Annotated in this window: 101 protein-coding genes and 6 tRNA genes (2 of these 107 only partly in view); 69 read left to right on the top strand and 38 right to left on the bottom strand. The window is 39.0% G+C overall.

The window, feature by feature from the left end:
* The 9 genes from K345_RS0110000 to K345_RS0109960 form a co-directional block, all read right to left on the bottom strand.
* Window positions 1–2,660: the 5' portion of an ankyrin repeat domain-containing protein gene (locus tag K345_RS0110000; protein ID WP_028974035.1), read on the bottom strand. Its footprint begins 565 nt before the window's first position; 2,660 of the gene's 3,225 nt are visible here — the first part of the coding sequence; the start codon lies at window positions 2,658–2,660; the stop codon falls past the left edge of the window.
* Window position 2,661: 1 nt separating this feature from the next.
* A complete protein-coding gene (locus K345_RS0109995; RefSeq protein WP_028974034.1) occupies window positions 2,662–6,003 on the bottom strand; it encodes an ankyrin repeat domain-containing protein in 3,342 nt (1,113 codons plus the stop codon).
* Window positions 6,004–6,252: 249 nt separating this feature from the next.
* A tRNA-Asn gene (locus K345_RS0109990) sits at window positions 6,253–6,325 on the bottom strand.
* A gap of 47 nt (window positions 6,326–6,372) precedes the next feature.
* Window positions 6,373–6,445, bottom strand: a tRNA-Asn gene (locus tag K345_RS0109985).
* A 56-nt stretch (window positions 6,446–6,501) separates the two neighbouring features.
* On the bottom strand, window positions 6,502–8,262 hold the full coding sequence (locus K345_RS20585) for a LysM peptidoglycan-binding domain-containing protein (protein WP_037571725.1): 1,761 nt from the start codon (window positions 8,260–8,262) through the stop codon (window positions 6,502–6,504).
* Window positions 8,263–8,384: 122 nt separating this feature from the next.
* Complete coding sequence (gene metK, locus K345_RS0109975) at window positions 8,385–9,563, bottom strand: methionine adenosyltransferase (RefSeq protein ID WP_028974033.1); 1,179 nt, start codon at window positions 9,561–9,563, stop codon at window positions 8,385–8,387.
* 64 nt (window positions 9,564–9,627) lie between these two features.
* On the bottom strand, window positions 9,628–9,939 hold the full coding sequence (locus tag K345_RS0109970; protein WP_028974032.1) for a hypothetical protein: 312 nt from the start codon (window positions 9,937–9,939) through the stop codon (window positions 9,628–9,630).
* Window positions 9,940–9,982: 43 nt separating this feature from the next.
* On the bottom strand, window positions 9,983–10,684 hold the full coding sequence (locus K345_RS0109965; protein WP_028974031.1) for an ANTAR domain-containing protein: 702 nt from the start codon (window positions 10,682–10,684) through the stop codon (window positions 9,983–9,985).
* Window positions 10,685–11,611 (bottom strand): hypothetical protein, encoded by a 927-nt coding sequence (locus K345_RS0109960; RefSeq protein ID WP_028974030.1) that lies wholly within the window; start codon window positions 11,609–11,611, stop codon window positions 10,685–10,687. It lies immediately after the preceding gene.
* 42 nt (window positions 11,612–11,653) lie between these two features.
* Between K345_RS0109960 and mfd the strand changes: the two genes are divergently transcribed.
* The 6 genes from mfd to K345_RS0109930 all read left to right on the top strand — a co-directional run bounded on the left by mfd (window position 11,654) and on the right by K345_RS0109930 (window position 22,457).
* A complete protein-coding gene (gene mfd, locus K345_RS0109955) occupies window positions 11,654–15,046 on the top strand; it encodes a transcription-repair coupling factor (RefSeq protein WP_028974029.1) in 3,393 nt (1,130 codons plus the stop codon).
* 57 nt (window positions 15,047–15,103) lie between these two features.
* Entirely contained in the window at window positions 15,104–17,359 is a 2,256-nt protein-coding gene (ptsP, locus tag K345_RS0109950) for a phosphoenolpyruvate--protein phosphotransferase (RefSeq protein WP_028974028.1), read from the top strand.
* Window positions 17,359–18,168: a DNA/RNA non-specific endonuclease gene (locus K345_RS0109945; RefSeq protein WP_028974027.1), complete on the top strand. Its 810-nt coding sequence runs from the start codon at window positions 17,359–17,361 to the stop codon at window positions 18,166–18,168. The genes ptsP and K345_RS0109945 overlap by 1 nt, the downstream gene beginning before the upstream one ends.
* An 87-nt stretch (window positions 18,169–18,255) precedes the next feature.
* Window positions 18,256–18,927: a tRNA (guanosine(46)-N7)-methyltransferase TrmB gene (gene trmB / locus K345_RS0109940; RefSeq protein WP_037571974.1), complete on the top strand. Its 672-nt coding sequence runs from the start codon at window positions 18,256–18,258 to the stop codon at window positions 18,925–18,927.
* A 9-nt stretch (window positions 18,928–18,936) separates the two neighbouring features.
* Window positions 18,937–21,075 carry a cation:proton antiporter domain-containing protein gene (locus K345_RS0109935; protein WP_245584615.1) on the top strand — a complete coding sequence of 713 codons (2,139 nt, stop codon included), beginning with the start codon at window positions 18,937–18,939 and terminating at the stop codon, window positions 21,073–21,075.
* Between the two features lie 11 nt (window positions 21,076–21,086).
* Window positions 21,087–22,457 carry a citrate/2-methylcitrate synthase gene (locus K345_RS0109930; RefSeq protein ID WP_028974024.1) on the top strand — a complete coding sequence of 457 codons (1,371 nt, stop codon included), beginning with the start codon at window positions 21,087–21,089 and terminating at the stop codon, window positions 22,455–22,457.
* 49 nt (window positions 22,458–22,506) lie between these two features.
* Here the strand turns inward: K345_RS0109930 and fusA are convergent, their stop codons facing one another.
* On the bottom strand, window positions 22,507–24,525 hold the full coding sequence (gene fusA, locus K345_RS0109925) for an elongation factor G (RefSeq protein ID WP_028974023.1): 2,019 nt from the start codon (window positions 24,523–24,525) through the stop codon (window positions 22,507–22,509).
* 69 nt (window positions 24,526–24,594) lie between these two features.
* On the opposite strand from fusA, the gene K345_RS0109920 reads away from it, so the two are divergent.
* From K345_RS0109920 to K345_RS0109895, 6 genes are all read left to right on the top strand, one after another.
* A complete protein-coding gene (locus K345_RS0109920; RefSeq protein ID WP_028974022.1) occupies window positions 24,595–25,014 on the top strand; it encodes a CAP domain-containing protein in 420 nt (139 codons plus the stop codon).
* Between the two features lie 48 nt (window positions 25,015–25,062).
* A tRNA-Val gene (locus K345_RS0109915) sits at window positions 25,063–25,135 on the top strand.
* Between the two features lie 9 nt (window positions 25,136–25,144).
* Window positions 25,145–25,217: transfer RNA gene (locus tag K345_RS0109910), tRNA-Val, on the top strand.
* A 304-nt stretch (window positions 25,218–25,521) separates the two neighbouring features.
* On the top strand, window positions 25,522–25,710 hold the full coding sequence (locus K345_RS0109905; RefSeq protein WP_028974021.1) for a hypothetical protein: 189 nt from the start codon (window positions 25,522–25,524) through the stop codon (window positions 25,708–25,710).
* Entirely contained in the window at window positions 25,710–26,555 is an 846-nt protein-coding gene (locus K345_RS0109900; RefSeq protein WP_028974020.1) for an SPFH domain-containing protein, read from the top strand. The genes K345_RS0109905 and K345_RS0109900 overlap by 1 nt, the downstream gene beginning before the upstream one ends.
* Before the next feature lie 285 nt (window positions 26,556–26,840).
* Window positions 26,841–27,557, top strand: coding sequence for a DNA-binding domain-containing protein (locus K345_RS0109895; protein ID WP_028974019.1), 717 nt, complete (start codon window positions 26,841–26,843; stop codon window positions 27,555–27,557).
* Window positions 27,558–27,784: 227 nt separating this feature from the next.
* Here the strand turns inward: K345_RS0109895 and K345_RS20580 are convergent, their stop codons facing one another.
* The 4 genes from K345_RS20580 to K345_RS0109875 all read right to left on the bottom strand — a co-directional run bounded on the left by K345_RS20580 (window position 27,785) and on the right by K345_RS0109875 (window position 31,730).
* On the bottom strand, window positions 27,785–29,551 hold the full coding sequence (locus K345_RS20580) for a sensor histidine kinase (RefSeq protein WP_053228198.1): 1,767 nt from the start codon (window positions 29,549–29,551) through the stop codon (window positions 27,785–27,787).
* Window positions 29,551–30,240, bottom strand: coding sequence for a response regulator (locus K345_RS0109885; protein WP_028974018.1), 690 nt, complete (start codon window positions 30,238–30,240; stop codon window positions 29,551–29,553). Before K345_RS0109885 ends, K345_RS20580 begins: the two co-directional genes overlap by 1 nt.
* Before the next feature lie 19 nt (window positions 30,241–30,259).
* Window positions 30,260–30,886: a phosphate signaling complex PhoU family protein gene (locus K345_RS0109880; protein WP_028974017.1), complete on the bottom strand. Its 627-nt coding sequence runs from the start codon at window positions 30,884–30,886 to the stop codon at window positions 30,260–30,262.
* Between the two features lie 82 nt (window positions 30,887–30,968).
* Entirely contained in the window at window positions 30,969–31,730 is a 762-nt protein-coding gene (locus tag K345_RS0109875; RefSeq protein ID WP_028974016.1) for a DUF6675 family protein, read from the bottom strand.
* Between the two features lie 47 nt (window positions 31,731–31,777).
* Here K345_RS0109875 and murG point away from each other — a divergent pair, with 47 nt between their 5' ends.
* Genes murG through K345_RS0109850 form a run of 5 tightly spaced genes read left to right on the top strand, consistent with a single transcriptional unit; the run spans window position 31,778 to window position 37,064 of the window.
* Window positions 31,778–32,869, top strand: a complete 1,092-nt coding sequence (murG, locus tag K345_RS0109870) for an undecaprenyldiphospho-muramoylpentapeptide beta-N-acetylglucosaminyltransferase (RefSeq protein WP_028974015.1) — start codon at window positions 31,778–31,780, stop codon at window positions 32,867–32,869.
* On the top strand, window positions 32,866–33,360 hold the full coding sequence (locus tag K345_RS0109865; protein WP_028974014.1) for a CvpA family protein: 495 nt from the start codon (window positions 32,866–32,868) through the stop codon (window positions 33,358–33,360). The genes murG and K345_RS0109865 overlap by 4 nt, the downstream gene beginning before the upstream one ends.
* On the top strand, window positions 33,353–34,513 hold the full coding sequence (locus K345_RS0109860; RefSeq protein ID WP_028974013.1) for a DNA polymerase III subunit delta': 1,161 nt from the start codon (window positions 33,353–33,355) through the stop codon (window positions 34,511–34,513). The genes K345_RS0109865 and K345_RS0109860 overlap by 8 nt, the downstream gene beginning before the upstream one ends.
* Window positions 34,514–34,521: 8 nt before the next feature.
* A complete protein-coding gene (locus tag K345_RS0109855) occupies window positions 34,522–35,691 on the top strand; it encodes a two-component system sensor histidine kinase NtrB (RefSeq protein ID WP_028974012.1) in 1,170 nt (389 codons plus the stop codon).
* Window positions 35,688–37,064: a sigma-54-dependent transcriptional regulator gene (locus K345_RS0109850; RefSeq protein WP_028974011.1), complete on the top strand. Its 1,377-nt coding sequence runs from the start codon at window positions 35,688–35,690 to the stop codon at window positions 37,062–37,064. Before K345_RS0109855 ends, K345_RS0109850 begins: the two co-directional genes overlap by 4 nt.
* Here the strand turns inward: K345_RS0109850 and K345_RS0109845 are convergent.
* The 4 genes from K345_RS0109845 to lysC are packed head-to-tail and all read right to left on the bottom strand — an operon-like array spanning window position 37,061 to window position 40,745.
* Window positions 37,061–38,128, bottom strand: coding sequence for an MraY family glycosyltransferase (locus K345_RS0109845; protein WP_028974010.1), 1,068 nt, complete (start codon window positions 38,126–38,128; stop codon window positions 37,061–37,063). The two genes, K345_RS0109850 and K345_RS0109845, sit on opposite strands and share 4 nt — an antisense overlap.
* A gap of 10 nt (window positions 38,129–38,138) precedes the next feature.
* A complete protein-coding gene (locus tag K345_RS0109840; RefSeq protein WP_028974009.1) occupies window positions 38,139–38,558 on the bottom strand; it encodes a J domain-containing protein in 420 nt (139 codons plus the stop codon).
* Window positions 38,558–39,412, bottom strand: a complete 855-nt coding sequence (locus K345_RS0109835) for a diaminopimelate epimerase (RefSeq protein WP_028974008.1) — start codon at window positions 39,410–39,412, stop codon at window positions 38,558–38,560. Before K345_RS0109835 ends, K345_RS0109840 begins: the two co-directional genes overlap by 1 nt.
* On the bottom strand, window positions 39,402–40,745 hold the full coding sequence (gene lysC, locus K345_RS0109830; RefSeq protein ID WP_028974007.1) for a lysine-sensitive aspartokinase 3: 1,344 nt from the start codon (window positions 40,743–40,745) through the stop codon (window positions 39,402–39,404). Before lysC ends, K345_RS0109835 begins: the two co-directional genes overlap by 11 nt.
* Window positions 40,746–40,860: 115 nt before the next feature.
* Here lysC and K345_RS0109825 point away from each other — a divergent pair, with 115 nt between their 5' ends.
* Entirely contained in the window at window positions 40,861–41,679 is an 819-nt protein-coding gene (locus K345_RS0109825) for a purine-nucleoside phosphorylase (protein WP_028974006.1), read from the top strand.
* 7 nt (window positions 41,680–41,686) lie between these two features.
* Window positions 41,687–44,119, top strand: coding sequence for a helicase C-terminal domain-containing protein (locus tag K345_RS0109820; protein ID WP_028974005.1), 2,433 nt, complete (start codon window positions 41,687–41,689; stop codon window positions 44,117–44,119).
* Window positions 44,120–44,173: 54 nt separating this feature from the next.
* On the opposite strand, the gene K345_RS0109815 is transcribed toward K345_RS0109820, so the two are convergent.
* A complete protein-coding gene (locus K345_RS0109815; protein WP_028974004.1) occupies window positions 44,174–44,440 on the bottom strand; it encodes a co-chaperone GroES in 267 nt (88 codons plus the stop codon).
* Between the two features lie 149 nt (window positions 44,441–44,589).
* On the opposite strand from K345_RS0109815, the gene K345_RS22350 reads away from it, so the two are divergent.
* The 4 genes from K345_RS22350 (at window position 44,590) to K345_RS0109795 (ending at window position 48,681) form a co-directional block, all read left to right on the top strand.
* Window positions 44,590–45,255 carry a hypothetical protein gene (locus K345_RS22350; protein ID WP_053228197.1) on the top strand — a complete coding sequence of 222 codons (666 nt, stop codon included), beginning with the start codon at window positions 44,590–44,592 and terminating at the stop codon, window positions 45,253–45,255.
* A gap of 193 nt (window positions 45,256–45,448) precedes the next feature.
* Complete coding sequence (locus K345_RS0109805; protein WP_028974003.1) at window positions 45,449–46,309, top strand: sigma-70 family RNA polymerase sigma factor; 861 nt, start codon at window positions 45,449–45,451, stop codon at window positions 46,307–46,309.
* Between the two features lie 83 nt (window positions 46,310–46,392).
* Window positions 46,393–47,193: an HD domain-containing protein gene (locus K345_RS0109800; protein WP_028974002.1), complete on the top strand. Its 801-nt coding sequence runs from the start codon at window positions 46,393–46,395 to the stop codon at window positions 47,191–47,193.
* Between the two features lie 48 nt (window positions 47,194–47,241).
* Window positions 47,242–48,681, top strand: coding sequence for a hybrid sensor histidine kinase/response regulator (locus tag K345_RS0109795; protein WP_028974001.1), 1,440 nt, complete (start codon window positions 47,242–47,244; stop codon window positions 48,679–48,681).
* On the opposite strand, the gene K345_RS0109790 is transcribed toward K345_RS0109795, so the two are convergent.
* From K345_RS0109790 to K345_RS0109750, 9 genes are all read right to left on the bottom strand, one after another.
* Entirely contained in the window at window positions 48,644–49,333 is a 690-nt protein-coding gene (locus tag K345_RS0109790; protein WP_028974000.1) for a cyclic nucleotide-binding domain-containing protein, read from the bottom strand. The genes K345_RS0109795 and K345_RS0109790 overlap by 38 nt on opposite strands.
* A 29-nt stretch (window positions 49,334–49,362) precedes the next feature.
* Entirely contained in the window at window positions 49,363–49,848 is a 486-nt protein-coding gene (locus tag K345_RS0109785; protein ID WP_028973999.1) for a YchJ family protein, read from the bottom strand.
* Between the two features lie 11 nt (window positions 49,849–49,859).
* Entirely contained in the window at window positions 49,860–50,309 is a 450-nt protein-coding gene (locus K345_RS0109780; protein ID WP_037571719.1) for a hypothetical protein, read from the bottom strand.
* Window positions 50,299–50,790 carry a chemotaxis protein CheW gene (locus K345_RS0109775; RefSeq protein ID WP_028973997.1) on the bottom strand — a complete coding sequence of 164 codons (492 nt, stop codon included), beginning with the start codon at window positions 50,788–50,790 and terminating at the stop codon, window positions 50,299–50,301. Before K345_RS0109775 ends, K345_RS0109780 begins: the two co-directional genes overlap by 11 nt.
* 39 nt (window positions 50,791–50,829) lie before the next feature.
* Window positions 50,830–52,182: a patatin-like phospholipase family protein gene (locus K345_RS0109770; protein WP_028973996.1), complete on the bottom strand. Its 1,353-nt coding sequence runs from the start codon at window positions 52,180–52,182 to the stop codon at window positions 50,830–50,832.
* Window positions 52,182–53,978 (bottom strand): NAD(+) synthase, encoded by a 1,797-nt coding sequence (gene nadE, locus K345_RS0109765; protein WP_028973995.1) that lies wholly within the window; start codon window positions 53,976–53,978, stop codon window positions 52,182–52,184. Before nadE ends, K345_RS0109770 begins: the two co-directional genes overlap by 1 nt.
* A 56-nt stretch (window positions 53,979–54,034) precedes the next feature.
* On the bottom strand, window positions 54,035–56,080 hold the full coding sequence (locus K345_RS0109760; protein ID WP_028973994.1) for a hypothetical protein: 2,046 nt from the start codon (window positions 56,078–56,080) through the stop codon (window positions 54,035–54,037).
* Window positions 56,081–56,255: 175 nt separating this feature from the next.
* The gene (locus tag K345_RS0109755; protein WP_425423288.1) at window positions 56,256–57,617 is read right to left on the bottom strand and encodes a PFL family protein; all 1,362 of its coding nucleotides are present in this window, start codon (window positions 57,615–57,617) and stop codon (window positions 56,256–56,258) included.
* An 18-nt stretch (window positions 57,618–57,635) separates the two neighbouring features.
* Window positions 57,636–57,905, bottom strand: coding sequence for an ACT domain-containing protein (locus K345_RS0109750; RefSeq protein WP_028973992.1), 270 nt, complete (start codon window positions 57,903–57,905; stop codon window positions 57,636–57,638).
* Between the two features lie 96 nt (window positions 57,906–58,001).
* Here K345_RS0109750 and folP point away from each other — a divergent pair, with 96 nt between their 5' ends.
* From folP to K345_RS0109685, 13 genes are all read left to right on the top strand, one after another.
* Window positions 58,002–58,844, top strand: coding sequence for a dihydropteroate synthase (gene folP / locus K345_RS0109745; protein WP_028973991.1), 843 nt, complete (start codon window positions 58,002–58,004; stop codon window positions 58,842–58,844).
* Window positions 58,844–59,632, top strand: coding sequence for a diadenylate cyclase CdaA (cdaA, locus tag K345_RS0109740; RefSeq protein ID WP_037571967.1), 789 nt, complete (start codon window positions 58,844–58,846; stop codon window positions 59,630–59,632). The genes folP and cdaA overlap by 1 nt, the downstream gene beginning before the upstream one ends.
* The gene (locus K345_RS0109735; protein ID WP_053228196.1) at window positions 59,622–60,557 is read left to right on the top strand and encodes a CdaR family protein; all 936 of its coding nucleotides are present in this window, start codon (window positions 59,622–59,624) and stop codon (window positions 60,555–60,557) included. Before cdaA ends, K345_RS0109735 begins: the two co-directional genes overlap by 11 nt.
* Entirely contained in the window at window positions 60,554–60,925 is a 372-nt protein-coding gene (locus K345_RS0109730) for a holo-ACP synthase (protein WP_028973988.1), read from the top strand. Before K345_RS0109735 ends, K345_RS0109730 begins: the two co-directional genes overlap by 4 nt.
* Before the next feature lies 1 nt (window position 60,926).
* On the top strand, window positions 60,927–61,784 hold the full coding sequence (locus K345_RS0109725; protein WP_028973987.1) for a DUF2225 domain-containing protein: 858 nt from the start codon (window positions 60,927–60,929) through the stop codon (window positions 61,782–61,784).
* Entirely contained in the window at window positions 61,774–62,538 is a 765-nt protein-coding gene (gene truA / locus K345_RS0109720) for a tRNA pseudouridine(38-40) synthase TruA (protein ID WP_028973986.1), read from the top strand. Before K345_RS0109725 ends, truA begins: the two co-directional genes overlap by 11 nt.
* Entirely contained in the window at window positions 62,519–63,136 is a 618-nt protein-coding gene (locus K345_RS0109715; protein ID WP_028973985.1) for a uracil-DNA glycosylase family protein, read from the top strand. The genes truA and K345_RS0109715 overlap by 20 nt, the downstream gene beginning before the upstream one ends.
* Window positions 63,129–65,081, top strand: coding sequence for a replication restart helicase PriA (gene priA / locus K345_RS0109710; protein ID WP_028973984.1), 1,953 nt, complete (start codon window positions 63,129–63,131; stop codon window positions 65,079–65,081). The genes K345_RS0109715 and priA overlap by 8 nt, the downstream gene beginning before the upstream one ends.
* Before the next feature lie 174 nt (window positions 65,082–65,255).
* Window positions 65,256–65,381, top strand: a complete 126-nt coding sequence (locus K345_RS23660) for a hypothetical protein (protein ID WP_281169314.1) — start codon at window positions 65,256–65,258, stop codon at window positions 65,379–65,381.
* Between the two features lie 98 nt (window positions 65,382–65,479).
* Complete coding sequence (locus K345_RS0109700) at window positions 65,480–65,866, top strand: hypothetical protein (protein WP_028973983.1); 387 nt, start codon at window positions 65,480–65,482, stop codon at window positions 65,864–65,866.
* Window positions 65,867–66,129: 263 nt separating this feature from the next.
* Window positions 66,130–66,450 (top strand): hypothetical protein, encoded by a 321-nt coding sequence (locus K345_RS0109695; RefSeq protein ID WP_028973982.1) that lies wholly within the window; start codon window positions 66,130–66,132, stop codon window positions 66,448–66,450.
* Window positions 66,451–67,290: 840 nt separating this feature from the next.
* A complete protein-coding gene (locus tag K345_RS20570; protein ID WP_037571716.1) occupies window positions 67,291–67,662 on the top strand; it encodes a hypothetical protein in 372 nt (123 codons plus the stop codon).
* Window positions 67,663–67,832: 170 nt separating this feature from the next.
* On the top strand, window positions 67,833–68,078 hold the full coding sequence (locus K345_RS0109685; RefSeq protein WP_156888364.1) for a hypothetical protein: 246 nt from the start codon (window positions 67,833–67,835) through the stop codon (window positions 68,076–68,078).
* A 405-nt stretch (window positions 68,079–68,483) separates the two neighbouring features.
* Here K345_RS0109685 and K345_RS20565 read toward each other — a convergent pair whose 3' ends face one another.
* Both K345_RS20565 and K345_RS0109675 read right to left on the bottom strand, forming a co-directional pair.
* Complete coding sequence (locus K345_RS20565; protein ID WP_211227874.1) at window positions 68,484–69,908, bottom strand: pectinesterase family protein; 1,425 nt, start codon at window positions 69,906–69,908, stop codon at window positions 68,484–68,486.
* An 11-nt stretch (window positions 69,909–69,919) separates the two neighbouring features.
* Window positions 69,920–70,534 carry an SET domain-containing protein-lysine N-methyltransferase gene (locus K345_RS0109675; RefSeq protein WP_028973979.1) on the bottom strand — a complete coding sequence of 205 codons (615 nt, stop codon included), beginning with the start codon at window positions 70,532–70,534 and terminating at the stop codon, window positions 69,920–69,922.
* A gap of 78 nt (window positions 70,535–70,612) precedes the next feature.
* Between K345_RS0109675 and flgF the strand changes: the two genes are divergently transcribed.
* From flgF to tsaD, 6 genes are all read left to right on the top strand, one after another.
* Window positions 70,613–71,461 (top strand): flagellar basal-body rod protein FlgF, encoded by an 849-nt coding sequence (gene flgF / locus K345_RS0109670; protein ID WP_028973978.1) that lies wholly within the window; start codon window positions 70,613–70,615, stop codon window positions 71,459–71,461.
* A 12-nt stretch (window positions 71,462–71,473) separates the two neighbouring features.
* On the top strand, window positions 71,474–72,268 hold the full coding sequence (gene flgG / locus K345_RS0109665; RefSeq protein ID WP_028973977.1) for a flagellar basal-body rod protein FlgG: 795 nt from the start codon (window positions 71,474–71,476) through the stop codon (window positions 72,266–72,268).
* A 4-nt stretch (window positions 72,269–72,272) separates the two neighbouring features.
* Window positions 72,273–72,593: a rod-binding protein gene (locus K345_RS20560; protein WP_053228194.1), complete on the top strand. Its 321-nt coding sequence runs from the start codon at window positions 72,273–72,275 to the stop codon at window positions 72,591–72,593.
* A gap of 175 nt (window positions 72,594–72,768) precedes the next feature.
* On the top strand, window positions 72,769–73,611 hold the full coding sequence (locus K345_RS0109655; protein WP_028973976.1) for a sigma-70 family RNA polymerase sigma factor: 843 nt from the start codon (window positions 72,769–72,771) through the stop codon (window positions 73,609–73,611).
* Window positions 73,612–73,652: 41 nt separating this feature from the next.
* Window positions 73,653–74,516 carry a divergent polysaccharide deacetylase family protein gene (locus K345_RS20555; protein WP_211227873.1) on the top strand — a complete coding sequence of 288 codons (864 nt, stop codon included), beginning with the start codon at window positions 73,653–73,655 and terminating at the stop codon, window positions 74,514–74,516.
* A complete protein-coding gene (gene tsaD / locus K345_RS0109645) occupies window positions 74,516–75,529 on the top strand; it encodes a tRNA (adenosine(37)-N6)-threonylcarbamoyltransferase complex transferase subunit TsaD (RefSeq protein ID WP_028973975.1) in 1,014 nt (337 codons plus the stop codon). The genes K345_RS20555 and tsaD overlap by 1 nt, the downstream gene beginning before the upstream one ends.
* Here the strand turns inward: tsaD and K345_RS0109640 are convergent.
* Window positions 75,526–76,509 carry a nucleotide-binding protein gene (locus K345_RS0109640; protein WP_028973974.1) on the bottom strand — a complete coding sequence of 328 codons (984 nt, stop codon included), beginning with the start codon at window positions 76,507–76,509 and terminating at the stop codon, window positions 75,526–75,528. The genes tsaD and K345_RS0109640 overlap by 4 nt on opposite strands.
* A gap of 117 nt (window positions 76,510–76,626) precedes the next feature.
* On the opposite strand from K345_RS0109640, the gene K345_RS0109635 reads away from it, so the two are divergent.
* The 5 genes from K345_RS0109635 (at window position 76,627) to K345_RS0109615 (ending at window position 82,369) form a co-directional block, all read left to right on the top strand.
* On the top strand, window positions 76,627–77,157 hold the full coding sequence (locus K345_RS0109635) for an adenine phosphoribosyltransferase (RefSeq protein WP_028973973.1): 531 nt from the start codon (window positions 76,627–76,629) through the stop codon (window positions 77,155–77,157).
* Window positions 77,158–77,213: 56 nt separating this feature from the next.
* Window positions 77,214–77,285: transfer RNA gene (locus K345_RS0109630), tRNA-Gln, on the top strand.
* Between the two features lie 119 nt (window positions 77,286–77,404).
* Window positions 77,405–78,565 (top strand): glutamine-hydrolyzing carbamoyl-phosphate synthase small subunit, encoded by a 1,161-nt coding sequence (gene carA / locus K345_RS0109625; protein WP_028973972.1) that lies wholly within the window; start codon window positions 77,405–77,407, stop codon window positions 78,563–78,565.
* A 9-nt stretch (window positions 78,566–78,574) separates the two neighbouring features.
* Entirely contained in the window at window positions 78,575–81,802 is a 3,228-nt protein-coding gene (gene carB / locus K345_RS0109620) for a carbamoyl-phosphate synthase large subunit (RefSeq protein WP_028973971.1), read from the top strand.
* Window positions 81,803–81,856: 54 nt separating this feature from the next.
* Entirely contained in the window at window positions 81,857–82,369 is a 513-nt protein-coding gene (locus K345_RS0109615) for a YkgJ family cysteine cluster protein (protein ID WP_037571711.1), read from the top strand.
* On the opposite strand, the gene cimA is transcribed toward K345_RS0109615, so the two are convergent.
* The 3 genes from cimA to ilvB are packed head-to-tail and all read right to left on the bottom strand — an operon-like array spanning window position 82,359 to window position 86,161.
* Complete coding sequence (cimA, locus tag K345_RS0109610; RefSeq protein WP_028973969.1) at window positions 82,359–83,930, bottom strand: citramalate synthase; 1,572 nt, start codon at window positions 83,928–83,930, stop codon at window positions 82,359–82,361. The genes K345_RS0109615 and cimA overlap by 11 nt on opposite strands.
* Window positions 83,927–84,427, bottom strand: a complete 501-nt coding sequence (gene ilvN / locus K345_RS0109605; protein WP_028973968.1) for an acetolactate synthase small subunit — start codon at window positions 84,425–84,427, stop codon at window positions 83,927–83,929. The genes cimA and ilvN overlap by 4 nt, the downstream gene beginning before the upstream one ends.
* On the bottom strand, window positions 84,428–86,161 hold the full coding sequence (gene ilvB / locus K345_RS0109600; protein WP_211227872.1) for a biosynthetic-type acetolactate synthase large subunit: 1,734 nt from the start codon (window positions 86,159–86,161) through the stop codon (window positions 84,428–84,430).
* Window positions 86,162–86,414: 253 nt separating this feature from the next.
* Between ilvB and K345_RS0109590 the strand changes: the two genes are divergently transcribed.
* The 11 genes from K345_RS0109590 to rsfS all read left to right on the top strand — a co-directional run bounded on the left by K345_RS0109590 (window position 86,415) and on the right by rsfS (window position 99,089).
* Window positions 86,415–88,121: a DUF5312 family protein gene (locus tag K345_RS0109590; RefSeq protein WP_028973965.1), complete on the top strand. Its 1,707-nt coding sequence runs from the start codon at window positions 86,415–86,417 to the stop codon at window positions 88,119–88,121.
* 344 nt (window positions 88,122–88,465) lie between these two features.
* Entirely contained in the window at window positions 88,466–93,004 is a 4,539-nt protein-coding gene (gene gltB, locus K345_RS0109585) for a glutamate synthase large subunit (protein WP_028973964.1), read from the top strand.
* Window positions 92,997–94,460: a glutamate synthase subunit beta gene (locus tag K345_RS0109580; RefSeq protein ID WP_028973963.1), complete on the top strand. Its 1,464-nt coding sequence runs from the start codon at window positions 92,997–92,999 to the stop codon at window positions 94,458–94,460. Before gltB ends, K345_RS0109580 begins: the two co-directional genes overlap by 8 nt.
* Window positions 94,461–94,542: 82 nt before the next feature.
* Window positions 94,543–94,854, top strand: a complete 312-nt coding sequence (gene rplU, locus K345_RS0109575) for a 50S ribosomal protein L21 (RefSeq protein ID WP_028973962.1) — start codon at window positions 94,543–94,545, stop codon at window positions 94,852–94,854.
* Between the two features lie 19 nt (window positions 94,855–94,873).
* A complete protein-coding gene (locus K345_RS0109570; RefSeq protein WP_028973961.1) occupies window positions 94,874–95,185 on the top strand; it encodes a ribosomal-processing cysteine protease Prp in 312 nt (103 codons plus the stop codon).
* 14 nt (window positions 95,186–95,199) lie between these two features.
* A complete protein-coding gene (gene rpmA / locus K345_RS0109565; RefSeq protein ID WP_028973960.1) occupies window positions 95,200–95,457 on the top strand; it encodes a 50S ribosomal protein L27 in 258 nt (85 codons plus the stop codon).
* A gap of 9 nt (window positions 95,458–95,466) precedes the next feature.
* Window positions 95,467–96,450 (top strand): GTPase ObgE, encoded by a 984-nt coding sequence (gene obgE / locus K345_RS0109560; RefSeq protein ID WP_028973959.1) that lies wholly within the window; start codon window positions 95,467–95,469, stop codon window positions 96,448–96,450.
* A complete protein-coding gene (nadD, locus tag K345_RS0109555) occupies window positions 96,450–97,043 on the top strand; it encodes a nicotinate (nicotinamide) nucleotide adenylyltransferase (protein WP_028973958.1) in 594 nt (197 codons plus the stop codon). The genes obgE and nadD overlap by 1 nt, the downstream gene beginning before the upstream one ends.
* Window positions 97,021–97,590 (top strand): bis(5'-nucleosyl)-tetraphosphatase (symmetrical) YqeK, encoded by a 570-nt coding sequence (gene yqeK, locus K345_RS20550; RefSeq protein ID WP_053228191.1) that lies wholly within the window; start codon window positions 97,021–97,023, stop codon window positions 97,588–97,590. Before nadD ends, yqeK begins: the two co-directional genes overlap by 23 nt.
* On the top strand, window positions 97,583–98,752 hold the full coding sequence (locus tag K345_RS0109545) for an LCP family protein (RefSeq protein WP_028973957.1): 1,170 nt from the start codon (window positions 97,583–97,585) through the stop codon (window positions 98,750–98,752). The genes yqeK and K345_RS0109545 overlap by 8 nt, the downstream gene beginning before the upstream one ends.
* Window positions 98,733–99,089 (top strand): ribosome silencing factor, encoded by a 357-nt coding sequence (gene rsfS, locus K345_RS0109540; RefSeq protein WP_028973956.1) that lies wholly within the window; start codon window positions 98,733–98,735, stop codon window positions 99,087–99,089. The genes K345_RS0109545 and rsfS overlap by 20 nt, the downstream gene beginning before the upstream one ends.
* A gap of 34 nt (window positions 99,090–99,123) precedes the next feature.
* Here rsfS and K345_RS20545 read toward each other — a convergent pair whose 3' ends face one another.
* Together K345_RS20545 and K345_RS22925 are read right to left on the bottom strand one after the other, a co-directional pair.
* Window positions 99,124–99,339 carry a hypothetical protein gene (locus tag K345_RS20545; protein WP_053228190.1) on the bottom strand — a complete coding sequence of 72 codons (216 nt, stop codon included), beginning with the start codon at window positions 99,337–99,339 and terminating at the stop codon, window positions 99,124–99,126.
* Between the two features lie 77 nt (window positions 99,340–99,416).
* The gene (locus K345_RS22925; RefSeq protein WP_169714795.1) at window positions 99,417–99,887 is read right to left on the bottom strand and encodes a chemotaxis protein CheX; all 471 of its coding nucleotides are present in this window, start codon (window positions 99,885–99,887) and stop codon (window positions 99,417–99,419) included.
* Between the two features lie 219 nt (window positions 99,888–100,106).
* On the opposite strand from K345_RS22925, the gene spoVG reads away from it, so the two are divergent.
* The 10 genes from spoVG (at window position 100,107) to lepA (ending at window position 111,838) form a co-directional block, all read left to right on the top strand.
* Window positions 100,107–100,388 carry a septation regulator SpoVG gene (spoVG, locus tag K345_RS0109520; protein WP_028973955.1) on the top strand — a complete coding sequence of 94 codons (282 nt, stop codon included), beginning with the start codon at window positions 100,107–100,109 and terminating at the stop codon, window positions 100,386–100,388.
* 29 nt (window positions 100,389–100,417) lie between these two features.
* Window positions 100,418–100,489, top strand: a tRNA-Gln gene (locus K345_RS0109515).
* Between the two features lie 39 nt (window positions 100,490–100,528).
* A complete protein-coding gene (locus K345_RS0109510) occupies window positions 100,529–101,125 on the top strand; it encodes a 50S ribosomal protein L25 (RefSeq protein ID WP_028973954.1) in 597 nt (198 codons plus the stop codon).
* A complete protein-coding gene (gene pth, locus K345_RS0109505; RefSeq protein WP_037571705.1) occupies window positions 101,118–101,702 on the top strand; it encodes an aminoacyl-tRNA hydrolase in 585 nt (194 codons plus the stop codon). The genes K345_RS0109510 and pth overlap by 8 nt, the downstream gene beginning before the upstream one ends.
* Entirely contained in the window at window positions 101,692–102,999 is a 1,308-nt protein-coding gene (gene tilS, locus K345_RS22345) for a tRNA lysidine(34) synthetase TilS (RefSeq protein WP_028973952.1), read from the top strand. Before pth ends, tilS begins: the two co-directional genes overlap by 11 nt.
* Window positions 103,000–103,001: 2 nt before the next feature.
* Complete coding sequence (ftsH, locus tag K345_RS20530; RefSeq protein ID WP_053228188.1) at window positions 103,002–104,912, top strand: ATP-dependent zinc metalloprotease FtsH; 1,911 nt, start codon at window positions 103,002–103,004, stop codon at window positions 104,910–104,912.
* Window positions 104,875–106,422 (top strand): tetratricopeptide repeat protein, encoded by a 1,548-nt coding sequence (locus K345_RS0109490; RefSeq protein ID WP_028973951.1) that lies wholly within the window; start codon window positions 104,875–104,877, stop codon window positions 106,420–106,422. The genes ftsH and K345_RS0109490 overlap by 38 nt, the downstream gene beginning before the upstream one ends.
* Entirely contained in the window at window positions 106,415–108,106 is a 1,692-nt protein-coding gene (locus tag K345_RS20525) for a S1C family serine protease (RefSeq protein ID WP_053228187.1), read from the top strand. Before K345_RS0109490 ends, K345_RS20525 begins: the two co-directional genes overlap by 8 nt.
* A 52-nt stretch (window positions 108,107–108,158) precedes the next feature.
* The gene (locus K345_RS20520; protein ID WP_083963706.1) at window positions 108,159–109,985 is read left to right on the top strand and encodes a response regulator; all 1,827 of its coding nucleotides are present in this window, start codon (window positions 108,159–108,161) and stop codon (window positions 109,983–109,985) included.
* Window positions 109,986–110,029: 44 nt separating this feature from the next.
* Complete coding sequence (gene lepA, locus K345_RS0109475) at window positions 110,030–111,838, top strand: translation elongation factor 4 (protein WP_028973950.1); 1,809 nt, start codon at window positions 110,030–110,032, stop codon at window positions 111,836–111,838.
* Here lepA and K345_RS0109470 read toward each other — a convergent pair.
* Entirely contained in the window at window positions 111,835–113,403 is a 1,569-nt protein-coding gene (locus tag K345_RS0109470; protein WP_211227871.1) for a motility associated factor glycosyltransferase family protein, read from the bottom strand. The genes lepA and K345_RS0109470 overlap by 4 nt on opposite strands.
* The gene (locus tag K345_RS0109465; protein ID WP_028973948.1) at window positions 113,403–114,947 is read right to left on the bottom strand and encodes a peptidylprolyl isomerase; all 1,545 of its coding nucleotides are present in this window, start codon (window positions 114,945–114,947) and stop codon (window positions 113,403–113,405) included. Before K345_RS0109465 ends, K345_RS0109470 begins: the two co-directional genes overlap by 1 nt.
* A gap of 113 nt (window positions 114,948–115,060) precedes the next feature.
* Between K345_RS0109465 and K345_RS0109460 the strand changes: the two genes are divergently transcribed.
* Window positions 115,061–115,343: the 5' portion of a WD40 repeat domain-containing protein gene (locus tag K345_RS0109460; protein WP_028973947.1), read on the top strand. The gene runs 2,723 nt beyond the window's last position; the window shows 283 of its 3,006 coding nt (coding positions 1–283); it begins with the start codon at window positions 115,061–115,063; its stop codon lies off the right edge, out of view.

Below are 115,343 nucleotides of genomic sequence, written 5' to 3'. Positions count from 1 at the left end.
TCAACTCCTAGGTCAATGAGAGTGCTAGTCAGGAGTTGATAATGTCGATTAACGGCTAAGTGAATAGCAGGTAATCGTTCCCTAGGGATTACATTCATATCAGCGCCAGCTTTAACAAGAACTTCAATAATTTGACTATTAATGTACTCATTCATCTCACCATTTTTATAGTATTGATAATCATCACGACATTCGACAGCATGATTTATTGCATTTCTTCCGTTACCGTCAAGTATGTTTACATCAGCTCCTCTTTCTATTAGCAATTGTACGACACCCAAAGCTCCTCTATAACAGGCGTTCATAAGAGGGGTTTCCTTGTCTTTATCTACCTGATTGATATCTGCTCCTCTATTTAGAAGCAGTTCAACAGCTTTTATTCTACGGTTAATCGGTATGGTTCCCCAGTTTACGATAGCTGCGATAAGAGGAGTTGTTCCATTAAAACCTCCTATTGTATGAATTTCTGCTCCTTTTTGAATAAGCCAGTCTATGGTAGGTTCATTACATATTTGAGCAGCCGCAATAAGAGGCGTTTTTCCAATCGTATTAGCATAAGTTACTATGGTAGGATCTTTTTGAGTGAGAAGCTCAAAGTAAGGCAGTAAATCCAGTTCCTCATTATTACGTAAAGCGACGCATAAGCGGATAATGAGATTATCTTTGTTTTGGTCTAATTTTACTGATACATCGGCTCCTTTATTTAGTGCCCAATGAAATAATTCAAACCAGTCGACTATAGCCGCCTCTACTAGTAGGTTGCTTTCCTGGAGCCAAGATGAGTCTACTTCTTTTCTAGGAACCTTTCTGGCTATCTGATTGATATCACAACCTTTGTTGTATAGGTACTCGGCTATTTCCATGAGAAGAGAATTATCTCTCGTGACCTTAGGATCATAGGCAAAAGCCAATGAGTGTAAATAGTTATATCTTAACTCTTTATAAGATTCCCATTTAACAGGAATCCTATCAAGTAATGTTAAGTCTTCTGTGTGATCTATTATAGAAAAAAGATTCTTTCTATTAAGTTTTTTCCAAAGAGCTTGAAAAAAGATTCCATATAACATAGGAATCTTGTAATCAGGTTTGATCTCAAAGAAAGCTTCTACGACTTGGTCGTTGCCCCTATTGATTAGGTGATATAGTAAAGGAGTTTCTTCTGCATCATCAGAAGTGAATAAAGCATCGACATCATAACTATAGGGTGGATCAAGCAAAGTTTTTAGAAAAGTAATTCGATCAATTGTTTTATTAATATTCAAGGCAAATTGAATAAGAGTATTTTCTTTAGAATCTTTATGGGGTTGAAACTTTGTGTAAAGGAGCTTTGTTAAATCTTCTTGACCTAATACCTTTGGAAGATAGCTTAAAACTTCCACACAATTATTAATCATCTGGTTTAAAAATATTTTACTATCCTTATCTGTAAGTTCATAAAGGAAGGAGTTTCCTGACTCATCGATATAAAAAGGATCTGCTCCTTTTCGGAGTAAAAGTTTGATAAGATTAATGGAATGTGTTCTAGTAGCGAGAAGAAGGGCACTCTGTTTACTTGTCTCTATGGAAATTCCAAGTTCTAGTAGTAATTGAAGGTGCTCTTCTATATCCGGATGTTGAAATTGTTCTTTTACTAAATATTGGAGGGCATTGTAGTATGTAGCATATTCTTCACGGTGGTAATTGATATCACCTCCCTGTTGTATAAACTCCTCAAGAGTTTGTTTCTTAACATTAAGTTCTGTGTCCATGTCTATGGCAATTTTAAAAGCCTTGGGTCCATTTAATGTACTTGGTATGGCTTGTCGTCCAAATGCCTTTAATATATCCAAATGGATAGGTAATTGTGGGTAGTGAGAATCTAGTAGCTTTATGAGGTTTTTCTGATCGCTAGGTGTGAAGTAGGATGCCGTCAAGAAATCTAATAGGTCATCATTGAGTTCAATTTCAATATCATTATACGTGTTGAGGATATGGAGGAATAGTTTTGCTTTTTTATTTGTGACAATGTACTGAATAAGGTCTTTGTAATTCTCTTGGCTCAATGGTCCAATGTAGGGTTTTAGTAAAGAAAATAATTGTATTTTTTCATTATCTGCCTTATGTCCTGCATGGAACAATGTGTAAAGAGGGCTTTTTTGTTTTGACCCGCCTCTATTCGCATCAGCTCCTTGTTCTAACAACAACTTTACTAATCCCTGATCACTGTGTTTTTGGTTAAGAAGCTCTGTTAATGCTGTGATTCCATAGCTATTTAATTCATCTATATCACAGCCTTGGTCTAAGAGTAGTTGATAGAAAGAATAATTCCTGCATCCATGATTTATACAATAATGAAGTAATGGTTGAGAGTCTATTGACGTAGGTAAAATTACTCCCTTTTCCAGGAAAGCACCTAACAATAAGGGATTGAACTTGAGAATTACCATTATAATAGTATTTGTATTATCAAGGTCTTTCTCTTCCCAATACAATTGGGCACCCCATTCTAGAAATAGGGCGCTTAACTCAGCATTATTAGTTGCTATTGCATAATATAAGGGAGGGCGATTGTCTTCATCCAACATATTGATATTGGATGGATTCAGTCTTTTCCTGATCTTATTGATATCATTAAGACTGATTAGTTCTTTTATTGTTTTCTTTCTGAATAAACCTATCATATTAAAATCCTATTTTTCCTCTTTCTTCTGCACCTGCGTTTATTAGGATATCTATGATGTCTGTTTTCTCCCTCTCTTTTGCTATCTGTAATGCTGTTTGATTCTTTTCATTAGCGGTATTAACATCAATCCCTTCTTCAATGAGGAATTTAATACATGAGACTACATTCGCTTCTTCTACAAGCTCTTCATCATAATTAACAGCATACATGAGTGCTGTATTATTGTAGTTGTCTACTTCATTAATGTTAATTCCTCTTTGGAGTAATTCCTTTACTGGAGGTGTCATAGCTCTTTGTACTAGATAATGAAGAGGGGTTTGGCCATAGTTGTTTTTCGAGTAGGGTACATTGTATTCATCCATATATTTCTTTATAAAGGAAATAATAGTTTTATTAAGAGGTGGTACCATTAGTCCTGTTTCTTGATAGACTCTATTCACTAAATAATGAAGAATATTATCTCCTCTTTGATCAACGTTGAGAAGAGATTCTTGGATGTTTTCATGAGATAACAAATCTTTGATTAAATGTAATGCCCCCCACTTTGAAGCAATCATCAATGGTGTTCTATTGCTTCCGTCAGTGGCATGTATGCTTGCTCCCAGTTTTAACAAACCATGATATAGGTAACGATAGTCATACCCTATAGTATCTATAAGAGGTGTTCCCATCGAATAGCTGTTGTTTAAGTCTGCCCCATTAGCATGCAAGGCTTCAATAATATGTAATTTGAATTCTTCCTTCATTGTATGTGTATCGTCATTAGATTTTTCGTCATAACAATAAGGATCGGTAATGGCAAAGTTAAGGGCTGATTTCCCTTCACTGTTACATAGATTAGGATTGGCTCCTCTTTTTAGTATTTCTTGAACAACTTCGAGGCATCCGAAACCAGCTGCGGCCATAAGTGGTGAGTATCCATCATTATCAATGGCTTCTAAATCAGCCCCTCCATCCAACAGAGCTTTTACTGTCTCTAATCTGTCCTTTTTGGATACCCAATCCCAATTGGTTATGGCTCGATGAATAGGATAGGATTGGTCAAATCCCCCAATGGCGTTAGGATTTGCCCCTTTACTAATGAGGTAGTTTATGAGTTCTGTTTGGCATTTACTTGCTGCATATACAAGAGGTGTTGCCCCATTATTGGTCTTTGTTTCAATATCGAATAAGTGGCGTCTATCTAGTTCTTCTAGTATATCAATGACTTCTGATTGAGTCCTCTGGGATCTTTGAGTTATAAAGTGAATAAAGTTTTCTTCAAATCTGTCTAGTTTTAGATAAGGATCAGCTCCTTTATCCAACAATAGGTTAAAGACTTTTTTATAGTCAGTTTCTTTGAAATTATGACATTGTTCCAACAAAGAAAGTAACGTTCTATAGGTTTTACCTTGCATAGACTCATTTAGTGTAAGTCTTGTTACATGATTTACATCATGCCCTGCTTCAATCAAATCCGAACATATTTGGTAAGCCCATTCTTCAGACTCTTCAATACTTGTATCCTTGTTAATAGCAATGTCCAAAACCAATTCTATATAAGACCCATTTGATTGAACAATTTCATCTGATGAATCAAAATAACGGACAATCTCTTTGTTTATATCAGGAGCCTTATCTATAAAGCGTTTTATGGTTTCAGGTGAGTAGTGTTTCTTTAAAGCGTAGAAGAGAGGATCTCCAGATCCAGGATTAGCTATGTCAATATCAGGGTAATTATCTAGTAGATAAGTGACAATATATTCATCAACGTCAGAACACAATAATTGTAAAATTAAGCTCCCTTCTGGTCTGTAGGCTTCAAACTTTTTGTTAATGTTCCAACCACAAGCTAATAATTCTTTGACAAGGTTAAATCTTGTTGTTTTCTTAAAGAGAACAATTTCTTTACCTAAAGTGCTACTCCCATTCAGAATACCAGGTTCTGTACCGCTTTTAAATTCTTCTTCGAGAGGAAAAGGAAGTTGTCTCTCATCAAATATTTCTTTTATGAGGTGCAGCATATTTGAATGATCGTCAGATGTTCTGTACTGATTATGGGAGGGGCTGTAGGAGAACAAACGACTAAAAATGGTGGCTCCATCAACATCTGTATAACAAATATCAGCGTTTCTATCCCCATAGAAACGAACCAAATCTCTCTTATTATACCATATGGCCCAGAGATAAGCAGAATGCCCTTCATTTTCGATTAAGGCTCCATGATCTAATAGCCATTGTAATAAGTCCGTTAGATCATAAATATCCTCATTCCAACAGGTCAAGGCAGTTAATACATTCAATTCAAAGCCTGCATAAGATTTAAGATGATTAATATTGGCTCCTTTTTCCAGAAGTTGTTCCAATATGGGAATCTTACGAGTAAGAGGCATTTTAGTAGTCCTTGCTATATCAATAAATATATCACTGGGATCACGATTGTCTTTCAGATTCTCTTCTAAAACTTCCTCTGCCTTGTTGCCATAAAACTGACTGCTTAAAGGAAGATTAAGTTCTTTAGCTCTATTAACATTCACCATTCGTTTACGCTGATCCATGGAGAACTTATTCACATCAAGGTAATTCTCCAAAGAAGGAAAAACCTTTGTATCAACCCATAATCCGTATTCTAACAGAAGAAGAAATTCTTCAATTTTACCACTCTGTAGAGTCTTTTGGGCTAGTGTCGTTTGAGAACCTGTAAAAGTTCTGATGGTGTAATTCATTTCCAGATTGTAACGACTTAATTCTTGTAGAAGGTAGGAGAAGCTAAATTTCCCCAGTTTGGAGGTTGCTGGTATCTCCCTATTGTCAACTAGTATAGTTAATGGTCTATTCACTTCAGAAGTAGCATAGTTAACATCTGCCCCCTCTTCCAGTAAAGCGTTAAAAGCTCTTAAGGAAAAATCAGGTAGGCTTAATAAATAGGCTAGGGCTGTTTTTTCCGTATTGACCGTATCTATTTGATTAATATCAATGTCATGAGCTAAAAGTATAGGCAAAAGTTCGGGATAGAAGTATTTATGACTAACTACATAATGGAGTAGGGGGAGCTTATTGATTGTCTCAGGGAGACTAAGCTCATGTTCTAAAAAGATATTAAGAAGATTCTGATTAAAGGTCTTTATCACATCCACCATAACAGATTCTTCTGGTGATGAACTTCCCATTTCAGGAATACTCCCTAGTTCTAATAAAAGTTTGGCTATTTGAGACTTTTCATATTTAATAGCGTAGTAGAGGGGGGGCTTCCCCTGGTCATCAAGGTTATTACAATTATCCGAGTTTAGTAATTTGTTGAGTTTGTTGATCTTCCCTGATTTTATCAGGTTTTCGATTGTGTCTTTTTTTATTAATCCCATGGGTAATCCTTTTTATCTTTTGCAGCCTGGTGATGAAACTTAGGCTTTCAGAATTATTTATCTTCTAGTTCTAGCAAGCATCGTTATCGGGCACAGTATGTGAGACATCCTAAATAACTTTTAATACTGTAACACTAATACTAAGGATCATCATGATGAGGCAAGGTATTTTGGAACATTTATTCGGTTTTTTTAATGAATAGGTAAATAAAAAACTGGTTCTAACATGTAATTAGAACCAGTTTTAAGCTCCCCCGAACGGACTCGAACCGCTGACCTAGTGATTAACAGTCACCCGCTCTACCAACTGAGCTACAGGGGAATGTGTTTCCATATATTTTGATTGGGCAGAAACAACCCAACTTTAAGCTCCCCCGAACGGACTCGAACCGCTGACCTAGTGATTAACAGTCACCCGCTCTACCAACTGAGCTACAGGGGAATGCGAAATGCTTCGTCAATATAGCTAATCTTAGTTTGTCTGTCAACTCCCTTTAATCAACTTTTTGGAAGCAGATTCACTAAGGCTTTTGATATCTTATCTACATCACTTTGTCTTAGTTCTGAGAAGCGAATTGCCCAAGAATGATCCTTGTAATAAATGTTGCGAAGTTCAATTAATAAAGCAATATCTGCGGGATTATTACGTAGAACCGCCAAGTCGCGTCCAGTACTATAAGCTCCATAACCTAAGTAGGGGATAAGCTTTTCTGCAAAATCCGCAGAATTTTTATCAAATTGATTCTCGTTATCTAGATAGAGGATTCCTGTACCCTTAGGGGACTCAGGCGCATTGTCCGCATGAAGACTAATAAAAACCCTCTTGCCAGCCTCTACATTATCAAAGGTCTGTTCCGCAATCAAGACGCGTTTTTCCAGTCCTGCATGTCCTCCTCTAGGCCAGTCAAGAGGTCGATCGGCCACATTCAATGACGCTAGGTTATAGACCTCATTTGTCTGATGAACAAGGGTATATCCTGCTGGGTCAGTATTTCTAATAGTATGGTTTGGACTTAATATAGTTAAGGTAACATCTGCTCCATTGCGAACAAGGGATTCTGTTAGTCTTAAAGCGATATCATAGACATATTCATCTTCAACCACATAAAGGGTATCACCTCGGCCATCTATGCTTTCTACAATGGCTCCTGGATCCAATCCTCCATGACCTGGATCAATTACAAAGTGGTATCCTGCTAGCGCATTACCAAGGGATGGTTTCTTTTTCACATCCTTAATCCAATGACTATACAGGTCTACTGCTTTTTGAAAAGTTAACCAAGGACCTTCTTCAGGGGCTTCTCTGTATTCTTTGTCAGGTTGTGACAGGGCTGTTGGAATGTAGTTATAGTAGGAATCTCCATTATAGATGATTTCATTATCCGCTGTTGGTTCCTCTTTGGGGAGTGCCTGTGTTCCTTCAAAGGTTACTGTGGTTTCTGGAGCAATAACTTTAGTAGGCGCCTGTGTTCCTTCTAATTTAAGGATCTGATTTGGCTGAATAAGGTCATTCTCCAGGGTATTCAACAATCGTAGTTCTCCGACGCTTACTCCAGTATTTCTGGAGATACTATACAGAGTATCTCCCTTTTGAACCACATAGGTATTCACTTCTAAGGTTGTAGAAGCTTCTGTCTGCTTTTCTTCCTCTTTTGCTTTTATGATAGGGTGAGCTTGTCTGGTTAATCTAGGTTTTGTATTAATAGAAGCAATGGCTATCGGAGTTAGGTATAGACGATCACCAGGGAATATCCTTGAATCAGGTAACTGATTATAAGTCATGATGTCATTAGGATTTAAGCCGTTGTTGTAAGCTATATCTTCTAGAGTTTCCCCTTTTTTTACGATATGAACATTGGCTGCTTTCGATTCTGGTAGGGCTACTTTTATTTCCTGTCCTTTCTTAAGACGTGAGAGCCGGCCTCCATTAAGTTCACGTAACTCTGACACAGACATATCATATTTACGGGCTATTCCCCATAGGGTGTCTCCCGTTTTGACAGTATAAGTGTCATAACCGGTCACAGGAACTGGTTGTTTTATTAAGGAAGTCTCTTGTTTTCCCACTATAACCCTTTGTCCTGTGTATATCGTGTTATTCTCCAGTTTGTTCCATGTTCTTATCTGATCAACAGTGATATTGTATTCTCTGGCTAAGGAATAGAGCGTGTCTCCTCCAGTGACCTCGTGAATCATATCTTGTCCATATATCAGTAAACTTACAGTACCTAATAAAAGTAAAGTGATTAGTCTTTTCATTAATAAACCCTTCCCAGTAACATCTTTGTTATAATTTTCGGATTTTATTAGCCAAGGTTTAGGGAATAGGTATAAAAAAAGAGCAGGAATCCCTGCTCTTCGCTTTTGTAAGTTTCCTCAATCTATAAAAGAACCTTCTGTAGTTCTGATACTTTATCTGTTGCTTCCCAACTGAATATATCTCTACCAAAATGCCCGTAAGACGCTGTTGGCAGATAAATGGGTTTTAATAGATCGAGAGTCGTAATGATTCCTCTAGGGGTCAGGTCAAATACTTTTCTAATTCCTTCTTCTATCTTATCTTCGGCGATATCTGAAGTTCCATAGGTGTTAACATAAACACTAACAGGTTCTGCCACACCAATAGCATAGGCCAGTTCCACTTCACATTGATCTGCAATACCTGCGGCAACAATATTCTTTGCCACATAACGGGCCATATAAGCGGCAGATCTATCCACTTTAGAAGGGTCTTTACCACTGAAAGCTCCCCCACCATGAGCCGCTTTACCACCATAGGTATCAACAATTATCTTACGGCCTGTTAAACCAGCATCTCCCTGGGGCCCTCCAATAACGAATCGTCCTGTTGGATTAATGTGAAAGATAGTTTTATCTGAAAAGAGTTCTGAAGGAAGAACATCTTTGATTACTTTTTCTATCAGATCCTTCCTTAGTAATTCTAAAGTTATTTTATCTCCACCCATAACATCATGATGCTGATGAGATAAGACCACTGTATCAATGTGATTAGGAACACCATTCTTATACTCGACAGTCACTTGACATTTTCCATCAGGTCTAAGGTAGGGGATGGTTCCGTTTTTTCTTACCTCAGCGGCTTTCTGCATAATACGATGGCTGAATTGAACAGGAGCTGGCATAAGTTCAGGAGTGTCCTTACAGGCATAGCCAAACATCATTCCCTGATCTCCGGCTCCCATTTCTTTATGTAGTCCTACACCTTCTGTGACACCTTGACTGATATCTGGTGATTGTTCGTTAATACTACTAATGATGGCACAGGAATTGTAATCAAGGCCATAATCTGATTTGTTATAACCAATATCTGAAAGTACCTTCTTGGTAACTTCCCTAATATCTATATATCCTTTTGTCGTGATCTCACCTCCGACCAGAACCATACCTGTGGTTGTAAAACATTCACAGGCCACTCTGGAATGGGGATCTTGTCGCAGCGCTTCATCCAGAATGGCATCAGATATTTGGTCACAAACTTTGTCGGGATGACCTTCTCCCACGCTTTCCGAGGTGAACTTATAGTCTTGTCGTCCTTTCAAGGGGATCTCCTTTTTATTTATCTATGGTTAATGTAAAACTTCTCTATAGTACGGTCAAGAAGGCTTACTTTATTACAAAGGCTTCACTTTTTAAGGCGTAACTTCCTCTCTTGACCCATATTTTCATCATTTTATACCCCCTTCCATCCTTATCAACAGGACTGGGAAGATCTTCTGCATGAAGAACATTGGATAACCTAAATTCATAAAACTGGGTAATGCTATCTAAGGGATCAGGGATAAAGATTACTTTATCCTTGTCATAAGGATGTTTTCTCGGAGAACCTTTATATATGACTCCTTCTTGAAGATAGCTTTTTGAATCATCATAGATAGATATTTCTGATATGGGAGCTGACTCTAAATACTTAAGCACACTATCCTCCTTACTCTATATTCTAAAACCTTAATTTTTCTTGTCAAGCTGATCTGTTATTCATTTTTATTAGACTCTCTTTCACTTCTGAAGGAAGATTGCGGAAGGCAAGGCGTAACTGTCTGTTGTTTTCTAATATATCAACATTGATATTATATATATGACCTTCGAGGCTTAGAGAGCCTTCGGTTAAGGATGTCCCTTTCTCCAGATCTGAAGTGCTTGGAATATCATCAGGTAAAAAGGTAAAGCCCTCTTGATTCATGTCTGTGACAATTCCTGTTATCAACTGAATACTTTTAGGATGGGTGAAGATGTATTCCATACTCTCTTCTTCTGTGACATTTGTCTTGTTTTGACTATCATTTTTATAAGCTTTATAGCGTTTGAGTATCTTTTCCAGTTGGCTATAATCCAGTTCTGTTTCCAATTTATTAGGGAGCAGGGCGTTCGCTTCAAGATGAAGAGCTTTACTGGCTTCTTCCCAGGGATAGTTTTCTTCTGTCAGAAGAATGCAAATGGATTGTTCTTTATCGTATAACTGTCTGAGTAGATAAAGGACGACTTTCCAATGTCTGGGGAAATGATATGCTGATATAAGAACGAGATCAGGCTCTATCTCCCATAGATTATCCATAGCTTTTAAAGGACTTAAATAGTGAATGATGTCAAAGCCCTTTGATTTTAGTCGTAACCTAAGGGTCTCTTTGAAGCTGGTTTCAGCATGTATAAGGAGAACCTTCATTTATTCTGTTCCAAGATTAATAACTTTGTAATCATAGATCTGCCAATAACCACCTGTATAACGCAGATAGTAGGTGAAACGTTTTATCTCAGTGAAATCTGGATTACGGAATTTTTGAATCGTATCAACTGTCCCTTCTGTTGGTGTATAGGATGTTTTTTGTATGGTATAAGACCAGGGAATGGTACTAATATCATAACTGATCTTGTCTTCACTTAAAGCCATTTTAAAGTCTCGCAGGGCAGACATCCTTTCTTCTTCGGTCATGCGGTAGTACTGTTCTTTTCTCATGTCATCTCTTAAGTACAAACTTTCAACGTCCAGGTATAAGAAAAACTTCTCCCAAGAAGAGCTTTGTCTGGCTTTTATGGTATAGGCCACCACCTTATCAGGGGATAAATCAGCTTTCTGTAATATTTGTTCTTTGGCTACTTCTATGATCTGTTCTGTTGGTTTTTCTGCAGTCCCCGGGCGAACATCCAAGTTTAGCCAAGGGCTTTCCAAGTTTTGTCCTCCTTCCAGGGTAGGAGTAAAAATAGCCTTAATACGGTACATCCCAGGTTCCGCTATATTGATAAAATCATTCAGCTGGACATCAAAGGAATAAATTTCTCCTGAACCTAACTGTACTTGTCTATAGAAGACTGCTTGATTTGTCGTCTTTCGTATGGTAAATTCCTGCGAATGGGGAAGTTCTCTGTTTGTTAGGGTCCTTACTGTAAAGTCCAGGTTATAAGCTCTATAATTAGCTAGCTCCAGGGATTGGAGTTCGGATGTGTCATTAACGACATCCACTTTAATGCGAATCTGACTATCTGGAAAATATACTTGCTTATCCATAAAACGGATATCAAGACCTAGCTCACCCGCATAAACAGAAAGTGATATAAGCATAAGTATTAGTCCCAGGCTGATTCTTTTGTACATTATCTTCTCCAACATTACTTTTTAATAGATCGGAAGAACCTGATGTCAACATTATTAGAAAATACACTGAATGATAAAATAAAGACTTCTCCTGCATGGAAGAGTTTAACCAATGCTGTCGCTCATAGAAAGTTCCCCATCTATATAAGTGGGGCTCAAGGGCCGTTTTTAGGTTACCTTAGCAATAAACTGACAGAGTATGTCAAGGGTAGTTGTTTATTAGTGACCTCAACAGAGAAGGAAGCTCAAGTCCTCAAGCAGGATTTAGAGGCCTTTTATGATGAGGTTCTTGATTTTCCCTGGTGGGGGACCATGGCTTATAAAGGAATAAGTCCCCAGTCTTCCATCTTTGGGGAACGATCCCAGGTTCTCTCTTACCTTCTCCTCAATAAAGGTAAGAAGTTAATCGTCACATCCTTAAGAGCCTTTTTATCTCCTTTACCTGATACAGAATACTTTAGAGACAGAATGACTGTATTAAAAAAAGGGGATCTCTTTGATCCTATGGAGCTAGAGATTCAGTTAGCATCCTGGGGATACTCACGAGTTCCTCGGGTAAGTGTGGCTGGTGAGTTTGCTTTACGTGGAGAAGTACTGGATATTGCCCTACCGGGAGCAGAAGAGGGACTACGTATTGTCTTTAACTTTGATCAAATTGAAGAAATAAAAACCTTTGATATAGGAATCCAAAGTTCTACAGGGGCTTTAGAAGAAGTTCTCATTTATCCGGCTAAGGAAATGGTCTGGGATGATGAACGTTTAGATGTCCTTTCCTCCCATCTTGATCAAATCCAATCTAAGGATACGCTTTGGTTTGATGAACTAAAAGCAACGAGAGAAATGCGGGGAGAAGAACTTCTCTATCCTCTCGCTTTCAATACCACCACTTCCTTATTGGATTATCTCAATGAAGAAGATACGGTCTTTTTTGTAGAATATGAAAGAATTCAGTCCGCTTGCGAGCCCATACTAAAGGAATATAAAGAACTTTATCGAAAAGCTCTTGTTGATGATGTTATTGCCCCTTCACCAGAAGTCTTACTATTAGATTTAGAAAAAATAAGTGCCAATTTCCAAAGGAAAATATTCTGTATTCATCTTCATCGTGAAGATGGACCGGATACATTCAAGTTTAATTACGAAGGGGGGCGTAGTTTCTTCGGGAATCTTAATTTTCTAAAGGAAGAGATTGCTAACCTGCTTGATCAAAAGTACACCATCTATGTTGTATCCGAAAGCGCCTCTCAAAAACAGCGTATCGAATACATGTTTAAAGATATGAATGTTGAAGTCTTTCAAGCTGATATCAGTTCCGGATTTCAATTGCCTGAACAAAAGCTGGTAGTAATACAGGAAAATGAAATCTTTGGTCGCAAGAAGAGAGTGGCTGCCTCTTTTAAGAAAGCGAAATCTCAGGCAATAGATAGTTTTGTAGAACTCAATCCTGGGGATTATGTCGTACATGTAAACCACGGTATTGGTATTTTCAAAGGAATAGAACGGATAAAAGCCGCTGGGAATGAACGGGACTATATCTGCGTTGAGTATGCCGATGAGGAGAGGATTTTCATTCCTATCGAACAGGTAAACCTTGTTCAGCGTTTTATCGGTAAGGATGGTCAAACCCCTCGAATCGATAAGATTGGAGGAAAATCCTGGGAAACCAAGAAAGGTAAAGTCAAAAAGCACGTTGAGGATCTGGCTGATCGTCTCATCAAATTGTATGCCCGAAGAAAAGAAACCCAGGGGTATGCCTTCCCTCCGGATAACGATTGGCAGGTCTCTTTTGAAGCCTCTTTCCCCTATCAAGAGACAGAAGATCAGTTAGCCGCCATTGAAGATATAAAGACTGATATGGAATCTTCTCGTCCTATGGACAGACTTCTTTGTGGTGATGTTGGCTATGGTAAAACAGAAGTGGCCATGCGAGCGGCTTTTAAAGGTTGTATAGGGGGGCGGCAAGTTGCTTTCCTTGCGCCTACGACTATTTTGGCAGAGCAGCATTATGATAACTTTACAGAAAGATTCAAACGTTTTCCCATCCGTATTGGAATGCTAAGTCGTTTTGTTAACAAGAAAGAACAGAAGCTAACCCTGGAGAAGCTTGAAAAGGGAGAGATAGATCTTCTGATTGGAACCCATAGGATTCTAAGTAAGGATGTTAAGTTCAAAAACCTTGGGTTAATGGTTATTGATGAGGAACAGCGCTTTGGCGTTAAGGATAAGGAAAAGCTAAAGGAGATGAGAAGCTCTATTGATAGTTTGTCCCTGTCGGCTACACCCATTCCCCGAACCCTTCATATGTCTTTATTGAAGATCAGGGATATGTCCGTATTAAAAACGGCTCCCCGTAATAGGCAACCTATCGAAACCTTTGTTCAGGAGTTTAATGAAGAAGTCATCGCCAAAGCCATTCGACGGGAAGTAGAACGGGGTGGACAGGTGTTTTTCCTGCATAATAGGGTAGAAACATTAGAAAACATTCAGATATTCTTACAAAATCTTGTGCCTGAGGTTATGGTAGATGTAGCCCATGGTAAAATGAGCCCCCATGAACTGGAAGACATTATGCATAGGTTCATTAATGGCGGTTTTCAGGTTCTTGTCTCTACGACCATCATTGAAAATGGTATAGATATTCCCAATGTAAACACCATTATCATTGATAGAGCTGATATGTATGGTATAAGTCAGTTGTATCAATTACGTGGTCGTGTCGGACGGTCAGGTAAATTAGCCTATGCCTATCTGCTGTATCCAGATGGACAGGCTCTAAGTGAGATAGCCATGAAACGTCTTCAGGTTATTAGTGACTTTACCGAGTTAGGATCTGGTTTCAAAGTAGCTATGAAGGACTTAGAAGTTCGTGGTGCTGGTAATTTGTTGGGAAGGGAACAATCGGGTGATATATTAAGTGTTGGATTTGATATGTACATCCGTCTTGTTGAGGAAGCTATTAATGCTAGAAGTGAAGATCGTAAGGAAGAAGCTCAAGAAGTTCTTCTTGAATTAGAATATACTGGTTTTATACCTGATTCTTATATAACTGAAGCTACAGAGAAGATGGAAATCTACAAAAAGATTGCCGCTGTTACTTCCGAAGAAGATTCGGAACGTTTATTTGCTGAGATCTATGATAGATTTGGACCTGTTCCGGATGAAGTTCAAAGTTTGTTTGCCCTATCGGAAATCCGCATTCTGGCCAAATCCCTGTTTATCCTGTCATTGAAGGAACGGAGAGGGCTGTGTCAGATTGAATTTGGTAAAGTGAGTCTTATTAATGTTAATAAGGTATTGCGACTTATCAAAGAAAGCGGAGGAACGGTCAAACTTGATCCGACCAGACCTCAAATCCTTATTATGGAAACAGGTAGCATAGGTTTAAAAGAAAAATCAGAGTTTATCAAAGATCGGCTTTCTAAGCTCACTGACTAAGCATTTTGTTGACTTAACACCCGTTAATGGACTTAAATAGTATTAAGGTGAGGCCTAATGAAAAAATATAGCGTAGAGATGATCTGCGATATTGGTGAGCTGGCAGGTTTGTTCGCTGACCGATCCAATCTTAAGGGTTTTCTCTTCAGGGTTGTCAAGATCATTGCTAACCATATGAAGGCAGATGTCTGCTCGATTTATCTCTGGGATGAAAACAAAGGAATGCTGACTCTTGAGGCCACCATAGGTCTCAATCCCGCTATGGTTGGTCAGATCCATTTTGCTCTTGGAGAAGGTATTACAGGGCTAGCCTTAAAAGAGTTACGGACCATCAGGGAGGATAAAGGGCATTTAAACCCCAACTTTATCCCTGTTGCCGGTGCGGGAGAAGAAAACTATGAGGCCTTCCTCGCTGTCCCTATATTGAGAGGTCATGAACGGATTGGGGTCTTGGTTGTTCAACACCAAAGTCCGGGCTTCTTTGATGATCAGGATAGCCGGGCTCTGAAAGCCATCGCTACCCAGCTGGCCACAAGTTTGGAAAATGCCAAGCTCCTAATGGCCTTAAATCGTACTGATTCTGAATCGGGAGATAAAAAAGGACCTCCTGGTCCCATTAAAGATATATATAAGGGAAAAGCTACTGTTCCCGGCTTTGCCTTTGGTACGGCCTATGTATTGGATAAGATGGGTCTTGAAGAAATACATGATCCTGAGGTCTTTCTTGATACCATTGAAGGTTTTGACCAGGCTGTTAATGATACAGAGAAGCAGTTAGAAGACCTACAGCAGTTCATGGAAGAACAGTATTCTGATGTAGCTTCTCTCATCTTCAGTGCCCATATATTAATGTTAAGGGATTCCGGTTTTTCCGGCACTATGTGTCAAAAGATCAGTGAAGGGGTTCCTCCTTATAGAGCTGTTATCGATGTGGTTCAAAGTTATGTTGAGATATTCTCTGCCAGCCAGAACCAAAGGCTTCAGGAAAAGGTTCAGGACGTTATGGATTTGGGCCATAGAATACTCCAGAATCTTCTCAAGTCTCATGATGGAAGAGGGGATTATCAAGGCTTAATCGTTATAGCCCGTGAATTATTTCCTTCCGAATTGATTAAAATGTCGGCTCAGAATGTTGAGGGACTCATACTATTAGGAACAGGGGCCAGTGCCCATGTGTCCATTCTGGCAAAAAGTATGGAAATCCCTGTTATCTTTGTAGAAGATGAAAGCATCTTTAATCTTAGTGAACATGACCAGATCATTTTAGACGGGCATCAGAGCACCATCCTTATTAATCCAGATGATACGGTTAAAGCCGAATACTCTGATGTGTCCATGAGTTCTATTGATTTACAAGCTGTCAGTAAGGATATGGCCGAACATACCCATACCTCCGACGGTGCTCCTATTAAATTAATGTCCAACATTAACTTATTGAGTGAGCTCCCCCTGGCCATAACCTTAAAAGCGGAAGGTATAGGCCTTTATAGAAGTGAATTTCCTTTTATCGTCCGTAATGATTTCCCTTCTGAAGAGGAACAGCACCGGGTCTATAAAAAGATCTTGGATTCTATGCCTGATAAGGAAATCATCTTAAGAACCTTAGATATTGGTGGAGATAAGGTATTAAGCTATCTCCCTTCCAATAGTGAAAGTAATCCCTTTCTGGGATTACGTGCTTTGCGCTTTTCTTTACGTAACAAAGATATCTTTATTGATCAACTTAGAGCCATGCTTCGGGCTGGTGCGGATAGGGATCTAAGAATCATGTTTCCCCTGGTATCCTCTCTGGATGACTTTCTTGAAGCTAAGGATATAGTTCATATGGCCATTGAAACTCTGGCTCTTGAACATTTCCCCTTCAATGAAGAACCTAAAATCGGAGCCATGATTGAACTACCCAGTGCTGTGGAAGTGGTAGACGAATTAGCACAGGAAGCGGATTTTCTCTGTATAGGAAGCAATGATCTGGTTCAGTATTTACTGGGAGTTGATAGGACCAACGAAGATGTTTCCAGCTTATATATCAGCCATCATCCTGCTGTCTTCAGAACCTTAAAAAGAATATCCGATGCCTCCCTTAAATATAACTGTCCGCTATCTATCTGTGGGGAGATCGCTGCCGATCCTTATATCATTCCTTTCCTATTGGGGATAGGAATAAGTAAAATCTCTGTTAATCCCAAACAGTTACCTGCTGTACAGAAGATCATTATGACCTCTTCCTTGACTAATTGCAGAGCTGAAGCAGACAAGTTGTTATCTATGGGAACGCTGAAGGAAGTCAATCGTTATCTGGGGTTAACCGTATAATGCACAAGTTGTCATTCATAGGACTTGTAGTGGGTATGCTCTGTTTAGGCTCCGCTTTATTCGGTCAAGAGTCTGAGCATATCTATCAAGGTTTGCCTTCTTCTCAAACAGATCTCATTTATTATCGGAAAGCCTATGTCATCGAATGGGATCCTGTTCACAAAGTACCTCGCTGGGTCGCTTATCATGTGACCCCTGATTATATTATGACTCCCTCCCGTAAAGGTCATTTTGCTCAGTTCCGGGGGGATCCTGATATTGATAACGAAGCCTCCGAGAAGGATTATGAGGGACAATTTCAAACCTGGCGTAATTATGCCAAAGGCCATCTGGCACCTTATTATATTGCTGGTGGAGATCGAGATCATGATGGCCTAACAGCCGCTGATGGAGATGAGGATGAATACCAAACCATCTATGAGATCAATTACATGAGCAATATAGCGCCCCAGGATCAATATGATTTTAATGGAGCCGGGGGATTATGGTATCAATTGGAAACCTATGTCAGAGAAGATTTGATACGAACTAAGGGATATGAAGTTTGGGTGTATGCAGGAACCATCTTTGGACCATCGTCTTATGATGAGTACAAGGGCATTAGTGTTCCCCCTTTATTCTATAAGATTATTTTGTATAAAAATGAAGAGGGGATTCATATAGAGCCCTATCTTCTACCTCATCAACGGGACAGTCGAGGAGAATTATCCGATTATCTCGTTAATGTGGATATGATCGAGGCCTTGACTGGTTTGGATTTTTATCCTGAATGGGATAAGGAAGAACAGGAAAGGTTTGTAGAAGAGTAATAATGAAGTAATTGTTTGAATAGAAAGGGATTAGCATCCTTAAATATCTTCTTGTACAATGTAGGCAAATTATTTAAACTAGCCATCATGACAACAGAAAGAAGAATCAAGAGCTTTGTCAAAAGAGCCAGTCGAATGACTCCCTTACAAGAGAAAGCTTTACAGGAATATAAACACATGATCCTTCCCTATACAGAAGGGAAGTCTTTTAAGATGGAAGATATTCTTCCGAGCAAAGACAAATACGTCCTTGAGATAGGATTTGGAATGGGGGATGCCACCTGGCAGATTGCCCAGAACAACCCAGATAAAGCATACTTAGGAGTAGAGGTTCACACTCCCGGTGTGGGCAAGCTTCTCTATGAATTAGGCTCTAGAAATCTAGATAATATGCGGGTAATCTCCCATGATGTGGTCCCGGTTCTCAAGGATATGGAAGCTGAACAATTAGATGGTGTTCATATCTTTTTTCCAGACCCCTGGCCTAAAAAAAGGCATAATAAGAGACGTTTAATACAAAGTGATTTTCTAAAACTCCTGAGTAGCAGAGTCAAAACAGGGGGCTATATATACTTCGTAACAGATTGGGAAGATTACGCTCACTGGGCTTTATCTTATTTTGAAGCAGAACCTTCACTGCATAATAAGTATTCAGGATTTGCGGACCCGCAAGAGTGGCGTCCTGAAACAAAGTTTGAGAATAAAGGATTACAAAAGCAACATCATATATTTGAATTATACTTTATTAAAAATGAATAGGAGTCCCAAATGAAAAGATTACTGGTTTTACTCATTGTATTACTAATTCCGTCAAGTGTTTTCGCAGAAGGTCAAGGGGTAACCCAATTAATGACAGAATTGGTTGTACAGTTGGGTATTATTCTCTTCGCAGCCAGATTAGGCGGACGTTTTTTTAAGAAAATTGGTTTGCCTGGTGTGTTAGGGGAGATGATAGCTGGTATTCTCATTGGGCCCTTCCTTCTAGGGAGTATTCCTATTCCTGGCTTTCCCCACGGGATCTTTGCTCTTCATCAGGGGGATATCCCTGTAACAGTCGAATTATACGGTTTTTCAACAATAGCTAGTGTCATTCTGCTCTTCCTGGCAGGTCTGGAAACGGACATAAATATGTTCCTAAGATATAGTTTAAAAGGAAGTTTGATCGGTATAGGCGGTTTGACCATTCCTTTTATCTTAGGGGATCTTACTGCTGTTTGGTTGATGAACGTAGACTTTATGGATCCTCCTGCTCTTTTTCTTGGTGTCATCAGTATGGCCACTTCCGTTGGTATTAGTGCCAGAATCCTGTCTGAAAAAAAGAAAATGGATAGTCCCGAAGGGGTTACTATATTAGCTGCTGCTGTAATAGATGATGTGTTAGGTATTATTTTTCTGGCCATCGTCGTTGGAATAGCTGAAAGTATTACAAAAGGGCATGGTGGTTTAAGCTGGAGTCATATTGGTATCATTACAGCAAAAGCCTTTGGTGTGTGGCTTGGTTTTAGTGCACTTGGTCTCCTTTTTAGTAAACGAATCAGTAAGTTCCTTAAATCCTTTAATAGCATCCCGGCCTTCTCCGTCCTTTCTTTAGGTATGGCCTTGGTCTTGGCAGGGGTCTTCGAACATGCGGGATTAGCCATGATTATCGGGGCTTATGTTATGGGATTAAGCTTATCCAAGACAGATATTAGTTATGTCATACAGGAGAACCTCTTTGGCCTTCATGAGTTTTTTGTGCCTATTTTCTTTACGGTTATGGGAATGCTCGTTAATGTTAAGAGTTTGATGGCACCTCAAGTGCTCATTGTAGGTCTCGTGTATTCGGCAGGATCTGTGCTTGGTAAGGTCATTGGATGCGGTCTGCCTTCCCTAGGGTTAGGTTTTAATAAAAAGGGAGCCCTGAGGATTGGGTTTGGGATGATACCACGTGGGGAAGTTTCCCTGATCATTGCCGGTATTGGTTTGTCATCAGGTTATCTGAGTCCTGATCTCTTTGGTATTGCTGTTATTATGACCTTAATATCCGTATTGGTTGCTCCTTCTCTCTTCGAAAAAGCTCTGGCCATTCCTGGTATAGGTACCCATAAGGAAGCAAAAGGTACAGATACTGTTATAACGGAATACGATTTACCATCCCCGGAAGTGGGCGAGTTCCTTGTTACTAAACTAATCAGTTCTCTGGAACACGAAGGCTTTTTTATCCATATGATGGAATTAGGTACCAGGGTGTATCAACTACGGAAAGACGACATCTTCTGTACTCTGGAAGTAGATAAGAACCAATTAAGGTTTATCACAGCCCGTGAGGATCTGGCTTTTATAAAAACCCTCATCTACGAATCCTTAATTGATATGAACAATATAATGAAAGAGGTGAAGAATCTGGCTAAACCTGATGAAATGCGCAAAGAATTAGCAACAGAAGCTCATAATAGAGGAGATTTCCATATCCATGACTATCTTGATCAAGAAGATGTCGAATTGGATTTGAAATCAAATACAAAAGATGATATAATAGGCGAACTCGTCAATATATTATACAACTCAGGCAAAATTCCCGAATCTGAAGAGGCTATTGCAGCTGTGTTTGAGAGGGAAGCTTCTATGAGTACAGGTATGCAGAACGGTGTAGCCATTCCTCATGGCCGTAGTTCCGGCATCGACACAGTTAAGGTAGCTATAGGCGTTAAGAAAGGGGGGATTCCCTTTGATAGTATCGATGGTAAACCCAGCAATATATTTTTACTGTTGATATCACCAAAAGATGCTCCAGGACCCCATCTTAAGGTTCTCTCTTCTATCAGTGCAGCGCTAAATAAGGAGGAGGTCCGTCAAGGCATACTAACGGCTCAATCAAGAAGCGATCTGTTGTCAATTATTGACCAGGGCATAAAAGATAAAAAATAAGGAGGAGAAATTTGGATAAAACATCAAAATTGAACTCTTTCCTCGAAAGGTACACCAATGTAGCTCAGGCGCAGAACAAGATTGATCCTAGAGTTTATGAGAAGTGGAATGTCAAAAGAGGATTAAGAAATTCAGATGGCACAGGTGTTGTGGTTGGATTAACCGAAGTAGGTGAAGTACACGGTTATATCATGGATGAAGGGGACAAAGTTCCTGCACCCGGGCGTCTGCTTTATCGGGGCTATGATGTTAAAGATCTTGTAACAGGTTTCCAGAAGGATAAACGATACGGTTTTGAAGAAGCCACTTATCTGTTATTGTTCGGTTCCCTGCCTACATCATCTGAATTAGCTGAATTTACTGGACTCCTTAGTGACTTGCGTGAATTGCCTAATGGTTTAATTGAAGACTCTATTCTTAAGTTCCCCAGTCGGAACATTATGAATAAGCTGGCACGTACTGTACTGGTTTATTATTCCTATGATGAAGATCCTGAGAACTTAAGCATAAGTAATATACTAAGGCAGAGTGTAGAACTCATTGCCCGATTCCCTGTGTTAACAGCTTATAGTTATCAAGCTATGAGATACAATTATTATAATGATAGTTTGTTCCTGCATCCCCCTCAGCCAGAGCTATCAACGGCTGAGAACTTCCTTTACATGGTAAGACAGGATTCCCAATTTACCCCTCTGGAAGCAGAGCTTCTTGATTTGGCTTTGGTTCTTCATGCAGAACACGGGGGAGGGAATAACTCTACTTTTAGTATACACCTTGTCTCTTCAGCAGAAACAGATACCTATTCTTCTATTGGTGCGGCTATCGGTTCCCTAAAAGGGCGCAAACACGGGGGCGCCAATATTAAGGTCTGGGAGATGTTCCAGGAGATCAAACTTAATGTTCAAAACTGGGAAGATGACCTAGAAGTCTCAGAATACCTGGCCAAGCTCCTGAAAGGGGAAGCCTTTGATCATTCCGGTCTTATTTATGGTATGGGACACGCTGTCTATACTTTATCAGATCCTAGAGCAGAACTGATAAAGGAAAAAGCGAGAGAATTAGCCAAGGAGAAGGGGCGTGAAGAGGAATTCGAATTATATAATTCTATCGAAAGACTCACTCCTGAAGTCTTTGCAGACGTTAAAGGATATCGTAAGGAAATATGTGCCAATGTGGACTTCTACACAGGTTTTGTCTATGACATGTTAAATATTCCCCCTGAGTTATATACGCCTATCTTTGCGATAGCCCGTATCGCCGGTTGGTGTGCCCACCGGGTAGAGGAACTTGTCTCTGGAGGTAAGATCATCCGACCTGCCTACAAAGCCGTTCATAACAGACGGGATTATCTTGATATGGAATCCCGTATCAGTGAAGAATAACAAAAAAAGGTTGTGCTTCCTTTGGGAAGATCACAACCTTTTTTATTAATTATTGTTTAGGGGCGAAGTGATCAAACTCCATAGCAAAGGTTCCCCTTCCTTGGGTCTGACTTCTTAAAACAGTGGAATAACCAAACATCTTAACCAAAGGAGCCATGGCTTTAACATGTTCAACAGCAGTTTTACTTTCCATGCTGTTCACAATACCTCCCCGGCTGGTTAAATTCCCAATAACATCACCCACATATTCAGCAGGTGTGAAAATATCCACTTGCATTACCGGTTCTAGTTGAACGGGTGTAGCGGATCTAAAGGCATTATCGAAACCAAGAGAAGCTGCTGCTTCATAGGCAAACTCTGTAGCCCCTTCTTCTGTATAGTCAATCTCTTCTACAGTAACCTTCGTGTCAATAACGGGATAACCAAGTAATGTCCCAGAACCAAAGGAGGACTCAAGACCTCTTTTAATCGCCTCAATGAATTGCTTGGGTATATCCTTGGTAGAAGCTTTCACTTCAACGATATTTCCTTCGTTCTTCGTAGGCTCCAGGGTTAACTTGAGCTTGGCATAATTAGACTTGCCACCAATGGTTTTATCGAACTCTTCAACGAGGGTTGTCTTCTGGGTAACTGTCTCACGATAGGATACCTGAGGATTACCGACCTTGGCGGCCACCTTGTAATCATCCAGGATTCGAGTCACAAGAACATCCAGATGAAGTTCCCCCATTCCGGAGATGACTAATTGTCCTGTGTCTTCATTTTCCTTGTAAACAAAAGTAGGATCTTCTTTACTCAAAAGTTCCAGGATATTACGAAGTTTATCCTGATCAGAGATAGACTTAGGCTCAATCGCAACAGAGATAACAGGCTCGGGAAAATCCATCAATTCCAGATAGGGTGACTTAGCATCAACTCCGATGGTATCTCCTGTCTGGGCAAACTTGAATCCTATAACTGCGGCAATATCTCCTGCTTCAATAGCATCTACCTGTTCTGGCCTATTGGAGTGCATTCTTAAGAGACGGTTAACCCGTTCTTTTTTTTCTTTATTAACATTATAAACAGCCGTTCCGCTTTTTAGGACACCAGAATAGACCCGGACAAAACACATTGGACCTGCTTGAGGATCATTCTGAATTTTAAAAACCAAGGCAGATAAAGGCCCCTTAGGATCTCTGGGAATCTCAAGTTGGTCACCTGTCTTGAAGTGATGTCCGAGAACAGGGGGTAATTCCTCAATTGAGGGTAAGTAGTCAATGACGGCATCCAATACAGGCTGTACACCAATGTTTCTCAAGCTGGCACCTGTTAAAACAGGGACCAAGGTTTGTGCAAGAGTTTGCTCTCTGAGCACCTTATGGATTAACTCGGGGGCAATGTCTTCCCCTTCCAGATATAAGTCTGTCAGTTCTTCTGAGTAAGCAGATACACTATCAAGGAGTTTATCTCTCCATTCATCCGCCTGGGACTGTAAATCCGGTCTAATATCTTTTTCAATAATACTCTGACCTTGATCTCCCTCCCAGTGGAGTTCTTTCATTTTTATCAGATCTATGACAGCTTCAAAATCACTTTCTGCGCCAATAGGGATTTGGATGGCTACAGGGTTTGCCTTAAGCTTAGCCCGCATATCTTCTAAGACAGCCGCAAAATCAGCTCCGATCCGGTCCATCTTGTTCACAAAAGCAATACGAGGAACTTTATATCTGTCAGCTTGGTGCCATACTGTCTCTGATTGTGGTTCTACTCCACCTACAGCACAAAAAATAGCGACCGCACCATCTAATACTCTAAGTGATCGTTCTACTTCGGCAGTAAAATCAACATGTCCGGGAGTATCGATGATGTTAATCTTTACATCATTCCATTCACAGGACGTGGCAGCACTGGTAATGGTGATACCTCTATTTTGTTCCTGTTCCATCCAGTCCATGGTAGCATTACCTGTATCTACTTCACCAATACGATGGCTTTTCCCTGTATAGAACAAGATTCGTTCTGTTGTTGTTGTTTTACCGGCATCAATATGGGCCATGATACCAATATTTCTTGTCGTTTTCGGCATATTTTCTCCCGCTGTGTATACTAACATAATGGTAATGGGTTGTGAAGCTCTGTCCGAAGAGGGAAATGTATGTGGTTTATTGTAATGTTATTTTTTAGTGCTTTAAATAGTTATGCTGATTCTCAGGATGCCCCTATCATCGATCAGATCATCAATATTCGACTGGAGAATCAGCTATCAGAACTAAGGGAAGATCCTATTCTCACACAGACAGCCCGTAAATATGCTTTAACCTTGGTTACAGAAGGTTCCCTCCGTCATAGAGATGATTCCGGCCATGGAGCCGCTTACCGGGTTCAGCAGGAAGGGGGGGATTACTGGACCGTAGGGGAGATTCTTGGTGCCGGTCCTACAGTAGATCAGATTCTCCATGGCTGGATGAAAAGTGCCAGTCATAGAAAGGTTATTTTGACATCCAAATGGACACGAATAGGATGGGGGATAGCCCCTTACGAACAGGGCTATGTGATGGTAATTCTTTTTGCATAAAAATGGGTTGACCCTTTTATGGGGTTCTGCTATATTTGCCGACATCAAGGGCGATTAGCTCAGTTGGGAGAGCGCCTGCCTTACAAGCAGGATGTCGGGGGTTCAAGTCCCTCATCGCCCATGACCTTGAGGGCGAATAGCTCAGTTGGGAGAGCGCCTGCCTTACAAGCAGGATGTCGGGGGTTCAAGTCCCTCTTCGCCCATTAAGAGACCGATCGATAAGATCGGTCTTTTTTTATGTCCTAAATCTTAAAGAAGGTTGTTCTAACACTTATTGGATAGTGTCTGATTCTTATCTACAAGTTTTCATTGCCATACTGGTCGCGGGAACAAGAGCGTCTTCATTCTCCTTTATAAGGTCTTCTCATAAATTTTCAAATAAGTTATTCTCTTGCCTGTGAGACACGGTCTCTGAATATAGTTAAGGAATAATAAAATAGACCAAGATATCAACTTATTTGTATTAAAATTGAACATCTTTTATTGGGTTTAAAAGGAGTGTAAAAAATGATCTCTATTATTATAGATCTTATAAAAATAGTAGCAATAATTATTCTAGGTGTAATTATTATTGGTGGTTGGCTGTTAGATTCTGGAAACGATATATTGTATATTGTTGGTATTTTCTTTGATCTATTATTAATTATTCCTATAGCGATATTAATCAAATCTATAAAACAAAAATTGGAGAACTAATGAGAAAAACTATTTTATTTTTACTTATTGCCATTTTATTCGCTAGCTGTACAGATGTTAACCCTGGCTATGTAGATGTAAGAGTCCACAAAAGAGGTAGTCGTGCTGGTGAAATCGAAGTTTTAACGACCGGTAGGTATGGAATAAAATTGAGTGCAGATGACTTTATTTTCCCAACTTTTAAACAAAATTATGTATGGACAGCTAGTAGAACGGAAGGATCAAAAAATGATGAATCCTTCACTTTCCCTGTCGAAGGTCTTAATGTTGGTGTTGATATTGGCGTTGAGTTTGCTGTAAATCCTGAAAAGGTGGAGACTATTTTTAGCGAATACCGAAAAGATTTAGCAGGTATCACTTCTGGCCCCATGAGAAACTATATAAGAGATGCTGTGTTAAGAAACGCTAAAAAATATACAAATGCAGAAAACTTTGTATCAACGAATGGAGCTGTTGATCTTATCGAAGATGTGGAAAAGGATACAATGGAATATTTTAAACCAAAAGGAATAGATGTTTCTAAGGTTTATATTGTTGGTGCTCCTCGCTATCCCTCTGATATTGTCCAAGCCATTAAAAATAAAATAAATGCCAATTTACAAGCAATACAAAGAGAAAATGAATTAAGAGAGTCAGAAGCAGAAGCAAAAAAAGCCATCGCTAAAGCCCAAGGTGTAGCTGATGCTAAATTAATAGAAGCGAGAGCCGAAGCTGAAGCTAATAGACTTAAACAAACATCTTATAATGATGCGATCCTAAAAGCCATGTGGATTGATAAATGGGATGGCAAACTACCCACGTATCAAGCTGGCAGTGACGGTAGTGTCATGTTTAGTTTTCAATAACAATAGTAAGTGTGATTGTGTGACTGTTCTATTTTACATAGTGTAGATTCCTATACAGTAAAGCCTTCTTTGTGAAGGCTTTTTTTATGCCCTAAACACTAAAGGATAACTAAGGTGATTAAAAAAAGCTTGATCTCTCAACTCTCCTTAATAGGCTATCCTTTTCTTTTCAGTACCCACTACAATCTCGAAAGGCCCTTTCGAGATTTTTTAAAGGCCCAGTAAAAAGTTTTGAAAAGCCCTTTCGAGATGTTATATTAGTAAGTAAAAAGTGAGGATCCCAAAATGAATGAACAAATTATCTATTATGAAACACAGAAAAATCATGTAAATGAAGAGGCTGGCTACCATGGAAAGATCCAATATATAGATCATCTAGATCCTAACGATATTATTGATAGTATGGTGGCCAAGAACACGACCATCACCAGACAGGACGCCCTGGCCGTTATTAGCCTCTATGAAGAGGTCATTATTGAGCATTTACAAAAAGGATATTCCCTCGCTACAGGCTTGTTTCAGGCTCGCTTATTTATGAAAGGCCGCTTTCAAAAGGAAGGTGATCTCTTTGATAAGGATAAACATACTACTCATGTCGTCTTTCGTCCTGCTATCGGTCTTAATGACAAGATCAGTTCCCATATCAGCTTTCATAAAAGACAAGAGGGAATAACAAAACAGTATTTGAAGGGAATCCATGATTTTGCTAGTGATTCGAATATCCCTAATGAAGAGGGGTACTACAAAATCACTAGAGGAAATGCTTTTGCTCTCACAGGCAGTAACTTGAAGATTTATCATTATGAGGGGCGTTACAAACTCAACTTAAAGGACTCTTCTGGAAAGATTTATGATCTAAAGCCGGCCAATATTACCCCTTCAAAGTTAACATCCTCCCTTGCCAGAGACCTTCCTGAAGGCTTGTATACTTTGTCCTATCAGGTCGAGTATGGTCAGATTATTAGAGACTACGGTAACCTCAAAGTTCAGATTGGCGACTAGGCGCAGGAATAATCTTTGACAAGTGGTGTTTAAATGTTAAACATGGAGGCTTCATAGAATCAGAAGACTTCTTGACCGTTCTACATACACTTGTACTCAAATTGGATCGTATTGCCTTAGGATTGTTAAAAGATACATTCAACATCATCACTTCTGAGAGGCTCTTAGACGAAGTTCCTCTCTTAGTCCTCAAGCTTATTGTAGATATTGAGAGACGTAAAAGTAAATTAACGGGGAATGGTGAGGGTAAAAGTACTTCCAGAACCTTCATCACTCTCCACTTCTACAGTGCCCCCGTGTACCATGGCAATATGTTTGACGATGGCAAGGCCGAGACCGGTTCCTCCCACTTCGCGACTACGGGCTTTATCTACCCTAAAGAAGCGTTCAAAAATTCTTTCCAGATATTGTTCTGGTATGCCAGGACCATTATCAATGACCCTGATGATGGTTGATGTCTTATTCTGTTCTGCCTGTATCTGGATGAGGCTTTTTTCTGGACTGTACTTTACTGCATTAGATACCAGGTTCTGAATAGCCTGTTCAATGAGTAGACTATTGGCATTGATAATGAGGCGATCAGAACAATCAATCTTTATTCCAATATTTTTCTTCTCACAGATCTGTTGTTGTGTCTGAACGCAAGACTGGAGTGTTGTGGTTAGATTAAAATTGTGTCTTTCAATTTCTCCTCCCTCTACTTGTTCGATCCCACTTAGGCTAAGAAGATCATCAATGATGGAGGCTAGACGATGACTTTGTTTGTCTATAATACTAAGGAAGTGTTCTGCGTGTTGAGGTTGGGAGAGGGCCCCGTTACGGAGTGTCTCTACAAAACCCATTATGCTTGTGATAGGAGTACGCAACTCATGGCTAACATTAGCTACGAAATCCTGGCGCATCCTTTCCAGTCGTTTCATTCTGGTAATGTTGTTCATCACCATGAGAATGCCTACTTTTTGATTATTCTCCCCTGTGAGCAAGGTAGAGTGAACTCTAAAATACTGCTCCGGAGGTCCTGTTAGGGTTATATCCTTTTCCTGAAAGCTTGTGTGGTCAGTGGTCATGGCTAATTTATGGAGTTCTGTAGAATGGAATACTTCTAAAAGGCTTAACCCCTTTACTTTGGTCTCCTCTATTCTAAAGATCTGTGACGCCGCGGGATTGACTGATTTGATTCTCAATTGATTATCAATGACGATAACCGCTTCTACCATGCTGGAGAGCATGGCTTCTAATTCTTTCTTTTGTCTTTCTGTGGTGATGATGCCTTCGTTAAGGTCGGTAGCCATTTTTACGATGGTATTACTTAACTGGGCTATTTCTGTGGTCTTTTTATCCGGTAGGGGATGGGTAAAGTCCCTTTTTGAGAAAGCCTCTGCTGCTTTTGTTAAGAGGGATAATTGTTTGGTTATCCTGTTGGCTGTAAACCAGGTGATGATGGCTGTTATGATCAGGATGAAGATACTGAAGAGGCCCACCCTTTCTAAGGTGTTCCCCATTTCCTCCTTAATGGAGGTAATCGCTTTGGCGGTTCGTACCACTCCTATGATATCCCCGCCATCATTATAATAGGGGATAGCTACGTATAGCATATCCTGATTGAGTGTCCGGGAGTAGCGGGTGGCCACACCAATTTTTCCCAACATAGCCTCTTGAACTTCGGGACGTTTGTTATGGTTCTCCATGATAGTGACATCATAATCCGAGTCTGCTACAACGTTTCCTTGTTTATTCACTACTGTAACTCTGGTTTTAGAACTGCTAGTGATCTCTTTCAGGTTTTTATCTAACGCTGTTAAGGAACTGGCTAAAGCAGAATTGGAAGATATGCTCCTCCATATAACGGCTTGATCTGTCAATTCACTGGTTATGTTTTGAATTGATTGTGAGCGTATGGAGGTGATGCTGATAATGGTTAGTATCAGAAAAGAGATGAATATGGTTAAAATATATACTGAGTAAAGTTGGGCTAATAAGGTTTTAGGCCGCACTAACGAGCTCCTTGCAACCTGTAACCTATACCTCTGACCGTTTCAATACAAGAACCTTGTGTTCCTAATTTCTTTCGAAGTCCCAGGATCTGCACGTCTACAGAACGTTCGGTTACAGGATAGTTCCCACCTCTGACTGCATCTATGATTTGATTGCGTGAGAATACCCAACCGGGATTTTCTGCTAAAAACTTAAGTATAGCGAATTCGGTAGCAGACAAATTAATAGGTTCGTCATCGATAAAGACTTCGTGTCGGGACACATCTATTTTTATGCTTTGTACTCGAATTACGGTTTCTTTTGTGTTCTTTTCTGTTTTTCTTCTTAATACGGCTCTGATCCTGGCTATGAGAATATTAGGGCTAAAAGGTTTGGCAATATAGTCATCGGCTCCTAATTCCAGGCCGGTGATGATATCAGAATCCTCGCTTTTGGCTGTTAACATTATGATAGGTATGTTCCCTGTCTCAGGGGTCGATTTAATTGTTCTACACACATCCAGTCCATCAATACCGGGTAACATGATATCCAATATGACTAGATCCGGTTCTTTTTCCTTGGCCTGCCTTAGTCCATTTTCCCCATTACCTGCCCGAAGAACCTTATATCCTTGAGCTTCCAGGTTGTAAGCAATTAGTTCTAAAATATCTGCGTCATCTTCAACAATCAATATTGTCTCGTGAGCCATTTCTGTCCTCCCTCGTTGATTATCTCATTATATGAATTTCTGAGGCGATATTCACGGTTCTATTTCCAAAACCTTCTAAACTAGAAATCATGGAATATACTGTCAGACATTGATCCACATACTGGGGATCCTCTTTCATCTTTTGTTTTAATTTATACCGTAATGCCCCAATTAGGTCTTTTATTTTTTGTGATTCCCTTAGGGCCTCTTGTTGATTTCTATCTGTTTTATGTAAAAAATCACTTAAGACTTGTCTTAACAGGAGAATACAGGATTCGGAGATCTTCCTGACAGAACCGGAAGGATAGCGTCTTTGTTCTGTTCCGAGCTCTATAACAGCTGTGGCCATGTGGCCGCAATAATCGGCCATTCTCTCCAGTTCAAAGATAACCCGTATCCCTGACATGAGATTTTGTAAGTCTGTTGCTATGGGATGTTCTGTGGCAATGGATGTTAGAACTTTTGTGATTAGGTCACTCTTGAAGCTTGCCATCTCTTCTTTATTATCCAGAACAGATTGGGCTTTTCTCATGTCCGAATCGATTAGAGCCTGGGTGGCCGTCCAAAGGCTCTCTTCTATCATGGTTCCCAGACGTAATATGTTCTGATTAATGCTATCTATTTGATGTTTTAATTGTTGTCGCAAAAAAACTTCCCCCCGTTGTAGACAATACATAATCTTCATAGGGGGTGAGTCTGTTGTTAGAAAGTTGTTAGAATTTGGTTAGCTATTTAAGGATTGTGTTCATATATTCTCTTTCAAACCAATCGTTAATGGCTATTAGACGATAGTAAAAGGAATCTTCCTTGCTTTTGGCTAATCCGAATAATTTAACAGTATCTGCGGACATGACTCCATAAAGGAGCACATGATCTTCTTCCACTGATACTTGTAGACGGATAATAAAATTATCGGGCTTTAATAAGGTGATAAAGGCCACTTTCATAGGGGTTTTATTCTTGATTTCCATAATAATGGAATTGTTTTCTACAGTATAAATTATCTGAGATCTATGCTTTCCAAACGTTTTATCTTCCTGAGCTACATATAAGCTTTGATGGTCAGGGAGGGTATCAAATTGTAAATCCTTTAAGGTCTCTTTTGCATTGAGATTTTCAATACGGGCGGATTCTACGAAAAGGGTTCGCATATGTCCTCGGGATGCAGAATAATATTCGATTCCTTTGAGTGTGCTTACCTTGTTTAAGACATTATATATCTTCAACAATACTTCTTTGTCTGTTAGGCCTGTTGGTTTGTCTAAACGATAGAGTCCTTCAATTGTGAGGCTGGGGTCAAAATCAGAGGGAAAAGTGATGGCTTTCTGACTTGAAGGCTGCAAGCGAAGGTTGTCTAGGCTTGAGGCAAAGGCAATGACTTTGTTTTCCTTTGCGTAGGTCTCTTCTTCCTCTGCTGTTAAGTTCTGACCGTAGAGGTTGAAGCTTGTAATAAGTAAACTGATTAAGATTGAAATTCCTGTTATTCTCATGATAGGATTACAATAATTTATTCTCTTCACCAATTCAAGGGGTTACCATGAACAACAGAGTTTTCTTTACTGGTGGTGGTACCGGAGGTCACGTATATCCAGCTTTAGCTGTCATCGACAAGCTTAATAAATCAAAAGATTGGGATATTCGCTGGTTAGGTTCCTCTAAAGGTATGGAAAGGGACATCATTAAGCAAACCCGTATTCCTTATATAGGTATGCCTTCGGGAAAGTTACGAAGGTATTTTTCTATACAGAACTTTTTAGATTTGTTTCGCATCACTGCAGGAGTCATTAAGGCTTTCTTTTATTTGATGTTCCATCGTCCTCGATTGCTTTTCAGCAAGGGGGGATTTGTATCGGTTCCTCCTGTGTTAGCTGCATGGTTGTTAAGGATCCCTGTGTATAGCCATGAATCAGATCTTGATCCCGGCTTGGCAACTAAAATCAATAGTCGATTTTCCAAGAAGATTTTCCTACCTTATGAGGAATCTCTCTCTTATTTTTCTAGCAAACTAAGATCAAAATTAGTTGTGTCCGGTAATCCTTTAAGGGAAGCTCTCTTCCAAGGGGATAAGACGAAGCTTCAGACAAAGTGGTCCATCCCAGCTGATAAGAAAGTTCTTCTGGTATTAGGCGGCTCTTCAGGGGCCAAACAGATCAATGATATCATTGATGAAATCAAGGCTCAGCTGTTGGATCTTGGTCTCTATATCATTCACCAAAGAGGGAAAGGCCATCTTGTAGCAGAAGCAAATCCAAATCCTCATTATAAGGCTGTTGAATATTTTCATGATGATATGGCTGATGTTTATGATATAGCTGACATTGTGGTTTCCCGGGCAGGAGCTAACTCTTTATGGGAATTGTGTAGCTTGGGGAAGGCGACTATCTTGATTCCTCTCGATTCAGGATCCCGTGGGGATCAGGTGCGTAATGCGGAATTGTTTGAGAATAAGGGCGCCCTTTGGGTATTAGAAAGCAAAACCGCTTCGGGGGATAAATTATTACCCAAAGTCAAAGAACTAACCGAAGATGATAATAAGCGCCTGTCCTTGGGCCAAAGAGCTAGTGAGGTCTTTTCCGGTGGGGCTTCCCAATTGTTAGCAGACGAAATTATAAAGGAGCTACAGTCATGAATCTTGTCCTTATGGACATCATTTTTTTGATGATACTAGGTGGTTTTGTATTTTTTGGATTGTTTCGTGGTTTTGTTACTGAGATTATTAATTTTATGACCCTTGTCGGGGGGGTAATCCTTGCTGTTGCCTTGGGTCCCTTAGCTTCTGAATATATAAAGGGTTACCTCGATTGGGGAGATAACACAATATACCTGGCTTACTTTGGTATCTTTATAGGTTTTGCGATTATTCTAAGACTTGCTCAAAATATGATACTTAATATGGTGGAGAACCTTAATCTGGAAGGCCTGGACCGGATTCTGGGCATTCTTATAGGTGCTTTGGAAGGTCTTATTGTTATCTTTCTGGTGATTATGGTTATTGAGATTCAACCCCTTTTTGATCCTCAAAAGCTTTTGGGGGAATCTGTTTTTTATGAGAGGATTTCTCCCTATCTCCCCCAGGGGCAATCCTTGTTTGAAGAGGGAGTAAAGAAACTCAATGTTTGATAACATTCTCTATCAGCCTACTCTGGTTAATATTTTAACTCGTGAGATATCTAATAAACTCCTGCCTCAAAGCATGTTATTTGTCGGGACTCCTTTTTCTGGAAAAATGACATCAGCCATAGAAGTGGGTCGGGCTTTAATGTGCACCGAATCAGCAGATTGGGGATGCCAATGCCGTAATTGTCAGTTACATAGGCAATTAGAGCATACCTCTATGCTGATATTAGGACAGGGTGACTTTTTACCTGAGATACAGTCTGCTCTGGATGTCTATAGTCGTTTTGACAAGGTCTTTTCAAAGTTTGTGGTTCGAAGGGCTATTCGTAAATTAACTATAAGATTTCATCCTCTTCTTTGGGAAGGGGAGGAAGCGAAGATGAAAAAGTTTCGAAATCTGTTGAGTTCTGTTGAAGACTATCTGGATCAATTTGCCCTGGAAGCGCCTCGACTGAATGATAAGGATTTGGAAAAAACAAAGAAAGGCTTACTTGAGGATTGTCAAAAGCTTTCTGGTTTTGTTCCTAAATCCATTCCTGTTGATCAAATCAGACGCATAGCGGCCTGGAGTCATCAATCCAGTAACAATCCTAAGGTCGTGATCATTGATAAAGCTGAACAGATGCAGGATAGCGCCCGTAATGCCCTCTTAAAGATTCTTGAAGAACCGCCCCATAATGTCTTCTTTCTCTTGATTACCAATCAGAGAGGTTCCATTCTTCCTACATTATTATCTCGATTAAGGATCTATAACTTTCCTGAGAGAACTATAGAACAACAGAAAGATATTCTTATGAGAATCTTCCGTGAGGATTCTGGGGAGTATGAAAGTATTAAGGAATACTTTTATGCCTGGAAGGGTTTAGCTCCCGGTACTATGAAAGCCTATGCTCTTGAGTTTCGTGATGCGATTAAGAATGATATTGTCGATTATCAGCTACCAGATTTGGCGGGACGTGATTATTTTCGTATATTCTTAGAAGAGTTGGTGAAAACCTTTCGACAGGATCTACATAACACGGCAGATGTTGATTTTCTGGGTTTTGAACGAACTCTTAATATTGTAAAGGATAGTCTTTTTAGTGTAGAGACACTGAACCAGAATCCATCCTTGGCTTTAGAGCGCTTATTCTTTAATTTAAAAGAAGGAAAATAGGCAAATCTGTGAGTAAATTCGTAAAGAAAGCATTAGATAAGTTACCTAAACTAGAACCTAATCAGATTAAGAATCTTTTAGGTGAGGTGGTTAAGGAAAACGAATTATTTGAGATGGTTTTAGGCTCCATGACCCATGGTGTTGTGGTGACCGATGAATCCCATCGTATTTTGTTCTGCAATCGTCCCAGTCATGTTATTATGAACAAACGTCCCCATGAAGGTACATTGTTGTGGGAAGCTGTTAGTGATTCTGATATATCCCAATTACTCCGGGAAAGCCTGGAAAAACAGCTTAATTTTGAAGATCACGAGATGAGTCTTGATTTTCGAGGTTCTTTCCGTATCTATTCTATGGCCCTTCTTCCTTTAGTTCAAAAGGGCAAGATCAGGGGGAGTTTATTTCAGATCGAGGACATCACCGATAAAAAGAACAGGGAAGCTCGATTTAGACGAGCTGAAAACCTTGCTTCTCTGACGACTCTCGCTGCTGGTGTGGCCCATGAAATCAAAAATCCTCTCGGTAGTATTGGTATTCATTTACAATTGATACAAAAATCCTTTAAGAATCAGAACTGCGGGGATTTTGATTATCCCCGGATAGAGAAATTCTTGGATGTTATTGCAGAAGAGGTGGAAAGGCTCAATGGTATTGTTGTTGATTTTCTTTTCGCTGTTCGACCAATGGATACTAGTATGCTTAAAGGGGACTTGAATAAGGTGGTTGTGGATCTGTTGGACTTCCTCCATTTTGAAATGGATCAGTCAGATGTTCAGATGGTCACGAATCTTGATGAAAAGCTTCCCCAGATTGACATGGATGAACGTTTTATTAAACAAGCCATTTTAAACATTGTAAAAAATGCTATTCATGCCATGGAAGGGGGGGGAACTTTGAAGGTTCGCACCTATTCCAAGGAGAATGAAGTTCATTTAGAGATACAGGATACAGGAATTGGTATTCCGAAAGACATAAGGGATAAGATCTTTGAACCCTATTTTACAACAAAAGATTCTGGAAGTGGATTGGGATTAACCTTGGTCTACAAGATCATCAAGGAACATGGTGGCGAGATTCAAGTAGACTCGGATGAAGGGGTAGGGACTAAATTTTGTTTCACCTTTCCTATTCCTCAGAAAGAAAAGCACCTGATTATGTGGGAGGGAGTAGAACCATGACCTTTACTATTATGGTAGTGGATGATGAAAAGAATATTCGACAAGGGTTGGGTAGCGCCCTTGAAATGGATGGATATAATATTGTTCTGGCTGAAAATGGACAAGATGCTCAGGAAAAACTCAAACATGAGCTCATCGATTTGATTATCACCGATTTGAAGATGCCCAAGTTGTCAGGGGAAGAATTATTAAAGTATATCAGTTCCTCCTTTCCTACTATCCCTGTTATTGTTCTTACAGGACATGGTACTGTGGAGAACGCCGTTAATGCCATGCGAGATGGTGCTTATGACTTTTTAACCAAACCGGTGAACCTTGACCATTTGGGTCTATTAGTGAAACGTGCTTTATCTAACAGAGAGCTTATCCGCCAGCACGAGATGCTGAAGGAAGAAGTTGAAAAGATTGAAAAACGTAGACAGTTTAACAAGATGATTGGGAAGTCCTCCCAAATGCAGGCTATTTTTGAATTGATAAACCAGGTGGCCCCTACAAAAGCATCTGTACTTATCACTGGAGAGAGTGGTGTTGGTAAAGAGCTTGTTGCTGAAGCTATCCATAGACAATCTAACCGCACTGAGGGTTCTCTTATAAAAACCCATTGTGCGGCCCTAAGTGAAAGCCTTTTGGAGTCAGAACTATTTGGACATGAGAAGGGCGCTTTCACCGGGGCTGTCGGTCGTAAGAAGGGACGGTTCGAGTTAGCTCATAAGGGGACCATATTCCTTGATGAAATCGGGGAAATCAACCAGAGCGTTCAAATAAAGTTATTGAGAGTTCTTCAGGAGAAGCAATTTGAACGAGTCGGTGGAGAAGATACTTTAGACGTTGATGTTCGCATTGTAGCGGCCACTAATAGAGATTTGATAAAAGAAGTAGAGAAGGGGAATTTCCGGGAAGATTTGTATTACCGTCTTAATATTGTTAACATTCATATTCCCCCATTAAGAGAAAGAAAAGAAGATATTCCTTTATTGTATTCGACTTTCCTTGTTGAAATGGCAGAGGAGAATGGAAAAGTTATACATGGTTTGGATGTCAAAGCCAGAATGGCCCTCAATAATTATTCCTGGCCAGGTAACATTAGAGAATTGCGTAATTGTATTGAAAGTGCGGTTGTTATGTCCAAAGGTCCTGTCATTACTGTTGATGATCTACCTCCCCATATAAGAAATAATGAGGAAGGGCAAATGATCAAACTGACGATTGGTAGTACTATGGCTGAGGCGGAAAAGGAAGTGATTAGAAACACTCTCATCCACTATAAAGGGAATAAAAGCAAAACTGCTGAAATCCTTGGTATTGGTCGAAAAACTCTTCATCGCAAATTACATGAATATAATCTGGAAGAAGAGTTTTCCAAGCATGCTTAGTTAGGGCTTTCTTTTTGAAGTCTTTTATTGGCAAAGTGAATTATAGTAAAAAAGAGAATTCCCACTATCCAAAATCCAAATATTAATAGTATACCGACGTAATGACCAAATTTAGACCAGGAGAGGGTCATTAGTATTCCAACAAAGCTAAATAAGTAAACTATTAATAGGATTTGTTTATTATTAAATCCTAAATCCAGCAACTTGTGGTGCAAGTGAGCTCTATCTGGTTGGTGGATAGGTTGTTTATTTCTTAATCTTCTTATAATAGCAGCAAATGTGTCTAATATGGGGAGAATAAGTAGCGAGCTTGGTACAAACAAGTTTAAAGTCGTGGTTCTTCCCGGTGTGAATAGCAATGGCAGAGTAGCAATTATAAATCCAATGGTTAGAGCCCCAGAGTCTCCCATAAAGATTTTAGCTTTAGGAAAAGGAAGATTAAAAACAAGGAAGGCCAATAAAGAACCTACTAGAGGAAAAGACAATAACTGTACAGATTCTGAATTTGTCATAATGCCTAATAAACCCATTCCCAAAGCTGCCCATAAAGATATTCCTCCTGCCAAACCATCTAATCCATCCATTAAATTAATAGCATTAGAAAGTGCTACTAACCAAAATAATGTTAATATTGGCCCAATGTAACCGAGATTAATAGAAAGTGAGGAAAAGGGAAATTCAATTGTTTGGATACTAAACCCGCCGGAAATAATGAGTATTCCCGCTAGAATCTGTCCTCCCAGTTTATATACGGCTCTTATGGTATGAAAATCATCAATGGTTCCTACAATATTCATTGTTGTTAATCCTGCTATTAGTAATATATAGCTAAGAATATTATTCTTTACCTCTGGGAAGTATAAGATGACTCCAACAACCATAACTAGAAAGAAAGAAACATATATTCCTATTCCCCCTAATCGGGAAATTTGTCCGTCATGAATCTTTCTCTGATCTATATGATCAAACCAGGAATTACGATGAGATAATTTTATTATTACAGGTGTAAATATGAGGTTAAGCAAAAAAGATAACCCTATTAATAAAATAACTTTTAATATCACTCTATAGTCCTTATCTGTATTTCTTCTTCTTTTTAATCAGCTGAAAAGCTTCGTTTATAGCTTGTGTTTTCTCTGTAGCTGTTTTTTGTGAAAAATCACTATCTGTATGTTTATCAGGATGGTTTTTTAATAAAAGCTCCTTATGACGCTGTTTTATTTCTTCAAAAGTTGCCTCAGATTTTAAACCTAATACCATGTATGCTTTTTGTAACAGTATTTCTTCCTGGCTCATGTTTTGGTCTTGTTTTTGTCGATGATCTTGATAATGAGTTGAACTTTTTGTCTGACCTGTTTTTAAGAACTCTTCAAGTTCCTCCCAGGCCTCTTGTTCTTCGTTGTCAAAATAAGATTGAGAATAGTTTGTGTTATCTGATTCATTCTGTAAATAGCTTTTAAATAAAGTACTTAATCGTCTAAATATCGGATCCATTAATAAAGATCTCCTGCATTTTTATCACTGTTTTCAAAATCAAAAGTGAATCTTCCACTTAAGATGTATTCAGGTTTTGAGGCTACACCAACAGTATAGGCCCAATTGATATAAAATTCAGTAGTATTGATGTTTGTAATCATTTGATCCTGACCGAACCCATTTAAGGTTAGAGCAATGGCCCCTTTTGCTACTGACTCAATTAGACTTCCCTTTCTATCTTCCATGGATAGTAAAAACTCATCATTACTCTGTGGGTAAACTCTTAGGAGTTCTACATTAGCAGGAATAAATCCTCTATAGGTAGTGTAAAAGTTTGCTTCCTCTTTCTTTTTTCGAGTTGTTGTTGCAATATGTACATAGCTTTGTTTGTTGTTTAGAGTTAAGTCGGACATATATTGGGTCTCATGTTTATTCTTAACTTTGATATTTGCCAGATCGCTTTGTATAGGTTTATTCAGCTCCTGTTTTTGAGCTGATACCCTCCCTAAATCAAGCAGGTAAGTACCTAATTCTATGTGTGTTATGTCGAGTTTGTTCTTTGGTGTCTGTAAATGAAAAGACTCCTCTCCATAGGATCCCTTTTCGAAAAGATATCTTGCTGCACAAAGATAGGCATCTACATCATTACTGGGATTACCTTTCTTATCAATAAGTGTAACGAAAGGAGTGTGATCCTTATACTCTATCAAAAGTATTCCAAGCGCTCCCATTCCTTTTTTTCTATGACATATGAGTTGGGCTTTTTGAAAGATAATGTTCCTGTCCAGGTTATTTTTCTTTTGATCAATGAGGATATAATCTTTGTGGCTTAAGCGCATTTTGATTATATCTATATTATAGTTAGTTTCCATGGAATAACTCATTATGAAGGACTTTTATGGTGGTCTCCCTATGCTGTTCTGATACGACTAAACTCAAGTTTATATCACTTGATCCTAAAGATACCATGCGTATGGGGGTTTCTGAAAGTAAAGAGAATACCTTAGAAATAAAATTGGAATCCATCCATAATTTTTTGCCCACCAGACAGATTATAGCCTGATCGTTCTCATAGACAGCATTGGCAAATACATTTATCTCATCAATGATTTCATGAAGATGGGTTTTATCTTCAATGGTCATGGACACTGATACTTCACTGGTTGCAATTAAATCAACAGAAGTGGAGTATTTTTCAAATATCTGGAAAATTTTCGCTAGAAAGCCATAGGCATTTAACATTCTGGTAGAGGATATATTAATTAAGGTTATGTTCTTCTTTCCTGTAATTGCCCGTATTCCCTCACCCTGGGCTTGAAAGGAAATCTTTGTTCCCGGAGCTGATGGTTCCCTCGTGTTTTTCACCCATACAGGTATTCGTTTATCTACTGCTGGCTGGATTGTTGAGGGATGAACTACCTTCGCACCAAAATAGGCCATTTCTGCTGCTTCTTCATAGGAAATGGAATCTATGGTCATGGCATTGGGTACTAAGCGGGGATCTGTTGTCATAATACCAGTAACATCAGTCCAGATTTGGACTTCCTCTACATTCAATAAGCTTCCAAATATTGTAGCAGAATAATCAGATCCCCCACGTCCAAGAACAGTAGTGACCCCTTTAGTGGTGGCCCCTATAAAGCCCTGGGTAACATAAATGTGATTAGGATTAGGTCTTATGTTATTTATGACTTTTTGTCCTGTTAAGTTAAAATCAGGTACTGCTGAGTCATATTCTTCATTGGTGACAATAACCTGTCTGGCGTCTATCCATGTATTGGGTATTCCTTTTTCAGTAAGTCTTCCTGATAAAAGCTTTGTCGACAACAGTTCCCCATAGGATAATAATGCCGCATTAGAAGTGGGGCTACATTCCTGTAACAAACATAATCCCTTAATTAATGAAGATAAGGATATAAATAGGGTGTTAAGTTCATCAATAGTATTCTCAAGGTTGGTACTTGTTAAAAAAGCGTTTGCAGTTGTAAAGTGAAGTTCTTTTATTCTATCTAACTCACTCATTGCTTCAGAATATTGACCTTTGCCAGTTAATTCTGATATGGAAACTAAACCATTAGTTACTGTTGCCATGGCTGATGATACAATTAATGGACTTCGATGAAGCTGATCAATGGCGATTTGTAGGGATTTATCCATCCAATCACTGCTTTGTACACTTGTACCGCCAAATTTGAGTACGATCATATTATGAATGAGCTCCTTATAGTCTGTAGAATAGTAGTGATTTTTAATGACGTTAATATTAGGATAAAATATAAATTAGCACAAGATTAAGCTTAACCAATATAGGAGGAATATAGTGGAAGCAGGATTTAAAGTTCGGATAGACAAAGCGGTAGCTTCAATTAGAGCCAAATCGAAGAGTACACCTAAACTGGGAGTTATTCTTGGTAGTGGATTATCTGGCATTGTGGATTCCATAGAAGGAACAGAGATATCATATAAAGATATTGAAGGTTTTCCCGTTAGTACCGTACACGGTCACAAGGGCAGTCTCAAAATTGCTGATAACATTATTGTTTTTGCTGGCCGTTTTCATTTCTATGAGGGGTATAAAATGGATGATGTGGTTATGCCTATTACATTGATGAAAGAACTAGGGGTTGAAAAGGTCTTATTAACCAATGCAGCTGGTGGGGTAAATTATACATTTGAACCTGGTGATTTAGCTTTTATTATCGACCAGGTCAACCTACAAGGGACGAATCCATTGATTGGACCTAACAACGATAGTATGGGGCCTCGATTCCCTGACATGTCTGAACCTTATAACAAAGAAATGCTTGATGAAGCTAGTAGGATAGCTAGAAAAGTGCTTCCCCATAGGACTATGAAATATGGAGTATATGCCGGTTTTACAGGCCCTTCTTATGAAACTCCTGCAGAAATTCGAATGGTCAGAGCTTTTGGGGGAGATCTAGTAGGTATGTCTACTGTTCCTGAATGTATTGTTGCCAACTATCTAGGTATGAAAGTCTGTGGTATTAGTTGTGTAACAAATCTGGCTGCTGGATTGGGACATGCAAAACTAGATCACAAGGAAGTTATCGAAACCAGTAAACTTGTTGAAAAAGATATGATAGGATTAGTTAGCGGTTTAATTGAATATTGGAGCTGATCACTGAATGAGAATAACAAAAAGGATTCGATTGGAAGTACTTGAAAGAATGTCTCTGGACCTTGTCGAATCCAGTGGCCAGGAAGTTCTATGGATAGGTCATATGGATAAAACACAAATGATTGATTCCATCAATGCTGTGGCTATGGGAAATGAGAGTGCTGTGCCAGCACTCTTTCCCTATATGGAGAAGGGGGATTTGATCATTCACAATCATCCTTCAGGTATTCTTCGTCCTTCAGAGGCAGACATTAATGTGGCCTCAAAATTAGGGAATCAGGGCATAGGTTTTGCCATTGTTGATAATGATTTATCTCAAATCTATATTGTAGCTGAACCATTGGCTCAAGAAGAAATATTGCCTATAGATAGGGAGGATATTGAAGCCTTTTTTACAATAGGAGGAGCTTTATCCAAACAAGTAAGTCAATATGAGCCAAGAGAAAGTCAAATAGAATTATCTAAAAGGATAACAGATACTTTTAATAACGATGGTATTTTTGCAGGGGAAGCAGGTACAGGTGTTGGAAAATCCTTTGCTTATTTACTACCCGCTGTGTTATGGGCTCAGAAAAATAAACAACGAATCGTTATTTCTACAGGGACGATCAATTTACAACAACAGTTACTAGATAAAGACATACCTATTCTTCAAAAAATACTGGGGGATATTAAAGTTGTCCTAGTGAAAGGGCGGCGGAATTATTTATGTCCCTATCGATTACAGGAATATTCACAAGAATTAAAAGAAGAATTATTCCAGGAAGAAGATGACACCATAGAATATTTAAAAGAATGGGCCAAGACTACAAAAACAGGCACTATCTCAGACCTTTCTTTTTTGCCTAGTGATGACATCTGGAGTCGTATTAATTCTGACCCTGATACCTGTATCGGGATGAAATGTTCCCAAAGGGAAGGATGTTTTGTCGCGAGAGCAAAGAAAGAAGCCGCCAGTGCACAGATTCTGATTGTGAATCATCATCTTCTTTTTTCTGATCTTTCCTTGAGGGTCAGTGGGGCTGGTTTTGAAAACACTGCTGTCTTACCTCCTTTTGAGAGGATTATTATAGATGAAGCTCATAATATAGAGGGGGCGGCCACAAGTTATTTTTCGGAAAGTTTTACAAGATATACTATTCAGAAGCATATCAATAGAATCTATAGGTTAAAAAGAAATAAATCTTTTGGCCTCCTCATTGACTTACAAAAGAAGAATGCTGATCCAGAGATAGCTAAGCTGATTCTTGATGATAGAATAGGTATTGATGAGATCCTTAATGATTTGGATACTAATTTAGGTAATAATCTTAAGGAGAACCAATTATACTTATCTCCACAAGTGGAAAGGCATGAGCTATTGGGGTTTCTTAACGATCTGAGTGAGTTGAGAAGCCGTATTATGTCGTTTGTTAATCATGGATTACAATTCTTTGAATCCCTGCCTGAGGAAGGACAGGAAGATGCCAAAGCACAAGAGTTTAGGAATCTTTTAAGGCGCCTTGAGTCCGTAGCCTCTCTAGCCGGTCAATTTGGTGAATATCAGGAAAAGCAACAATCTGTGTTCTGGATGGAAAGGAAAATGAATTCCAAATCTGAACCCTTTTACCGTTTTGTCAAAAGCCCTTTAGAGGTCGGATATCTAATGAAAGAAGCTTTGCTAGAACCATTTGATTCTGTTGTTTTTACCTCTGCCACTCTGTCCATTCGTAATAGCTTTACCTATTGGCAATCACGGATAGGTTTACTGGGTTTGCCAGACTCTGCTGTGTGTGAACAATATCCAAGTCCCTTCGATTATAAGAACCGTGTTTTATTAGGCATTCCCACAGATTCTCCTGGACCAGATCAAGAAGAATTTGAATTATATGTATCCCGTTTCTGCCTGAAGAGTTTGCGTATCTCAGAAGGTAGTGGTCTCATCTTATTTACTAGTTATCGTTTACTGATTCAAGTATATGATAGGCTACGTCCCTATTTGGAAGACGAAGGGATTCCCGTTTATCGCCAGGGGGAAGATGATCGAAGCCGTTTGCTTGAGAATTTTAAACGTGAAACTAAAAGTGTACTATTTGCAACTGATTCTTTTTGGGAAGGTGTTGATGTTCCCGGTGAATCATTGAAATTAGTCATTATTACTAAACTTCCCTTTAGAGTTCCTTCTGAGCCCATAACAAAGGCTAGAATCCAGGCCATAGAAGCTAGAGGGGGGAATGCTTTTATGGAACTAAGTTTACCAGAAGCTGTTATGAAGTTTAAACAAGGCTTTGGTCGCCTGATGAGGCAGACAAGTGATTTTGGTTCTGTAATGATCCTGGATAATAGAATTATAACCAAAAAATATGGTCCTCTGTTTTTAGGATCCCTTCCTGAAACTCAACAGCAAATAATCCCTACTAAGCTTTTGATGGATAAGCTTGAAGATTTTCTGTATTCATAAAAAAAGGTTACCCAGTCGGGTAACCTAAATCTTGATCATAACAAAAGGATATTCTTATTCTACAACGGCAATAATATCCTGCATTCTAATTACAAGATACTCATCATTTTCTATTTTAAGGTTTGTGCCGGCATATTTGTCATACATGACTTTTTGTCCAACACTAACTGTGATGAGATCTTTGTCATCACCTACAGCCTCTACGACACCAGTCTGTGTTTTTTCTTGTGCGGTTTGTGGAATATACAAACCTGACGCTGTCTTGGTTTCTGCTTCCTCGATTTTAATTAGAACTCGGTCGCCTAAAGGTTTAACCTTCATTGGATCCTCCATGAGCTTTCGTTGATTTTCAAAAAATCTGTAAGTAATATAAGCAAGATATGATTATTTGGTCAAGGAAAAATGATTCCTTGTCTTGAAGAATGACCTTTAGTAAATTAGTAACATGAAAAGGATAGGATGGTTGTTATATGGACTATAAGCATTATTATAAAGAGGGCAAACGCTCACTCAAAAGTCATAGTCCCAAAGATGCTATAAGAAGTTTTACAAAAGCCATTCATGTTTGTCCCGTGGCTCATAAACAAGAACTATCAAAAATACTTTATTATCTTGGCTTTGCCTTGCAAAAACTAAATCTGTCCGGTTCTGCATTAAAGACCTGGAGAGCTGGCCAGAAGCTAAGGGTTTGTAGATCTTTTGATATTGTTTTAAAAAGATATTTGAACTCATATGGTATGATAAAACAACCCTCTAGTTTGTTAGACGATTGGAAAGCCTTTTTTTCTATACAGTTGGAAAAATACTTGAATACCAAATCTTCCCGTCGTATTGGAACCTTAGCCGAGGGGGATATGATTCAGCAGTTGTTATGGGAACATTTTATGAGCATCCATGATGAAGGATCCCTAATAGGGAAACCTGCTTGTGAGAAGAAAAGAATTTTTATGAATACGAGAATAATCTTTCCGTATATAAACGTTCCTGATGGTGAAAAAGCCAATACTATAAGACATTCTTTTGTTGAAACTAAGAAAAGTAAAGAAATCGTCTGTGATTGTGGGGCTGAATTATCTAGTTCTCTGTGTTGTCGGATCACTCCTGGAGATGATGAGTTGCAATCTGGGGTATATTGACCCTATATTAATAGTAATAATTATCAATGTGTAATAATGATACATTTATACAACAAAATAGTAATTCTGAGTCATTATGTCGAATATGTTTTAAATTATTACACTGTAAGTAAATACAAATTATTTTTATAAAAATTGTAACATTGGCCCCTTTTTTGCATATTACTAGTGTAGTCACAAAGGGAGGACCAACATGACAAGAACAAAGAAATACAATCAAGATGATGAAAACATCCTTTCTGTTTATTTAAAAGAAATAAATAAGATTCCTCTCCTATCACGTGAGGAGGAAGATACTATTGCTAGAGCCGCTGCAGCGGGAGATGAATTGTCAAAAGAAAAGCTAGTAAACGCTAACTTACGATTCGTTGTTAATGTAGCAAAAAAATATCAGAACCAGGGATTACCACTTAGTGATTTAATAAGTGAAGGAAATATAGGCTTAATGAACGCTATTGAAAGATTTGATGTTGATAAGGGATATCACTTCATTTCCTATGCCGTATGGTGGATCAGACAAGCTATTCTGAAAGCAATATGTGAAAAATCACGTGCTATACGTTTACCACTCAACAGAGCAAACGAGTTAGTACAAATTGAAAAGACTAGAAAAGAATTAACAGCTTACAAAGGTGAAGATCCTGAAGTCGCTGAGATAGCCGATTCCTTAGGTATGGATCAAAGTCATGTGAATGATCTTATTAATATATCAAGAGATTTAGTATCCTTGGAAACTCCTGTATATAAGGAAAAAGATTCTTCCAGCCTGGGAGAGTTTATTGAAGATAAGGGCTATCAAGCTCCAGATGAAGTGGTGATGGAGAAATCTCTAAAAGATGATATTAACCAATTATTGACAACCTTGACAGACAAAGAAGCAGAGATCATTGAATACAGATTTGGTCTTAACAATAAAAGACCTATGTCGTTGAAGGAAATAGGTGATCGCTTTAACCTGACCAAGGAAAGAATTAGACAAATTGAAAAGAAGGCCATTACTAGATTGCAACATCCTAGCAGAAGTCAGCATTTAGAGTCCTATATGGTCGGCTAAATTTTACATATAAATAAAAACACTATATGTTTTAACAGCTCTCCATGAGAGCTGTTTTTTTATAAAATAAAGGAGAAGAAATTATGTCATCCATTAAAGAAATAAAACTAAATGAAGAGATACAGATCTTGTTGTCAGGTAAAGCCTTAGAAGCGTATAACTACCTAGTGCAGGATGAAGAAATACAACATCTTCAAAATTATGCTAATACCGTATCCATCGTGAGATTAAAGTATAATGATCATGGTCCTGTTCATATGCGTAAAGTAGCTTTAAATGCCCTCAAAATCATGGATATTTTAAATGAAAAAGGGATAGCCCTTAATCTAGAACAGGAAATGATAGGGACCTTTGAAGATAGTCAAACAGCTGTATTGATTGCTGCTTTTCTTCATGATATAGGGATGTCTATCGGGCGAGCTGGGCATGAACATACGGGAGCCCTATTAGCAATTAATATCATTGATAGGGTATTGTTAGCTACTTATCAGGAAGATTTGGAAAAGAGAGTGATTCTCCGATCCCTCATCATGGAATGTATTATAGGTCATATGGGAACCCATCCCATTCATAGTCTGGAAGCAGGGATAATCCTCATCGCTGATGGTTGTGATATGGAAAAAGGGCGATCACGTATACCTTTAATGATTAATCATGACTCAAGAGTGGGAGACATCCATAAATATTCCGCCTCTGTCATCGATCTTTTAACCATCACTGATGGACTTGATAAACCCATTAAGATCTATGTTCATATGCTAGAGTCTGTGGGTATCTTTCAAGTTGAAGAAGTATTGTTTCCCAAACTTCAAAGCAGTCCCATCAAAAGTATGATTGAAGTCTGGGTTCAAATTCGGGAAGAAGAACCAAAACGTTATCTATAATTTGATTTTTAACTATTCATATCCTAAACTTCTCCTAGAGGATGTGAAATGGTTGAGGGAAAAGTTCTAATCATTGAAGACTCACGATCGATTGCCGGTCTGTTAGAAGAAAAAATGGAGAAAGTTGGTTTGAATACTCATTTCGCCCATGACCATAAGGGGGCCTATGAGTATTTAATGGCTTATCAGTATACCGCTTTTGTTACCAACATGAATTGGCCAGATAAGTATTGGGATTCCTGTCTCGATATGGCTGAAGAACAGAATATTCCTGTTTTGGTTTTTAGCTCTACTTTCACAGAAGATATACATAATAAAATAAGCCAGATGAAAATATATGACCATATTGTCAAACGCACTCCCCAGTCCCTGGACAAACTAGTCGAATCAATTATTACCCTTCATGAGAATAAAGAAATAGGTGTCATCGTCGTAGATGACTCTGTTAGTATCAGAGAGTACACAATAGATCTCTTTAAACGAGCTAACTTTATTCCCTTTTCTGCTAAGGATGGTTTTGAAGGTCTTAAGATATTAAAAGAAAACAAGAATATTAAATTGATCATTGTTGATTATGAAATGCCCGGTATGAACGGTTTTGAGTTCACAGAGAAAGTTCGGGAAAACTTTACAAGGAATGAAATTGCCATCATTGGCTTTACCAGATCCACTACAGAAATAACTACTGCCGGATTCTTAAAACATGGAGCTAATGACTTCCTCTACAAACCATTTAGCCCTGATGAATTTTTTGCAAGAGTCAAAACCAATCTTGAAATGATAAAGGCGTATGGTCAATTACAACATATTAGTAAGTTTAAGGATAAGATCCTTGGTATTGTGGCTCATGATCTTAGAAATCCTATTGCCAGTATATCTGGCTGTATGGAAATAATAAAAATGGACACGAGCATAGACGCTACCAATAAAGAATTAATAGGGTATATTGATCAAGCCTGTCAAAGTATGACGACCTTAGTTAATGATCTTCTTGATGTGTCTATGATTGAATCTGGTCAATTGGATATTAAGATATCTGAGTTTAATTTATATGAGCTACTAGAAGAACGTGTTAGTTTCTTTAATATGAAGGCAAAAAAGAAGGAAATTCTTCTTAAGCTTGTAGGTGTCGATATTGTTGTAAAGTTAGACAGGCAACGAATAGTTCAAGTAATAGATAATCTTCTCAGTAATGCCCTTAAGTATACAACCAGGGGAGGAGAGGTTACTGTTAGTTTAGAGCGATCTGAATCTATCAAAGTATCTATTAGTGATAGTGGTCCGGGACTATCTGATGAGGACATGAAAAAACTTTTCGGGGAATTCCAAAGATTATCAGCAAAACCTACAGGGGGAGAAAGTTCTTTTGGATTAGGACTTGCCATTGTTAAAAAGATAGTTTCAGCACATGATGGCAGGATAGGGGCGTATAACAATGATGACAAAGGGGCTACGTTTTATGTTGAGTTTCCTGAGCCCCTTCTGTAATTAAGGCCATATTCTGGTTTGTTTTCCTGAGTTTATTAACGACATCCAAGCTTAAAGTATTATTTATTTTATTATAAAGAGATGGATTTAATTGCTTAAGGGCGTTAATGTTATTCTGATCCCAATAGACATACCTTAATTCAGTCTTAGCAATAACATCAGCAGAAGCAGGATTCCCTGATAGAAAACTCATCTCGGCGACAAAATTACCACGTCCGAGTTTGGCCACTATACGGTGGTTATTCTTAACAGAAGCTTCCCCCTCAATAACCAGAAGAAGCTTTTGCTGATGATCCCCCTGTTTGATGAGTTGAGTATTTTTCTTTTCTATCTCCAGACTTCCCATTTGCCAAAAATACAGAAATTCTCTCTTGTTAAGAGAATCAAATACTGATTCATAGATATCCTGCACATCTTCAGGGATAGAAACAGGTTTGTTTTGTATGATTATAATGATGATTTGTACACTATTGATGATAATAAAAATGGAGTTCCAGAATAGTAGAATCATATTATCTGTCATGAGGGCAACGATTATAAAAATGCTCTGAGCTGTCACCAAGATAACACGAAGTGTAAATATGGTTCTTATGGTCAGAGCTACCAACATAAGTATATAGGCAATGTTAATAATATACTCTGGCCTAAACAATCTACTGTATTCCTTATCTGCTTATATAATTACATTCCACAACATTTTTTGTATTTCTTTCCACTACCACAGGGACAGGGATCATTTCTTCCTACCTTTACTCCTGTTCTTATTACAGTTGTAGGCTTTACTTCCCCTTCTTTAAAGTACCATTTTCCTTCTTTCTTAATAAAACGGCTTGTCTCATGGTGGTCATGTTTGATTCCTTGCTGTTCATAGGAAGCGATGAACTCAACAACCCCTTCTTTATCATTAATAGAACCTTTTTGAACATTGACAATTTGCAAACCCAGCCAGGTAGATTCTTCAGCCCACTTTCGCGTTTCTTCTACACTCAGTTGATCCCGTTCATCTAAACCATGGGTATCTTCAATAAAGTCAATATTGTGTTTGACATAAGCTGTATAGCGAGCACGCATTAATGTCTCTGCCGTAGGAGGTAACATCTCACCAGTTAAATAGGGTGAACAGCATTTACTATAGTCTTTACCACTTCCACAGGGGCATTTGTCCATTAAAAATCTCCTTAGCTATCATATATTCGGTCTGGTGATATTTCTTTGACAAACACATTAGGGTATCTACCTGAAGCTTCTTCTCCCTCCCAATCGGGAAATCTGATTTCAAGATAGACACTGAGTGTGTCTTTCATATCGTCAAGATAATCACATAAGGAGAAGCGAAAGTAAAGAGGGTAGTCACTAAGAATTTTACGACGTTCAATATCTACGATCTCTAATTCAGGATCGATGATCTCCCGTATTCGATTTCTTAATCCCCCATAATAAGCCATATCCACATCTAAGAGTTGAAGTTTTCCTTCGTCATCTTTGTAGTAAAGTTCATAGATCCCTGACATAGCAGGAACTTGGGCATTAATCTTGTATTTATCAGCTTCCTCAAGTGCAGTCCAATGTAGTTCATAGTAGGCATCCGACTTCTGGATAAACTTACTAATGATGTATTTATTGTTCATTATTACTGGTTATTTCCTGTACTATTGACACTTCTGAATGAAAAGATTTGATCAGATCTATTATAATAATGACTTTATCATCCAATCTGCCAATACCTTTTATAAAAGTATCACTCATTCTAAATCCGAAGTTTTTTGATCCTTCTATATTACTAGGTAATATTTCGATAACTTCATTTACACTATCTACCAATATACCCAGTACAGTATAGGCATCATTCATATAAAGTTCTACCACAATAATACTAGTATCCAAAGTTGTCTCATGAGGAGGGAATCCAAAGTGGATTCGAAAATCTACAACAGGAACTACAGAGTCTCTTACATTAATTATACCTGTGAGGAAGTCTGGCATACGGGGTATTTTACGAATTGCTTGATGGCCTAGTACTTCACGTACCTGGCTTACAGGAAAGGCATACACTTCTTCATCTAAATGAAAGGTTAAATACTGATTAATGGCTGTTTCTATTTCACTCATACTATTTATCTTTATTTATGACTGCTATTAAATCAAGATTCATTTCTGTAAAAAAGTATTGGAATACTCTAAAAAGAAGTGAGCTGCCTCCATCTCCGGAGCAAGTTTTATGATACCCTGTCTGACAAAAGAGGGAATATCACCTTTGAATAACTTCTCCACAAGAAGGTAGTAAAAGTAATTAGGTTCTTTGAATTCCATAGATGTAAAAGTCTTAATAGTCTTCTTTGTGTATTTGGTAGTGAGTTTTTTCAACTCTTTAGGATCTAATCCTTTAAGCCAGCTATCAACAGAGTCATTAAGTTTTTTACGCTCGTTTATTAAGGCTTCTTCGAGATCAGCATAGGAATATAAATGAACTCTCTCTAAACCAAAAGCATTGGCACATTGGTCAAGAATAAGATAATAGAACTGCTTGGTTCGATTTAAAGTCGATGGCAATAGGCGTCTAAGACCATCCAGAGATGGTGTTCCTTCTTTATTTCCATATAATTTTAGATGATTAGCCACTAAATCCTGTCCGGAAGGAGTTCTTATATTTTTAATAAATTCCTTTTCTGCATCCTTATTGGGGCTAATGAAATAGTTATGACCCTGAATTTTGTTGAATGCCTTAAGAGTATCTAAATAACCTAACTCTCCAAAGCGCTTCATACTATCCTTATTGAAGTCAAAAGTCCCCTGGAAGTTCATACTGTTCTTAATATAAACGGTCTGAGAGCCTTGTATATTAGGACGTCTATTGACACCAATACCTGATATATCAAGGATAATAATCTTCTTATATCCTCTTTTCCTTGCTAGGGCATAGGGAATATTATCGAATATACCACCATCAATAAAACTCTTGCCCTGTATTTGAGGTCTATCAAAACCAGGGAAGGCAGAACTAGCCAAAATGTAGTCAATAAGTGTTCCCTTTTCCATTTCATCAAGGAAAATCTCTTGAGGTTTTAACTCTGATATGTTGACTGTTACTACACCAAAATCATGACCAATCTTACGGACCTTTTCCTCATCTATGTATTTTGTAAGGAGCTCACGCAAAGGGCTTGTGTCTACCCCTTTGCGTTTCATGATGTGTTGTGTGAAGTTATGAAAGGATTCTAATTTATGGGAGTCAATCTTTAGGTTCCCGTTCACTACAAGATCACTAGGGATTTGCATGATATTCTCTATCGTTAAGGTTCGGCCCACTAAGTCGATTTCATCATGTAGGTCCTGAGCTAAAAAAGCGGCTACAATAGCCCCAATAGAGTTCCCAATAAAAGCATGACAGGGAATCTTTAATTCCCGAAGAGCTTTCCAGGCGCCGACATGATAAATTCCTTTAGCCCCCCCTCCTGAGAGGACAAGGCAGTAAGGTTCTTCTTTGTGGCCAAATAATTCCATCAGATTTCTCCTATGATCAGATTTTTAAGGGATCTAAACTCCTGTGTTTCCTTCCAAGGAAATTGACTTTCTCTTAAATCATAACCGAAAGCTGTTTTAGATAATAGAATAATCGGAGGAGCCTGTATTCTTTTGAATATACTGGTTCTCATAGTTCGCACAAACCAGGTTAGGTCGTTTACAAATATATTTGGATTGCCCAATTTATACATTTCATAAAATTTCGGATTCATCTGAAGATGTTTACAAAAACTGTCTTTCCCCTCTTGATACCAGGTCATAATCAATTCTGGCGAGGCTTTTTTATAGTCCATTAATTTTTCAATCAACAAATCATGATAGCCAAACTTGATGGGATCTCTCTGATCCTCTTTAAGTTCCGCAGAAGGGGGAATGACAAAATCATAGTTATCATCAGGAAGTAGGGACGTCGGAATAATGATGCCATCTCTATTGATGTAATGGCACATCTCAAAAACCTCTTCTTTCGTTAAGTCCCCAATAGGAGCTATTGCTCCATTTACATCTCCATACAAGGTGGCATAACCTAGGGCCATTTCCAGTTTATTCCCATTGTTGGTCATCAGTCCATTATGAATGGCTGCCAAATTTGAGAGCAGGGAGGTTCCCCTGATTTTTGCTTGTATGTTTTCCTCTACTAGTGGTGTTAATTCTGTGGTATTTGTTAAAAGCAACTGGCGATTGACTTCCACCATAGCTTCAATGGGAATGGTATCACAACTGATTCCCAAATGACTGGCTAGTTCTGCTGCGGCTGACTTTGTCTTATTTGAATTGTAGCGACTTGGTAAATTATAACCTTTGATACGTTCAGAGCCTAAAGCATGTACCATCAGAGCAGCCACTAAGGAACTATCAGCACCACCGGATAAACCAATAACAAAATTGGGATTCCATGTCCCTAGTAATTCATCTAATCCCTGGATTCCTCTGATAATTGCTTTGTACTTTTGTTCAATCTTAGTAGGAGTTGGACTCTGTTTATATTCAAGAGGGGCTTCACTATCTATATAAATGATTCCCTCTTGGTATGCTTCCAATAAATATTGATCTTGTTTCTTTCCATTCAGATAAAAAGAAGAGTCTCCATCAAAGGTAATAATGTTCTTACCATTGTTCTGTACGCCCACATTGTTCACGTAGAAGAAGGGGGCTAATTTACCTACTTTCTTTTCAAGGATTTGTATTTGTTTATCTCGAGAACTGTTTTTTCCATAAGTCCAGGGGCTAGCACTAATATTTACAATAAAGTCAGCCCCTGCTTCTAACAGTTCGATAACAGGATCGGTGTCATAATCATTTGACCACATGTCTTCACATATGACAACTCCCCCTTTCTGACCTTTTATATCAAATAGAGTTCGCTCACCTTCAGGGCGGGGAGTAAAGTATCTTTTATCATCAAAAATTCGGTAATTTGGTAATAAGGTTTTAGCTTCCCATTGTCTATGACCGTTGTGTACAATATGGGCCGCATTGTATTTGACCGGTCTACCATCAAAACCTCTCTTATTCCAATCTACTGCAATATTTCCATAGATAATGGTGATATTAGAAGAAGCTTTTTCCATGATCTCATTAGCTTTTTCCAGTTTCAGTAACCAGCGATCTTCTAGCCAGCTATCTCCCACAAAGTAGCCACCAATACACATTTCAGGAAAAGCAATGATGTCTGCATTGTTTTCTTTGGCTTCTTCGATCATATTAAGCATATTTTGAATATTGAGCTCTGGGTCTCCGGCCTTTACATCCAGCTGAGCTAAAGCGACTTTCATAAAACCCTCCCTATAATGGGGAGGGTATCATGGGTATTGAGTAATAACAAGACAGACTAAATGCCTTCTTTTTTGATAAGAGCATACTTAACAAGGGAATAAACGATGCCTACAAGCATTAGTAGATACAATGACATTCTGACCATTGAATCATTTATATTGTCATAATTCCTTATGGGATCGACCTTGATCCATTGGATAGGATCATTTTCTTTATCTATGGATACAACCATAGTAGAATCAAGATTATCTAAGGAAGGGTAGGTTTTCAACTTTTCTACAAAATTATTGACCTTATTGATTCCAGGAAGGGTATCGTATTTTTGAATTGTATCAGAAGAATCAAAGGAATAAGAGGACTTATAAAACAAAGATAAATCACTTGAATCCAGATTAAATCTTAAGGGTGTTTGAGTTGTGTTACGAATGAAGAAAATCTGATTATCCTCTAAATATTGATTATAGATAGCGTTCACTTCTTTGTCTATTAAGTCGCTTTGCTCTTCGAGAAAGTCCCTGCGTAGATAAGTTATTTCATCAACCATATCTCCCACTGTTGTTTGAACATCTGAGTAACTATGGTGTTCAAAGTATTTCTTAAGATAACCGGTTTCAGGAAACACTAATATATCATCGGCTGTAGCATCATCATCCAAAGTATTTAATACTTGTACAACATCTCTAATGATCTGGAATTTCTCACTAGTCTCATAGTAAGGAAGATAGTCCTCTATACTGTTCTCAGTATTTTCTTTGTAATGGGTAAGAAGAAAAGAATAATAATCACTTGCATCAGTTATGGTTAACAAATAAAGATTTAAGAAGTCAGATGTTTCTTGAAGTTCTTCTATTCTTCTTAATTCCTCTTTAATCACATTGAAATCAGGATAGGTTCTTACTTTATTTTCATCCATAACAGGATACCCATAATTGAAATTGACAAGTGTAGCTACATTAGGAAGTGTTTTCAAAGAAGAGATTTCAATCATTTGTCCCTTTTGAATATCATAGTTTTGCAACTCTTCTACGGTTTCAAACTTGCTTTGTAGTGATCTCGTTCTTTGGTAATTGTTAATTTGTTCTACTTGAAAGGGGACATTGGTAAAGGGAATACTCAATAATAACATAACAGTTGCTAATATTGAAAACAGTAGATACTTATTTTTGTCATTACTTTTGAGAAGTTTTTCATTTCTTGTGATTCGTTGGATTTGATCTATAGTCACTACTTTTAGTTGTTCCTTAGACACATCCATTGGAAAGCCTTCTACTTCGATGATTTGATCTTTTTGAAGATGTTCTTTCCAGGGCTTGGGCAGTTCGAGTAAGAATCGATTGATACTATAAGAGTTGTCTTGAATATTAAGAGGTCCTCGTACTCTGATTAATTTCTGGGAGTATTTCTTATGATTGAATAATTTATAGGCCGCAGGAATTATGAGAAGGGCAAATAAAATTAATCCTATTGCAAAAAGACCCATAGCCATCTGAATGTTTGGAACTAGAAGAGAAGCAAATAGAAAAGCAATGCTTAACATATTACCTAATACCCGATAATCTGAGTTAAGCCATTTGATTTCTTCCTCTGAAGGTTCCCGAGTCTGACCAACTTCAATATCTGATGCTGTTGATTGCTCACGATAGGTGGAGTCTGTAGAATTGAGTGCCTGTTGAAGTAACTCTTCTTTTACAACATTAAAGGATTCATTTAAGGAAATGATAAGGGCTCCCTTTTTATTACCTAATTCGATAATTTCTGCATGATTATCTATTCCTACCATTTTCTCTATGTTCTTCAATTTTTGAACATGAACACCACCAATAGTGTGTATTTCATCAGATTTTTGGTGATTAACACTTAAACTGGTAGAATAGTATTCCCCCTGAATAGCATAGACTGGTACACCAGCTTGTATGCTTACCTGATATATTTTATTTACAGCCTCCGCTTCTTCCTGGGATAGGCTTCTAAGAGGTTGAATATTTTTAATAACTTCCTTTGAGACTTTCTTACTTTTACTTTTTGCACTATAGAAAGAAATCATACTAATCAATGATACAACAAGCACTATGATGTACAGAATTAGTTGAATTGCTGCCACTTTTATTCTCCTTATTTATATTAGTGCTGACAATATAGCACCAAATAGACTTGTGAACTGTACTAAAATTATTTTATCCTTCCACCCTCTTTAATGAGCAAAACAATATTCTTAAGAGCAAAAAAAAGAGCTGTTACAAATTAGAATTGTAACAGCCTTGTTTGTGAGGTTAACTTTAGTTCTTAAAAGAATGGACCGGTGCGGGGATTCTTCCCCCTCGTTTAATAAAGTCATGACAGCTAAAACGATTCACATCCATAACAGGTGCACCACCTAATAATCCGCCATATTCGGCCCAATCTCCCGGTTTAGCTCCCGGTACGGGAAGAAGACGTACTGCTGTGGTCTTGTTATTGATCACACCTATGGCTGCTTCATCAGCAATAATCCCGGATAAGGTTTCTGCTGTGACATCACCTGGAATGGCAATCATATCCAAGCCAACAGAACAGACACAGGTCATAGCTTCCAACTTTTCAAGGGTAAGTGCCCCTTTTTGAACGGCTTGTACCATTCCTTCGTCTTCTGTGACAGGAATGAAGGCTCCTGATAAGCCGCCCACTTGACTGGAAGCCATTAGACCTCCTTTTTTGACAGCATCATTAAGCATGGCCAAAGCCGCTGTTGTTCCCGGTGCTCCCGTATGCTCTAATCCCATTTCTTCTAAAATACGAGCTACAGAATCTCCTACCGCTGGAGTAGGAGCCAGACTTAAATCCAAAATCCCCGGACTAACTTGTAATTTTCGTGCTGCTTCATTAGCTACCAATTGTCCTAATCTGGTGATTTTGAAGGCTATCTTTTTAATTTCCTCTGCCAGGTCCTGTAAGGGAGCTCCTTTCATTTTTTCAATGGCATTTTTGACAACACCAGGTCCAGATACTCCAACATGAATAACCGTGTCGGGTTCGCCCACTCCATGGAAGGCACCCGCCATAAAAGGATTGTCTTCCACTGCGTTGGCAAATACCACAAGTTTGGCACAGCCTAAGGCCTGAGTATCTGCTGTTCTAGCCGCTAATTCCTTTATGATTCGTCCCATAGTGGCAACACCATCCATATTGATACCTGCTTTGGAAGAACCAATATTAACAGAGCCGCATAATTTGTCCGTTGAACCAAGGGCTTCAGGAATACTGTTAAGAAAGATAGTCTCCCCTGGGGTTTGTCCCTTGGGAATGAGGGCTGAATAACCTCCCAGAAAATCTACGCCCACTTCTTTGGCTGCTCTATCGAGAGCATGGGCGACTTCTATACGTTCACTTAAACTAAAGGGTTCAGTTATAAGACTGATAGGAGTTACTGATATACGCTTATTAATGATGGGAATACCCAACTCTCTTTCAATCTCTCTTCCAGTAGACAATAGGCGTTTTGCCCGGCCTACAATCTTTTCATAGACCTTTTCAGCTGTTGATGCTCCTGTTTGCCCTACACAATCAATCAGACTAATACCCATGGTAATGGTTCTGATATCAAGCTTATCAACGGTGAACATGTTAAGTGTTTCTTGTATTTCAAAGGGTGTATACATCAAAAATTCCTTATAATTCTTTTAGATACGGTGCATCGCTTTTAGCACTTCTTCTGACATAATTGTGATCTTGACTTGAAGCTCTTCTTCAAGCTTTGTCAGTGCTTCATCCAGTACATCCCTAGTGATGGACATAGTGTCTAAGTCTACATTCATCATCATAGTAAAAAAACCATCAAGAATGGTTTGATTGATATTAAGGATGTTGATGCTATTTTCGGATAAGAAAGTACTCACCCCTGCAATAATACCAACTCTATCCATGCCAACAACGGCAATCATTGCTCTCATCTTCAGCTACCTCCTAGCTTCATCTTAGTTAAACACAAGAAAGGTATTGTGAAAAGGCCGATTTTCCCATTAGAATGAAGGAAAAGGAGCTACATTTTGCACTTACCCCGGGGAAGGACTCTCCCTATTCACGATAAAACAATTATCATGGGAATCATTAACTGTACGCCTGATTCTTTTTTTAGTGGAAGTAGACAGGTGACTATTGAAGCAGCCCTTGGTACGGCAATGGAGATGATTGCTGATGGGGCTGATGTATTGGACCTTGGAGGGGAATCTTCCCGTCCCGGTGCTGAGTATGTAGAGGCTCAGGAAGAGATGGACCGCCTTGTCCCTGTGATTGAAGAGATTCGTAAACACACGGATATTCCCCTATCTGTTGATACACGTAAAGCTAGTGTTGCGGAAGCCTGTTTTGAAGCTGGTGCTGATATTCTTAATGACATTAGTGCTCTGGAAGATGACGAAGCCTTGATTCCTTTATTAAACAAAGGGGATTGGCCTGTCATTCTTATGCATAAAAGGGGTGTTCCCAAGGATATGCAAAAGGCTCCCACTTATGTTGATCCTGTTGGGGATATTATCATATACCTACAAAGTAGAGTGGAATATGCAATCAGCCATAATATTACCAAAGATAGAATTATTCTGGATCCGGGAATCGGGTTTGGCAAAAGATTACAGGATAACCTCAGTATATTGAAATCCATTAATAGATTCCATGAACTAGGATTGCCTTTACTGATAGGAGCCTCCCGTAAGTCCTTTATTGGTACAATATTGGAAAACGAACCGGAGGATCGTCTGTATGGTTCTCTAGGGGCTCATGCCTGGTCCGTAGCCCAAGGAGCACAAATTGTTCGTGTTCATGATGTGAAAGCTACTTCGGAAATGATAAGGATTATTGATGAAATAAAAGGAGTGGAAACTCCTAAGTGATAGATCTACTGAATACCTTCCTGTTTAGAGAGATTATTCGGCCTATTCTTGATATTGCTCTCTTAAGCTTTTTGTTGTACCGCGGTTATCGGCTATTAGTACAAACGAGAGCTATTCAGCTTATTAAAGGCTTGGTCCTCGTTCTTCTACTCTATGGTTTTGCTAATGTCTTTAAATTGGAAACTGTAAGCTGGTTACTGGAGATTATCGCACCGGGTGTGGTCATTGCCGCAGCTATTGTTTTCCAACCGGAACTGAGGAAAATCTTTACTCAGTTGGGACAGGGAGATTGGTTTAAGTTTCAGAACAGACCTAAACAATCCCAGTTAGAATCCATCTTGACTGCTGCAGAAATGTTATCAGGTGTCCGTAGGGGAGCTTTGATTACTTTTGTCCGGAAGGTGGGTCTTAAAAACATCATCGACAGGGGGACTCCCTTAAATGCGGATATAACTTCCAGTTTACTTATGACTATCTTCCAGTTTGATACAGCCCTTCACGACGGAGCTGTTATCATTCAAGGCAAGAAGATTCTCTCCGGGGGGTGCTTTTTCCCTTTGAGTGAGCAATCAGATGTTCGTAAAAGTTTTGGAACCAGACATAGGGCGGCTCTGGGCTTAGCTGAAGAATCTGATGCTGTTATTTTGGTCGTGTCTGAAGAATCTGGTGCTATTTCCTTAGCTTATGATTCGAATCTATACTATGATTTATCTATTGATGAAATCCGAACCCGGCTCAAGGAATTGTTAAACTTCCGTTTGACGGCTGAGGAGGCGGATGTTGAATAAACTTCTTAACAATTGGCCTGCCAAAGTACTATGCTTTGTTGGTGCGGTAGTCTTATTTTTCTTTCATAAGATAGATAACCTGGAAGAGACATACTTTAGTGTTCCTTTGGAAGTAATATTACCAGAAGGTTTTATTCCCGCTTCTGAGTATTCCCATCGTGTGAAAATAAACCTCAAAGGACAGGGGGATACGGTCTATTCTATCCTGGAAGAAGATATTAGAGCTTATGTAGATCTATCCAATCGGACTCAAGACGGTCGTTATAAAGCATCCGTTGAGATAGAGAAAAAGGGTACTGCTTTAGGAGTGGATCCGTTAGAGGTACGAGTGGAACCCTCTCAGATCACATTAAAATTAGAAAAAGAGTATAGGAAAAGTATAGAAGTTTTTCCTTCTATCAGTGGCTATCCTGCTCAGGGTTTTAAGCTGGATCATTATTATATGTCCCCTTCCTCTGTTGATGTAGTAGGGCCTATGAGTATGGTTAATTCTCTCAGAGCCATCACAACGGAAGAAGTTGATATCTCAGGTCGGGAGGAGGACTTCACCCAACGTGTCCGTTTGGTCAAAGATAATGACTTCCTGGAATATCCTGGAGGAAATGTTGTAGAGTTTCAGGGAATCATTAAACAAGCAAGTATCCTTAAAACTGTAGATAATCTGCAAATAGGGCTGAACGACTTAGCTGCTGATCTGCAAGTGGTAGGTTCCTTACCTGAGGGAAGAGTTCAGGTTAAAGGTTTGCAACGTGAGCTAGAATCTTATAAAAGCTATGAGTATGGACTGACTATTGATTGTTCAGATATAACAGAACCGGGAACTTATACGAAAAAGATTGAAACTTATATTCCAGAAGGACTCCTTCTGTTAGAGTATTCCCCTAAGGTAATGACACTCGAAATAAAATCCAAGGAGACACCATGATATTAGGAGTGGGCATTGATGTTGTTCATATTAGCCGTTTGACGAGATGGCGGAATACCAAAGGTTTGATGGAACGCTTTTTCCATGAAGAAGAGCTGGAGGCTGCCATTAAAAGAGGGTCTGGTATGGAAACCTCCCTGGCTGCCCGTTTTGCGGCTAAAGAAGCCTTTGGTAAAGCTCTAGGTACAGGTTTAAATGGTATTACCTTAAAAGATATAAAAGTTAAGAATAACCATAATGGAAAACCGGAAATTCACTTATATGGTACAGCCCTGCGGGCCTATGAGAAGACAGGAGGCAATGCTCTTCATTTAAGTCTGACACATGAAAAGGATAACGCTGTAGCCATTGTCATTATAGAGGAATAATTTGGCTGGAAAAAACAAACTAACCTTTTTAGGTAAGAATAAAATAAAGTGTCCTGTGTGTTTGGAACACTTTCAAAAGGAAGAGCTTTTGACTGGGGGAGGGCGTATGATTGCCGGCCCTTTAACAGATGAGCTTCGTAGAGAATATGAGCCAAGTAAAAAGTATGGAGAGGTCTTTCCTCTCGTTTATTCTGTAATGGTTTGTCCACATTGTTTCTATGCTGCCTATCCTCAGGACTTTCCTAACGTCCCTGAAAGTAGTTTGGATAATATAAAGAATGATCATATTTTACGGGCCAATACGATGAAGAAATTGATCCCTGACTTGAACTTTGAAAACAATCGACGTTTGCAAGAAGGGGTCGCCAGTTATCATTTGGCTTCCATGTGCTATGAGTTACTCCCGAAAGATTTTAGTCCTACCTTTAAAATGGCCATGTCTGTTTTGAGAGCTGCCTGGTTAAGCACGAATCTTCATAAAAAATATCCAGGAGAAAACTGGGATTATATGAGAGAGATTTACTATCATAAAGCTAACTTCCTTTATTCCCTGGTATTAGAGAAAGAGGTCTCAGGAGCAGAATCTTTAGGTGGGGTAACTAATTTTGGTCCCTGTTCAGATAAGAATTTTGGTTATGATGGGGTTCTTTACTTATCTGGGCTACTGGAATACAAGTTTGGTGGACAAGGGGATAGGCAGAGACGTTTGGCCAGTCTTCAATCTGCCAGACAATCTATTAGTCGGATTGTCGGTTTAGGTAAGTCCAGTAAGTCAAAGCCTTCGGATATTCTGGAAATGGCCAGGGATCTTCACAAGTCCATTGGTAGTCTTCTTAAGGAATTAGAAGATGGCGAATAATATTCGCCTGGATATTGCCTACGACGGGACAGATTATCAAGGTTGGCAAGTTCAAGCAAAAGGCGGCAGAACTGTACAGGGGGAGCTTGAAAAGGCTCTTGAAAAGATTCATAAGCATCCCATTAAGTTGATTGGCTCCGGTCGAACAGATTCGGGAGTTCATGCTTCTCATCAGGTTGCCAATTTTCAGACAGACCTTGTAAACATGGAGCCATCACGATTCATGTTAGCTCTAAACTCCCTGCTTCCCAGAGATATTCGCATTAAATCATCCTCATTGACTCATCCAGATTTCCATAGTCGGTACGATGCTGTGAAAAGGATCTATTACTATTATATAAAAAGCTCCTGGTCCTCAAGTCCCTTTGATGATCGTTATTGTTATACCGTAAGGGATGAATTGGATATCCATCTTCTAAATAAGATGTGTCGTCATTTAGTGGGATTTCATGATTATACAACCTTTACAAACCCAAAGGATATGAGTAAAACAAGAACACGCCACATCTATTCTGCTGTGTTTTTTCCTGAAGGATCGTATACAGTTTTCAAAATAGCAGGGAATGCCTTCTTGTGGCGAATGGTCAGAAGTATTGTAGGAACTCTATTGGAATGTTATCGTCAGGGGGGTGAACAAAGCTTTGTTGATAGATTCCATGCGAAGGATAGATCCGCTACAGGAGTGACCGCTCCCGCAAGAGGATTGTTTTTACATAAGGTGTATTACAAGGAGGATGAGTATTTCCCACTCTGAAGAAATCTGGAACAATATTAATCTACTCGAGGATTTGCTATATAATGGCGGTTTTAAAAGAAACCATGGTGAATTTATTCCCGATAATGAAATTTATGTTCCTGCTGTACAAGAAGAATATAAAGAAGAGATCTCTAGTGAAGCCAATGTTGAACTTAATATACCTTCCTATGGAGTGACTCAACCTACTGTTCTCATCACTGTAGACTCAGGTTTGAATACAGATGGGTTGTATGAGGGGGATATACGTTCCTTTATGGGTAAATGGTTTGATGGAATACAATTAGACTGGCAGGCTGTTTGCTCTTATATTCAGATACCTGTTAATTATCCCACAGATCCAGAATCTCGAAAAGTTGTTATTACAGAGATAAAGAAGTACAATCCTAAAGCTATATTGTGTTTTGGACAGAATCCAGCTTCCTACTTATTAGGGACAAAGGTGTCTCTTGAAGTGTTACGTGGGCAAGTGTATCGAGTCGAGAATTATCCTCTCCTTCCTACCTATGCGCCTCCTCTAGTCTATAAGGATCCCCAATTAAAGCGACCTGTATGGGAAGATCTAAAAAGATTAAGAGGACTCATTGATTATGCCTAATTACATTAGGGTCATTTTTAATACTCCCTTACATAATGAGTTTACCTATCTTCCTCCTGATAAGGATGAAGGTATCACTGTCGGAATGAGGATTGAAGCTCCCTTTGGTAAGCTAAAAAAGATTGGCATTATCATTGGTGTTGATCAGGAATTCCACGGGGAGTATGAATTAAAGCAAATTATTAGACTCATTGATAAGCAACCCTTATTAACGGAAGATCTTATTAGTTTGGGTCAATGGGTATCCTCTTTTTATTATTGTTCCCTGGGAGAAGCCTTATTTATGATGCTTCCTTCGGGTAAAAGAGAAAAAAGTCTACCTGCTTTGTTTGAGGAAGAAATCGCTCCTCCCAAAGTCATCCACTTAAGTGAGGAACAGCAACAAGCTTTGGATGCCATCATTACTGGTGATAAGGACTGGCTTTACCTCTATGGTATCACTGGTTCCGGGAAGACAGAGGTCTTTCTCAGGGCGGCAGAGTACATGATCGGACATGATAAAGGCGTTATTTATCTTGTTCCTGAAATAGCCCTGTCACAACAGTTATCTGAACACCTAAGACAGCGCTTTAAGGGGCAATTAGCTATCCTTCATAGTCGTCTTACACCCAGTCAGAAGCTAACCGAATGGAATCGTATCCTCAGTGGGGAAGCTAAGATTGTTGTAGGGGCACGGTCTGCTATCTTTGCTCCCATGCCTCAATTGGGATTGATCATCATTGATGAAGAACACGAAGGTTCTTATAAAGCGGGTTCAACGCCCAGGTATCATGCAAGGCAAGTCGCTTTTTTACGTTCCAAGAATCATAATGCTAAGCTTGTTATGGGCTCGGCAACCCCCTCTGTAGAAGCGTATAAATTGATGCAGGATAAGAGGATAGAGCGACTTAATTTAACAAAACGTTTGGCTGGCGGTCATATGCCTGAGCTGAATGTGGTAGATCTTCGATTGTCTAAAGACCTTATCACAAAGGATTTATATTCTGCTATCGATAATGCCCTGAAGGAAGGGCGTCAGGCTTTGCTATTCTTGAATCGCCGTGGTTTTACCTATACCTTTCATTGTAATAGTTGTGGTGAGGAAATCACTTGCAAGCATTGCTCTGTTCCTTTAACTTATCACAAAAGTAAAAAGGCCTTAGTCTGCCATTACTGTGGTTATCAGGAGCCCATTAGAAATGTCTGTCCCTCCTGTGGAAGCCTGGATATAGGCTATCATGGTTTTGGAACGGAGCATGTGGAGGAAGAAGTACAAAAACTATTCCCCAATCATATCGTTGAACGTTTAGATACAGATTCGGTTCAAAAGAAGGGTGTTCTTGAGAAGGCCATCAAAGATTTTCAGGAAGGCCGGATACATATTCTCATTGGAACACAGATGGTGGCCAAAGGTTTAAACTTTCCCGGAGTACAGGTGGTGGGAATCCTCATGGCTGATTCGGGATTGGGATTACCGGATTTTCGTGCTAGTGAGAGAACCTTTAGCCTTTTAACACAAGTTGCCGGCCGGGCAGGGCGCTTCACTCCAGATGGCAAAGTATATATCCAGACCTTACGTCCTGATGCGCCTTCTATACGGTTATCTTCCAAGATGAAAATCACGCAATTCTACAATGATGAATTGAATATGAGGAAGATTTTGGATTTTCCTCCTTATACAAGATTAATAAAACTAACTTTTCGTTCTAAAAATAAGAATAAAGCTGGGGAGGATGCCAAAGCCTGTCTGCAGGATTTGATGTTTCTTGAGTCTGATAAAACAGAGATTCTTGGTCCTGCTGAAGCTCCTTTATTTCAGATTGCTCAGAACTATCGTTATCAATTGCTCATCAAAACTAAGGATTTTAATCAAGTCCACCATCAATTAGCCCTTTATGTCAAAGAGGTGAATCCTTCCAGCAGTGTGTATCGGGAGATCGATATTGATCCTATACAGATGATGTAGAATACATATTAATGATTAAGCAGGAAAACATAATGTTTTAGAATTACATATGAATTTATAAATCAACTTACTGCTACGATAACGTACAATCAAGTCCGCAATTTAAATGATTGAAAGAAGCCATCGAATTCTCCAATATGGTAATGCACTACTAAAACCAAAGGAGAAAATACGATGGCCAAGAGTAATAATAATGAGAGCTTGGAAAAAATGTTACTACAGTTTATTGGAGAACCAGACCTCAATCAAAGTTTATCGAAGTATTTATTTGGGATAGGCATGTTATATCTATCAGAATAGATATAACATGAAAATTTACAAAATAAGACTTAACATTGGGTAGGTTAGTGTTGAGCTTACTAAGCTATATTAGTTAATAACAAAGGAGAACCTTAGTAATGAAAAGAAGTTTGTCTCAAGAGAATAATAAATTAAGACCAATTAGCTTGCTAAAAAGAGGGTTTTTCGTTTTACTTCTTCCAATGTTTTTAATAGGTAGTTTGTTTACACTGTTTTTTCCAACATTTCATGATATACCAGAAGACCTCCCTCAAATTAAGACTGAAACAGTTCGTATTTTAAATGATGTTGGTTTTAATATAACGACAGATTTGAAATTGAAGAGTCACAGCAAGGATATGTTTACGAAAAATCCAGAAGGGGAAACAAAGTTTCTTTCTGATGGCACTAAAATAGCAGTTAAATGGAAATTAAATGACTCTAAGATAGTTGTAACTGAGATCAAAAATGTCTCTCAAAAAGAGATATTATATACAACACAATAGGTTAAACAATGAATGAAAGAAATTGACTTAGAGTTGAAAAATATAAGAGGAGGCCGGAAATCCCTAGCGCACGATAATAAGCGTAATAGGAGTATTTATGAGCTATCGAAAAATGACATTTGACAATCAGAAGAACCTAAAGCAGGTTTTGGTTTTAAAGTAGAGTTTGTACCCGGTGTTGGCGGTAAAATTGATATTGGTTATGATGGGAAAGATACAAAACAAGTTGAAGGTCCAAAAGAATAATAAGGAGGAGAATAGTAATGAACTTCATTTTATTACTTATATTTTTAGTTAGTTTCATTATTGCGATTATTATTAGTAAAATTCTTAATCGAATAAAGGATAAAGTTGGTACAAATATCAAATATCATTCAAATCAAAATGGTAAATATGAGTTTGTATTAGAGAATAACGAGCGAATTGAAGTATCAAGACGATTAGGGAAATTATATAATACGTTATTCATTTCCGTATTCGTATTTTTTTTTATCGCAATGTTAGCTATGGTGGCTTTATTTATATCAGGTTTAGTAATACCTAGCATAAAGAATATTATATCTAGCGTACTATCAATGTTGTAATAAGAAGTGTTACTGTTAAATGTTTAAAAAGATGTGTTTCAGAAAATATAAAAAAGATTATAAGTAAGTTCCAGTAGGCGTTTGGTTTGTTAATAACTGGGACTAAAATTAGACTTTGCAAGTACGAACTAAGACTGTAATGTTTCCCTGCTTTTTGGACCATTATGCTACTAATTTTTTCCGATATACCATGATAACGTACAATCAAGTTCGCAATTTAAATAATTGAAAGAAGCCATCGATTTCTCCACTATGGTAATACACAACTAAAACCAAAGGGGAATTTCGATGGCCAAGATTAATATTAATGAGAGCTTAAAAAAAAACTACTAAAGTTTAGTGGAGGACCAGACCCCATTCAAAGTTTATCGAAGTTATTATTGGGAAAGTGTCCTGAAGCTCTGGCCTGGCTAAAATCAGGAATAGAAGATTCTCGACAATTTTATGAACTCTCAGGAATAGATAGGTAGAAAGATAAGACCTAGAACACGTGTTGTTAGTATATTTCCTAGCACAGAATCCTATATTCGATTAGCAAACTATTATTTTATTGAATGCACTGAAGACTAGGCTACAGGGAAAAGATACATAAGTGACAAAGCCCTAATTGAGTAGAAATTAAAATTACGAGAGGCTGTCTGATAGAATGATTCTATGGTTTGAACAATAGAAATTGAGAACACGTCTGTACACTATCAAAAACAATATTGCTTCTATGATTGGCTAAAGTTGAATCCCTTCAAATCTATCTATCATGCCCAAGAACTTGCAATAAGATGGATGTGGATATACAATAATGTAATACTTCATAAGTCATTGGGGTCATTACGAGAGGTTCGAGTGAGCTGGATTAATGTAGTAACAGAAAGGCATAAAATAAAAAACGACGTTGATCACTTTATTTCAAATTTGAGCACGTACAAAAATGCCTCTCGTGATGAGATACTTAATATCGACTATACATTGTTAGTCTCTGCTGTCATTGCATATGGAGAAAATATACCAGCACAATTACTTAATTTTTTTACCGATACTTACAAAAGAGCTCTGTTATCAAACTATAAACTTGTTTTTGGAAATCCGGTCTTTCTTCAGTCTATTCTACCGATAACTATTCTTGAAACTGTTTCAGGCAATGACCAGAATATCTTATGGAAAGATATTTTAAACTATAAACCTGATTCTGAAGTTGTGATCCAGACTATGATATAATTCAATTTGACACAGAAAATCCGGAAACATGGCCTGATATTGATGCCATTGAAATGCATAATGATGAGTTAATTATATATCATTGGTGCACCTTCAAACACAACTGGCCGACTATTTCTTTATATAGCAATCTTTACACACCAGACCCTCAGAAACAAGATCCTTATTTTTTGAAGGTAACACATAATGCATTTGCTTCATGGGAGTATAAAGAGAATTCACTCCAGCTTGTTAAATCCCATGTGTCTGTAAAGACATGGGATTTGATAAATGACTTATTAGAAAAGGAGAGATGCAGACATGTTGCCGTATATGCGAAAGGATTTAATATTATTAATCTCCTTGAAGAGGAGCTTGAAGAAATACGCTCCTATTATAACATAAAAATGACTGCACAGGAGATGATAAAGATATAACGATAATTTCCTAAGGGGCAACTGTCTAAATCCCTCAACCCCAATTGACAGTGACAGAATTCCAGCCTGTCACCCGGATAATTTTAGCCTGTCACCCGGACAATTTTAGCCTGTCACCCGGACAATTTTAGCCTGTCACCCGGACAATTTTAGCCTGTCACCCGGACAATTTTAGCCTGTCACCTGGCCCCATCCTCAATTGACAATGACAGAATTCTTCAACTGTCAAATTCCTCCACTGTCAATTGACAAATTCTTATGGGCACAACTGTGAGTGCTTAAAACAAACTCTTACTCACCAAATATCTTCCCTTATTATTAGGAAGCAACAAGAACTGGATTCTGAACAAAATATAAGTGGTCAATGTTTTATTGTTGCATTGGGAATCTTGATAATGATAAATTCTATTCCCAACCCAACACAAATTCAGGATTGCTATACTTCTCAATAAGCTCCTTATCCTTCCCTTCATCCAGTTGACGGGAGTAGTGCATACGTTCACTTGTATCTATTAGATTTCCCTGTGGATCTTTGCTCTTGTATTCCCAAAGATGGACATGGGAGGTTTCTCCATCGAAAATCCCCCAACCCTTGGGATCAATTTGATCCAGGGTACAATTCAGGAGGACAACTTCTGCATAGGGATAGGAGACAGGCTTTTTATTATAAGGAGCTCTGGCTATAACCGCATATTCTTTTCGTCTCGCCGTGAAACGGCAATTCACAAAGACATTCCCATGATTATCCTTGGGATTACGGGGCCAGATAAAAGGACCTGTTGATATGATGTGGCTATCTTTTATAAAAGTCGCCCCTCTGGTAAGGATGGTATCCCCATCTCCTTCCAGGTGAATATTTTCCATATAGACACTACCATTAGCCTGTAAGGCGTCACCTGAACCAATGATGGTACAGTTCTTGACTGTGATATGTTCTCCATTAAGAAGGAGGGCTTCTGCCTGTCCTTTAAGTAGAGTTTGTATGGTCAGATTTTCTATGTGGATGTGATGACAATGATCTACACTAAAGGTTGCTCTACGGGAGGGAAAGGTACCTTTCTTTTCATTGGTCTTAACCATCCAGGGATGGGGGTTGAAGACTTCGTTATTAGCGTATTGGATGATGGTCTTCTCCCTCTCTTCTCCCTTGATGTTAATATTTGCTTTATTACGGAAGTAGACGATCTCATCATACTCAGCTTTTTTTATTTCGATATTAACTTCTTGAGGGTGTTCATCAGGGATGAAGTCCAGGGCTCCCTGGAGGGTGTCAAAGTCACCTTGACCTGATCCATCTACGATTAACCGACCCTTAGTCAAATCAGGGAAATCTTTTTTGGTAGTAAAGGTCCAGCTGATATCTCCTTCCTCTTCAAAGCCAAGAATAGAGGCTTCTATAGATACTTCATAGGTTTTGTTATATTCGAGTAGATTATGATGAAGAGTGATAATGGCTGTTTTACCCTTAATGATCACGGGATGGAAATGGAAGCCATCTGTAAAACCACCTATAATGGACAGCTGGTATTCCTTATCCCCTCCGGCATTTTTGGCAGAGGAAGTCCCAGGTTCTGTGTCTTTATTAGAAGCCTGGTGCTTCCGCCGATAATCATAGGATGTTTTCAGGTAATCAGCTTCAGGATTATTACGTCCAACCTTGGGACCGGGAGGTAGGGATATATCAAGACGATCTATTATGGTGTTCGTCTCTGTATCCTTTATAATAATGTGTCCTCTCTGGCCTAAAACCAATTCCCTATCCGATTCTACCTTAAGATGGGCATCGGGATTAACATTATTTGATTGAGGCTCTGGGTATAAATTCAGCACGTACATTCCTCCTAGATGATGAGTGTTCGATATTTACTAGACCAATAATCATCTCCATAATCCACAAAGAACTCCTGTCCTTTAGGAATATCCTGATTGGCTAGAAAGAGTAGCTGCCACACTCCCTTATAGAGAGTATGTTCCACATCGCAGTTGGGGGTAAAGCTATGATTCACAAAGCGCAGTTCATTTCCTTTATGGAGGGCGTTGATTTCCATTTCAGGATAGCCCTCCAGTTGGTCCGGGTAATCCCAGGCGTAATCTGTGGTGAACTTGCTTTTCTCTTTATTGAGAGCCACCTCTGCTAAAGCTTCTTGAACCACCCCTGTGTAAACTCCCAAAAGATCCCCATTTCTCATGTCTTTTTCACAGAACAGACCATACCCCATTCCATCAGGATTGGCCTGAATACTGCAAGGAGCCACATAGCCTTCGTCTATAAGATCTCCATAACGAAGGACAGCGTCCTGAAAATCCTCTTTATACTTTTGGTAATAAGGACTCTCTTCCCAGGGCATCAAATGATAATCGGGATAATTAATAATAACTTCATTGATATAATCTAAACCTAGATTGTAGAAAAAACTTATTTTTTCCTCCAGGCTTTGATACTTCTTATGTTTCATCCCCCGAGTATAATTCTTTGTTCCTTTTTCGTTAAGGTTTTTTTTGAAGAGACGATAATCAGTTATAAGGGAGGACTTATGGTTCGAGGTATATACACAGGAGCTAGCGGAATGGTAGCTCAAATGCACCGGATGGATACAATATCAAACAACCTGGCTAACGTAGATACTACAGGGTACAAAATGGATGAATCTGTGCACAAAGCTTTTCCCCAGATGTTGATGCGACGTGTCAATGATAATGGGCTTTACAAATTCCCTTTAGGAAGCTTTGATACGGCCCCTGTTGTAGGTATGCTAGGAACTGGTGTCGAACAGAATGAGTCCTATACTATCTTTTCCCAGGGGTCCCTTAAACAAACGGAGAATCCCTTCGATCTGTCCCTAGAGGACAAGGGTTTTTTCTCCATACAAACCCCAAGAGGGGAGCGATATACCCGTAATGGTTCTTTTGTTTTAGGTAAAGAAGGATTATTACTAACCAAGGAAGGTTATCCTGTTCTTGGTGAAAATGGTCCTATCAGTATTAAAGCCAATAACTTCGTCGTTGATAAGAAGGGTAGGATTTGGGAAAACAAAACCTATGCGGATAATGCCAATAGACTTGTCTCTATGGAAGAAAATGACTGGGATGATACAGGATTGGTGGACACACTCAAGATTGTAGACTTTGCCCAGACCCGTTACCTGCGTAAACAAGGAAGTTCCCTTTGGGCAGAGTCGGAAAACTCCGGGGAACCGGAAACTTTTTCCTTTCAGGATAGACCTGGTGTTCAACAGGGTTTTATTGAAGCGGCTAATGTGAACCCCGTGACGGAAATGGTTCAGATGATTGAAGTTAACCGGGCGTATGAAGCTAACCAAAAGGTAATCCAATCGGAAGATTCCATGACAAACAAACTGATTAACGAAGCCGTTAGGTTATAGGAGCGATAGATTATGATGAGATCCCTATGGACTGCAGCCAGTGGCATGACAGGCCAACAGTTCAATATAGATACAATCAGTAACAACTTGTCCAATGTAAACACGACAGGATTTAAGCAATCCCGAGCTGAGTTTGAAGATCTGATCTATCAAACTTCCCGTATAGCAGGAACCCCTGCCACAGAACTAACTGTCGTTCCCACGGGGATTCAGGTAGGGCATGGGGTTAAAGTAGGTGCTTCTCAGAAGATGTTCAACCAGGGTTCCCTGCAACAAACAGGTAATATATCCGATTTGGCTGTACAGGGAGAGGGGTTCTTTAGAGTGGGATTGATGGATGGGTCCTATGCCTATACCAGGGATGGGTCTTTTAAGATTGATTCTAATGGCCAAATGGTAACCTCCAATGGATATCGCCTCCTCCCGGAAGTCGTTCTACCGGAAGGTTTTGAAAGGGATTCTCTGTCCATTAGTCAGGATGGGCGTATCACTGTTAGGGTCGCCGGTAATGATGATCCCCTTCTTGTGGGACAGTTACAGCTAAACCGATTTGTCAATCCATCAGGATTATCATCGATTGGGGAAAACCTGTATAAGGTAACCAATGCTTCTGGTGATGCTATCACTGGTCGACCTGGATTTGATGGTATGGGTAAAACTATGCACAAGTTCCTGGAAATGTCTAACGTTAGTGTTGTAAAAGAAATGGTTAACATGATTGTTGCCCAGAGAGCTTATGAAATCAACTCAAAGGCCATTCAGACATCTGATTCTATGCTGGGAATCGCCAATAACTTAAAGAGGTAATTAAATGAGCTTAATCACTGATATGGGACAATTCCAATATTCTCAAATTCAAACATCCAAGATTAATTCTCATGCCCTCAAAGGGGATAATAAAAAATTATATGAGACTTCTAAAGAGTTTGAGGCTATATTTATAAAGCAGATGCTTAATTCCATGAAAAAGACGGTTAATAAGTCAGGATTGATGGAAGGAGGGATGGCAGAGGATATATTTGAAGACATGCTCTATGATAAGTATGCTCAGAAGATGGCTGATACAGCTGACTTCGGTGTAGCTGATACTTTGTATAATCAACTAAGTTATATTCAGAATCTGTCTAAATGATAATAGTATTCATAGTGTTACCTGTATAGAAAAGTATACAGGCCTATGGTTTTTAAGAAATGGTGTAAATGATAGTAGAGAGTTAAATGCTTGTATGTTAAGTGTTTAACTTTTTTTTGTGCCTATTGTGTTTTCTGGCACGCCATTTGCATTAGTATTCGTATTGGAGGCCAATATGAAGACGACCAATCAAACAGAACACTCGGAAGATGCATTAAAGAGTTATTTTGAACAAATCGCAAAGACTCCTTTATTAACATACGACGATGAGCAAGAATTATCTAAAAAAATCCAGGCCGGTGATGAATTGGCCAAGCATAAGCTTATCGAAGCGAATTTAAGATTAGTAGTTAAAATAGCGAAAGCCTTTATAGGTCCGGATATGAGTTTTCTCGATTTAGTCCAGGAAGGCAATTTAGGTTTAATTAAAGCAGCTGAAAAGTTTGATTTTAGAAAAGAAGTAAGATTTTCCACTTATGCATCATGGTGGATAAAACAAGCCATAGTGAGAGCTATATCAAATAAGCGACGAGCTATTCGGCTCCCTCATCGTAAGGAAGAAGCCATTAGGCGGATTCAGAGGGTGACTAATGAATTATCACAGGAATTAATGCGTGAACCAACATTAAAGGAGTTAGCAGATTACACAGATATGAGTGAAGATCAAGTATCTGCGATGTTGGATCTGGCTGGCAATATAATATCTCTGGATGTGGCCATTAATGAGAAGAACGGAACCCTTATGGACGTCTTTGAAGATGACACCTATTCTCCAGAAGAAGAGCTCTTTCATAAGAGCCTTCAAGAACGGACCCAGGCTGTTTTGAATAAGCTTAGGACCAGGGAGAAGGAAATCCTCATGTACCGCTTTAGTTTTTATGGCGGGGAAAAGTTTACTCTCAAATGTATAGGGGAGAAAATGGGGATTAGTCCTGAGACCGTCCGTCAGATTGAAATCCGGGCTCTTAAAAAATTAAAAGTTCAAGCCGAAGATTTACGTGAATATATGATACATTAGTATTGACCAACCCTAGGGGCTGCCATTACCTTGAAGGTGTAGTGGCAGCTAAGGGTAAATTAACTTTAAAGAAACGAAAGAAAAGAGCTTATCTGATCCTAATAAGTCAATTGTTCTTTTTTATTATACTATTATCATTACTTCCTAATGGACGAAACAAGGTAACATCTGAAATACCTGATCCTGCGGTTATTGATGAACCTGTTCCTCCAAGGACCATTCCTGATAACAAACCGAAGATAGCCTTTGTGATTGACGATGTGGGTAATAACATATGGCAGTTGAAGCCATTTTTAGAGGTACCCGGGCCAATTGCTTTAGCTATTCTTCCTGGAGTGACCCATAGTAAGGATTCCTACGAAGCTATAGTGGCGGCTGGTAAGACAGCCATGCTTCATCAGCCTATGGAAGCTCTAGGTGGAAATGACCTTGGACCCGGTGGCATTCATGTTGCTGACTCTGAGGAGACGATCCGTCAAACGTTAATAGATAATTTACTGCCCTATCCTATGATTGTCGGTATAAACAATCATATGGGATCCAAAGCAAGTGCCGATCCTCGTACAATGAGGATAGTAGCCCAGGTATTAAAAGAAAAAGGGTTATTCTTTGTTGATTCTCGTACTAATAGTCAATCGGTTATTGGTCAGATAGCACAAGAGTATAATATACCCTATGCGGAGCGAGCAGTGTTTTTAGATAATGAACAGAATCGGGATTATATTCTGGAGGCTCTTGAAGATGCCCGTACAGAAGCGAAGAAAACCGGTCATGCTGTCGTCATTGGTCATGTATGGACTCAGGAATTGGCAGATATACTAATGGATGTCTATCCACAGCTCATAGAAGAAGGGTATTCCCTTGTGGAAATACAGGAAATTCTTCTGGGACGGAGTGTATATTAATGCTGGTTCTTGGTATTGAAACATCCTGTGATGAATGCTCAGTTGCCGTTGTTGAAAATGGACGAAAAATATTAAGTAATGTTATTGCGACTCAAATAGAAACTCACAAACCCTATTCAGGAGTGGTTCCTGAGATTGCCAGCCGTTTACATACGGAATGGATAGTAGGTGTATATAAACAGGCATTAGTGGATGCCGGTATCGATCAAAGCCAGTTAGACGCCGTTGCTGTTACAAACAGACCTGGTTTGGTTGGTTCTTTGCTGGTAGGCGTGGGGTTTGCTAAATCATTAGCCGCCACCCTGGGAATCCCTGTCATTGGGATTGATCATATCAGAGCCCATCTCTACGCTCCTCAATTGGAATCGGAGATAGCGTATCCCTATCTGGGCTTACTGGTTTCCGGTGGCCATACTATGATAGCCAAAGTGACCAGTTTTGATGATTTCCAGGTTCTGGGAACGACTATTGATGACGCCTGTGGAGAAGCCTTTGATAAGGTGGCAAAATTCTACGGCCTTGGATATCCTGGGGGCGTGATTATAGATAAGCTTAGTAAGGAAGGAGATCCTAAAGCCTTTAACTTTCCTAAGCCCTCCCTGCATAAAGGGAATAATCGCTATAATGTGAGTTATTCTGGGTTGAAGAATGCTGTGACCAATCAAATTGATCAATTCTGGAATCGGGAATATGAAAAGACTCCTGCCAATATTGCGGCCTCCTTCCAAAGAACTGCTGTCGATATTCTCCTGGGACGTCTCAAAAAGGCAATCCAGGATACAGGATTATCTACTGTCGTCGCTGGAGGAGGTGTTGCTGCCAATTCTTATTTGAGACAGCGATTAGAAAGCTGGCCTCAGGTAGAAGCTTATTATCCTTCTTTGACTCTGTGTACTGATAATGGAGCTATGGTTGGAGGGATTGCTTACCATTACCTGGAACGGGGCGATAGGGATGGGGCTAATTTGTCCGCTTATAGCCGTGTTAAAGCCTTCCGTCATACTTATCCCTAGAGGGACTGACCTAATAAACTCTGGATTTGCTGTAATTCCTGTATATCCTCATCTTCATAGTATCTTTGTAATGGTTCCTTAGGCATTTTGATGATCTTTTGGGCCATTTGCATCAGGACTTCCACAAAGGGAGCCTGCGGGACTGATAAACTCAGGGGGTTTCTTTTTAATATGGACAATCGGATCCGGTCATCATAGGGAAGATAGGCAAAATATTCCATATCGATTTGTAGATTACGTGTCACTATTTCCCGTAGCTTCATTCCCAGTTTGAGGTCATAATCGGTTCGTCCCTGATTGAGGATCACCCTGGGGTAAAAACGGCTCATAATGTGATGTAATTTCAAAGCAGAAGCAGGATTGATTCCTTCCATATCTTTTACAATAGATTTGAGGTTTGTTCCTGATCCTTCCAGTTTATGACTGAAAAAGTCTTTCAGAACCTGTCTTTCCTGGCTTTTACCGGGAAAACTAAGATATAGCTGTCGAAAGAGGGCCCCTTTGATTAGACTGTACGCATTAAGAATGCTAGTCGTCTCGGGAGCAATCACCACTAATCCCGTTTGTGAGGCCAGGAAAAAATCCAATACATTAAAGCTTGTCCCAGATCCCAGGTCGAGTATCACATAGTCTGCTACTAATTGGCTTAGGTCATTAAGTATCTTCTTTTTTATATAGAAGGGGAGGTTCGCCGTTCCCGGTATCAGACTGTCTCCCGGTATGAGGAATAAACGGGGAACCCTGGTTTCTCTTATTAGATTCTCCAGGCTTCTATTATTATCCCACTGGGCGATAAAACTCCCCAGACCCCTTTCAGGATTACGTTCTCCTAAGAAGGTGTGTAAATTACTGCCTCCTAGATCTAAATCCACTAAAACAGTCGTTTTACCTAATTTGGATAAACATATACCCAGATTGGAACTTATGGAGGATTTACCCACTCCTCCTTTACCGCTGGCCACAGGAATAATTTTTATCATTAATTATAAGGATAGAAGGACAGCTTTAAAGAATGCAAGGAAAAACTTTACCCCTTGTCCTAATAAGAGTTCCTCTTTAAAATGGAAAAGTTGTTATAATTAACTGTTGGAGATAGTATGCAAGAATACGATTTGGATGGGGCTATACGTAAAGTTCCTGATTTTCCCAAAAAGGGAGTACTCTTTTATGATATAAGCGGAATCCTTCAAACACCGGAAGCTTACAACTACGTTATTGATAAGATGGTCGACCTCTATAAGGATAAGAATTTAAGTGCCGTAGCGGCTATAGAATCCAGAGGTTTTCTTTTTGCTAGTCCTTTTGCCGTAAAGATGGGCCTTCCTTTAGTATTGATTAGAAAGAAAGGTAAATTACCGGGAAAGGTGATCTCAAGATCCTTCGCCCTTGAGTATGGGGAAGACACTATTGAAGTACATCCTGATGATGTTCCTACAGGAGGAAAAGTCCTTGTAATCGATGATTTGATTGCTACGGGAGGTACTTTGAGAGCGGCTTGTGAGCTTATTGAAGACGCTGAAGGTGTGGTGGAAAATATCTTTGCTCCTGTGGGATTACCCTTTCTTAATTACGACAAAGTGATAGGCCATTATCCTGTTACAACCTTAATAGACTACCACTCAGAATAGTGTTGACAAAAGAATAGCTTTTCGGTATTTTTGTTCAAGCTTCGATAAGAAAGCATTTCCTGGTGGTGTAATTGGCAACACAACAGATTCTGGTTCTGTCTTTGGGGGTTCGAGTCCTCCCCGGGAAGTAGATCTTTTTAAGAGAAAACTGGCTATTGGCCGGTTTTTTTTTAACCAGAACCTGGATCAAGTGTATTTTTATGCATCTTATTTTCAAGTTCATGCAATTTAAGAGAAGAAGGTGGCCATGCAGACAAACTTTTTAGTTTTAAAAGATGGAACGGTCTTTAGGGGAGAAGCCTTTGGTTATCCTGCACCTAAAGCTAAGGAATTATCCTTTACTTCCATCGTTCAAAGAGGTACCGGTGAAGTTGTATTTAATACAGGTATGACCGGTTATCATGAGATTCTGACAGACCCCTCCTATTCAGGACAAATGGTTCTAATGACCTATCCTCATATAGGAAACTACGGTTGTCTTAACGACTGGTCCGAGACTGGTCCCGAAGAGATTGACCGGCGTCCCCGGGTGAAGCCTGGTGGTTTTATTGTACGAAGCTTGTACAGAGGACCTATTCCTTCTGGACGTATCACATTAGATGAGTTTCTGAAACAGTCTCAAACCCCTGGTATTAGTGGAATTGATACAAGGTCATTGACTCTTAAATTAAGAGATCAAGGGAACCAGAATGGTGTTATTGTGGCACCTGTAGATCCTTCTGCCACTGAACTTACTTCTGATGAATTAACCCTGATAATGAAGCATTTTGATGAGTTCCCCCAAATGGAGGGGCTCAATATGATAGAAGAAGTAGGATCTCAGGATGTATCAGTAGAAAATCCTGGGGGAACTCACCATGTGGCCCTCGTCGATTGTGGACTTAAAGCCAATATTGTTAGAGAGTTTGTAAAGCGCGATTGTAAGGTAACCATCATCCCTCATCAATTAGGGGCCAAAGCCGTTCTTGATGCCAAGCCTGATGGGGTTATCTTTTCTAATGGTCCTGGAGACCCGGCAGTACTAACAGATACCATCAAGATGATAAAGGACCTTATTGGCAAGATGCCTGTCTGGGGGATATGCCTTGGGCATCAAATGATCGCAGAAGCTTTAGGGGCTACAACCTTCAAAATGAAGTTTGGCCACCATGGGACGAACCAGCCTGTAAGAGATGAACGAACAGGGAAGGTTTTTGTTACTTCTCAAAACCACGGTTTTGCTGTCAAAGAGGATACGATCCCTGATAATGTAGCCGTATGGTTCCGTAATGCCAATGATAAAACAGTAGAAGGTTTATACCATAAGGATTTACCTGTTTTATCAGCTCAGTTCCATCCAGAATCCGCACCGGGTCCACATGATTCCACGTGGATTTTTCAAGCTTTCTTAGACACAATCAAGGGGTAGAAATAGGAAATGCCAGCAAGAAAAGATATAAATAAGATATTAATCATCGGTTCAGGACCGATTGTTATAGGCCAGGCTTGTGAGTTTGATTATTCAGGATCTCAAGCGGTAAAAGCCTTGAAGGAAGAGGGCTACGAAGTTGTCCTGGTTAACCCTAATCCGGCTACCATGATGACAACACCCGGTATAGCCCATACCATTTATACAGAACCATTAACCGTTCAGCATGTGACGGAGATCATAAAAAAAGAACGGCCTGATGCCGTTCTTTCTACAATGGGGGGGCAGACAGCTCTTAACCTGACTCTGGACTTGGCCAAAGCCGGTGTCTTAGAGGAATATAATGTAGAAGTTATTGGGGCCAATATTGAATCCATCAGAGTTGCTGAAGACCGGGGGGAATTCAAGAAGATCGCCGAATCTATCGGCCTTGAGTCCCCTAAGTCGGTCTTAACCAAGGATTGGGCCGGAGCAGAAGAACTCATGAAGGAAGTTGGCCTTCCCTTAGTTATACGACCTTCCTTTACCCTTGGTGGTATGGGGGGGGCTATCGCGTATACAGAAGAAGAGCTTCGGGATATTGTTGAACGTGCCTTAGCTGAATCTCCTGTTCATGAAGCTTTAGTAGAAGAGTCTCTCATTGGTTGGAAAGAGTTTGAAATGGAAGTAATGCGGGATAAAGCAGATAACGCCATTATAGTTTGTTCCATCGAAAACATAGACCCTATGGGTGTCCATACCGGTGACAGTATCACTATCGCTCCTATTCAAACCTTGAGTGATAGGGAATACCAGAAGATGCGAACAGCCAGTATTGATGTACTAAGAGCTGTTGGTGTTGATTGTGGTGGGTCCAATGTACAGTTCGCTGTAAAACCTGGCACAGATAGAATGGTCGTTATTGAAATGAATCCCCGCGTCTCCCGTTCTTCGGCTTTAGCCTCAAAAGCGACGGGATTTCCCATTGCTAAAGCCAGCGCCCGTTTAGCTGTTGGTTATACTCTGGATGAGGTCATTAATGAGATCACTGGCAAGACTGTCAGTTGTTTTGAACCGGCACTAGACTATTGTGCCGTTAAGGTTCCTCGATTCGAAATGGAAAAATTCCCAATGGGGTATTCAAAGCTTGGAACACAGATGAAATCTGTAGGTGAGTCTTTAGCTCTGGGGCGAACTGCCATCGAAGCTCTAAACAAAGCCATCCGTGCTGCTGAGTTTGGATATGAAGGTTTAGAGCCTATCAAAAAGAAAACTCCTGAAGAGATTCCAGCCATTCTTGAAATGGCTCATCCTTTAAGGATCTTTGCTCTCTATGCCACCTTGGAAAAAGAAGGTGTTGATACCATTCCTCAATTGTCACAGATATCAGGTTATGATCCCTGGTTCCTTTATATAATGTCTGAACAGATCGAATTTGAGAAAATATTACGAGCTGGGAAAAAGGATAAAGATACCATTCTGAAAGCTAAGACTATGGGGCTTAGTGATAAGCGGATAGCTGATTTATTGAAGCTTACTCCTGAGGAGGTCAGTGATCTTCGTGATAAATTAGATATACACTCGGTCTTTCACTTTGTTGATACCTGTGCTGGAGAGTTTGAAGCGGAAACCCCCTTCTTTTACTCCACCTATGGTGAAGTTGATGAGGGAGGCTCTTCTGAGGAAAAGACAATCATTATTCTGGCCTCTGGTCCCAATAGGATCGGTCAAGGTTTGGAATTTGATACCTGTTGTACCTTAAGTTCTCTGGCTTATAGAAAAATGGGTTACAAAACCATCATTATCAATTCAAATCCTGAAACAGTATCTACGGACTTTAACGTATCAGATAGATTGTATATTGAACCACTCACTCCGGAGCATGTTAAAGAGATCATGCGTAAAGAAAAAGTCAAAAAGGTTCTCGTACAGTTAGGCGGACAAACTCCGTTAAATATGGCTGAGGATCTGGAAGCCTGGGGTGCTGATATTATTGGTACACCGGTAAGCGCCATTAATGATGCAGAAGACAGAGGACTATTTTCTGATCTTCTTAAGAAGCTCGATCTTAGACAACCTGAGAATCGTATGGCCGCTTCTCCCGAAGAAGTGGTTAAATATTCAAAGGAAATCGGTTTTCCTGTTCTCTTACGACCTAGCTTTGTCTTAGGTGGTAAGAGCATGTTCATAGCTTTTAACGAAGAGGAGCTGGAAGTCTTTCTTTCTAAGGGCATTGAAATGTCTGTTAAACGACCGGTATTGGTAGATCAATTCCTGGAAGATGCTTTTGAATATGATCTGGACGCCCTTTCTGACGGAACCAATGTCTATATTGGTGGAATCATGCAGCACATTGAAGCCGCAGGTGTTCACTCTGGAGATTCTGCCTGTGTCTTCCCTCCCTATAAATCAAAACCTGAAGTCTTAGAGGAAATGCGTCAGGCTACTGCCAAAATTGCTCGTGAGATCGGTGTTAAAGGTTTTCTTAATATCCAGTTCGCTGTTAAGGATGATGTTCTTTATATTCTGGAAGTTAATCCGAGAGCTTCTCGGACCGTCCCTTTCTTATCTAAAGCTTCGGGAGTTAATCTTATTGAAGTAGCTGTTAGGTTGTGGCTTGGTGAAGACCTTAGGGCACAAGGTTTAGTTAAGGATAACCAGATCGGAGAAGGGCACTGCTTAACAGGTTGGGCTGTCAAAGAAGCGGTCTTTAGTTTTGACCGTTTTAGTGGTGTCGATCCTCTCTTAGGACCTGAAATGAAGTCCACCGGTGAAGTTATCGGTACAGGGGATACTTTTGGTGAAGCTTTCGCCAAGGCTCAAGCCGCAGCAGGAACTATATTACCTACTGAAGGGCGTGTCTTTGTCTCAGTTCATCCCTCTGATAGAGCCACCATTCTTCCTTTTGTAAAAGACCTGGTCGATTTAGGATTTAAGATTAGAGCTACAAGAGGAACGGCTCAGTACTTATTTGAACAGGGGATTTTCACAGAAGTCGTTTTAAAGAATTATGAGGGCCATCCTAATGTTGTGGATCATTTGAAAACCGGCCGTATTGATTTAGTGATAAATACCCCTATGGGTCGCTTTAGTCAGCAGGATGATGGCTACTTAAGAATTGAAACCGTTAGACGTAAAGTCCCTTATACAACAACAACCTCTGCGGCAAAAGCAGCGGTAGAAGGAATTAAATACCTGAAAAAGAAGGAAACCATCGTTAGACCCTTACCTGCTAAGTACGGAGAGATTGATTTCTAGACTATACTAGGTTAGTATACAAGACCTCCTTCTAAGTAGGGAGGTCTTTTTTTTATGAGGATAAATACTATGATAGATGAATATAGACGATTGCTTCGCCTGGCAGAACGGGATAAGAAGATGATCAAAGATAAGCTCACTAAATTGGATAGACGCCGAACTATGACTTTACAAAAGAGGATTCATGAATTTCATGATGAAGTCTTTGCAGAGGTCGATTGTCTTAAATGCGGTAATTGCTGCCGAGAAGTAGGACCGAGGATTATTGAACCTGATATTGTTCGAATCGCCAAAGATCAAAATATGAAGAAGAATACCTATATTGCTCATACCATGGTAAGTGATGAAGACGGGGATTGGGTCTTTAAAGATTGTCCTCCTTGTCCTTATCTAGGTGAGAACAACTTCTGTCATATATATGATGTAAGACCTAGAGCCTGTAAGGATTATCCTCATACCAAGGATAGGGATATCCATAAACGTTTAAAGAGGTTGGCCATTGATACGCAATATTGTCCAGCTGCTTACTTAATTGTGAACAAGATTATTGAGGAATTTAAACCTTAGCCCTCTTGTTGTAGTAGTACTCAAAACTATCAACGAGGGCTTCCCAACTGGCTTCAACGATGTTTTGATGTACTCCTACTGTGTCCCAACTGGAATGTTTATCACTGGACGTTACAAAGACCCGTACCTTGCCCTGGGCTGCATCTTTTTCCGGATTTAAAACTCTTACCTTATAATCAATAAGGGAGATGTCCTTTATGAAAGGATAGAACTCCCCAAGGGCATCCCTCAAACATTTATCCAATGTTCCAACAGGTCCTATACCTGTGGCAGCACCCATGTGTTGTTTTCCGTGGGAGTGAAGAAATATTCTCCCCACTGTCTTGGAACTTCCTTCACCGGTTTTAAAGCTTTCCAAATGATAGTTATTGAGATCAAAGAGGGAGTTGTATTGGCCTAGAGTCTTGAGAATGAGCATTTCAAAGCTTGCTTCTGCTGCTTCATACTCATAGCCTTCTTTTTCTTTCTTTTTGAGAAGGGAGATGAGTTTGTTGACTTCAGGACTGTCTTTCGTATAGTCACCATAATGACTGAGCTTATCCACAATGGTGGATTTACCTGCCAATTCACTAAGTAATATTTTTCTTTCATTTCCCACTTTAGAACTATCAATGTGTTCCATGAGTCGAGCTGCTTTGTTGATAACGTCCACGTGTTGGCCGGCTTTGTGACTAAAGGCGGCTACTCCCACATAGGGTTGTCTTTTATCAGGGAATATATTGGCCTTTTCCGAAACAAAACGGCTCAGATTCGTTAATTGGCTTAACTTCTGATCCATAGACGTGTAGTATTCAGGGAGCTTTAACGTAATATTAGGAATGATAGAACACAGATTGGCATTTCCGCAACGTTCCCCCCATCCATTGATAGTTCCCTGAAGTTGAACCGCTCCTTTACGAATAGCGGATAAACTATTGGCAACAGCACATCCTGTATCATTATGAAAATGCCCTCCCAGAGGGGCTAGTTCATAAGTAGATAGTTCCTCCATAATGGATTCTACTTGAAAGGGTAACGTCCCGCCGTTAGTATCACATAGCACTAAGTTAGCGGCACCAGCTTGGGTGGCTGTCTGGAGGACCTTAAGTGCATATTCTTTGTTATCCATATATCCATCAAAGAAATGTTCCAAATCTAAAAAGACTTCCCGTCCCTCTTTTTGGAGAGTGTTGATCGAATCAAAGACCATTTCGAGGTTTTCTTCCGGACTTGTTTGAATGACCTTATCAACATGGGCCAGCCAAGTTTTGCCGACCACGATGACTGTGGGTGTTTCTGCTTCCAAAAGGGCTTTTATGTGAATGTCTTCTGATGCTTTCTGACCTGGTCTTCTCGTTGATCCGAAGGCTACCATTTTGGCATTACGAAGATTTTGTTTCTTCATAGCATCGAAGAAGGCTTGTTCCTTTTCGTTAGCTAAAGGAAAACCTCCTTCTATATAATCAATTCCTATATTATCTAACTGGAGGGCGATTTCTATCTTGTCTTTGAGTGTATAGGATATTCCTGTCCCCTGCATTCCATCACGGAGGGTTGTGTCGTAAAGGTCAATTTGGGTCATGATTTTTTTCCTTTTGTTGTTTTACTGCCTTTTTCAAGGGCTACTAATCCACTTCGGGCAATGTCCAGAATGGTATATTCAGACATAACTTCAATAAAATCTTCAATCTTTCTGGTTGAACCTGTGATTTCCATAACAAAGGAATCAGTAGACACATCAAGCACTGTTGCCTTATAGGTTTCAGCCATCTTTATAATCTCTGCTCTGTATCCTTTATCTGCCCGCACCTTTACAATAGCTAATTCTCTGGTAATCGCTTTATGGTCTGTCAGATTCTGTACTTTTATCGTATCTATTAATCTGTGAAGCTGCTTGAGGATCTGCTCTATGGCTGTCTCATCCCCTGTGCTTGTCAAAGTCACTCGGCAGAGGGAAGGATCCATGGTCTCTCCGTAAGTGATGCTTTCCAGGGAATAACCTCTTCCTGAAAACAGTCCTGATACTCTGGATACAACACCCGGTTTATTTTCTACCAATAGGCTGATAATGTGACGCATTTAGGCCTCCTGTCCTGTAATGTATTGGTCTAGACCGGCTCCAGGAGGTACCATGGGCCAGACATTTGCTTCTTTATCAATCAAGAAGTCGATAACAATAGGTCGATCTGTAATGGATTTGGCCTTTTCCAAGGCGGGGATTATCTCTTCTTCCTTTGTTACCCGTATTCCCTCTGCCCCATAGGCTTTGGCTAACATAACAAAGTCAGGATGATAAGGGGGCGGTGTTTGAGCATCTGTATTCCATGGGCCATTATCTTGTCCCGCCGCTGTTAAACAGGTATGTGAATACCTTTTTTTATGAAATAATTCTTGCCATTGTCTAACCATACCAAGATAGCCATTATTCAGGATAGCAATAATAACGGGTAGTTTTTGATCGACACAGGTTGCTAACTCTTGGATGTTCATCTGGATCGAACCGTCTCCTGCAATATCAATAACCCTTTTATCGGGTAAACCGGCTTGAGCTCCTAAGGCCGCAGGAAAGCCATATCCCATAGTGCCAAGGCCTCCAGAAGTTAGCCAGGATCTCGTTCTGTTAAAAGGATAGAAGAGGGCTGTCCACATTTGATTCTGTCCTACTTCTGTACAGATGATCCCTTGAGGGAATACGTGACCAATCTGACGTATAATATGGCCAGGTGATAAACCGGGACCGGGAACGGATTCATCAAGAGGGTTAAGCTTTTTCCTTGTTTTGATTTCATCAATCCAGTCATGAGCCTTAGATTCTTCCAGAAGGGGGGCTACCTCTTCCAGTACAGTTCTTGCATCTCCCACGATAGGAATTTTTACAGCTACATTCCTGCTAATGGTTGTGGGATCAATGTCTATATGAATAATATCAGCATGTGTAGCAAAACGGTTAAGATCCCCTGTCGCTCTATCATCGAAGCGTACTCCTATACTAAAGAGTAGGTCACAATCGGTTATGGCTTGATTAGCTGCCACTGTTCCATGCATACCGATCATTCCCAAAAAGTTAGGATCCTCTTGTTCCAGGATGCCTAATCCCATAAGGGAACTGGTAACAGGAATACCAGTTTTGTCAACGATTTGTCGGAATATATCCTGTGCACCTGATAAGTGCATGCCTCCTCCAATGTAGAAGAGGGGTTTTTGGGCATTATTCAATGCCTCTGCTGCTTTATGTATCTGCCGGGAATGTCCTTTGTAAACAGGATTATAACCTCTGAGGCTAACTTCCTCAGGATATTCATCATCTAGAATGGTGTTTAGGACGTCTTTGGGAATATCTACAATGACAGGACCAGGACGTCCTGTCTGGGCAATGTAAAAGGCCTCTTTTAATACTCTTCCAAGGTCGGCACGGCGGGTAACAAGATAATTATGTTTGGATACAGGCCTTGTTAAGCCTTGAGTGTCCGCTTCCTGAAAGGCATCATTTCCTATCATATTACGGGGAACTTGCCCTGTTATGCAGACAATGGGAATGGAGTCAAAATTAGCTGTTGCCAAACCTGTAATGGTATTTGTTGCTCCCGGACCAGAGGTGGCAAGACAAACTCCAACCTTGCCGGTTGCTCTGGCATAACCATCGGCAGCATGAACAGATCCCTGTTCATGCCGATTTAAAACCAACTCGACTTCAGGATGATCATAGAGGACATCAAAGATGGGAATCACCGCACCTCCGGGATATCCAAATATGAGATCGACCCCTTCCTTTTTAAGGGCCTCAACAATTAGTTGACTTCCGGTTCTCTCCATGATCTACTCCTTATGTATATTGGTAAAAAAAAAGCCGTCTTCCTTGTAGGAAGAACGGCTGATTTTATGGTAATCGATGCTTCCTACTTTCTGAACCCCTGTTCTATAATAATGACAGAAATGAGGATATTCAGAATAATAATAGGAAGAACGTTAAGTTTTGCTTTAGTCATTACAGTTTATTTAAACGAATATACTGAATTTGTCAACTCTTCTTGACGATATGATGAATGAGTTCCTAGAATGAGGGTTAATGGATAATACAATCTTTGAAGAATTAGTACAGACTATCACTCCTGAAGAACGACAGAATCTTCTTGATGCTTTATCAACCGAAGTAGATTTAAGTGACGAACCTTTGTCTCTGGATACGGATGGTTTCACTGCCGTTGATTTAGAAAAGAGCTTTCAGAGCTTGAATGTAATACATAGGTTTTTTTTGTTTATTAAATCTTTGTTCACTGGCAAAGCCATTGTTGATTTGATGGAGGATCATCTTGTAGCAAAACAAATTGATAAGATCACCAAAGTCAATTCTTCATTAATAGATTTCAGAACAAATCAATTTGATACCCCAATGTTTACACAGATCACTCAACTCGAGGAGAGTTTAGGGGTCTTTAAAGATCCACTTAGATATGCTTTTGAGGTTAATAAAGGCGAGTTTTATGCCTTCCTTGGGAATCATTTTATTCCGGATATTTCTGTCAAGCTCTTAAATGATACCAACCCTTGGACGGTTCGGAAAAACCACCCTGATAAAGATTCAAGGGATATAAAGGCCCTTTGTGAGAATGCACTGGAATCAGCTATGATGAGTATTACCAATAACCAAAAGACGGACCTATATGTTCATGCCCGTGTACTATACCTATTACATAAACTCAGCTCTTTTAATTGGAAGCTTTTGACAGCTCCCTTTTTACTGGGGCATCCTGATTATGTTAGTCCCTGTCCGGTGAGTGAATTAAGAGAGGGGCTGGAGCAAATAGCTGATATTATACAGAGCTTGACTATACCTCCGACGCTAGAGCTTTTGGAGGTATTATTCTTATTCAATAGTCGTGAGAATCTACAAGCGGATGATTCCAAAATAGGGGAATATCTAAAGCTAAAGATCAATTACGCAGAAAAGGCTTTAGGTGTCTTGCGAACTTTTAATAAACAAGTCCCTCTAAGAGATATAATACAGTTCCTCTCAAATAATGTTAATTATAATCCTGAAGAGGTGTCTGGAGGAGAAGATTGGTTTCAGACTTATCGTAAGTTCTGGGAATCAAGGAGCCGTCTTCAGATCCAGGCCTTTATCAAAGCAGAGAATCGTCAAAAAATCATAAAAGAAGCTGCTAATTTTTTGGGCAAGGACAAGATCTCCGTTCTGGAAAATTATAACAAAGATTTTGCTAATCAGGGGATAAGCGGTCGTTACTGTATGACCATGGCCTATCTTAAGGAGTGGTACAGTACTATCATGGTGGAAGAGCTCAATCCCTTATTGAAGAAGATATTAGTCGATGGTGATTTCTATAAAAAAGATAATAGGGCCGAGTTTACAGATAGTTATAATAATCTTTTGCTATTAGGAAGCCTTATTACTGATTTTTCCACATCCCTTGAGCCAGAATATCCCTTTCATCAGCAGTTAATGGGTTTAGTTAACCAAAACTTGAAAGCAGAGGATATGAAAAAAGAGGTTAGTTCTCTTGTTATGGAGGTTGATCTTCAGGCAGAAAATATCATCAAAAAAGCTCTGGATGCTCAAAATGTGATGGTTAAAGTCCTCAAAGGCATTGTCTATGGTGAGCTTGGTGGGAAGTATGACACCTTATCCAATATTAGTCATATCAATTTTGGTGGTAAAGGGAATTTTCGTCAGGTGATTGATGGTTATTTGCGTAAGCTTGAAGTGGGCTTGAAGCATTTAGCCGCACTATATGATACAGAATCGGCGCAATCCTAAAAATAAATACGCATTTTTATACATAATACGAATGAAAATACATCATATTGGATCTGTGTGCATTAATATGCTATTATTCTAACACTCTACTGGCATTTGGCATAAATGTTTTTGATTAAGAGTATTTATATATACTTAACATCCTACAATTATGTGTTGATAATTAATAATGTAGGAACATTTATGTTGTAATTTGAATCGAGTTTTCTTTTATGAATATTCTATAACTTATTATCATATAGATTGTTAGGTGAATATGATGATAATTGGTACGAAAATTGCATTAAAGTAAGCCCTGTCTAATGGTTGGTGGGGATGTATGTATATTTATTTGGGGGTGTGTTATGGCGTTAAAGAGACGTCCTGAGCAACAGGGACTATATCTACCTGAGTTTGAAAAGGATAGTTGTGGTGTTGGGTTTGTTGCTCATATTAAGGGACAGAGAAGTCATCAAATTGTTGCAGATGCCAACACTATTGCTATTAATATGACTCATAGAGGAGCTGTTGGTAGTGAGAAAAACACAGGAGATGGAGCTGGTATTTTAACAGCTTTACCATACGATTTTTTGGAGGCGAAAGCCAAAGCTGATATTGATGTTACTCTCCCTGAAAGGGGGGCTTATGCCGCTGGTATTGTCTTTTTGCCTACCGAAAAGGACAATTTAGAGAAAGTAAAATCAAAATTTGAAGAGATAGCTAAAAAATATGATTTGGACGTATTAGGATGGCGTTTAGTTCCTACAGACAATAGTATGATCGGTCCTAGTGCTTTAGAGTCTGAACCTGCTATTTATCAAGTCTTTGTCAGTTCAAAAGACGGTTTGAAAGAGGATGCTCTTGAGAGACAGTTATTCGTCTTACGAAAAGTAGCCGCCAGGTCTATTAGGGGATTAGAAAATGATCCTCATCATTTCTTTTATATCTGTTCTCTGTCTACAAAAGTTTTAGTTTATAAAGGGATGTTTACTCCTGAGCAGGTTTTTTCCTATTATCCCGATCTGGAAGATCCTTTATTCACTTCTCATTTGGCCCTTGTTCATTCTCGCTTCAGTACAAATACCTTCCCTAGCTGGGATCGGGCTCAGCCTCTACGTTACATGGCCCATAATGGTGAAATCAATACTCTTAAGGGTAATGCCAATAAAATGAAGTCCCGTGAGGGGATGTTAGCTTCTGATTTACTGGGATCGTATATAGAAGATATCAAACCGGTTCATGAACCTGATTTGTCTGACTCTGGATATTTTGACAATGTACTTGAGCTGTTATTGCTATCTGGTCGAACCCTTCCTGAAGCCGTCATGATGATGATTCCTGAAGCATGGCAGAATCACCAGGAAATGAGTGAGGAGAAAAAGGCTTTTTATCAGTATCATTCGGCTTTGATGGAACCTTGGGATGGTCCCGCTTCTATAGCCTTTACGGACGGACATTTTATAGGAGCAACTTTAGATCGGAATGGTTTAAGACCAAGCCGCTTCTATATTACCCATGATGACATTGTTATTATGGCTTCTGAAGTGGGGGTTTTAGATGTAGCACCAGACAGGGTGAAACAGAAAGGACGCTTACAGCCCGGGCGAATGTTCTTAGTTGACTTTGAAGAAGGGCGTATTATCGCAGACGAAGAAATCAAAGATAAGGTGTCTAAAGCAAGACCTTATCAGGCCTGGTTAGATGCACAAAAAATCGAATTAAGTGATTTACCTTGTGATAAAACGGCTATTCCAGAGTTCGAGAATTCCAATTTGAAAGCTCAGCTGAAAACCTTTGGTTACACGACAGAAACTATTAAAACCATACTGCACCCCACCATTGTTAATAACAAAGAACCTCTTGGGTCCATGGGTAACGATGCTCCCTTGGCTGTCTTATCAGATAAGCCAAGAATGCTGTATGATTATTTTAAACAGCTTTTTGCCCAAGTAACCAATCCACCTATTGATTCCATTCGTGAAGAAATTATTATGAGTTTAGAGTGTTTCATTGGTCCTGAACTTAATTTACTAGAATCAACAGAAGCTCATGCTCATCGTCTAAGAATTCCTCATCCTTTATTAACTAATCAACAATTAGCTTCCCTTAAGCAAATGGATTACAGAGGATGGAAGACGAAAATAGTTGATATTACTTATTCAGCCCAAAGTGGTGAGAAGGGACTTTTAGAAGCTTTAGATCGGATTTGTAAAGAATCGGATGCCGCCATTGGGGATGGGTACAGTCTTGTTATACTATCGGATCGCAATTCTGGCAAAGATAGTATTCCCCTTAGTTCTTTGTTGGCTGTGGGTACAGTGCACCATTATTTGGTTAAAAAGTCTAATAGAAATCAGATCGGCTTGGTTATTGAAAGTGGAGAAGCGAGAGAAGTGCATCACTTTTGTATGTTATCCGGCTATGGTGCTGATGCTGTTAATCCTTATCTGGCCTATGAAGCTATGTTTCAGATGAATAGAGATCATCTCTTTGATGAGACCTTAACAGAAGAGGATCTTGTCTATCGCTATAGCAAAGCTATCGCTAAGGGTATGCGTAAAGTCTTTGGTAAAATGGGGATTAGCACTCTCGATTCTTATAAAGGTGCCCAGATTTTTGAAGCTGTGGGCCTTAATTCTGATGTTATAGCACGTTCTTTTGTCGGAACGCCCAGCCGTATCAAAGGAGCTGGATTTGATATCATTGCCCAGGAAGCAGAACGGCGTCATGCTCTAGCTTATCCTGATCGAAATCCTGTTATTGGTTATGAAGATTTGAATCCTGGTGACTTTCAATGGCGCCATGATGAAGAAAAACATATGTGGGATGCTGAATCCATTGCCAGCTTACAACAGGCTGTCAGACAGAATGATAGTAAAGCTTGGGAGCGTTTTAGGGATCGTCAGAATCAAAGATCTCATCAGCAGGCCACTTTAAGAGGATTGTTGAAATTCAAAAAGGATCCTTCTCAATCTATTCCTCTCGATGAGGTGGAACCTGCTACTGAAATAGTAAAACGTTTTGCTACAGGAGCTATGAGTTTTGGCTCTATTAGTAAAGAAGCTCATGAGGCTTTGGCTGTCGCTATGAATCGTTTAGGGGGAAAATCCAACACAGGAGAGGGGGGAGAAGATCCTAAGCGCTTCAAACCACTGGATAATGGTGATTCAAAACGATCCGCTATAAAACAAGTCGCCTCTGGACGATTTGGAGTAACGATTGAGTATCTTAATAATGCTGACGAAATTCAAATTAAGATGGCCCAAGGGGCTAAGCCCGGTGAGGGAGGAGAGCTTCCCGGTCATAAGGTAAATGATGTTATTGCTCAGACTCGTCATTCCACTCCCGGTGTGGGCTTGATCTCTCCTCCACCGCACCATGATATTTATTCTATCGAAGATTTGGCTCAATTAATATTTGACCTAAAGAATGCGAATCCAAAGGCTAGAATCTCTGTTAAGCTCGTTTCTGAAGTAGGTGTTGGTACCATTGCTGCCGGGGTAGCTAAGGGTCATGCAGATCATATTCTGGTATCTGGTCATGATGGAGGTACAGGCGCTGCTGCATTAACCGGTATAAAGAATGCTGGATTACCATGGGAGTTAGGAATAGCCGAGACTCATCAAACCTTAGTTATGAATGACTTAAGAAGTCGTGTCGTGTTACAAACTGATGGACAATGTAAAACCGGAAGGGATGTCGTTATTGCTTCCATTCTGGGAGCGGAAGAGGTTGGTTTTGCTACAATAGCTTTAATATCTCTTGGTTGTATTATGATGAGAAAGTGTCAGCTTAATACTTGTCCTGTTGGAGTAGCTACACAAAATAAGGATCTAAGAGCTCTCTTTAAGGGAAAGCCTGAACATGTTACCAATTTGTTTACTTTTATAGCAGAAGATGTACGTTCCCTCATGGCTGAGCTTGGTGTTAAATCTATGCGTGAGCTTATTGGGAGAGTTGATTTGTTAGAGGCCGATGAGGCTGTAAGAAATTGGAAGTCAGGTGGGGTTGATTTATCGCCTTTACTGTCAGAACCTATTAAAAACGCTCCAAATGTTGGTCATTTTTGCTGTATTAGTCAGGATCATGGCCTTGAAGATGTTCTGGATAGAACACTCATTAAAAAGAGCCAAAAAGCCATTGATCAAGGTGAGTCTGTAGAGTGGGAAGAGCAAATTGTTAATATTAACCGTTCTGTTGGTACGATGCTATCATCCGTAATTGCTCAAAAATACGGTATGTCTGGTTTGAAGGATAGTACCATAAAAGGGAACTTTAACGGATCAGCTGGTCAATCCTTTGGAGCTTGGTTGTCTCATGGGGTTACATTCAGATTGGAAGGTGATGCTAATGACTATGTGGGTAAAGGTTTATCCGGCGGTCGTTTAGCTATTTATCCTCCAAAAGAATCAACTTTCGCTGCCGAGGATAATGTCATTATTGGAAATGTTGCTTTTTATGGTGCCGTTGAAGGTGAGGCTTTTATTAGAGGGCAAGCTGCAGAACGTTTCTGTGTAAGGAATTCTGGTGCCAAGGTTGTCGTTGAAGGTGTTGGCGATCATGGTTGTGAGTATATGACCGGAGGGGTCGCTGTTATCCTTGGTAAGACAGGAAGGAATTTTGGTGCTGGTATGTCTGGTGGTGTTGCTTTTGTCCTGGATACGGATAATCAGTTAGATCACCATTGCAATAAAGAAATGATCGGTCTTGAAGAACCTGATTCTGAAGATTTTATTTTATTAAAACAATTGATTAGTGATCATTTCAAATATACGAATTCTTCTCTGGCTGATGATATTTTGGCTAACTGGGAATTTAGAAAAAAGGATTTTGTTAAGGTTATGCCAATGGAATACAAGAAGGTCTTGATGGCCTCTAGACAAAAGGAGGTTGTTAATGGGTAAGCCAACTGGTTTCTTAGAGTTTGAAAGACAGGGGGTTATTGATCGTAATCCTGTTGAAAGAATTAAAGATTTTAAAGAATTTCATTTGTCCTTGTCTGAAGCCGAACGGCAGAAGCAGGGGGCCAGATGTATGGACTGTGGAGTTCCTTTTTGTCATTCTTCCTATGGTTGTCCCGTTCATAATTTAATTCCTGAATGGAACGACATGATCTTTAAAGGCCAATGGAAGGAAGCGTATATACGGTTAAAAAAGACGAATAACTTTCCTGAGTTTACAGGCCGTGTGTGTCCAGCTCCTTGTGAAAGTGCCTGCGTATTAGGTATCAATAAACCTGCTGTAACTATAAAAGATAATGAAGTAACCATTATAGATCACGCTTGGAGGGAAGGCTGGGTTAGTCCTCGCTTACCTCAAGTAAGAACAGGTAAGAAAGTGGCTGTTGTAGGATCTGGTCCTTCTGGTTTGGCAGCAGCTGATCAGTTAAACCAAGCCGGTCATGAAGTTACCGTATATGAACGTTCTGATAGGATTGGTGGACTTCTCATGTACGGAATTCCTAATATGAAGCTGGACAAGGATGTGGTACAGCGACGTATAGATGTGATGGCTCAGGAAGGTGTTGTTTTCCAGACTAATGTATGTGTCGGTAAAGATAAGGATGCTAATGAATTAGCTAAGGAAAATGATGCTGTACTATTAGCTTGTGGTGCCACAAAGCCAAGAGATCTAGCTGTTCCGGGAAGAGATTTTAGTGGTGTTCATTATGCAATGGATTTTCTGTCTGGTGTCACAAAGAGTTTGTTAGACTCAAAACTTACAGATAATCAATGTATTAATGTAAAAGGGAAGAAGGTTATCGTTATTGGTGGTGGTGATACAGGAAATGACTGTATCGGAACCTCTGTAAGACAAGGGGCGGAACAGGTCATTAACTTTGAATTGATGCCTAAACCTGCTAATGAACGAACAGAGGAGTTTCCCTGGCCCACATATCCCCGTCTATTTAAAGTCGATTATGGTCATGCAGAATCAACAGAGGCCTATGGAAGGGATCCTAGAGAGTATTGTATTCTGACTAAAGAATTTGTTGGGAATGACAAAGGGGAATTAGTCGGATTGAAGACTGTCCGTGTCGCCTGGGAAAAGGCTTCTGATGGTCGTTGGAATATGACAGAAGTAGAAAATTCTGAAGAGTATTGGGAAGCGGATTACGTTTTTCTTGCTCTCGGTTTTGTCGGCCCTGAGGAAAGCATTGTTAAAGATTTGGGTATTGACCAAGATCAGAGAAGCAATGTTAAGGCAGAATATGGTGATTTTCATACTTCAAAAGACAAAATATACGCCTGTGGGGATATGCGCAGAGGGCAATCTTTGGTAGTATGGGCGATCAATGAGGGTCGAGGAGCCGCAAAGATTATTGATAATGATCTTATGGGGAAAACTCTTCTCCCTTAAAGAATTAGACGGCTTGACCCTATTATGATTAATATGGTATACAAGTGTGCTGAAAAATACGACATATTGAGGATGTGAAGCAATGTACGCTCTAGTTGAAATTAAAGGTAAACAGTACAAAGCTGAGAAAGGCGGCCTGATAAAGGTTGACAAATTTGATGCTGAACCTGGAAAAGAGCTTGTTTTTGATTCTGTTCTTCTAGTCGGTGGAGATGATACTAAAGTAGGTAACCCCTTTGTTGCTGGTGTTACTGTTAAAGCGGAAGTAGCAGACCACGGTAAAGACAAGAAAGTCATCGTCTACAAATACAAAAGACGAAAAGGCTACAAGAAGAAACAAGGTCACAGACAGCAATTTTCCATACTTAAAGTACTGGATATCGTAGGCGCGTAAAGTTTTGCTAAGGATAAGTGTGAGGCTGAGCGAGACTCAACGGTTAAAAGCTTTAAAAGCTTCCGGACACGCTGGCTCAGCACCGGTTGGTGAAGACATAGTATGTGCTTCAGCTACTTTTCTTATCCGGACGACTGCGCAATTGTTAGAAGCCCATCCGAAAATTAAAATGGATGGCGAAGCGGTTAGGGAAGGAGAGCTTGAATTTATTATCACTGCTTTCCAACCTGACCTATCAGATTGGCTTAAAGGTGTAACGGATCAATTATTATTTGGTTTGCATAGTCTCTCTGTAGAATTTCCTGATCACTTGAGTTTAGTGGTCTATTAATTTGGAGGAAATAAATGGCTCATAAAAAAGGTGGTGGTTCTACTAAGAACGGCCGAGATTCCGAAAGTAAACGACTTGGTGTTAAAAGATTCGGTGGTCAATTTGTAAAAGCTGGTGAAATCATTATCCGTCAAAGGGGTACTAGAATTCACGCTGGTGAAAATGTTGGTCGTGGAAAAGATGACACTTTATTTGCTCTTGCTGAGGGCACTGTTGTTTTTAAACCTCAAAGAGGCAAGAAGAAAGTACATGTTCAGCCTGCCCAGAATTAGGAGGCTGTTCTGCAAGGTTTCGTAGATGAAACTGTGATTGAAGTCGCCTCCGGTAACGGCGGCTCCGGTGCTGTATCCTTTCGTAGAGAGAAATATGTTGCGAAAGGTGGTCCAGATGGCGGAGACGGTGGTAAAGGAGGCGATGTTGTCTTTCACGTTAAAGAAAATCTTAATACATTGTCACATCTTAAAATTAAGAGAAAACATCAAGCTGAAAATGGTCAGCCCGGAATGGGAAGACGTATGCATGGTCGCGATGGGAATGACATGGTCATCGATGTGCCCCCTGGTACTATTATACGCGATTATGAGACAAAGGAAGTATTAGCTGACCTGAAAGAGGTCGGTAGTCATTTTGTTCTGCTATCAGGTGGTCGCGGCGGTCAAGGAAATTGGCATTTCCGAAGTTCGAAGAGACAGGTTCCTCGATTTGCACAACCAGGTGTTGATGGTATAGAAAAGACTATCGTAATTGAGTTGAACTTAATAGCTGATATTGGATTTGTTGGTTTCCCGAATGCAGGGAAGTCAAGCTTGTTGAAAAACTTAACAAATGCTCACCCTCAAGTGGCTGCTTATGCTTTTACAACGAAGATTCCTAATTTAGGTATGCTCTATGTTCATGGAAAGGATGTTGTTTTAGCAGATATTCCCGGTATTATTGAAGGAGCTTCTTCCGGAGTCGGTTTAGGTTTCAGATTTCTGAAGCATATAGCAAGGACAAGGGGTTTGGCTTTTATGTTGGATATAAGTGATGAAAATTATCTGACTGTTTTTGATACACTGTTAAGTGAGTTAAAGAAATATGCCCCTGAACTGATAGAAAAGCCCAGAATTATATTGGCGAATAAGATTGAGCTTGAAGGTTTTAAAGATCGTCTTGTTGATTTAAAGGACAAATATCCTGAAGAACAAATTATAGGCATGTCGAATTATTCCAAGGAAGGTATCGAACAGGTTAAACAAGCCTTTTATGATTTGTCGGAGGCTTAATGAGAACTGTTATTTTAGGTGGAACTTTTAACCCCATTCATAATGGACATATAAATTTAGCTATTGATGCTATAAATCAGCTAGGGTACGAGAGAGTTATCTTTGTACCCAGCCATACTCCTGCACATAAAACTATTAAAGAAGATATATCTCCCAATAAGCGTTTTGAAATGGTAGAAGTAGCAATTGAGCCTTATACAAACTTTTTTGCAGATAGATGTGAAATCTTGCGGACAGGTGTAAGTTATTCAATTGATACGGTGGATTGCGTTTATGGGAAATATAGTTGTACTGGTAAGGCGGGGTTGATTATCGGGGATGATCTAGTCCCTGGTTTTTCTAAGTGGAAGGATGCTGAAGAATTGAGTAGCCGTGTGGATCTAGTAATTGCACATCGTTCTACTACGGAGCAATTGCCTCTTGATTACCCTCATACCTATTTGGATAATTCTATATGGAAAGTGTCATCCTCAGAAATACGTGATAAGTATAGAAGGGGAGAAGATATTACATCTTTAGTTCCTACTAGTGTTTTAACCTTTATCCATAATGAAGGACTCTATCAGATTCATGAAGACAAAGAAGCAAATTAAGACTTATTTAAAAGAGAATTTGAGTAAAAAAAGAAGGAAGCATAGCAAGAGAACTGCAAAATGTGCGAAGAACTTGGCTATTCACTATGGAATCAGTAAAAAGAAATCATATATGGCCGGATTAGCCCATGATATTGCACGTGAGCTGGATGATGATGAGTTATTTTCACTAGTTCGAAAGGATGGCCTTCCTCTGCATGGTTATGAGAGAAATAATCCTGTTTTACTTCATGGTAGAGCTGGTGCCGTCATTCTTGAGAAGAGATTCAAAATTAAAAACTCTATTATTCTTAATGCTGTCAGATGGCATACCCTAGGACGATCAGGTATGTCAGATGTTGGTAAAATACTATTTATAGCAGATTTTATTGAGCCTGGACGACAATATATTGATGATGGCTTTAGAGATATGGTCCTGGAAAAAACTTTGAATGAGGCGGTTTTGACTGTTATAGAGCAATCTCGCTTGTTGTTTCCTGATAGAATCAAAGAGATAGACGAAGAAATTGATGAGTGGATTAGGGAGTTGAAGCAATATAATGAATAGAGATACAAGTAAAACCCTTGTTTTGTTTGGATTGATGCTAATTGTTATACTTGTAGCAGGAGTATTTTTCTATTTGCAACTACGAAGTGATAAGATAACCGATCTTATTAATAAGAAAGGTAAGTTATCTTTTCTCGTTGTAGTTCATGATGGTGATAAACAGATAGAAACAGAATATGTTCTAATGGATACAAATACGGACAAGATGGGATTCTTGGATATACCAGGTAATACAGGTACCATTATTAAAGAAACGAATAAAGTAGACCGGATTGATTCTGTATTCAATGTTAAATCTCCTGATAAATATAAAAAATATGTAGAAGACTTAATTGGTGACAAAATTGATTTTGTCTTTTCTATAAATATTGATGATTTATCTACAGCTGTTAATTTGATAGATGGTGTTGATCTCTTTATTGCCAATCCTGTCGAAAAAATTAATGAAGACAAAATATTACTGTTGCCTTCTGGAAGTGTTTTGTTGGATGGTAGTAAGAGTGTTGATTATTTATCATATCATGAAGAAGGGGAGCCTGAAGTAGACAGGGTAGGAAGACGGCAGAAATTTTTAGAGTCCTATTACAAAAAAATGAACGTGAAAAGTGAATTTTTGTTGCAGCCTGAAGTGTTCAGCGTTTTCTACAAATTATGGGACACTAAACTTGATAAGAAATCCTTTATGGAGTGGTTAAAGGTTGCTACTCGAATGGATGTTGATAGAGTTGTTCAACAGCGGGTTCTGGGGGTAACTAAAGTAGTGGATGGGCAGGAACTATTATTTCCTCACTATGATTCCAGGTTAATTAAGGAAACTGTTGAAAAGCTAAGTGACACCTTGTCTAACATTCAAGCTGTAATGAATGAAGATTTTAAGGTCAGTGTTGAAATCCTGAATGGTACTAGTCGAAACGGCTTAGCAAGTAGAACAGCTCAAATATTTCAAAGTTTTGGTATTGAAGTAAATGGTGTGAAAAATGCTGATCAGAATAATTATGAAAATACTGTTATACTTGACCATAGAGGAAATTCTGCTGCAGCAGAAAGAGTGGCTAAGATTATTCAGTGTGATCGTATTCAAACCACACCAGACGATGATGGGACTACTGCAGATATTACAATAATATTAGGAAGGGATTTTGATGGAAGATATGTTAAATAAAACTGAAGTACTGGAGATAAGTAAGGGGATTGCCTTATTTTTAGATGATAACAAAGCCGAAGACATCGTGACACTTGATGTTTCAGGTAAATGTAGCTGGGCAGATATTTTTATAGTTGCTTCTGTTAATAGTCAGGGACAGTTAAGAGGGTTAGTTGATTTACTTAATCAGTATTTTAAAAAGAATAACATTAAGACAAATACAGCCCTAAGAAAGCTTGATATTACAGATTGGGTATTACTAGATTGTGATCCCATTATCATTCATTTAATGGAAAAGAAAACTCGTCAATTTTATGAAATAGAAAACCTATGGTTTGAGGCAGAAAGGCTTTAATCTTTGATTAAAGCCTTCTTTATTGAAGACTTACCTACTCGTCGAAATCATCATAATCAATCTCATCATCGAACTCTACACCTGAAAAGTCTTCGTCATCATCTTCATCGTAGTCAGAATCAAGATCTTCGTCAAAATCATCTTGATACTCATCATCATAATCAGCTTCACTGATTGCGTCATCAAAATCATTCAATTCATTGTCGTAATCGTCAAAGCCGTCATCGAAGAAGTCATCATCTCTTTCCAACTTCCTATCCTCTTGCTATATATAGATAATCACAATCTATTCAGAAGAAAACGTCCTGTCAACAGAAAATATACGGTTTAGTTTTTAAGATTAACCTGAATTCGTGCTGTACCAAAATCTCCTTTGATGTAAATAGGTTTAAAGGCTTTATTCCCACTTGTGTTAATACTTACATCGCTACCTTTGATGATGGTTGGAGGAGAAATGTTGCAATCAATGTTGTGTTTGCTTAATAAGGTACACCATTGTCCCGAAAGCTGATTAATGATTTCGCCCAAAGTACCTTTATGAAAGTCAGTAAAGCCATCTCCGCTTTCCACAGGCACATTAAAAGCTTCAGAAAACATGATAACTAATTTTTTCGCATCCTCTACTGATAGGTATAGATATAAAAAGCCGTGATGATCTCCAGTCACTCCTATGGTACAAACAAGGTTGTATACAGGTTTTGTAAAAAGTTGAAAACTCCGCAGTTTGTGGTCAATTCCCGCTTCTGAGAATAAATTATTAAGTGACTGTTTAAGCAATTTGTTGATTAGTTTGTTCATAAGTGAAGTATAGTTTTTGTAAAATATTAATGTCAAATAAAAGTTTAGCAAAAAAAATGAGAATACCATTTGACATGAAAACAAATATTAGTATAATAGCCCTCGATGTGAGTGAGAGCAAAAAAAAGCTTTCCCTACTGGTTAAAAACTTGCAACCTGCCATTGGGTGTTGTAGTATAGAGACTGTACGTCTTTTTGCATCTATGGAGGGAGTTTACCATGCAGATCACTGACATCAGAATTCGAAGAGTTACGGCTGAAGGTAAGTTGAAAGCTTATGTAACAGTAACTTTTGATGAATCGTTTGTTGTTCACAACGTTAAAATTATTGAAGGTGAAAGTGGTACTTTCATTGCTATGCCTTCAAGAAGAACAAAAAGCGGAGAGTATAAGGATGTTGCCCATCCTATTAATACAGATTTCCGTACATTGCTTCAGGAAGCAATTCTTTCTGCTTATGAAAAAGGAGAGGGGGAGGATTCTTATGAAGCTGTCGACTGAATAGTAGACTGTTTACAGTCTTAATATAATGGGGTATGGCCAAGTGGTAAGGCACCGGTTTTTGGTACCGGCATTCGTAGGTTCGAATCCTGCTACCCCAGTCATTTTAAATATAGATGGTATAACTTAAGGAGTTTTGGATGGAGCAGAAAACCCTTGCTTACGAAATTAGAGAAGAGTTGACAAAGGGGGCTGCCCGAAGATTAAGAGCTGCTGGTCAAATCCCTGCTGTCGTATATGGTGTTGGTACACCTTCAAGTATAGCTGTCAATGCTAAGGAATTTGATAAAAACTTTGCGACTATATCTGAGTCAACTATTATTACTCTCCAAGGAAAAGAAGAGAAAACTGTATTAGTAAAAGACTATCAGGAAGATGTTCTTAAGGGAGTCATCACTCACCTTGATTTTTATGAAATTCAGAAAGGTAAGAAATTAAATACTCACGTTAGTATTCACGTGACTGGTAATCCTGTAGGTGTAAGAGAAGGTGGTTTATTAGACCATGCTTTACATGAGATTGAAATCGAGTGTTTACCAAAAGACTTACCTGAGCAAATAAGTATTAACATAGAAGGTTTAAATATTGGAGATGCAGTGCATGTTTCTGATATAGCAATTCCTGAAGGTGTTAAGATTCTTACAAACAGTGATTCTGTAGTTGCTTCAATTACAGGTAAGGTTGCTGATGCTGCTGTTGATCAACCAGAAGTGGCTGAAGAAACGGAAGTTGAATAATAAGTTCTTATTTGTTGGATTAGGTAATCCTGGTTCGCAATATGATCAAACTCGACATAATGTTGGATTTATGATGTTAGACCGTATTTCAAGTAAATACGGTCTTTTGTTTAAAAAGCCAATGTTCAGATCTTATCTCATTAGTCATTTGTATTTAAATAATAGTGAATATATTCTAGTAAAACCTCTAACCTACATGAACAAGAGTGGAGAGGTCCTGCCTTATTTATTGAATAGATATGATATTTCTTTGAAAAACACTTTTGTTTTTATAGATAATATGGATCTCCCTGTAGGACGTTGTAAATTGAAACGCAGTGGTGGGAATGCCGGTCATAATGGTTTGAAATCTATTTTGGCCTCTGTAGAGGATGAGCATTTTAACCGTATTTATATCGGTGTTGGTAGGCCCACTCAGGGTGTTTCCGTTGTAGATCATGTCTTAGGTCAATTTGATGACTCTAGTCTCAGTATTATAGAGAAAACCTTCGAAGCTCTCGAAAATCCTATATTAAGCTTAGGTGAACAAAATATAACTCAGGTATTAGAAGGTATTAACCGTATCAATGTTAAATGATGATCTAGTTTTGTTCTGTAGGCATCATGATCTTTTTGATAAAGGTATCTGGATCGCCTTTTCTGGTGGCAAGGATAGTGTTTACCTGGCTTTGGCTGTCTATAATTCTTCTTTGAAGGATAATTTGAAAGGACTTATTTATATAAAACATAATCTACGAGATAGCTCTGAGAGTGATAAAGAAGAAGCTTTTGTAGAGTCCTTTTCCGGTCAATATGGTCTTGTTCTTAAGAAGCTCGTATGTGAACCCGGTTACATAGAAGATTATGCTTCTGAACGTAATCTTAGTATTGAAATGGCAGCAAGAAAAATAAGATATACCTATTTTGAAGAGACACTGGCTAAGAATGATGTAATATTTACGGCTCATCATAAAGACGATCTAATTGAGCTCTATATGATGAGGTTTATTAGTGGATCAGGTCTCAATGGTTTTCATGGAATACCAGAGGAAAGACATCCCTATTACAGGCCTCTTTTGAATACCTCAACATTCGATATCATAGATTACCTGAAAAAAAACGGTATTAGTTATATAACAGATTATACTAATAAAGAAAATGATTATTCACGCAACAAGATTCGTAATTTAATTTTGCCTGTAATTAAGAATAGTTTTCCCCAATTTGAATCCCATTTATTATCGACAGTACAAGATATACAAGACGCCCTTTATACTTTGTCGCAATTAACTTTACTTTCATGGACAAAGACTGATCACGGGTATTATGTGATGACGAAGGATTTTGAATCTATGACTCCTTATATGAGAAGAGCTTCCCTCTATCAGATTTTTGACAAAACTCAAATTGGTTCTGATGCTTTTATTAGTCGTAGGCAAATGAGTAAATTATCCTATAGTAAAAAGTTACCTAGAGGTATCATTCTGAAAACAGATAACTACCAATGTGTGAATAATGGGGATAGACTTTTTTGGATTACTAATGTTGTAAATCTAAAAAAAAATGAGTATCTTATACAAACTGAACTGGATAAGTGGTATATCTGCGGAGAATTTGTAATAAAAATAACCCGGGAAGAGGGGGCCCATGGTCCTGTCTTTTTAGATATAAACACTTCCTATATACGAACATATTTACCTTCAGATTCTTTTATCAACGAAGGAAGTTTGATTTCAATCAAAAAAATTGTTCGAAAAAAAGGCTTTAATACCAATGATTGTCTGATCTTAGGTGATTATCTGGGTATTAAAGCTGTATTACTTCCTTCTGGTGAACTATTAACAACAGATAACCAGCTTGGGAGTAGGATTTATATTGGTATTAAAAGAGGATAAGTATGTCTGAGAACAATGAGGACAAAAACAAGGACAAAGGCCCAATTAGTTTTAATTTTAAAAATAATCGCTTTGCTTTTGTTTTATTGATGATAATAAGTTTGTCCTTCCTTGCTTTATTTTTATTTGGTAATCCTTCGCCTGTAAGAGAATTGGAATACTCTGCATTTTTGGAATATTTGGATCAGGGCAAAGTAAAAGAAGTACGTATTGTGAATGATTCCATTGTTTATGAGTTATCAGGATCAATCATTTCAGAATCTGGTACGGCAGTTGATTTTAAAACTATATTACCATACCCGGATTCAACACTACTACAAAAGTTGGAAGATCATGATGTCAGGGTTAGTGGAAAACGCCCTAATGTCTCTTTCTTCAGTATTTTGATTCAATCTTTTCCTTGGATATTTGCTGTTGTAATCATCTTCTTTATGTACAGACAAGTACAGGGGGGTGGTAATAAAGCCTTTAGTTTCGGTAAGAGCAAAGCAAAGAAGTATACTGAAACAACAAAGAAGATAACATTTGCCGATGTAGCTGGACAAAACGAGGCCAAGGAAGAATTATCAGAAGTGGTTGAGTTTTTGAAAAATCCCTTACGATTTACAAACATTGGTGCCAAAATACCCAAAGGAGTTCTTCTTGTCGGTATGCCTGGAACAGGGAAGACGCTTCTTGCTAGAGCAATAGCGGGAGAAGCCGGAGTTAACTATTTCCACATGTCAGGATCTGATTTTGTAGAAATGTTTGTCGGAGTTGGGGCCAGTCGTGTGAGAGACTTGTTTGAACAAGGACGCAAAAATTCTCCCTGTATCATATTCATCGATGAATTAGATGCCGTTGGTAGAACTCGTGGTGCTGGATATGGGGGGGGTCATGATGAACGTGAACAGACCCTTAATCAGATGTTAGTTGAAATGGATGGCTTTGAGTCTAAGGACGGTGTAATAATAATAGCCGCCACTAATAGACCTGATGTTCTCGATCCTGCCCTATTACGTCCAGGACGTTTTGATAGACAAGTTGTAGTCGACATGCCTGATGTAAAAGAAAGACAAGCTATATTAACCATTCATAGCAATAAGATAAAAATGGGTACTGATATAGATCTAGAACGTATTGCCAGAGCGACTCCTGGTTCTAGTGGTGCTGATATTGCCAACTTAGTTAATGAGGCTGCCCTATTTGCTGCCAGAAAAGGCAAGGTTGCCGTTGAAATGGATGACTTTGAAGAAGCTAGAGACAAACTATTAATGGGTGTAGCCCGAACTTCGCGAGTCATCAATCCTAAGGATAAGCTGGCTACTTCCTACCACGAAGCAGGTCATGCTTTGCTTCACTACTACTTAGAATTTGCTGATCCTTTACATAAAGTAACAGTTGTCCCAAGGGGTAGAGCTTTAGGTGTTGCTATGTCATTACCTGAAGAGGATAAATATAGTCGAGATTCTGGATGGCTATTAGACAGGATAAAAATCGCTTATGGTGGTTATGCTGCAGAAAAGATTGTATACGGTCGAACAAGTACAGGTGTTCAAAATGATCTGGAACAGGCTACAGGTATGGCTCGCCGTATGGTGTGTGAATGGGGTATGAGTGAAAATCTCGGTCCTGTTGCCTATGGTCAGAAAGAAGAACCCATTTTTATTGGAAAAGAAATAGCACAACATAAAGATTATTCCGATGTAACTGCCGATAAAATAGATGGAGAGATAAAGAGTATTTTATCTAATTGTCTAAATGAAGTTATGACGTTATTAACTGAGAATAGGGATAAGTTGGATAAATTAGCGGATGCTTTGGTTCATCGAGAGACTCTAGATGATAAAGAAGTACGAGAACTTCTCCAAATAGAACCTTTTTCGGAGAGTAGAGTTGATAAAGAAGTGTCTTCAAACAAGGAAGAATCTTAATATTGTACTTTTGTTGTTAATCTCTTGTTCAGTTTTTGGAATTGATCAAGAGATTAGTCAAACGTACTTTGAACAAAGCTACAGAATGTATCAAGAAGGGAATCTCCTAGAATCCCAAAATCTATTAGATAAATCATTGGATTTTGGGAGCTCAGGGGATTCTATAGCTTTACAAGCTCAACTAGACCTCAGTGGTAATGATGAAATATCAGCAGAGGAAAATCTCAAAGAAAGTTTAAAATTAAAAGATAGAGACTATTATACAGATGATGTTCTGTACGATAGCCTAATCCCTCTTCTTATAAAACATAAGAAATATGATGAAGCTCTAGGTTATTATGAAGATGTAGAAAGCATTATTTATAAGGATTCGAAATGGATCAAGTGGATAATTGATATTTACATTGGCCAGGATAGACGCAATAAAGCTCTTTATTGGGCGAATGAGGGAGACAATTTATATCCCGATGATTTTGATTTCATCAAGAAAATATTTTTTCTAGGACATGGTGACAGGAATTTAGTAGAAATGGTCCTAAAACGTAGCAAACTACTAAATATTGATAAGGATCCTATCCTTAAGGAAATACTCTATTCTAATACTAATAAACGCATAGCCAATGTGATCAATGATCATCTTAGTGATAATGACTATGATAAAAAAAGTAGTCAGTTGTTATATCAAGGTGTTATTAACTGGGACACTTTCTTAAGTCTTAGTGATGATATTCAGTTGAGTTGGCTAATTCCCTATTACAATAATAGTAGTGCCTCACAAAAAGATCTTATTGAACAATATTTAGACAGTAAAGACGTATTGTATCTTGATTGGAACAATGATGGATGGAATGAAACAAGCTGGACAAAGGAAAATGATCAGTGGATTCAGAGGGTGGATAAGGATCAAGATGGGATCACTGATATCGAAGTGCTTTGGGAGAATGGATATCCCAGAGAGATTAAGAATTCTATAAATAAGTCATATATTCATTATTATGAATATCCTTTTGTTAATGAAGCCTACATCGTAACCTCTATGGGGAATCGTAACTTTTATTATAACAAAGGTGATAAGTTTTATTACCAAACCTGGATTTCTTCGGGGCCTGTCTATTTTAATAAAGCTGTAGCCATAGAATCTCCAGATGATGATTGGCTTTATGATAGTGTGAACGATATCAGACAGTTTGATGATACGAATAATGAGCGTTATCATTGGAAAGTATTTCATAATCAATATTTATGGCTTCATGAGAATGGGAATGAACTGAATAAGATTTTTTACTATAAAAATGGGAAAGTCTTAGTGGCTGAAACAAAATTTACAGGTTTAGATAATCCTGATTTGGTGTCATTATATAAGGATGACAAACTGTCCGAAATATACTTTGATGCTGATGAGGATGGTCTAGTTGATTATATGGAAAATTGGGATGTAAGAGTTCTTAAAAGCTGGTATCCTAATGGAACTACAAACATAGACAAAATAAAGGTTGAACATCTTGAATAGAATATTACTAGCGTTCATTATAAGTAGCTTATTTTTATCCTGTCAGACTAATTCTGAAGTAGAAGTTTATTCTGATATAGATTGGAATGATAAAATTGTAGCCTATAATCAGGAAGGTGATTATTTACATTCCATTCAGATTTATGAATACCTAACCTCCATCGGTACAAATGTGAATCATGATTTGTATGAGGATGCTTTAAGCGGACTTACCACTTTGAGCCAGGAAGAGGTAACAGATGTTAATCATGATAAAATATACAATGCTCTTAATGCCTTAATTGTTCTTGATTTAGCAACTCAGACTACGAGAGATAAGCTCTTTCAAATGGAATATAATGATGCTCTTAAAATATCTGAAAAGGGTAACAGGGCAGATGTCATCTACGAATTAAGAAAATTCCTGGATAAATACAGAAATCGTTCTCAAAGCGACGTAGAAGCTGTTCGTACCAAATTAGAGGATATGGATAATGATCTGGAAGAATATAAACAAACTCCTGCTTCTCTGCTTAAGGGGGTTGTCACTATATGGGTTAACAGGGGAATCAGAATAGAGAATGGAGTTGGTCTCGCTGACAGAGTTATTGGTAGTGGATTTTTTATAGATGAACAAGGCTATTTAATCACGAATCATCATGTAATTAGTAGTGAAGTGGATCCTGGTTATGAAGGATATAGTCGATTGTACATAAGACTTCCTAATTCTAAAGGAGAAAAAATTCCTGCTAAAGTGATTGGTTATGACTCTGATATGGATATTGCCTTGTTAAAAGCTGAAATAACCCCTGATGCCGTTTTTAAACCACATTACGGAACAGAGTACCTACCAGGTGATGAGATCTATGCCCTGGGTTCTCCTGGTGGATTAGAGAGTACCCTTACCAAAGGAATAGTCTCAGCAGCCAATAGAAGATTTATGCCTATAGGTGATGCCTTACAAGTAGATGTTCCTATTAATCCTGGAAATAGTGGTGGTCCTGTTATTGATAAGGAAGGAAAGCTTGTTGGTGTTGTTTTTGCCGGTATAGAATCTTTTGAAGGAATTAACTTCTCTATACCTTATCACTGGGTAGCACAAAATCTACCAAAGTTATATGAGGGGGGTAAGGTCAGTCATCCCTGGCTAGGCGTGAGTCTTGAAGAGGTTAATTCCGGATTGTCTGTCAGTTATGTATTTCCTGGAAGTCCTGTCTCCCAAAGTTCTCTAAAACAGAGGGATGTTATTAAGAGTCTTAATGGTTTTCCCGTAGATAGTGTAAGTGACGCTCAGAATATTTTACTCGATTTAAAACCAGGAAGTCTTGTTAATATTGAATACGAGCGAGATGATGTGAGCTATGTTGTCCCTGTTGTAACGGGAGAACGGGGTGAGCAACCATCCAAAGAGGCCATCAAGAAAGATACAGAAGGGAATTTGTTAAGCCCCTTCTTTGGTATTCAAGCCACACAAACTTCGGATACCTGGCTGAAAAAAGAATATTTGGTACAACATGTCTTCACCGGTTCTGTTGGGGATGAATTGGGTTTATCAGCCAATGATCCCATTAGAATCAAAGGATGGGAAGTTATTGAAGATCAGGATGTACTAGTAGTCTCATTAGTTCTCAAAAAAAGGAAAGCTGGATTTGTACAATCAGCAATTCAATTGGCAGCCGGTTTAGACCTGACGAATTTGATTTAATTGATTTTAAATAGTACATAAATTAAGCTTTACATTAAGTCTAGGTAGTAAAGTGGAAAAAGAAATTTTAATTGTTGAAGACGAGAAAATAGTTGCCTTAGATATCAAAAATCATCTAAAAAGACTTGGCTATAATGTCGCAGACAGCTTTTCCCGTGCTGAAGAAGCCATCAGTTTTCTTGAAACCCATCCTGTTAATTTAGTGTTGATGGATATTCATTTGCAAGGAAAAATGGATGGTATTGAGGCCTCAGAAATTATTAAAGACAGATGGAATTATCCTGTCATCATGCTTACAGCTTTTGCTGATGAGAATACCATAAGCCGGTCAAAAAAGACCGAGCCTTTTGGTTATATCATCAAACCTTTTCATGAGAGAGAGCTTCGTACTACTATTGAAATGGCTCTCTATCGTCATGAAATGAATCAAGCTATTATTGAAAGGGAAAGATTATTCTCAACAACTTTGGAATCAATCGCTGATGGAGTTATTGTAAGTGATCAGAACCATAATGTTAGCTATGTAAATCAAAACGCCGCTAATCTAGTAACTCAGGAAACATGGCTTGGTAAAGCAACGAATATTGTCTTTCCTTTTTTAGACAATCCTTCTCATGAGATTATTATAAAAAATAACAAGGAACAAACCCGTCGTATAATAAAAACAGAAAGTGAGTTGATCGATAAGAATAATGTTGTAGGACAAGTTTGGGCTTTACATGATGTTACTGAGAGACGTGATTTGGAAGATCAATTAAGACAAAGTCAAAAGATGGACGCCTTAGGGCGATTAGCCAGTGGCGTCGCCCATGATTTCAATAACATTTTAACTGTCATTATGGGATATTGTACTCTGCTTCTAGATGGTGATGATAATCAGTCTGTAAATGAAGAAATAAAGGGGATTCAAAGTGCATCGAAGAAGGCCGTTAACCTCACTAGACAATTATTATTGTTTTCCAGACAAGAGAAGGCTGAAAAAGAAATTCTTAAAATAAGTACCCTGGTTTTGGGTATGGAGAAAATGTTAAGTCGTCTCATTACAGAAGACATAAGTATTAGAATATCCGCAGATGATGGATCTTATTATATATGGGCGGATCCAGGCCAGATTGAACAAGTATTGATTAATATTGTTGTCAATGCACGAGATGCCTTACCCTCAGGCGGATTGATACATATAAAAACCTACGTCAAGAATATATCTATACCTAAAACGACTAAAACAGGTGTCGTCCCTGTTGGCCGTTATATGATTTTGGAAATTACTGATAATGGTACAGGGATCACTGATGAAAACATGGCCAAAATATTCGAACCTTTTTTTACAACAAAAGAAGAGGGCAAAGGGACCGGGCTAGGGTTATCTACTGTCTTTGGGATCATGGAAGAACATGATGGTTATATTGATGTAGAAAGCCACCTGGGGATGGGATCCCGTTTTATTATCTACTGGCCGGTAAATGAAGAAATACCAGTGAAACCAACTTATGTAGAATCCTCTGAGGAAGTTCTAAAAGTAGATAATAAAAAAATACTCATTGTAGAAGATGATGAAATCCTTGTTAATCTCTTACAGAAAGCTTTGACCAACATAGGATATAATGTCGTCATCTGTTCCAATGGACAAGAAGCTCTGAACATATTAAAGGAAAATACTTCTACCTTTGATATTGTTCTCACTGATTTAGTCATGCCCGTCATAAATGGCTATGAATTATATGAGTATATCAAGCAACATCATTCAGAGCTAAAAATCTATCTCATGACCGGTTATCCTGACAAGACTTTAGAAGATAAGGGTATTACAGTACCAGAAGGATTAGTAATACATAAACCTTTTCAGCTTAATGACTTGGTAAAAAAATTAATCAATTAAGTACTTGTTGATTCACTCCTATTAATTGGTATATAGTGTGGCCAATGAAAGATAAGCAAAGTCTAACCAGAAATTTCTGTATAATTGCCCATATTGACCATGGTAAGTCTACATTAGCAGACCGTTTTATAGAACGGGCTCAGATAATATCGAATAGAGATTATCAGGATCAGATGCTGGATAGTATGGACATAGAGCGTGAACGTGGCATCACCATTAAGAGCCAGGCTGTTACCATTCCCTTTAATTCCAAGGACGGTAATACTTACACATTAAATCTTGTAGATACTCCTGGACATGTGGACTTTACCTATGAAGTCAGTCGAGCTATCAGTTCCTGTGAAGGGGCCTTGTTGCTCATTGATGCTACTCAAGGAGTTGAAGCTCAAACTCTTTCTAATATGTTCATCGCTATGGAACATGATTTAGAAATCATTCCTGTAGTAAATAAGATGGATTTACCTAGCGCTGATTTGGATAGAGTCCAGCATCAAATAGATAATGATCTTGGACTGGATATAGATTCAACGGTTCCAGTTTCTGCCAAGACGGGACAAGGAATAGAGGACTTACTGGAAGGAATCGTTAATTTTATTCCTGCCCCATCTGGTGATCCTAAAGCTCCTATCAAAGCATTAATATTCGATTCTCATTTCGATTCTTATCGAGGGGTCATTATTCACATACGTGTCTTTGAAGGACAGTTGAAACCGGGACAGGAGATTAAACTTTTTTCAAACGATGTTAAACACAAGATTGAAGAAGTGGGTATATTCCGCCTTGCTTTAATTAAACAAGATCTTCTAGCTGCAGGTGATGTAGGTTATATCGTCACAGGAATCAAAAATATCAGTGATATCAGAGTCGGAGATACTATTACAGGTGTTCAGAATCCCTGTAATGAGGCCTTACCGGGATTCCGGGAAGTAAAGCCCGTTGTCTTTTCCAGTATTTATCCGATTGAGGCTGATCAGTATGAAGAGTTATTTAAGGCTCTGGATAAATTAAAATTAAACGATGCCTCTTTAGTCTTTGAAAAAGACAATTCAGCAGCTCTTGGTTTTGGTTTCCGTTGTGGATTCTTAGGATTGTTACATCTGGAAGTCGTTCAAGAGAGGCTAGAAAGGGAATTTGGATTAAATATTGTACTGACTTCACCTTCGGTAATGTATAAGATTTATCCAAAGAAGGGTGATCCTTACATGATCTCCAGTCCTGCTGATTACCCCGATCCAGGTACTATTGAGACTACAGAAGAACCATATATAAGAGCTTCGATTATTACTCCAACGGAATATTTGGGTAATATAATGACATTATGTACGAACAAACGCGGTATACAAACTAATATGACCTATCTCGATTCTCTTAGGGTCGAAATATTTTACGAAATGCCATTAGCTGATGTTCTGTTTGATTTCTATGACAAATTAAAGTCCGTAAGTCGTGGTTATGCCAGCTTTGATTATGAGATGCTGGATTATAAAGCTACAGACCTGGTTCGTCTTGATATATTAGTGAACAGTAATCCTGTTGATGCTTTAAGTCAGTTAGTCTTTAAGGATAATGCACGTAACAGGGCTGTTAATGTCTGTAAGAAATTAAAAGAAGAGATTCCCAGACAACAGTTCAAGATTCCCATTCAAGGGGCCATAAGTAGTACGGTTATTGCCCGTGAGACTATTGCAGCCCTACGTAAGGATGTAACTGCAAAATGTTACGGAGGAGATATCTCCCGTAAGCGTAAGTTACTGGAGAAGCAGAAGGAAGGTAAGAAGAGAATGAAGATGGTAGGTAATGTTGAGTTACCACAATCAGCCTTCCTGTCCGTATTAAAAGCTGATGATGATTAAAGAAGTCCTAGCTGTTGTCTAAAGTAATTTGCGGCAGCTAAGACTCTGCTTAAAAATCCTGGGGGATATAATCCCTTCCAGGGTTCGTCAGGGAAAAAACAATATAAATAATCTAATTCCGCCAAAAGGGTGTCGATCTTATTGTTATCTTTTGAAGTAATACTGTCTATCAAGTTATTTATACGCTTTCTTTCCAGATTTATAAAAGTACTGATTGTTTCCTGAGAGATCGGGACCTGATGATGGGGAAGGGTATAATCACGAACAGGATAATCCCATAAAATATTAATAACCTCTGTGGTTGAGACTTGAGGGATCCCTAAATCCAAGCCCATATTGCTTAGGTCATAAACATTATCTGACTTTTCACATAAAGCAAAAAAATTATTTCTATATCCTTCCAGTATAAGATCTGAATTACATATATTACCATTTTTATCCATCATACTGAGAAATGGACGATTAATGGCCGCTTCGTAGTTACCTAGATTTACAAAACGGGTATGCTGATTTAGTAATAATTTGTGGCCAGGGGCCTCTTTAGCATGTGACTTACCGCGTTTATAAGCAAAATCAAAACCTGAGACAAAAATTGGTCCCTTACTCAAGTATTGGGCAAACCATAGTGCTGCCACTCCCACCGATCCTAAGGGGGGAATATCAAAGCTGGCAATAGCATTACTTTTTATCCGAATCAACAAATCAATCGAAGCAAAGTGACTCGTTATGAAGTATTTGGGTCCTTTATAATACCTAAGTAAAGGAGGATAGGAACTAATGTCCGCTATGATAGGAATATCAAGATCCAAGGATCCATAAAAGTCATATAGGTTATAGAATTGACTTTCAAGGGCTAATATAGCATCAGGTCTTAGCTGCGCAGCGGCTAAGATAGGTAAGGCTGTGTCGACGGCTAATAAAAAAACTTTATTTCGTATTTGCTGAATAACAGGGAGGGAATGCTCCAAACTTTCGCCAGCTCCCACAATGACCATTGGAATATTACTATGCCAGGATTCCAGGATTCGACTATCGGGTATCTTCTGTAGATTTTTAAATATATTGCTAATCCAGGCACGGCCCATATGGATTAGTGTCATTTTATTTTTCCAGAAATGATTAATTCCTTTCTGTAGTTGTTCCTGTCTTTCTTGATACCATGTCTTGTTCAGCCTATACCCGCCATTTAGGGAAAGGACTTTAGCATGACGCAAGTGGGTTTTAGGAAAATGCTCTAGTATGGCCAAATCACCGGGATACTCTGAACCAGAGCAGAATAATATTCTCTTGTCTGTTATCGCATATTGATGAGAGAGTTCTAAGAGCAAGGGCTCCCTCTCCACTATTAAAAGATAAGAATGGACAGGAAGTTTATCTAATAAGTTTTGAATCCCGTACCACAATAGAGGGCTTGGTATAATATAGAGGGTATTATCTAATAGGGTAAAATTATCTGCTTTTCGTTCTATCGATTGTCTGGGGTGTAGGGATGGGTATAAATACCCACCCTTATATTTGATTGTAAATCCCCCTTCTACTTCAGAGAGAAGGAGGGAGGACTCCATCATTTTTGTGTTCTAAAAAGAGGAGACTGTAAAGCTTCATAGAAATTATCTTTGAATTTATCTGAATTACGTACCAAGTTCTGGAAATCTTGCTGTTTAACAGAGGCAACAGAAGATTCTACTGCTTCTAAATTAGTGTCTGTTACAGCTTCAGTAACTTCAGAAATTGGTTCGAAAATAGCAATGTAACCACTTTCTATGATAGGTTCTGATATAGACCCTGTTGGTAGAGAGTAGGCTTTTTCAAAGAAGTTATCGTTGTAAGCAAGGTTTTTAAATAAGGGTTCATCTGAAGCATCAGATACTTTGGCATCGATAAAGGCATTATTCCCATAATTCATAGGAAAAGGTTCTGTTGTTTCTAATGTCTTATTTAGATCACCCGAGGCTGCTGCTAAGGAGGAATAATTACTTTGTGCTGCAGTAGCCTGTCCCACTAGATAATCTTCCAGCTTTCCTTTCTCATTTTGTGATAAATAAGTCCTAACCACATCAAGTCCAGCTTTTTCTGAGAAGTCCAAAGGGGCAGGTTTTTTGTTAACTTGATAAATAACCCAACCTAAAGGAGATTCATAAGCGCTACTTACTTTTCCTTCTTCTAAGGCAAATAAGGAATCAACATCTGATTCATTTGTGAAGTCCAGCTTTAGTTCGTAGTAATATTTCGTTCCCAGATCACCGGTGGAGGACGCAGAATTGTTCGTCGTCGCTGATTGGGCAAGATCTGTAAAATTAGAAGTACCATCTTCAATCTGCTTCAAGTATCCATTGGCTTCTTTTTCTGAGGAAGCAATGATTCTGCTCACTTCTAATCTCTGAAAGAGCTTAGATTGTTCCTGTCCGTAAGCTATGACCTCAGAATCAGGATAGTCAGAATACTCCCATACAAGAAAGTTAAAAGCCTTTTTGGTTTGACCAAGTTCTGCGATAAATTGTTTTTCATTATCACTAACCAATTCCCCTGTAAAAACATCTTTTACAAAAAGCTGATGTAAAAGATCTTCTTTGAAACCTTTTCTTATGGAAGTTCTTTCTGCGGCGGTTGTGTTGTTGTATTTCGTTTGACTAAAACCATTTTTATCCTGATATCCGGGATAAAAGGAAAGGGCTTTATTCAGTGTATCATCTGATATCACAGCATGCGCTTCGTTTAATTCATTCATTATGGCTGTATGTAATACAGTGGCATCAAATGCTTGTCTCCAAATAAATTGTCTAGCAAGATCTACATTGTTACCAAATACTCCCTGATTGTAGTTGTTATATATGTTGATTTGATTAACAAAATAACTTCCCTGTGTATATTCTATTGGTGTTTTCCCATATTTACCAAATTCGACGGTAGCTGCGTTGCTCGCAAGATTCCCCGTAACTGGTGTGAAAACAAAGGCAACAACTATTAATGCAAGTATAATGATAACAAACACCTGGGTAAAACTAGTTTTTTTCCCCTTTTTATGTGTTTTTATTTTCTTATTGATGTTCTTGCCATTATTAAACTGGATAACCTTATCCTTGGAAGAACCCTTCTCTTCAGATGCCATATTTTGTCCTTAATTAAGTGTGTTTAAAGCTGATACAAAATAACATGTCCCCTCTGGATCTGTCAACGTAAGAGGGCTTGTCGTGCTGCTCTCTTGTTATTAAAATCACCATAATGGAAGAATTAGTAAGGTCCTTTGAACAATCTGTACAGTTAATGAACCAATTAGGATCAAAAGTTAATAAAGAAGCCTGGGATAATACAGAAGATTTAATATACTACATAGATCAATTGTTAGATGCTGGACAAGAAATAGTCGGTGGCAAAAATCTTACAGAATATAGGGCCTTGGCCTATGTACAGTTAGGACGACTCCATTCTCGCTATGACCTGATCGAAGAAGCGATCGCCATCTATGATGATGTCTATTTAGAGTATCGTAACCATTCTAATGATG

It is taken from the genome of Spirochaeta cellobiosiphila DSM 17781 (assembly GCF_000426705.1).
GTDB classification, from domain to species: Bacteria; Spirochaetota; Spirochaetia; order DSM-17781; family DSM-17781; genus Spirochaeta_E; species Spirochaeta_E cellobiosiphila.
Note: the sequence above shows the minus strand (reverse complement) of the source record. Positions and strands in the feature narration are given on the sequence as shown.

Bases quoted from the DNA above. Each gene is read 5' to 3' on its own strand.
- K345_RS0109995 (WP_028974034.1), bottom strand. From the start codon at position 6,003: ATGGGATTAATAAAAAAAGACACAATCGAAAACCTGATAAAATCAGGG.
- K345_RS20585 (WP_037571725.1), bottom strand. From the start codon at position 8,262: ATGAAAAGACTAATCACTTTACTTTTATTAGGTACTGTAAGTTTACTG.
- K345_RS0109965 (WP_028974031.1), bottom strand. From the start codon at position 10,684: ATGAAGGTTCTCCTTATACATGCTGAAACCAGCTTCAAAGAGACCCTT.
- K345_RS0109960 (WP_028974030.1), bottom strand. From the start codon at position 11,611: ATGTACAAAAGAATCAGCCTGGGACTAATACTTATGCTTATATCACTT.
- mfd (WP_028974029.1), top strand. From the start codon at position 11,654: ATGTCAACATTATTAGAAAATACACTGAATGATAAAATAAAGACTTCT.
- ptsP (WP_028974028.1), top strand. From the start codon at position 15,104: ATGAAAAAATATAGCGTAGAGATGATCTGCGATATTGGTGAGCTGGCA.
- K345_RS0109945 (WP_028974027.1), top strand. From the start codon at position 17,359: ATGCACAAGTTGTCATTCATAGGACTTGTAGTGGGTATGCTCTGTTTA.
- trmB (WP_037571974.1), top strand. From the start codon at position 18,256: ATGACAACAGAAAGAAGAATCAAGAGCTTTGTCAAAAGAGCCAGTCGA.
- K345_RS0109935 (WP_245584615.1), top strand. From the start codon at position 18,937: ATGAAAAGATTACTGGTTTTACTCATTGTATTACTAATTCCGTCAAGT.
- fusA (WP_028974023.1), bottom strand. From the start codon at position 24,525: ATGCCGAAAACGACAAGAAATATTGGTATCATGGCCCATATTGATGCC.
- K345_RS0109920 (WP_028974022.1), top strand. From the start codon at position 24,595: ATGTGGTTTATTGTAATGTTATTTTTTAGTGCTTTAAATAGTTATGCT.
- K345_RS0109905 (WP_028974021.1), top strand. From the start codon at position 25,522: ATGATCTCTATTATTATAGATCTTATAAAAATAGTAGCAATAATTATT.
- K345_RS0109900 (WP_028974020.1), top strand. From the start codon at position 25,710: ATGAGAAAAACTATTTTATTTTTACTTATTGCCATTTTATTCGCTAGC.
- K345_RS0109895 (WP_028974019.1), top strand. From the start codon at position 26,841: ATGAATGAACAAATTATCTATTATGAAACACAGAAAAATCATGTAAAT.
- K345_RS0109885 (WP_028974018.1), bottom strand. From the start codon at position 30,240: ATGGCTCACGAGACAATATTGATTGTTGAAGATGACGCAGATATTTTA.
- K345_RS0109875 (WP_028974016.1), bottom strand. From the start codon at position 31,730: ATGAGAATAACAGGAATTTCAATCTTAATCAGTTTACTTATTACAAGC.
- murG (WP_028974015.1), top strand. From the start codon at position 31,778: ATGAACAACAGAGTTTTCTTTACTGGTGGTGGTACCGGAGGTCACGTA.
- K345_RS0109865 (WP_028974014.1), top strand. From the start codon at position 32,866: ATGAATCTTGTCCTTATGGACATCATTTTTTTGATGATACTAGGTGGT.
- K345_RS0109860 (WP_028974013.1), top strand. From the start codon at position 33,353: ATGTTTGATAACATTCTCTATCAGCCTACTCTGGTTAATATTTTAACT.
- K345_RS0109850 (WP_028974011.1), top strand. From the start codon at position 35,688: ATGACCTTTACTATTATGGTAGTGGATGATGAAAAGAATATTCGACAA.
- K345_RS0109840 (WP_028974009.1), bottom strand. From the start codon at position 38,558: ATGGATCCGATATTTAGACGATTAAGTACTTTATTTAAAAGCTATTTA.
- K345_RS0109835 (WP_028974008.1), bottom strand. From the start codon at position 39,412: ATGGAAACTAACTATAATATAGATATAATCAAAATGCGCTTAAGCCAC.
- lysC (WP_028974007.1), bottom strand. From the start codon at position 40,745: ATGATCGTACTCAAATTTGGCGGTACAAGTGTACAAAGCAGTGATTGG.
- K345_RS0109820 (WP_028974005.1), top strand. From the start codon at position 41,687: ATGAGAATAACAAAAAGGATTCGATTGGAAGTACTTGAAAGAATGTCT.
- K345_RS0109815 (WP_028974004.1), bottom strand. From the start codon at position 44,440: ATGAAGGTTAAACCTTTAGGCGACCGAGTTCTAATTAAAATCGAGGAA.
- K345_RS22350 (WP_053228197.1), top strand. From the start codon at position 44,590: ATGGACTATAAGCATTATTATAAAGAGGGCAAACGCTCACTCAAAAGT.
- K345_RS0109805 (WP_028974003.1), top strand. From the start codon at position 45,449: ATGACAAGAACAAAGAAATACAATCAAGATGATGAAAACATCCTTTCT.
- K345_RS0109800 (WP_028974002.1), top strand. From the start codon at position 46,393: ATGTCATCCATTAAAGAAATAAAACTAAATGAAGAGATACAGATCTTG.
- K345_RS0109795 (WP_028974001.1), top strand. From the start codon at position 47,242: ATGGTTGAGGGAAAAGTTCTAATCATTGAAGACTCACGATCGATTGCC.
- K345_RS0109785 (WP_028973999.1), bottom strand. From the start codon at position 49,848: ATGGACAAATGCCCCTGTGGAAGTGGTAAAGACTATAGTAAATGCTGT.
- K345_RS0109780 (WP_037571719.1), bottom strand. From the start codon at position 50,309: ATGAACAATAAATACATCATTAGTAAGTTTATCCAGAAGTCGGATGCC.
- K345_RS0109775 (WP_028973997.1), bottom strand. From the start codon at position 50,790: ATGAGTGAAATAGAAACAGCCATTAATCAGTATTTAACCTTTCATTTA.
- K345_RS0109770 (WP_028973996.1), bottom strand. From the start codon at position 52,182: ATGGAATTATTTGGCCACAAAGAAGAACCTTACTGCCTTGTCCTCTCA.
- nadE (WP_028973995.1), bottom strand. From the start codon at position 53,978: ATGAAAGTCGCTTTAGCTCAGCTGGATGTAAAGGCCGGAGACCCAGAG.
- K345_RS0109750 (WP_028973992.1), bottom strand. From the start codon at position 57,905: ATGAGAGCAATGATTGCCGTTGTTGGCATGGATAGAGTTGGTATTATT.
- K345_RS0109735 (WP_053228196.1), top strand. From the start codon at position 59,622: ATGTTGAATAAACTTCTTAACAATTGGCCTGCCAAAGTACTATGCTTT.
- K345_RS0109730 (WP_028973988.1), top strand. From the start codon at position 60,554: ATGATATTAGGAGTGGGCATTGATGTTGTTCATATTAGCCGTTTGACG.
- truA (WP_028973986.1), top strand. From the start codon at position 61,774: ATGGCGAATAATATTCGCCTGGATATTGCCTACGACGGGACAGATTAT.
- K345_RS0109715 (WP_028973985.1), top strand. From the start codon at position 62,519: ATGAGTATTTCCCACTCTGAAGAAATCTGGAACAATATTAATCTACTC.
- priA (WP_028973984.1), top strand. From the start codon at position 63,129: ATGCCTAATTACATTAGGGTCATTTTTAATACTCCCTTACATAATGAG.
- K345_RS23660 (WP_281169314.1), top strand. From the start codon at position 65,256: ATGGCCAAGAGTAATAATAATGAGAGCTTGGAAAAAATGTTACTACAG.
- K345_RS0109700 (WP_028973983.1), top strand. From the start codon at position 65,480: ATGAAAAGAAGTTTGTCTCAAGAGAATAATAAATTAAGACCAATTAGC.
- K345_RS0109695 (WP_028973982.1), top strand. From the start codon at position 66,130: ATGAACTTCATTTTATTACTTATATTTTTAGTTAGTTTCATTATTGCG.
- K345_RS0109675 (WP_028973979.1), bottom strand. From the start codon at position 70,534: ATGAAACATAAGAAGTATCAAAGCCTGGAGGAAAAAATAAGTTTTTTC.
- flgF (WP_028973978.1), top strand. From the start codon at position 70,613: ATGGTTCGAGGTATATACACAGGAGCTAGCGGAATGGTAGCTCAAATG.
- flgG (WP_028973977.1), top strand. From the start codon at position 71,474: ATGATGAGATCCCTATGGACTGCAGCCAGTGGCATGACAGGCCAACAG.
- K345_RS20560 (WP_053228194.1), top strand. From the start codon at position 72,273: ATGAGCTTAATCACTGATATGGGACAATTCCAATATTCTCAAATTCAA.
- K345_RS0109655 (WP_028973976.1), top strand. From the start codon at position 72,769: ATGAAGACGACCAATCAAACAGAACACTCGGAAGATGCATTAAAGAGT.
- tsaD (WP_028973975.1), top strand. From the start codon at position 74,516: ATGCTGGTTCTTGGTATTGAAACATCCTGTGATGAATGCTCAGTTGCC.
- K345_RS0109640 (WP_028973974.1), bottom strand. From the start codon at position 76,509: ATGATAAAAATTATTCCTGTGGCCAGCGGTAAAGGAGGAGTGGGTAAA.
- K345_RS0109635 (WP_028973973.1), top strand. From the start codon at position 76,627: ATGCAAGAATACGATTTGGATGGGGCTATACGTAAAGTTCCTGATTTT.
- carA (WP_028973972.1), top strand. From the start codon at position 77,405: ATGCAGACAAACTTTTTAGTTTTAAAAGATGGAACGGTCTTTAGGGGA.
- carB (WP_028973971.1), top strand. From the start codon at position 78,575: ATGCCAGCAAGAAAAGATATAAATAAGATATTAATCATCGGTTCAGGA.
- K345_RS0109615 (WP_037571711.1), top strand. From the start codon at position 81,857: ATGAGGATAAATACTATGATAGATGAATATAGACGATTGCTTCGCCTG.
- cimA (WP_028973969.1), bottom strand. From the start codon at position 83,930: ATGACCCAAATTGACCTTTACGACACAACCCTCCGTGATGGAATGCAG.
- ilvN (WP_028973968.1), bottom strand. From the start codon at position 84,427: ATGCGTCACATTATCAGCCTATTGGTAGAAAATAAACCGGGTGTTGTA.
- ilvB (WP_211227872.1), bottom strand. From the start codon at position 86,161: ATGGAGAGAACCGGAAGTCAACTAATTGTTGAGGCCCTTAAAAAGGAA.
- K345_RS0109590 (WP_028973965.1), top strand. From the start codon at position 86,415: ATGGATAATACAATCTTTGAAGAATTAGTACAGACTATCACTCCTGAA.
- gltB (WP_028973964.1), top strand. From the start codon at position 88,466: ATGGCGTTAAAGAGACGTCCTGAGCAACAGGGACTATATCTACCTGAG.
- K345_RS0109580 (WP_028973963.1), top strand. From the start codon at position 92,997: ATGGGTAAGCCAACTGGTTTCTTAGAGTTTGAAAGACAGGGGGTTATT.
- rplU (WP_028973962.1), top strand. From the start codon at position 94,543: ATGTACGCTCTAGTTGAAATTAAAGGTAAACAGTACAAAGCTGAGAAA.
- rpmA (WP_028973960.1), top strand. From the start codon at position 95,200: ATGGCTCATAAAAAAGGTGGTGGTTCTACTAAGAACGGCCGAGATTCC.
- nadD (WP_028973958.1), top strand. From the start codon at position 96,450: ATGAGAACTGTTATTTTAGGTGGAACTTTTAACCCCATTCATAATGGA.
- yqeK (WP_053228191.1), top strand. From the start codon at position 97,021: ATGAAGACAAAGAAGCAAATTAAGACTTATTTAAAAGAGAATTTGAGT.
- K345_RS0109545 (WP_028973957.1), top strand. From the start codon at position 97,583: ATGAATAGAGATACAAGTAAAACCCTTGTTTTGTTTGGATTGATGCTA.
- rsfS (WP_028973956.1), top strand. From the start codon at position 98,733: ATGGAAGATATGTTAAATAAAACTGAAGTACTGGAGATAAGTAAGGGG.
- K345_RS22925 (WP_169714795.1), bottom strand. From the start codon at position 99,887: ATGAACAAACTAATCAACAAATTGCTTAAACAGTCACTTAATAATTTA.
- spoVG (WP_028973955.1), top strand. From the start codon at position 100,107: ATGCAGATCACTGACATCAGAATTCGAAGAGTTACGGCTGAAGGTAAG.
- K345_RS0109510 (WP_028973954.1), top strand. From the start codon at position 100,529: ATGGAGCAGAAAACCCTTGCTTACGAAATTAGAGAAGAGTTGACAAAG.
- tilS (WP_028973952.1), top strand. From the start codon at position 101,692: ATGTTAAATGATGATCTAGTTTTGTTCTGTAGGCATCATGATCTTTTT.
- ftsH (WP_053228188.1), top strand. From the start codon at position 103,002: ATGTCTGAGAACAATGAGGACAAAAACAAGGACAAAGGCCCAATTAGT.
- lepA (WP_028973950.1), top strand. From the start codon at position 110,030: ATGAAAGATAAGCAAAGTCTAACCAGAAATTTCTGTATAATTGCCCAT.
- K345_RS0109470 (WP_211227871.1), bottom strand. From the start codon at position 113,403: ATGGAGTCCTCCCTCCTTCTCTCTGAAGTAGAAGGGGGATTTACAATC.
- K345_RS0109465 (WP_028973948.1), bottom strand. From the start codon at position 114,947: ATGGCATCTGAAGAGAAGGGTTCTTCCAAGGATAAGGTTATCCAGTTT.